This is a genomic window from Arthrobacter sp. zg-Y238, assembly GCF_024385525.1.
GTDB lineage: Bacteria > Actinomycetota > Actinomycetes > Actinomycetales > Micrococcaceae > Arthrobacter_B > Arthrobacter_B jinronghuae.
In genome coordinates, this window is sequence record NZ_JANFLU010000011.1 from 169828 (window position 1) to 285170 (window position 115343).

Sequence of the window (115343 nt, forward strand, 5' to 3'; positions counted from 1 at the left end):
TCCAGGAACCGTTCGGCGAAGCACTCGCCGCGGCCGAAGGCGGACACCGCTTCACGGACAGCGGACTCGAAGGCGTCCTCCACGTCTTCGAGCCGGCGGGCGATCTTCATGCCGCGGCCACCGCCGCCGAACGCCGCCTTGATGGCCACCGGCAGGCCGTGCTCCTCGGCGAAGGCGCGGACCTGCTCGGCGCTTTCCGCCGGGCCCTCGGTCCCGGGCACCAGCGGTGCACCGGCGCGGACGGCGATGTCGCGGGCGGTCACCTTGTTGCCCAGATCGCGGATGGCCTGCGGGGACGGGCCGATCCAGGTCAGTCCGGCGTCCTGTACGGCCTGGGCAAACTCGGCGTTCTCGGAGAGGAACCCGTAACCCGGGTGCACGGCATCGGCACCGGCGCGGCGGGCGGCGTCGATCAGTTTGGGAATGTTCAGGTACGTGTCCGCGCTGGCAGAGCCGTGCAGCGGATACGCCTCGTCCGCCACGCGCACGTGCAGCGCATCGGCGTCGGGGTCCGAGTAGACGGCGGCGGAGCCGATCCCGGCGTCGGAGCAGGCGCGGGCCACGCGCACGGCGATCTCGCCGCGGTTGGCGATCAGGACCTTCTTCATGGGGTTCCTTCCGTAAACAGCCCGGCGGTTTCCTCCGCGGAGAGCGAAGCCAGGGTGTCGGGGTTCGAGAAAACAAAGCGGACCGGGTGTCCAGGCGGCAACTGTGCGGCGACGGGCAGGTCCTGGGGAACGACGACGGCGATCACCGGGTAGCCGCCGGTGACCGGATGGTCGGCCAGGAACAATACGGGCAGGCCCGACGGCGGCACCTGCAGCGATCCGGCCACTACGCCTTCGCTGGGCAGTTCACCGTCCCGGACGCGTTCCAGCGGGGCGGCGTCCGGGTCCGCCGGGTCGGTGGCAAGCCGCACGCCGATCCGGTTGGACTCATTGGTGGCCAGCCAGGTCTGTGCGGTCAGGGCCGTTGCGGCGTCGGGACCGAACCAGTCCTGCCGGGGACCGGCCGTGATCCGGAGCAGGGTGGGTGCACGGCCGTCGCCCAGCGTGCCCGGGGCGGTGCCTTCGGGCAGGGGAGATGGTTCGGCGGTGCCGACCGGTACGACGCCGGGAACGTCACCGACCGGCAGGCGGGTGCCGGCGTCGAGCGGTGCCGGACCGATGCCGCTCATCGTGTCGGTGCTGCGGCTGCCCAGGACCGGATTCACGGCCAGCCCGCCGCGGACGGCCAGGTACGTACGGACACCGCGGAACGGTGTGCCCACCGTCAGGGTTTCGCCGTCCAGAAGGGCAAAAGGTGTGTTCCGGGGTGCGGGCCGGTCCCGGTCGCCGCCGGGGGATACGACGGCGGCCGGCGCCTCTGCGCCGGACAACGCCAGGACCGTGTCGCCGTGCGCGGCCAGCTCCAGGCCGCCGAGCAGGTTCTCTATCACGGCGGCGTCCGCGGGGTTGCCGACCATTCGGTTCGCCTGCCGGGCGGAACGGGTGTCGGCGGCACCGGCAACGGAGACGCCGAGGTCCGCATAACCGGGGCGGCCCAGATCCTGGATCAGGGACTGGAGGCCTGGCGTGGTTACCTCGAGAGTCGTCTGGTCGCGTTGGATGGGCGCATCGTCACCTTGCGCGGGCGGGAAAGTCCCATCGTCCCTTAGACACCTCGTTCGTTCCTCACTCGGCGATGCGGGACTCGCGGGACTTTCCAGCCCCGACCGGGCTGGGGATGCGGAGTCCGCAGTCTCCCGAGTTCCGTCAGGTGACTCAACCCCATCCGTCTGAGCTGTCTTGGTGGTAATCAATTCCCTGACAGGTCGGAAGATGACCGAATCGCCCGGACGGATGAGAGCCGGCGATTCGCGGGAAAGGTCCCATAGCTTGGCATTGGTATGGCCGATCAATTGCCAGCCGCCGGGGGATTCACGGGGGTAGACCGCTGAATAGTCACCGGCCAGGGCAACCGAGCCGGCCGGAACCGCCTTGCGGGGGGTGCTGCGGCGCGGAACGTTCAGCGCGGGATCCCCGCCGACGAGGTAGGTGAAGCCGGGGGCGAAGCCGCCGAACCCGCCGGTCCACGCCGTGCCGGTGTGCGCCTGAACCACCGCCTCTTCGGAGAGGCCGGTGAGCCGGGCCACCTCGGCGAGGTCCTCGCCGTCGTACACCGTGTCAATGGTGACCGTGCGGGCATCGGACAGCGCGGCGTGGCTGAAGTCCAGGCGCTCCAGAAGCCGGACGGCGGCCACGGTGTCGCGGCGGCCGGCGAACCGGACCAGTACGGTTCCGGCGGCGGCCAGCGCATCAATCTGCCCTGGCAGCGGCGAGGACTGCAACCGGGCATGGAGGGCGACGACGTCGGCCAGCGAGTCGAGCTCGACCAGCAGCGCCCTGGTGCCGGCGGGGCGGATGGCGCCGATCCGCGGCCCGCCCTCGGTCGAGCCAGGAACTGTACTCACACGAAACTCTGGATGGTGACTCCGGCGCTTTCCAGGCCGGCACGCACGGCCCGGGCCATGGCCACGGCGCCGGGGGTGTCGCCGTGTACGCAGATGGACTCTGCGGACATGGGGATTTCGGTGCCGTCGACGGCAGTAATGGTGCCCTGGGTGGCCAGGCGGACCATGTTGGTGGTGACCTGGTCGGGGTCGTGGATCACCGCGTTGGCTTCACGTCGGGACACCAGTGTGCCGTCGGGGTTGTAGTTGCGGTCGGCGAAGGCCTCGGTGACGCCGCGCAGGCCGGCATCGGCGGCAATGTCCAGGGCAACGGCGCCGGGCAGCAGCAGGACAGGTAGGTCCTTGTCGAAGGTGCGGACCGCGTCGATCACGGCCTTGGCATGGACTTCGTGCCGCACGATGGTGTTGTACAACGCACCGTGGGGCTTGACGTAGCGGATGTCGGAACCGGCCGCGCGGGCCATCGCCTGCAGCGCGCCGAGCTGGTAGAGCACGTCGTCGAACAGTTCGGTGTAGGAGCAGTCCAGGAAACGGCGGCCGAAGCCGGCCAGGTCCCGGTAGGCGGGGTGGGCGCCGATGGTGACGCCGGCGGTGACGGCGTCGCGGCAGGTCTGGGCGATGGTGGACGGATCGCCGGCGTGGAAGCCGCAGGCCACGTTGGCACTGGAGACGGATTCGAAGACGGCGGCGTCGTCGCCCATCCTCCAGTTGCCGAAGGACTCGCCCACGTCGCTGTTCAGGTCAATGACGGTCATGGTCCTGCCTCCCGCTTCTTGTGCAATGTGTTCCTACAGTGTGCCCGGTCACGTCGGATTGTTCAACAATCTGTGGTTTGTGGCTGGTGTTGGCAGGCCACGGTTTCGGCTGCGGTACAAAGTATTGTGCTCCCGCGGGTGCCGTTGCGGGAGGCCTGGCAAGAGTGGCCGTGACCGGTGAGACCACGGGCTGGAGATCAGCGGGGTCTTCGGGGATCCGTCCTATCCGGAGGGGTGGCCTGGGATGCCACCTGCCGTGCTACCCGGTGGGCACGATGTTGTGGTTCCGCCGGAAGAGGTTCTGCGGGTCGTAGGCGGTCTTCAGTGCGGTGAGCCGGGCCAGCTTGTCCGGGCCGTAGACGGACGGGGCGGTGCCCTGCGACACCGGATCCTCGGCGCCCATGAAGTTCACGTACTGCGCGCCGGAGGAAAACGGTTCCACCGCCTTCGCCAGCCCGCGGACAAAAGCCGTGTGGGCGGCGTCGTCCGCCGGGTCCTGCCAGAAGCCGTAAATGTTCAGCCAGTAGGGGGCATCCCGGGTGGGAAAGGCGGTGGCGTCGTCCGCCACCCGGCCGTAGGCGCCACCCAGATGGTGGATGTCAAAGCCGGTCCCGCGCCAGGTCTGTTCACAGCCGGCACGGACCAGGGCGTCGATGGCGGCGTCATCCAGTCGGTCGATGGAGGCGTTTTTCCAGTAAGCGCGTGAGCCTGGCGGGAAGGTTGAGTCCATGGCCGTCTGCCAGTCGGACCAGGGCACCGCTTCCACTGCCTCGATGTCAGGGGGAGCTGCCGCGGCAAGCTGCCGGATCAGCGCGGCTCCGGCCTCCCGGTCCGGGTCCGCCCAGGCGAGTCCGATCACCATCAGCGGCTGGTCCCCCATGTCCCATTCCTCCGCCGGTACCAGAAAACTGATGATGGTGGTCATCTCATCGGGCAGATCGGCCGCCCACGCGTCAAAAGCGGCGAGCGCCTGGTGCCAGTGCATGTTGCCGTACGCCAGATTCCCGCTGAGGACCTGCGCGGGCAGCGGATGCGCGGAGAAGGTAAAGGAAGAAACGACGCCGAAGTTCCCGCCCCCGCCGCGCAGCCCCCAGAACAGTTCCGAATGATCATCGGCGGATGCGTGGACGGACTCGCCGTCGGAGGTGACGACGTCGGCCGCCTCCAGGTTGTCGATGCTCAGTCCATGCGCGCGGGTCAGCCAGCCGACACCCCCGCCGAGGGTCAGCCCGGCCACCCCCGTGCCGGACACGACGCCCAGGGGAACGGCCAGGCCGTAGGGTTCGGTGGCGGCGTCGACGTCGCCAATGGTGGCGCCCGCCTGCACTGTAACGGTGCCGCTGTCCACGTCTACGCTGACGTCCCGCAGGCCACCCATATCCAGTACGATCCCGTCCGCAACCGTCCCGTTCCCCGCCACGTTGTGCCCGCCGCCGCGGACCGCCAGCGGCAGGTCCCACTGCTGGGCGAAGGCGAGGACCGGGGCGATGTCCTCAACGGTGCCGGCTCGCACCACCATCGCGGGCAGGACGTCGATCATGCCGTTCCAGACGCGCCGGGCGTCGTCGTAAGTCTCATCCTGCGGCAGGACAACGGAACCGGTCAGGGACGCCCGCAGGTCCGCAACGGAGTCCGGGGAAAACTGGGGGTCCATGGCGTTACACCGCCTTCACGCGGCAACCGCCGGACGCCCGGATGGTGTCCGGTCCTTTGGTTTTTCTGCCGCTGTAAAAAAGTCTTTGCCTGCGGCCCGGGGGAATCAAGGGGTTCCCGGTGCGAGCAGCCCGGCACGGAAGCTAATTCCCGCCTCCCGGACCCGATACCGCGAACCTTGGTTGTTCCTTCCAGCCCGGCCCCATAGCGTCCTTCCTGCACTCGCACCGCCGTCCCGCCACCCGGGACGGCAAGTCAGCTGCACGGGCCGCCCGCCGGGGAGGGGCCAGCCTGTTCTGCGACTTCGCATCTTGACGGATGCGGCAACTGACACCGCTGCGCCCCTGGGGGTGAGACGCAAGCCCAGTATGAGGGAACCCGCCATGCATCAACGAAAGAAATCAGTACGACTCGGGCTGGCGTCGCTTGCAGCGATGCTGGTTGCCGGAACCCTTTATCCAGCCGGTGCCGCTGCGGCACCCTTAGCACCCGAAACCCGGATTTCGCTCCCGGCCCAGGCGCCGTCGGGCATGCCGTGGATGGACCCGGAACTGTCACCGGATGAACGGGCGGACCTGGTGGTCGCCGTGATGACCCTGGAACAGAAGGTGACCTACCTGATCCAAAGCGGCGGACCGGGACTGCCGGAACTGGGCCTGCCGCCCATCCGCAGCAAGGACGGCTGCTGCGGACTTGCCCTGGAAACCCAGGACACCACGGCGCTGCCGGCCGGAGTGGGACTCGCGTCCTCCTTCAGCCCGGAACTCGCGCAGGCCTACGGCGCTGTGGGCGGAGAAGAAGCCCGGGCGACCGGCTACAACGCCATCGCCGGCCCCACCATGGACCTGGTCCGGACGCCCTTCAACGGACGGATGTGGGAAGACCTCGGCGAGGACCCAATGCTGAGCGGCGACATTGCCGCGGGGCAGGTGCAAGGTGAGCAGAGCGCGGACATCTCGGCCCTGCCCAAGCACTACAACCTGAACAACTTCGAGACCCGCCGCGGGCACGTGAACGTCCTGGTGGACGAGCGGACCCTGCAGGAGACCTACACCCGCCCCTGGGAAACCATGGTGACCGAGGGTGATCCCGGCGCCATCATGTGCGCTTTCAACCGGGTGAACGGACCGTTCTCCTGCGGCAACGACACGCTGCTCAACCAGATCCTCAAGGGCCAGCTGGGCTTCCCGGGGTTTGTCTCCTCGGACTTCAACGCCGCGCACAGTTTCGAGGACTATGCGGCCGGGCTCGACGTCGCCGGGCCGGGCCTCGAATTCTCCGGACCCGCGCTCCTGGCGGCGGTGCAGAACGGGCAGGTCTCCGAGGAACGGGTGACCGACGCCGCCCGCCGGGTGGCGCGCACCATGTTCGACAAGGGCATTGTGGACAACCCGCCGGTCGGCTCCTTCATCAATCCGCAGCCGGCCGATCCGCCGGTTCCCGCGGAAATGCTCGACGAGCACGCCGAGGTGGCGGAGCAGGCCGCCCTCGAAGCGGCGGTGCTTTTGAAGAACGAGGGCAGGACCCTGCCGCTGGATGACGACGCCGGGTCCGTCGCGGTCATCGGTTCCGACGCCGACTGGTACATCGACGGCGGCGGCAGTGGTGCCATTCCGAACCCGGCCCGGCTGACCACCATCCTGGACGGGATCACCGCGCGGGCACCGGGATCCGCCGTCGACTGGGTGCCCGGCACCGATCCGGTTTCTCTGGGCGACACGATTCCCGGTCCGGCGCCGGTCCCCAGCGGCGTGCTGACGGAACTGTCCGCGAGCTACTGGACCGGGATCAATACCTTCGAGGGCGAACCGGCGCTGGCCCGGGACGAGCTGCAGGTCAATCTGCGGACCGGTATCTCGGCCGACACCATCAACACCTCGCAGGTGCCCGGCGTCGGCCCGCAGCTGGCGTCGCAGCCGATTTCGGCCCGCTGGACCGGAACGCTGGTGGCTCCCTCCACGGGGACCTACACGTTGTCGCTCACCCATCTGGGCACCGCACGGCTGTTCCTGGACGAGCAGGAAGTCATCACCGGACCGGCGGCGCCCTTCGGCACCCAGGAAGCAACCGTGGACCTGACCGCCGGACAGAATGTGGCCGTGCGGATCGACTACACCACGGACGCGCCCAACCAGTTCAACGGCGGACTCAATGACCAGCCCGGAGCCATGATGCGCTTCGGCTGGACTCCGCCGGAGGACGTCCTGCCGCCGGCCATGGCCGAAGCGGTGGCTCTCGCCGCCGAGTCCGAAGTGGCCGTGATCGTGGCGCGGGACTACACCGGGGAGGCCGCTGACCGCGGATCGCTGGTGCTTCCCCAGGACCAGGACCGGCTCATCTCCGCGGTCTCGGCAGTGAACCCGAACACCGTCGTCGTACTGGCTACGAGCGGTCCGGTGACCATGCCGTGGATCGAGGACGTCCCGTCGGTGATGGAAATCTGGTACCCCGGGCAGGCACAGGGAACATCGACGGCGGCGTTGCTGTTCGGCGACGCGAACCCATCCGGCAAGCTGCCGGTCACCTTCCCGGCCAGTGATGAGCAGGCCGTCCAGGTGGCACCGCCTAACCCGTTCTCGCTCATTGAGATCGTGGACCCCGAGGTGCCCTATGTTGAGGGTGTGTTCGTGGGTTACAAGGGGTATCTCGAGCAGGGGCTGACGCCGCTGTTCCCCTTCGGCCACGGCCTGTCCTACACCCAGTTCGACTACGGGAAACTGCGGACCACGCACAAGGTGGACGCCTCCGATCCGGAGGCTGCGGTGTCGGTGCGGGTATGGAACACGGGACACTACACCGGCGAAGAAACACTGCAGGTGTACGTGGGCAACCTGCCCACCGATGTTCCGACGCCGGCCCTGCAGCTCGCCGGGTACGGCAGCGTGACGCTGGCGCCGGGGGAGTCGGACCGGGTGGAGATCGAACTGGATCCGCGCTCCCTGCAGTACTGGGACGAGACCGAGGGTGCCTGGGTGACTCCCACCGGGGAGGTCCCCGTCTATGTGGGCCGCTCGGTGGAGGATATCCGGCTGGCCGGAAGCCTGTACGTCAGTGACAAGGGCGGCGGCCACCACGGCCACCATGGACACCACGGCCATCCGGGTCATCACGGTGGCTGGGGCGGGGGTGGACACGGGGGAGGCCGCGGCTAGACGGGGTTGCCGCTGACCGCGAACCGGAAAGTAAAAAGGCCTCCCGGAACGACTACTCGTCGTCGGGGAGGCCTTTTACGTCAACCTGGTGCGTGCCTAGCCGGGTGAGGTGTTATGGGTCACGTGGCCGCGTTCCGGAAGCTGCTGTCGTTACACTTTCGGTGCTTCCGGATCACCCAAAACCGGGGCAATCCGGGGGCCGTAACTGAAACAATAGGAAAGGCGGCTTACTTGTTCGAGCCGCCCATACAGCCACAGTCTCATGCCCGTGAATGGAGCCCCCCGAAGTGCCTTCCGAATCAGCCCAGCCGTTTGAAATTTCCGAAACGGACCGCGTCACCGTCTACGGTGCGAAGAACTTCCCGGAGGTGGCCGGGTTGCTGCCCGACTCCGCGTTCCTTGCCGAAGATGACGGCCGCTTCCCGGCCGACGTCGTGCTGCTGTTCGTAGGCTCCGCTGCCGATTTGGCACATGACCTGGCCACGGCCGCTGCCGCCGTCGAGCCCGGCGGATCCCTCTGGGTCTGCTATCCGACGGCAGAGATCGACGGCGGCGCCCCGGACCTGAACCGGGACACAGTGGCTTCCCTCGTTGAAACGAATGACTGGGAGCCCGTGGGCGACGCCGTGCTCAACAGCCAGTGGTCTGCGGTGCACGGGCGGCCGGCCGGAAAGTAAGGCTGGGAAGTAAAGCAGGGGAATCCGCCGGGCCGGACCGCGCAGCAGCGGTGCGGAATTAGGTCCGGCGGCTTCCGCAGGGATGGTCGTCGGCGCATACTCGGGAGCATCTGATCCGTTCCCCCGAGAGGAGACCGCTATGCCCTCGAACATGAACCCGTACCTCAACTTCCGGGACAACGCTGCGGAAGCGATGTCCTTCTACCAGGACGTCTTCGGCGGCACCCTGGAAAGCTCCACATTCGCGGAAATGAACATGTCCGACGACCCGTCCGAGGCAAACAAGATCATGCACTCGACGCTCACCACGGACAGCGGTTTTGTGCTGATGGCCTCGGATACGCCCAACGCGATGGCCGGGCCGGAAAGCGTGGCCCCTGATTCCAGCAACGGCTATGCCATTGCACTGAGCGGCGACAACAGCGACGAGCTGCGCGGCTACTGGGACAAGCTGCTCGACGGCGGCCAGATGACCCTGCCGCTGGAAAAGGCACCCTGGGGTGATGTGTTCGGCATGGTGACCGACCGGTTCGGAACCAGCTGGATGATCAGCATCGAGACTGAGGACTCCTAGAACCCGATCCGTCCGGCACGGGAGCAGCGCGCGGCCCCGCCGCGTGACGGCGGCTCAGCTCCCTCCGCCGGATTGCGTTGCCGCCCACTCCGCGACCCGGCGGGCGCTCTCCTCCTCGGAGAGGTCCTCCACCCGGGACATCACTGACCAGCGCACCCCGAATGGGTCACGGATACTGGCGAAGCGGTCTCCCGAGACAAAGGTTGTCAGTGGTTCGCGGATAACGGCACCGGCCGCCGCTGCGCGCGTGACGGTCTGGTCCGCATCGGCGCAGTAGAGCCCGAGCGAGTAGCAGTCGTTGTCCCCTTCCGGTGGTAGTACCAGCCCGAAAGCCGGATTGGGCTCGCCCAGCTGCAGCCGGCCCATTCCAAAGTCGAGGTCGGCGTGCACCACGACGCCGTCCATCTCGGTTATGTCCACCACCCGGGCCCCGAACACGTCACGATAAAACGCGATGGCGTTTCGGGCATCCGGTACGGCCAGGAACGGGGTCAGGCTGGTGGCGCCGTGCGGGATCCCGCCGGTGGTGTGTTCACCGGTGAGGCCGGCTGTGGTTTTGTCTGAAGTGGTGTTGTCTGTGGATGTCATGATGCAAGGCTAGGCAGCAGCAATATGGCGACGCTTGAAGATTCACGACAGGCCCGGAAGCAATAGAAATGAGCAGGCTATGGAGGACCAGTGGCGCGGGCTGCTTTATCCCGCCCGGCTGCCGGCGTTCCACCGGTTGCCCCCGCCGGACGCGCTCCGGGACCGCTTGCGCTGGGTCTGGATCCCGGAATGGGATCTGGCACCCGGCAAGGTGTCCCGGCAGGAGGTCCTTCCGTTCCCGGCCCTGAACCTGGTGGTGCAGCCGGAGGGCGTCAGTCTTTCCGGTCCCGCCACGCGGCGCTCCTTCCGCGATTTGGCGGGGCAGGGCTGGGCTGTCGGGATGCTGCTGCGTCCCGCCGCCGTACCGGTCTTTACCGATGACCCGGGCAGCCTCCGCGACGCTGAAATCCCGTTCCACGCCCCGGACCTGCATGCCGCGGTTACGGCCGCCATGAGCTGCGGCACTGGGGGAGAGGGGAACAGTGACGACGACGACGGCGCCCGCCGCCAGGAGTGGTTAACCGGGCACCGCCGTGCAGCATCGATAGCCGCCGAGTGGCTGGAAGCCCGCGTCCCGGTACCAACAGCCGAAGCCGAAGCAGCCAACCGGTTGGAGGACCTGATCTCCTCCGACCGGGAACTGATCCGGGTTGATCAGGCAGCCCAACAGCTCGGCGTCTCGGTCCGGAGCCTGCAGCGCCTGGCGCGCCGGTTTGTGGGCCTGCCACCGCTGGCGATGATCCGCCGCTACCGGCTGCAGGAGGCAGCGGAACGGCTGCGTGAAAACAGTGAAATCTCCATTGCCGATGTCGCCGCGGATCTCGGTTACGCCGACCACGCCCATCTGGCCAACGCGTTCCGGGAGGTCCTGGGCTTCACCCCGAGCGGGTACCGGCACTCTGCGGCCCTGTAAGCACGCTGCTAACAGATCGGCTGATGCCCGGTGCTGCCGCGGACAATCAAATCGCAGGGAAAATTCACCTGCCGTGACGGTAGTCCAGGGGTGTTGATGCGCTCCACCAGCAATCGGGCACCGATCCGGGCCATTTCCCTACTGGGCTGCCGGACAGTAGTCAGGCTGAAGGAGTCCCAGCCTGCCATATCGACGTCGTCGTAGCCGATGACCCAGCAGTCTTCCGGGGCGGAAAGCCCGTTGGCGCGAAGAGCGTCAAGGGCACCGAAGGCCATGTAGTCGTTGGCGCAGAAAACGGCGTCGGGCCGGTCGGCGCGGGATAGCAGCCGATTGACGATATGGGCGCCTCGGTCGTGGGAAAACTCGCCGTAGAAGCGGAAATGGTCAGGAACCGGATGCCCGAGTTCTTCCATTCTGCTCAGAAAACCCCGCCCTCGGTCGCGGGAGGTGCTGGCTTGGTTGGTTCCCCCGATAAAAGCCACCCGGGTTTTGCTGTGCTCCAGCAGGTAGTCGGCAACGATAGCGCCCCCGTGCAGGTTGCTGCTGGATACCTGGTCGCAGTCCAAGCCTTCAACCACGCGGTTTATCAGGACGATGGGACTTTCCTGCTCCACGGCGGCCTGCAGCTCCACGGAGTCCGCCGTGGCCGTGGTGAAAATAACGCCGTCAACAGCACGCTCCCGGATGGCGTGCAACGCGTCCTGGTGGCTTCCACCACTTGCATTCCATATGACGACTCGGAAGCCCGCAGCGGTGAGTTCACGGCTGAGTTCATCCAAAACTTCTGAATAGAAAGGATTAGTCAGATCTGCGACGACCACTCCGATGGTGTTCGTCCGCATCGTTTTCATTGCCTTTGCCCCCGCATGGGGCACATAGCCGAGGGTTTCCATCGCCGCGTGGACTTTGGCCTGCGTGGTTGCGGATACCTTCCCGGAGCCGGCCAACAGACGGGAGACCGTGGCTTGTGAAACACCGGCCAGCTCGGCGACGTCTCGGCTGGTCACCGTTCTGCCATATCCCCTCGCGTTCGAATTCATTCTTTCCGTTTCAGTCGGCCTACTTGGATGGTCAGGTAATTACTCGGATCAGCGTATCCAAGAGGACGCCGTCAAATCCGCAAGGACGGAGTTTGAGACATCGAAAACCCGGCAGGGAGGCCACCTCCGATGAGGCGGCCTCCCTACCGGTGGCTCGGCGCTGTTCGGGGCTACCGGGTAGCGGTTGCGTCGTATTCCGGCGTGAGTCCCCGGCGTATCCGGACCCGCGGGGCTGTTTCGGGTGCCCAAAGGACGCCGACGACGGTGATGAGGGAAGTGAAGATCATGTACAGGGCGACGAGCCAATAGCGGTCGAAGTCCGGGCCGATAAGCGCGGTGGCGATCAGCGGCGCAAAGCCTCCAGCGAAGACCGCGGCAACCTGCGGCCCCACCGATGCGCCCGAATACCGGAGCTTCGGTTCGAACAGCTCGGTGAAATACGCCGGTTCGACGGAGTAGCAAAGGTCTCGGCCCACATTGCAGGTAAGGATCAGCACCAGCAGGACCATCAGGAATTCACCCGTCTGGACGGCCCAGAAGAAGGGGAATGCCATCAGCATCATGGTCAGCGCGCCTGCCAGGACCGTGTACCGGCGGCCCCACCGGTCGGAAACCCAGCCCCAGAGCGGGATGGAGAAGACGCCCAGACCCGCCATGATCATGGTGGCCAAAAGGACGGTGTTGTTGCCGAGCAGGATTGCCGGCGCATAGGCGAGGAGGAAGGTCGTGTAGATGTAGTAGTTCGCGTTCTCCGCGAACCGCATCATGATGACCTTCAGGATGGTGACGGGCTTGGTCTGGATGACCTTCACGACCGGGAGCTTCTCGATGTCCCCCTTGCGCTTGATCTCCTCGAAGGCAGGCGATTCGTCCACCTTGCTGCGGATGTAGAAGGAGAGGGCAACCAGCACCACGGAGAAGAGGAACGGTATGCGCCAACCCCAAGCGGCGAAGGCCTCGGGGTCGAAGGTGCCGGCCATGATGAAGAAGGCGCCGTTCGCCAACAGGGTTCCCACCGGAACCCCGATCTGCGGCCAGGACCCGAAGAAGCCCCTGCGCTCTGCCGGCGCGTATTCGGTAGCCATCAGCGCGGCGCCGCCCCACTCCCCGCCGACCCCAATGCCCTGGACGATGCGCAGGAGCACCAGCAGGATGGGGGCGGCAATACCGATCGCCGCAAAGTTAGGGAGGCAGCCGATAAGGAAGGTTCCGCCGCCCATCAGGCCCAGCGTGATCATCAGCATCTTCTTGCGCCCAAGCCGGTCACCGAAGTGGGCAAAGATGAAGCCGCCGATCGGACGTGCTGCAAAGCCGATGGCGTATGTGCTGAAGGACAGGAGGATTCCCGTGAAAGGGGTCACGGAAGGGAAGAACTGAGTGTTGAGGATGATTGCAGCCGCAACACCGTAAACGTAGAAGTCGTACCACTCGATGCAGCTTCCGAGTACGGACGAAACGAGCGCCCGTCGGCGCATTTTCGGATCAATGGCGGGTGGGGCTGTGGTCCCGGGGACACTCATGGCGCGACTCCTTTGTCTGGTTTGCGGGGTGTGATGGCAACCACAGGAGGCCGCATCAGAAAGGAGTGTATACGTATACAAATCCGCAGCACAATCCCTTGCAGCAGCGAATGTATACGTATACAGTCTTGGTCAACCGGGCGGAACTGTCCGGCCCGGGCGCTCCGCTGATCGCTCATCAATGAAGATGGAAGGATCCCTCTGATGACCGCTGATACCGAAACCAGTTCAGTTTTCTCCGAGATGCTCAAGGAACCGGCTGAGCTCAGTACGTCCCGGGGCAGCACCCCGGAGGTGCGCGCCACTGTGGAAGGCGTGCTTGCGGACGTCCGCCAACGCGGCGACGAGGCGGTACGAGAGTACTCGCAGAAGTTTGATAAGTACGCACCGGATTCCTTCCTTCTCAGCAAGGAGCAGCTGGAAGAGATCGTTGCCCGGGTGCCGGAGCAGGTCATTGAGGACATTAAATTTGTCCAGGAACAGGTCCGCTTCATGGCACAGAAGCAGCTCGAATCGCTTTCGGATTTCGAAATCGAAACCATGCCGGGCGTCCTCTTGGGCCAGAAGAACATTCCCATAGAGGCTGTCGGTGCCTATATTCCCGGCGGCAAGTACCCCCTGCTGGCCAGTGCCCACATGACCATCGTTACCGCCAAGGTTGCCGGCGTGGAACGGGTGGCTGCGTGCACGCCCCTCATCCAAGGCGAGGTCCCGGACGCCACGGTTGCAGCCATGTACCTGGCTGGTGCGGACGAGATCTACCTGCTCGGAGGCATCCAGGCTGTGGCCGCGATGGCCATCGGTACCGAGAGCATCAAGCCGGTCAACATGCTGGCCGGACCGGGGAACGCCTTCGTGGCGGAAGCAAAGCGGCAGCTCTTCGGCGAGGTGGGCATTGACCTCTTTGCCGGCCCCACGGAGGTCTTGATCGTCGCGGATGAACACGCTGATCCGTTCATTGTCGCCGTCGATCTTCTCTCCCAGGCTGAGCACGGCCCGGATTCTCCGGCTGTGCTGATTACCACCAGCGAGGAGCTGGGACGCAAGGTGATCGACCATATCGACACCCTGCTGGTAGATATGCCCACCCGTGACTTCGCTGCTCCTGCCTGGCGGGATTGGGGTGCCGTGCATGTGGTCAAGAATCTCGATGACGCGTATGCGCTGGCCGACGAATACGCGTACGAACACGTGCAGATTCTGACGGCTGCCCCCCGGGAGGCTCTCGAGAAGATGCACAACTACGGAGCGTTGTTTCTGGGCGAGGGCACCTGCGTGTCGTACGGAGACAAGGTAATCGGTACGAACCATGTTCTTCCGACCCGAGGCGCCGCCCGGTACACCGGAGGGCTCTGGGTAGGGAAGTACCTGCGCACCGTCACGTACCAGGAGGTCGTGAACGAAGAATCCAGCGCTTTCTTCGGCGAGCTTTGCGGCCGCGCGGCGCGGGTCGAACGTTTTGAGGGGCATGCCCGGTCAGGCGACGTGCGGGCCGCCAAGTACCGCGGCACCTCGCTGGACTGGTCCGACCACACCTTCACCAGCTAGGGATCCGTGAAACTGCAGCTGGAAGGAAAAGCCGTCCTGGTAACGGGAGCTGCCCGCGGGCTCGGCAAGGCCATCGCTGACGGCCTTGCCGAGTGCGGTGCAACTGTTTACGGAACGAGCCGTGACGCCGGGACTGCCCAGGAAATCGGCCAGCGCTACGGGACCCCGCCTCTGGTCCTGGACGTGGCCCGGACCGAGGGGATAGGGGCTTTCGTAGACGAGTTGGAGGAACGCAGCGGCGGGCTGGACCTGCTGGTCAATAATGCAGGCGTCAACATTCCCCGGCCCGCGCTGGAGGTTACGCAGAAGCAGTGGGACACGGTCCTGGACACGAACCTGAAGGGGATCTTCTTCCTCACCCAAGCCGTCGCGAGGCACTGGATTGCAAAGGGGTCTCCCGGCGCCGTCGTCAACGTAGCGTCGCAGGCAGGAATCGTAGCGATCGAGGAGCGGGCCGCATACGGGGCGAGCAAGGCAGCGTTGATCCACCTGACCAAAGTGCTGGCACTGGAATGGGCTTCCGCCGGTATCCGGGTGAATGCCGTGGCTCCCACGTTTGTGCGAACAGAGTTACTGGAATCAACGCTCAGCCGGCCGGAATGGGCTGCTGAGCTGCTCTCCCGAATTCCAATGGGCCGCTTCGGTGAGCCCGAAGAAATCGCCGGGGCAGTGGCCTTCCTGATGAGTGACGCCGCGTCGCTCATCACCGGGCACACCCTGCCTATCGACGGCGGCTACACCATCCGCTGACGGCTTCCGGGACCGGCCGCACAGGCCGGTCCCGGTTCCGCTCTTTTTATCAGGAGAACCGACATGGGCATTACACAGAGGATCGACGCCGTCGCAGTTGTCGGAGCCGGTTATATGGGCGGCGGCATTGCGCAGGTCATTGCCCTGCACGGCTACCGCGTCACGCTGGGGGACGTCGACGGCGACGCCGCCGAAGCAGCACGGGTCCGCCTTACGGAACAGGCACGGCAGTTCGAGGACCGCGGACTGTTTCCGCCCGGCGCTGCCGAACTTATCGCCGCCAACCTCACCGCAGCACCGAGCGTCGAAAAAGCAGTGGCCGAAGCCGACTACATAGTCGAGGCAGTACCCGAAAACCCGGCACTAAAGTCGACAATCCTGGCTCGGATTTCGGCGGCGGCCCCGGAGAGCAGCATCATCGGTACCAATACGTCCGCCATACCGATTGCTGAGTTGGCAGACTCCGTACAGGCACCGGCGCGGCTCCTGGGGGTGCACTGGATGAATCCTGCCCCCTTCATCCCCGGTGTCGAAATCATTCCCGGCCCCGAGACTGCGGCCGAAGCCGTAGACCTCGCGGAAGAATTCATCACCGGCCTGGGAAAGACGGCGGCCCGGGTCGCTGATACTCCGGGATTCGTTGCCAATCGGCTGCAGTTCGCGCTGTATAAGGAGGCGCTTCGCCTGGTTGAAGAAGGCGTCGCCACACCCACGCAGATTGACGCCGTAGTCAGCAACAGCTTTGGTTTCCGATTGGCGCTTTTCGGCCCTTTCGCCATCGGCGACATGGCCGGCCTGGACGTGTATGAATCCTCTTACCGTTCATTGGAGAAGGCATACGGCGAGCGGTTAGCTGCGCCTGACAGCCTTCGCGCCGCCGTCGCGGACGGGAATCTGGGCCTCAAGACCGGCCGTGGATTCCTGGAGATCGACCCGACGGACCGACAGGCGCTTCTCGCTTACCGCGATACCGCCTACGCCCGTCTCTCAGAGCTGAGAGCCGAGTTGGGGAAGGCCCCGGGCCTGTAACCACCGGGGATCAATCCCCGGGGCGAAGCCAAAGCGCCGCCCCGGGGATTCATCCCTAATCGGCTAGCCCCCGAATCGGGCAGCCATCTCCTCAGCTGTCAGCTCGGTACCCGCACCGTTGTAGATGGCGTTGGTGACCACCGTCCAGGAGGCACGAGGCCACGTACGGAAGGTGATGTGGCCGCCGGCAATGGTCACTTCGCCTTCCCCCACATCGAAGGACGCAATGTTGGTGGCTCCGTTGAGCGCCTCGGCACCAAGGGCGTAGCCGCTGACCAGCGGGTTGCCCTCGGCCGGATAGCGCGACACCGACGTGCCCTCGCCGGTGAGGCGGAACGCGGCGTCGTTGTTGAACCAGGTGGGCCAGGCCGCCGGCATGCCCCACGCCGCAGGCTGGGAGGCGTCGTACTCCTGGGCCAGCAGCGCACCGGGCACGGTAAAGACTTCCCGGTCCGTCGGAGTCACGTTCTCCACCGGCAGTCCCATCGCGGACGCGGCGGTCAAGGACGAGGATCCCAGCGCCAGGACGTTACCGCCCTGGTTGGCGAACTCGGCCAGCCGCTGCGGAGCGTCCGGAACACCGGCAGCCCAGGCGAACTCCTCCGGATATTTCGTGGCGTCCAGCCCGACGGTCAGCCGCTCGGTGGTGATGCCCGGAGCCAGCACAATGGTGTCGAACTGTTCGGACAGGGTGGCGTAGTCCGCGGCCTCCACCACCTCGTAGTTGGTGCCGAACTGGTCCATCATCCACATCAGCCAGCCGCCGGGCATGTTGTTCGCGCCCCGGACCAGGCCCACCCGGGTGTTCTCGGCGAGCTGGACCGCCCCGGTGGCAGGCATTGCAGCGGTGGCGTACACCGGCAGCGCCGTCTCCCGGACGGCCCGGGTCAGCGTTTCCCGTGCCCGGGGCTCTCCGGCGGGAACCATCAGGGCGCCGGGCGCGAATTCCTGTCCGTCGACAGTGATCGCGCCGGCGGCCCGGTAAGCATCCACCCCGGCGTCCTGCAGTGCGTCGATGATCCGGCCCAGCCCGTAGGACTCGGCACTGAGGATGTAGGCGCCGTCGGCACCGGGTGCACGCGGCATCCGGATCCGTTCCTGCGTGATGGCCTGCACCCGTCGGGTTTCGGCGTTGAACTCTTCCTGCACCGCCGCCACGTCCACGCCCATAAACAGGGCCACATTGTCGGTGGTTTCGCTGTACGGCAGGATCAGCGGGCAGTCGTCACATTTGCGGGCGCTGTCCGGATACTCGTCGATACGCAGCAGCTGATCCACCCAGCGGCCCAGCGGCTGCTGGGTGCGCAGGATGTAGGACCCGGCGTCGAACTCCCGGCCCTCGGCAGTGAACGGCGCGGTGGCCTGCTCAATCTCCACCTCGCCGAAATCGAAGATCCGCATCATGTCGTACACCGCGTACGGATCCCGCTGGTCGGCGGGCACCACGTAGGCGTACGGGCCGCCGTCCCAGGTTTCACTGTTCGCGTTGACCCGGTAGAGGTTGTTCAGCAGCCAGGACTGCGGATCGCCGGACACGGTGTTCAGCCCGGAGAACGCGGCGGAGGTGGCGTACTGGACAATCTGCTTGAGCGTCCAGGTGTCCGAATCGTACGGCAGGGGAGAGCGGATGGTTTTGTCCACCGGCTCCAGCACGCTCTCGCCGGTGTAGGGGTAGGCGAGGTCCCGGGCGGAAGCGATCTCGGTGAGGAAGGTCGAGGTGCCGAGGAAGGTGCCGTACCCGGCGACGTCGGCGTTCCACAGGATGCCGTACGCGTCGTCGGACTTCACGCCCTTGAGCCCTTCGGCCACGAGGTCCCGCTGGGTGAACTGGCCCAGCGCATTGGAGGATGAGATGGCAATCGGGTCCACATCGGGGGAGAGCGGCTCGTCGTAGGGCGGGGTCCAGATCCGCGGGCTTTCCGTGCCAGCCTGGTGCATGTAGTGCTGCACCACCGGCCGGTATTTCTGTTCCAGCGCCACCCGGGTGCGGGATTCCTTCTGGGTGAACATGAACCAGTCACGGTTGTTGTCGTGCCCCACGTAGCGGTGGTACAGGTCCGGATAGACCCGGTTGTATTCGGTGCCGGCCGTCTCGTTGAAGTAATCCACCACCATCTGCTGGCCGTCCGGATTGGCGGAGGGCACCACCAGCACCACGAGGTTGTCCAGGATCCGGTTCATCGCCTCCGAATCTTCGGTGGCCAGGCGGTGGACGACGTCGACCAGCGCCTGGGTGTTCCCGACTTCCGTCGCGTGGATGGACGCTTCGATGTAGTAGACCGGGACCGTGGTTTGGGCGAGCTGCCGGGCGTAGGCTTCCGGTTCCATCCCGGCGCCGGCGGCTTCGGCAGCCATGGCATCGGGATCGGCCAGCCGTTCATTGACGGCCAGGATCGAATCCAGCCGGGCCAGGTTTTCCTCGCTGCTCAGGCGCAGGATCGGATATTCATTGTTGTCCGTGGTCCGGTCCACCACCTCGTACTCCACTTCGGGCGACGAGTCGGCAATGGTTTCGAAGTACTCCGAAATGTCGCTGAATGCCGCCAGCCGGCCTTCGTCACCCATTTCGAAACCGAAGTACTCGGCAGGAGTGGGCAGATCCGGAAGCTTGCTGGCGGGGGCGGTTTCGACCCGCGTTCCGGCGGCCGGGGAAATCGTGAGCCCGAGCAGGGCAAAGGAAGTGACAACCGCCGCGGCGGTTCGATGTCGAAGTTGCATGGAGGATCCCTCATAAAGAGGCCGCGCCCACCCCCCGGCGCAGCGAGTACCGCTTCGAGTCCGCACCGTGGAGCGTGCGGCGGTGCGGACGACGCCGGCCGGTCACCTTCGACCGGCCGGCGGGGTCCGCGGTGTGCCGCACCCAGTGACGGTGCGGCGGCGCGAGTGTATGGGGGACGGTATGGGTGTGGCGAGGGCGCGTCAACCAAGGTGGTGGGATCGGTGGGCAGTTGGGGCGGTTTCCCTTGCGTTTCCCGGGCCTACCTCGACGAAAAGGCAGCGTCGAACGCCGCGTCCGGCGGATCCATCGCCAGCGAACGGACGAACGCCAGGGCCTCCGGTGCTCCGACCAGTCGGTCCATTCCGGCGTCCTCCCATTCCACCGAGATGGGGCCGTCGTAGCCGATGCTGTTGAGCATCCGGAAGGCGTCCTCCCACGGGACGTCGCCGTGGCCGGTGGACACGAAGTCCCAGCCGCGGCGCGGATCGGCCCAGGGCAGGTGTGAGCCGAGCCGGCCGTTGCGGCCGTTGGTCATCCGCTTCTTCGTATCCTTGCAGTCCACGTGGTAGATCCGGTCCTGAAAGTCCCAGAGGAAGCTGACCGGATCCAGGTCCTGCCAGACAAAGTGGCTCGGGTCCCAGTTCAAGCCGAAGGCAGGCCGGTTCCCGATGGCCTCCATCGCCCGGACGGTGGTCCAGTAGTCATAGGCAATCTCGCTGGGATGGACCTCGTGGGCAAAGCGCACGCCCACTTCGTCGAAGACGTCGAGGATCGGGTTCCACCGGTCGGCAAAGTCCTGGAACCCGGCGTCGATGGCCTCCGCCGAGACGGGCGGGAACATGGCCACGTATTTCCAGATGGACGAACCGGTAAAACCGATCACGGTGTCCACTCCGAGGGCTGCAGCGAGCCGGGCGGTGTGCTTCATTTCCTCGGCGGCACGACGCCGGACGCCCTCCGGATCGCCGTCGCCCCAGACCTCATCCGAGACCATGTCCCGGTGCCGCTGATCGATCGGATCGTCGCAGACCGCCTGCCCCTTGAGGTGGTTGGAAATGGCGAACACCTTCAGGTGGTACTTCTCCAGGATGTCGCGGCGGCTCTGCACATACTCCTCGTCATCCCACCGCCAGGGATCCAGATGGTCGCCCCAGCAGGCGATTTCCAGCCCGTCGTACCCCCAGCCGGAGGCAAGCCGGGCCACTTCTTCGAGTGGCAGATCGGCCCACTGGCCGGTAAACAGAGTGACTGGTCGGGACATGGCGGGCTCCTTTGCCTGCGTGGACGGGGGATGGTGCGGTGGGACGGGGCGGTCAGCGTACGGGCAGCCACACGCTGGATTTAGCGGCGCTGTGGGACACGGCGTCGAGGACTTCCTGGACCTGCAGACCGTCAGCGAACGACGGCGCGGGTGCGGTTCCGGCGGCGATGGCCTCCACGAAGTCCTTCGCCTGGTGCACAAAGCCGTGTTCATAGCCGAGCGAATGGCCGGCCGGCCACCACGCGGAGACATAGGGGTGGTCCGGTTCGGTCACCATGATGCGGGTGAAGCCTTGCCGGTCCGGCGGAACCGTGTAATCCATAAAGCCCAGGAAGTTCAGGTCCTCGAGGTCGAAGCTGATGGCACCTTTGCTGCCGGAGACTTCCAGCCGGAACGCGTTCTTGCGTCCGGTGGCCATCCGGCTGGCTTCGAAGGACCCGAGCACGCCGTCCTCGAAGCGCCCAAGGAACAGTGCGACGTCGTCGACCGTCACCGGTCCGCGGGCGCCCGAGCCTCCGCCGCTTCCGCCCAGGCCGGTGCCCCGCTGGTCCGTTTCGGGCACCGGGCGGGTGGGGACCAGGGTGGCGAGGGTGCCGCTGACCTCGGCCAGCGGCACCCCGGTGATGTACTGGGCCAGGTCAATGGCGTGCGCGCCCAGGTCCCCGAGGGCGCCGGACCCGGCCTCGTCCTGCTGCAGCCGCCAGGTCAGCGGGGAGTCCTCGTCCACCAGCCAGTCCTGCAGGTAGACGGCCCGCACCTGCCGGACCGTGCCGATCGCCCCGGCGGCCACGAGATTCCGGGCGTGCGTGGTCGCGGGCAGCCGCCGGTAGGTGAAGCCCACCATCGCCCGGACGCCCCGGGCCTCGGCGCGGGCAGCGGCGTCGGCCATCGCCTGCGCCTCTTCCACCGTGTTCGCCAGCGGCTTTTCGCAGAGCACGTGCTTGCCGGCGTCGAGCGCGGCGATGGCGATCTCGGCATGGGAGGCACCGGGCGTTACGATGTCCACGACGTCGATATCTTCCCGGGTGACCGCCTCCCGCCAATCGGTGGCGGACTCGGCCCATCCCCACTTCCTGGCGGCAGCGGAGGTCCGGTCCGCATCCCGGCCCACCAGCAGGTCCATCCGCGGCTGCAGGGGCAAGTCGAAAAACCGGGGGGCCACCCGCCAGGCCTGTGAGTGGGCCGCCCCCATAAAGCCGTGGCCCACCAGCGCCACCCTCAGCGGCTTATCGTCCTGCATGTTTTCTCCTTAGCGCTTTGCTGCTGTTGTGGCCGGGTCGCCCGGCTTCGAGTTCGGACCGCCCGGTCAGGACTCGAAGGCGGTAGGCAGGTATTCGTCGACGTTTTCGCTGGTGACCACCGGGGCGTTGAGCACCACGCGGTTGGGCACCTCGATCTCGACCAGGTCGCTCATGGCCTTGTCCTGCGCCAGCAGCCGGGCCAGCCGGATGCCGTCCGCGGCCTGGGTATGCGGATAGATGATGGTGGCCTGCAGGACGCTGTCCCCGGACTCGATTTCCCGCATGGCATTTGCGGAGCCGGCGCCGCCCACCATGATGAACTCGTCGCGTCCGGCAGCGTCGATGGCGGCCAGGACACCGATGCCCTGATCGTCGTCGTGGTTCCACAGCGCGTCGATTTCCGGTGCGGCGGCGAGCAGCTGGGACGCTGCGGCTTCGCCGCCCTGGACGGTGAAGTCCGCCGACACCCGGTTGGTGACCTCGAGCCCGCAGCCGGCGAGGGCGTCCTTGAAGCCTTCGCTGCGGTCCTGGGTGAGCGGCAGGGCGTCGATGCCGGCAATCTCGGCCACCACGGCGTCGGGCTGGTCGCCCACCTGTTCGCAGATGTAGGTACCGGCGCTGACGCCCATGCCGTAGTTGTCGCCGAGGACGGTGGCCCGCGCGGCGAAGGGGCTGGAGAACTCGCGGTCCACGTTGATCACGGGGATGCCCGCCTCCATGGCGCGGATGGCGACGTCGGTGAGTGCGGCGCCGTCGGTGGGCAGCAGGACAATGGCGTCCACCTGGTCATTGATGAACTGCTCCACTTGGCTGATCTGCAGGTTCGCGTCATTGGTTCCTTCGGCCACCCGCAGGTCGATGTCCGGGTACTTCTCGGCTTCGGCGGTGGCTGCGGAGTTGATGGCGCCCAGCCAGCCGTGGTCGGCGGCCGGTCCGGAGAACCCGATGACGACGGTCTCGCCCTCGGACTGGTTGCCTTCCACGGAGTTGTTGGTCGGTTCGGCATTGGTGTCCTCGCCTGCAGTGCAGCCGGTGAGGGCAAGCCCGCCGGCGGCGAAGAAGGCCGCTGCGGTGATGATCTTCCCGCGCATGCGTGGTGCGTGCATGGTTCTCTCCTCTGTAAGTGGGGCGCTGAGGCGAGTCCGCACCCCATCGGAACCAGTCAGCGCACTGCACATCGTCGTGACATGCGTCACAGTAACAGAAGTCCGGCGATAAAGCGCCAACATACTACTGATGATCGACATAAGTGTGTAAGCTCCGTGCCATGACAGCATCGGGAGCATCTGACGCCCCTCCTCAGCCGGTACAGCGGCCGCTGCTTGAGGTGCGCAACCTGAGCAAGAGTTTCGCCAGCGTCCGGGCGCTGCGCGGCGTCGAACTGGACGTCCTTCCCGGCGAAGTGCACTGCGTCCTGGGCCAGAACGGCGCCGGGAAATCCACTCTGATCAAGGCCCTGTCCGGGGTGTACGTACCGGACGGCGGGGAGATCCGCTGGAACGGGGAACCGGTGGAACTGGCTAGGCCGGCCGACGCCCTGGCACTGGGCATTGCCACCATGTATCAGGAGCTGGACGTGGTGGACGGACTGAGCGTCACCGAGAACATCTTCCTGGGCCACGAAGACGCCCGCGGGGGAGTGCTCCGGATCCGGGACGGGCGCCGTCGGACCCGGGAGCTGCTGGCGCTGCTGGGACACGACGACCTGTCACCGTCCGCGGAAGTGGGAAGCCTGTCCGCCGCCGGGAAGCAGATTGTCAGCTTGGCCCGGGCCCTGTCCCGCAACGCCCGGCTGATCATCATGGATGAGCCCAGCGCCATTCTGGACTCCGGCGAGGTGGCGAACCTGTTCCGGGTGATCCGGGAGCTCACCGGCCAGGGCATCGCGGTTGTCTACATCTCGCATCGGCTGGAGGAGATCCGGCAGATCGGCAACCGGATCTCGGTGATCAAGGACGGGTACAGCACCGCTTCCTCCCTCCCGGTTGCCGAGACGTCCCGCGCCGACCTGGTCCGGCTGATGACCGGCCGGGACGTAGCCAACGTGTTCCCGCCGCGGAAGCCGCCGTCGTCGGACGCCCCGGTGGCGCTTCAGGTGGAGGGGCTAGGGCTGGCTGGCTCCTTCAGGGACGTGAGCTTCACGGTCCGGGCCGGGGAAATCTTCGGCCTGGCCGGACTGGTGGGATCCGGACGTTCGGAGATTCTGGAGACCGTTTACGGTGCCCGGCGCGCGACGTCGGGCACCGTCACTGTGGAGGGCAAGACGCTGCGGCCCGGATCGGTGCGGGCCGCGGTGAACGCCGGGCTCGGCCTGTCCCCGGAGGAACGCAAAAGCCAGGGGCTGCTGCTGGAAGAGCCCATTTACCGCAACGTCACCCTCTCCACCTTCGCCCGGTTTGCCCGGCACGGCTGGCTGAACGAACGCGCCGAGAAGGCCGCCGCCCGCAAGCAGGCCGAGGCGCTGCAGCTCAGTCCGCCCGATCCGGACCGGGCGGCCCGCACCCTCTCCGGCGGCAACCAGCAGAAGGTGCTGCTGGCCCGCTGGCTGATCCACGGCACCCGGGTGCTGCTGCTGGACGAGCCGACCCGCGGCGTCGACGTCGGCGCCAAGACCGAGATTTACGCGCTGATCCGCAGCCTCGCGGCTCAGGGCGTGGCGATTGTGGTGGTGTCCAGCGAGATCGAGGAAGTGATTGGCCTGGCGGACCGGATCCTGGTGCTCGACGCCGGACGCGTCCTGGCCACCGGCAACGCAGACGAAATGGACGAGCACGCCGTGCTTGACCTGGTGCTGAAAGGAAGTGCGCAGTGAGCGAATCAACGACGGCGGCGCTGCAGCCGCCTCCCAGCGGCGGCACGGCTGCGGTGTCCCGCAGCAATCCGCTGGGAAGGTTCCTGGGCGGATCCGCGGGACGCAACATCGGCCTGATCATTGCCCTTGCGCTGCTGTTTATCGTCGGGGCGGTCACCAGCGGGGAGCGCTTCCTGAACCTGGACAACATGCTGACCATCCTGCGGTACGCCTCGATTTTCGGGGTGATCGCCATCGGGGCAACCTTTGTGATTACCGCCGGCGGCATCGACCTCTCGGTGGGTTCGGTGATGGGCCTGACCACGGTGCTGGCCACCCTCACCTCAGTGCAGCTGGCCGCCACGAACAGCAGCTGGCTGCTGATGGTGGCGGTGGCGCTGGCGGTCGGTGTGGGGGCCGGTCTGATCAACGGGGTGATCATTGCGTACGGGAACGTGGTGGCGTTTATTGCCACCCTTGCGATGCTGGTGGCCGCGCGCGGCGTGGCAGAGCTGATCTCCGGCCGCAGCACGCAGATTGTCACCAACCGGGACTTCCTCTCCGTGATGCGCTCGAACTTCCTGGGCGTGCCGTTGCTGATCTGGATCTTCCTGCTGGTGGCCGTCGCCGGCTGGTTCCTGCTTAACCGCACCACCTTCGGGCGCCGGACCGTGGCGATCGGCGGGAACCTGGAGGCCGCACGGCTGGCGGGTATCAAGGTGAAGCGGCACATTGTCCTGCTGTACGTCCTTTCCGGCCTCACCGCCGGCATCGCCGGGATCATGATGATGGGCCGCACCACCGCTGGCACCTCCACCCACGGGCTGTTGTACGAGCTGGAAGTGATTGCCGCCGTCGTCGTGGGCGGAACGCTGCTGATCGGCGGGCGCGGCACCATTGTGGGCACCGTGCTGGGTGTGCTGCTGTTCAGCACCCTCATCAACGTCTTTACACAGAACAACCTGGACACTTCTGTGCAGGCCGTGGCCCGGGGCGCGATCATTGTGGTGGCCGTGCTGCTGCAGCAGCGGTTTGCCGTGCGGGGGACCGGTCGAAGGAAGGGGGCGTTATGAGTATGTCTGTTGGGCCGTTCGCGTCGCCGGGCCGACACCGTAGCGTCGATCCCTATGCTTCAATTGCCCAGTGGTCGATATAAGGAATAACCCCACCGCTCCCGGGGCCAGCGAACTGTTCCAGCTCCTGCGGGACGGACAGCCCCGCACCCGCAGCGAGCTGGCTGATCTGGTGGGGGTGGCCCGCTCCACCATTGCGCTGCGGCTCGAGCTGCTTATGGACCTCGGGCTCGTGGCACCCATCGAGGATGCGGTGTCCACCGGCGGGCGGCCGTCCTCGCGGTTCGCGCTGCAGACCGGGGCGCGTGTGGTCCTGGGGGTCGACGTCGGCGCAAGCCACCTGCGTGTGGGCCTCACCGACCTGGCCGGTACAGCCTTGGCTGATGCGTCCCGCGACCTGCTGGTCAGTGACGGACCGGTTGCCGTGCTGGACACCGTGGTCGAGCTTGGGAATGCGCTTTTGGCCGAGACCGGCCGGTCCGCTGCCGAGCTGCTTGCCGTCGGCGTCGGGCTGCCCGGACCTGTGGAGCACCGCTCCGGCCGGCCGATCAACCCGCCGATCATGCCCGGCTGGCACGGTTTCGACGTGCCCGGCTACCTGCAGGAATCCTTCCACGTGCCGGTGCTGGTGGATAACGACGTCAACGTGATGTCGATGGGGGAGCGCGAGGCGGCGTGGCCCGACGTCGAGAACCTGGTCTTCGTGAAGGTCGCCACCGGCATCGGCGCCGGGATCATCTGCAACGGTGTCCTGCTGCGCGGCGCCGACGGGGTGGCCGGGGACATCGGGCACATCCGTGTCCCGTCCGGCGAGGACCTGCTCTGCCGGTGCGGGAACCGCGGCTGCCTTGAAGCGCTGGCGTCAGGGCCTGCCGTGGCAGCGCGGCTGCAGGCTCATGGTCTGGCTGCCGAGGACGGGCGCGACGTCGTTGCCCTGGTCCATTCCGGCAACCACGAGGCCGTTCATGCGGTGCGGCAGGCCGGCCGCGAGGTGGGCGAGGTGCTCTCCGCGTGCCTGAGCATGCTGAACCCCGAGGTGATTGTGTTCGGCGGCTCGATGGCGCTGACCGGCGAGCATTTCATTGCCGGGGTGCGCGAGGTCGTCTATTCACGCACCATGCCGCTGGCCACCCAGCACCTGCGGATTGTGCAGTCCTCGTCCGGGCTCGACGCCGGGATGCTCGGTGCGTCCCAGCTCGCGATCCAGCATGCGCTGTCCGCGGAGAGTGTGGAGCGGATGCTCGCGGGGCGGGTGGGGGTTTAAGTTTCCGGCTCGTCCAACATCTGCACCGGCGTCGACCGGAACAGGTCGGCGACTTTCCGGACCTCCGGCGACGCAGCAGCGTTCCACGCCGCCCACGTCTCGACCTGCAGCGAATGCCCGCCCGCATCACGCGCCGTCAGCGGCACCCACTTCCACCCGGGAAAGTTGAGCCCCGCGGATGCCTCGGTGGTGAGCGCCGCATCGGCGTCGGCCAGGTCGGCAATCAATAGGCTGTGGTGGCTGAACCGCCGGAACACCCAGTGCGTACGCACCCCCTCGGCCTCGGCGGCGCTGCGCAGCTTGACCTCCTGGATACGGATTTCCCCGGCAGCGTGTGCCATCACGGTGAGGCCGTCCAGATCGAAGAGGCCCAGGACCTCCCGGGCGCTGAGCGGCGACATCGGCCGGACGGCTGCCCCGAGCGGCTGGGTGAGCAGGTGCTGCCGGTTGATGCCCTCCGCGGGTTCCGTATGCAGGAGGGCCAGGTCGATCTGGCCGGCCCGCAGCAAGCGGCTTTGTTCATCACTGCTGGCCTCATAGAGCGAAAAGCGCACCGCCAGGCCGGCGGATTCCACGTTCTGCACGGCCGAGCGGAACCAATCATGCGGCAAACCCGGAGGAGCACCGAGCCGGATCAGTGAGCGGCCGCCCGCGGCCAACCGGACCAACTCCGGGGTGCGGTCCACCTGGGCGAGGATGGTGTCCGCGTGGGTTTTGATGACGCGCCCCAAGGTCGTCAGCGTCACGCCGCGCGGGTTCCGCTGCAGCAGGGCACCCCCGAGTTCCTTCTCGAGCTCGGCGAGTTGCCGGCTCAGCGCCGGCTGCGTCATATGCAGTTCAGCGGCGGCCCCGCTGATGCTGCCGGTCTCCGCCGTGCGGACAAAGTATTTCAACTGCCGGATTTCCATGTTCCCGCCCCCTGCGACCCTGGGATACCCAAAAGGCATACCGACAGGCACTTTTAGGCATTTGATTTATGTGTACAAGTGGACCATGGTTCTTATGTGCTTGGTGTGACTCAACTCACTCCGTGATTCACCTGCAATCTAAGGATTTTGATGACTTCCCTTTCCACCACCGCAACCTACGACGTCGTCGTTGTGGGTGGCGGGGCCGCCGGCGTGGCGGCCGCTGTCAGCGCTGCCCGCACCGGAGCCAGCGTCTGCCTCATCGAGCAATACGGATTCCTCGGGGGAGCGGCAACCAACAGCTCGGTCCTGGCCTACTGCGGATTCTTTGACCAGACCAGGGAACAGGTGGTGCGCGGCATCGGACAGGACTTCCTGGACGAGCTGGAACGCCAGGAACTCCTGCACTTCGAGACCTCGCCCGCCACGGGAAACACCATCGTGGTCCTCGATCTGGAAACCACTAAGTCGGTGCTGGACCAGTTGGTCCGCTTGGCCGGCGTCGACGTCCTGTTCCACAGCACCCTCGTAGCCGCGGATACCGACGCCGGCGGAATCAGTGCCGTGCATGTGGTGCACCGCGGCGGCAACCTGCATCTTTCCGCCAGTGCGTTTGTGGACTGCAGCGGGGATGGCGCGCTGCTGCAGGCCGCCGGCGCCGAGTTCCAGCTCTCGCCGACCGAACGCCGCCAGGCCAGCACCCTGGTGATGCGGGTCGGCGGCGTCGGCGAAGATGCGGACCTGTCCACCGCGGCCATGGATGACGCCTTCGCCGCCTACGGCAAAACCACCGGAGAGATCCTCACCCGGAGCAACGGCACCTGCGTACGGATGCCCCGTTCACGCGAGCTGATGCTCCTGCTCGCGGACGAATACGTGGACGTCCTGGACGTGCACGAAATCTCCCGCGCCGAACAGGACGGCCGAGTCAAGGCCCGGCACTACCTCGAGGCCCTGAAGGCGGGCATGCGCGGCTGGTCCGGCGCGTACCTGGCCTCCACCGGTCCGCAGATCGGCATCCGGGAAGCCCGCCGGATGAAGGGCCGCGAAAGCGTAACCGCCGAGGACGTCCTGACTGCTCGGCGTCGTCCGACCGACGGAATTGCGCGGTGCGGCTGGCCGATGGAGGACCATGCGACCCCAGGCGCCACCACCTACAGCGCCATCAAGGACCGCAAGTGGTACGACATCCCTTACGGGGCCGTGACCAGCGCCAATATCCCCAACCTCTGGGGCGCCGGCCGGCTCACCAGCAGTGACAGCCGCTCGTTTGCCTCGCTGCGGGTGATGGGCACCTCGTTCGCCACCGGGCATGCGGCTGGCCTGGCGGCATCACTTCATAGTTCCACCGGCAGCGTGGACGTTTCCAAGCTGCGCGGACTGCTTCAAGACCAGGGGGCACTGCTGTGAGTATTAACCCGGACACCAAACGGATTGCCGTCACCGGTGCCGCCGGCAGCCTGGCCCGGGACATCATTCCCCGGCTGGCCGACGCCGGCTACTCCATGGTCTGCGTGGACCGGACACCGCCGGCCGAATCCTTCGGGCAGGACTGGGTGCTCACCGAGGTTGCCGACACCGGGGCGCTCGTGGAAGCGTTCCGCGGATGCGGCGCCGTCATCCACCTGGCGGGGATTCCGCTGGAAGATGACTGGGACCGGATCCTGACCGCGAATATCGACGGCACCCATTCCGTCCTGGAAGCCGCCCACATGGCCGGGGTGCCGCGGGCGATCCTCGCCAGCTCCATCCACGCCGCCGGGTTCACCCCGGTACCTCCGGCCGGCGACTTCGTTCCGGACAACACACCGGTGCGGCCGAACACTCTGTACGGCGTCTCGAAGGCGGCGGTGGAAGCGCTGGGCAGCTACTATTCCGACCGCTTCGGCATGGACGTAATCTGCCTGCGCATCGCGTCCCGGTTCGACCGGCCGCGGGACGTCCGGATGTTGAGCACCTGGCTGTCGCCCGACGACGCCGCCCGCCTCTTTACGGCAGCCCTGACAGATTCAGGGAACGGATTTCGGATTGTCTGGGGGGTTTCAGCCAACACCCGAAGCTATCTCTCGCCGGACGCCGGGGCCGCCCTCGGCTATGTTCCCCAAGACGACGCAGAAAGCTACGCCGGAGACCTGACCGGCCCGGCCGCACCGGCTTCCGCCGAAGAGTCCGACTGGGACCGTCAGTTCATCGGCGGCGTCTTCTGCTCACCGCGTCCTCCCCGCCAGCCCAGCATGCATCCCTCCACATGATGAGGAATTTCGAAATGACACAAGCTCCACCCGAGGTTCGCTACGCGTTCGAGGTCGACTCGGTCCATAAGGTCTTCACCGGATCGCAGAACGTGCACGCCCTTGATGACATCAACCTCAAGCTGAAAGAGGGCTCCTTTACCTGCATCGTCGGCCCGTCCGGCTGCGGGAAGTCCACCCTGCTCCGGATCCTGGGGGAACTGGAAACGGCTACCACGGGCACGGTCACCCGGAACGTTTCCGCGGAGAAGGTGCCGGCGTCGGCCTTTGTCTTCCAGGAACACGGGGTGTTCCCGTGGTTCAACGTCCTGCAGAACGTAGCCTTTGGCGAGCACATGGCCGGCGTCGGCAAGCGTGAACGCCTCGAACACGCCCGGCACTGGATTGCGGAAGCCGGCCTCACCGGTTTCGAGGAAAGCTATCCGCACCAGCTCTCGGGCGGGATGCGCCAGCGCATTGCCATTGCCCGGGCCTTTGCCACCGGATCCCCGGCACTGCTCATGGACGAGCCGCTCGGAGCCCTGGACGCGCAGACCCGCATGCTGATGCAGGAACAACTGGTCCGGCTGTGGGAACTGGAACGCAAGACCGTTGTCCTGGTGACGCACTCCATCGACGAGGCCCTCCTGCTCGGCGACCAGATCGTGATGATGTCCGCCCGCCCCGGCCGCGTCAAGGAGATCATCGACGTGCCCTTCGGACGTCCCCGCAGCATGGAAATCGAGGGCACCAGCGAATTCGGCTCCATGAAGCAGGACATCTGGGACTCCCTCCGCGACGAGGTACAAGCATCTTTGAGGTTCTCCTAATGACTAACACTGCAACTGCCCCCAAGACCACGGACTCCTCCGAGCTCGACGGTGCCATCCGCCGCGAGTACAAGCAGGTCGTCCGCCTGCGCTACCGCGACATCTTGCTGTCCACCCTGACACCGCTGCTGCTCCTGGCTCTATGGGAGGTGGCCGCCCGGAACGGTGCCCTGGACGCCCGGCTCTTCACCCCGCCGAGCCTCATCGCCGAGCAGGCCTGGAAGATGACCCTGAGCGGCGAGCTGTGGCAGCACACCTCGGCCACGATGGTCCGGCTACTGCTGGGCTTCGTGCTGGGCGCCGTCGCCGGCATCCTGGCCGGTCTGCTGATGGGCGTCTGGCGGCCGGTGCGCGCCGCGTTGGGGCCGACCTTCACCGCCCTGTATGCCCTGCCGAAAATCGCCATTGTTCCGCTGCTGCTGCTGATCTTCGGGCTGACGGAAACCCCCAAGGTGCTCTCCGTCGCCATATCCGTGTTCTTCGTAATGCAGATCAACACCCTGGCCGGCATTGTCCAGATCGACAGCCGGGTGCTGGAAGCGGCCCGGGCGTACAAGGCCAGCGGATTGAAGCTCTTCCGCTACGTACTGCTTCCCGGCGCAACTCCGGCGATTATGACGGGCCTCCGCGTGGCCGCGGGAATGTCCGTTATCGTGATCACCGCCGTCGAGTTTGTCGCCTCCAACAACGGCCTGGGCTATCTCATCTGGAACTCCTGGCAGCTGTTCCAGCCCAGCAAAATGTACGTCGGCCTCATTGTGGTGTCCCTGGTGGGCGCATCGGTGACGGCGCTCATCATCCTTCTTGAACGGGCTGCCCTGCCCTGGAAATACTCATCCGGATCAAAGAAGAAAGATCAAAAATGAAAAAACACCTCAAGGTCCTGGCAGCAACGGTGCTGGCCGGACTGACCCTCTCCGCCTGCGGCGCGGACTCGGGCTCCTCTTCCTCCGACGAGGGGACAACGGAAACCGCAACGGTGAAGGTCGGAATTGTGCAGCTGCCGATTTTCGCACCGATTTATGTCGCTGAAGCGAAGGGCTACTTCGACGAAGCGGGCCTGGACGTCCAGCTCGAAACCGTGAAGTCCGGTCAGGACGCGGTGCCGCTGGCATCCAGCGGAAAGCTCGACGTCGTTGCCGCCGGCTTCTCCGCCGGCATGTTCAGTGCCATTGCAACCGGCCTGGACATCAAGGTTGTGGCATCCATGGGTGTCAGCGACGGCGACACCGAGAAGAGCCCGACCGACCTGGTGGTTTCCAAGGCCAAAGTGGATTCCGGTGATATCACCAGCATCGCTGACCTGAAGGGCAAGAAGATCGGTGCTGCCGGCGGTGCGGGCGGCACGGGTGCCTTCCTGCTCAGCCTGGCCCTCGAAGAGGAAGGCCTGACCATCAACGACGTCGAGATTGTGAACCTCGGCAACCCGGACATGCCGACGGCGCTGGCCAACGGCAGCCTGGACGCCGGCCTGATTTCGGCTCCCTTCTCCACGCTGGCCATCGAAGACGGCACCGGCGTATCCATGGCAGTCCCGCCGGCCGGAACTTCCGGCACCGGCATGCTGTACGGCGGCCAGTTCGCGGACACCGAGAACGCACAGAAGTTCTTCGATGCTGTCGCCCGTGCTGCAAAGGACCTGCAGGGAGAGGACCGCTACTCGGACGAGAACCTGAAGATCATTGCCGAGGCGACGGGACAGACGGTCGAGGAACTGAAATCCGTTCCGCTCTACACCTGGATGCCGAATCTGGAGCCGCTGCCTGAGCAGCTGGAGGGCATGGAAGCCGTCTGGATGGAATCCGGTGCCATTGAGTACGAGGAAGCCATCAAGCAGGACACCTATATCGATTCATCCTTCTCCGAGAAGACGTCCTAACTACATCCGTTTGGCAATCACAGCGGCATTCCGGGAAACCCGGGGTGCCGCTGTCTTGTCTGGTTGCCGCATAAACTGTGGGTGCCTAACCCTTGATCCGGACAACCGAGAGAAGCGCGCCTCATGATCACAACCCCCATTACGCCCTCCCTTGTTCGTGGTGCGGCGGAGCTGGAAACGACACCCCGCGGTCTGCGGCCACACCGGCTGCCAGCTTCGGTGCGTACCCGGTTCCCCGATCCACAGCTGATGATGGCGGAAAGCCAGCCGTCCGGTGTCCGGCTGGTTTCCTCGACGACGGCGGAGGTCCTGGCGGTTGTGACGCATCCGTCCCGGGTGGTTTACCGTGGCGCGGACCGGCCCAGAGGCTTTGTTGACCTGGTGGTCGACGGGAAACTGCTCGAGAGTGACGAGCTCACCGGCGGCGACTACGTCGAGGTGGATATGTCGACCGGGGCGGCGACTCCGTTTGAGGGGCCGTCGCATACCAGCGTGTTTCGGCTGCCTGCCGGCGAAAAGGTTGTGGAGGTTTGGCTTCCGCACAATGAGGCCGTCGAACTCGTGGAACTGCGCTCGGATGCTCCCGTGGCGCCGTATTCCTCGGGCAAGCCCGTTTGGTTGCACCACGGAAGCTCCATCAGTCATGGTTCAAATGCGGCAACGCCGTCTCAGATCTGGCCTGTGATTGCGGCCCACCTCGGCGGCGTCGAACTCCATAATCTTGGCCTGGGTGGCAGTGCTCTGGTGGATCCGTTCACGGCGCAGGTTATGCGCGATACCCCCGCCGATCTCATCAGCGTGAAGCTGGGCATCAACGTGGTGAATATGGATTCCATGCGGCTGCGTGCCTTTGTGCCTGCGGTGCACGGATTCCTCGACACCCTCCGGGAGGGGCATCCGGAGACGCCGTTGGTGCTTATTTCGCCCATCTTCTGCGGCATCCATGAAGATACTCCGGGGCCTGGCGCCTTTGATCCGGCGTCGTTCGGGACGGATCAGGTGAAGTTCGTTGCTACCGGTTCGCCGGAGGGCGTGGCTGCGGGCCAACTGACGCTGCGGGTGATCCGCGAGGCGTTGGAGTCGCTGGTGGAGCGCCGGGCAGATGATCCGAACCTGTACTTCCTGGACGGACTGACTCTTTACGGTGCGGAGGACGCCGAGGTGCATCCGCTGCCTGACGCTCTGCATCCGGATACGGCTACGCACCGGTTGATGGGGGAACGGTTTGCGGAGTATGCGTTTGCGGCGGAGGGGCCGTTTGGGCAGGTGCGTGGGGCCGGGGAGTTAGCGTAGGGAGAGTAACGATGAAGTACGCGCCGCCGAGAAGCCGGTGCATGCACCTGTAGAAATTCGAGTTCCTTCGGATTGTCCCGGAATGAGGCGTCCCGCACGGGTGACTTTCTAGTCTTCGCTGTTGCCCTTCGGTGCCGTACCGGCCGAGCCATCTCTGATGGCGCGGCGCTCTTGGATTTTGGTGGCTTTCTGCAGCAAGGCGTCTTCCCTCCGGCGGTTCACCTCTCGGGGGACAGCGGCAGCAACGGCTCGAGCGTCAGCTGCCGTACCTTTGGCCAGATCGGTAAGGGATTTGCGCCACGGTTCGCGCTCGAATTCCCCCGCAACGGTGACGTCGATTTCTGTCGATTCCACGAATGCAGAAATGATCCTCAACGACTGCTCAGCCTCCAGGATAAGTTTCCGGCTGCGCAGGGGATTACGGACGCGACTCGCGTCGCCGACATTCGCTGTGTTGGCGAGTGCATCAGAGAGACGCTGGACGCTCTGTGTGAGCAGACGCCGTCGTTCTTCTAATGAAGCACGTGCTTCCTCAGCATGCGGCCCGACGGCATCCGGATCCCGTTCGCGCAGATGCGCTAGCTCCAGCACATCCAGCCGTTGCCGGTTGGCCTGTACGGCTGCCAGGATGACCAGCCAGTGCTGTAGCTCACCCTCGGCCACCCGGTGGACCTCATCGGCGCGGGCCGTAAACGAACCCTTGCCTACGGAGACAGCGAGGTTGTCCACGTGGTTACGGGCCGTCGATTCTGCTTGGGCCAACGCTGAATCATGTCCGGCGATCTGGCTCCAGACGGTCTCGCTGATGCGCCCAGTCTTTTCATACAGCGAGTACGCCTTGCTGAGTACCGAAGTCAGGCCCTGGACATCACCGATAGCAGCGGTTCGGTTGTCCTCCAGTAGGACGTCGAGCTTAACGTCCATGCTTTCCACGAGGGACTCCAACTGGGCTATGGCGCTACGCAGAGCCATAGTCGCAGCCAAGGTGGCCGCGTTGGACATCATCAACGGGTTGACGCCGCCAACGGCATCGAATTTTAGGAATTGATCAATACGGCCTTTGTCGCCGCGCAGCACGCCGGAGATCAGCCCTTGGGCATCCATCTTAAAACCGCCGAGATCCTGCAACTGTGCGTAGCTTTCACTGGTCATCCGCATCCACTTGGGATCGAATGCTGACGCCACCCCGGCGATACCCACCAGACCTGCGAAAAGGTCCTTGGCTGATTGCCCTGCAGACTCCACCGAGGTAGCGGGGAGTTCCAGACGTGCAAGTAGAGCAGCGATGGCTCCGTCAGGTCCGGCAACTAGGGCGCCGTGCTCGGAGAGGACGATTTCAACATCATGGGAGTCTCGGGTCACGCTTCATTCTGGCATGAGCCGGACCGTATGAAAGTGCGGTAGTCCTAGGGCATACCGGGGTTAGTTTGCGGAACCGTCTTCAGCAGCCAACAGCTCCCGGAACACCGGATTCGGGTGGGCGTTGGGGAGTACCCGACGCACATGCTCCAGCGCCTCCAACGGAGTCACCCCGGCTACCCGTGAGCCGTAGAGCGCAGCAACCGTAGGGGTCCGGGATTCGGCGCGCACACAGTGCAGGAGCACCTTCTTACCCTCGGCTCGGAAACGTTCGACGGCGGCGGCAGCCTCCTGCAGCACGTAGCCGGCGTAGGCATTGGAATCCGCGGCAGCCGAATCCACGAGCCAGAACGTTGCATGGTTCTCCGGAGCGATGCCGGGAACATCGGCCGTGCCCAGCCGGCACAAGGACACCACTGCATCAATGCCCAATTCGGCAGTCCTGGCCACTGCGCCCACGCCGCCGAGCCAGACGCCGTCGTCGTCCGGGTGCTGGACCAGGACATCGGTCCTGCTCCACGAGCTGTAATCGTGGTGCTCGGCCCGCGGCCACTCCTGCGTACGTCGTCTCGCACCGGAGGCGAGTTCGACGCCGAGCGTCATCAGATCGTGCGCCCGCAGCCCCGGCCAGCCGTGCAGGTTGCGGCGCCATTCAAAGGGAACGGCGGAGTAGCCGTAGGCGGCGCCTAGAAGGGACCCGGCGATGGCGGCCACCGTGTCGGTGTCCCGGCCGCCGCGGACCGCCTCTTCCAGTCCGGCCCGCAGATGGTCGGGGCCGGCCGCGGTGCGCGTGGTGGAGATGGCGCTCCACGCGCCTTGGAGTGCTTCCACCACCCATCCGTTCTTCGTGAAGTCGCGCGGCCGGGAGCGTTCGGCGGTTTCGATGCGCTCCAGCCACACTGCGGCGCGGTCCGCCGGCAGAAGCGGCAGGCCGGTGCGGATTTCGAGGTTGCCGGTCAGGACGGCGTCGCGGATGGCGACGCACCAGAGTCCGCAGGCTTCCTGCGCGTCGTCTTCCACATGGGTCAGCGCGCTGAGCACGCCGGCCGCCTCCATGAGTTCGGCCGGATCCCGGTCCAGATAGGCCAGGGCCAGGGGAGCGGTGCGCATCAGGGAGCCGTTGCCGGCGCTGCGGCCTGCGCGGGTGTGGAACTCCTGGGCAGCGCGGGCGAAGTGGTCAGCGGTCGGGTCGGTCCGGCCGTCGTCGCTGGCGATGCGGCGGGCGCGGGCGATGACGTTGCTGGTCTGCGCACCGACATCCTTGGCATCGCGTGCCCATGTAGTCCAGGCACGGACCGTGGATGTGAGTGCATCAGGGGTGGTGCCGGCGTCGAGGAAGGCTTCGGCGATCGGAATGGCCATGGAGGTGTCGTCGGTCCATTCGGCCGGGTCGAACCCGAACGGGCCGCCGCCCTTCATCGTGACCTCGGTGCCGTTCGGCAGCGGGGCATCGAATTCGTAGCCGGCGCCGAGGGCATCTCCGGCGGCGAGGGCGACGAGGACACCGGCGGCGCGGTGGTTCTGCTGTGAGTTCAGGTTCATAGGGCCTCCATAAGTGGATGTTTGGTGTTCCAGCAGGATAGGTGGGCAATGTCGGGTTCCCTGTTGGGGAGCCGGACGGCCATGCCTTCTGCGATGACGGGGCCGTGGATCCCCAAGATGTTACGGCTGCGCATCGAGTCGTGGCGCCGGACGCCCTCGCTGTAGAACTCGCCGAAATCGATGCTTCCGGCGATGGCAGCGAAGTCGCGGGCGAGCTGGCCGGGCATCGGCACGGTGCTCTGGGTCGCAGTGGGCAACAGTGCCGCATCGAGCAGCGCAGCGTCCATGAGCTGCTGGTAATGGCGTCGGAACAAAGTGGCGGTGCCGAAAACTTCCAGCAGCAGGGGTTGTCCGCTGACGCCGATCACCACGCCTCGCTGGCCTTCCAGCAGCTCCGGTACGGAGCTGGCGAAGCGGTGCCTGTCGTGGCTGCCGAACCGGTCCAAATGCTCGGGAAGGGAACTGGTGGCTGAGGGCCCACGGGCGGCGTCGAAACGCCGGACCCGTGCCCAGATCTGCTCCTGCCGTCGACCTCCGGATTGGGTGGACCCAGCGCCAGCTAGCTCTGCGCGGACGTTTAGCGGTGCCCTCCGCGCCTGGCGGTGGTGTGCGTTCTGGCCGGATTCCCACCGTCCTGCCTCGACGCAGAACGTGTCTATGTCCAAGGTTTCACCCGCGTCGATGAGGACGTCGCGGGCGCAGGTGCGGTGCTGCTGTCCCCCCTCCAGCAGCTCACCTTCGAGCAGCAGGGCCGCGCGTTTCCCGTTGTTTCGGGCCGTCAGCTGGCCCACCTTGGCACCCGTCGCCAGCTCGGAGACGGCAAGGTCTGCGTGGAGCCCGGTGCTGATGCCGAGCCTCCCGCGTCCGGCTGTCCAGACGGGGAAGACCGTAAGTGGGCCGACGGCAGCGCCGGCGCCGACGTGTAGTTGTGGAATCTGCATGTCGAGCCTCCTCGCTTTAGCGCATATCTGAGCTAAGTAGTTCCAGTATGCCCCGGTTGCATCTTTTGCGCAAGATTGAGATAAATGAGGGTATGAGTGAGTCCCGTATGCCCTTGTCCCTCCTGGATTATCCGCGGCCTTCCGTGGCCGTGGACACCGCAGCGCTGACCGTGGCAGGGGACGAACTGATGGTCCTACTCGTACGCAGGCGGGAGGAACACCACGCGGGGGAGTGGGCGCTGCCTGGCACGTTCCTGCGGGAACGCGAGACCCTGGCGGACGCCGTCCTGCGATCCCTCGGGGACAAGGCCGGAATCGAGGGGAGGGTCCCTCAGCAGCTCCATGTCTTCGATGATCCGGGCCGGGATGATCGGGGCTGGACACTGTCCGTAGCCCATGTGGACGCAGTCCCGTTCCGGGAGTTGGAAACCCCGTTGCAGTCCGACGATGTTCGTCTGGCTTCGATCGCGGCGGAGGCGGACCTGATCGCTGCTCTGCCCTACGGCCACGCAGATATGGTGCTCCTGGCGGTTGAGCGAATACGGCAGGACTATGCGCAGACCCCCGATCCGGCAGGCCTGCTGCCCGAACCCTTCACGCTGAAGGAACTCAGGGACCTGCACGAGGCAGTGGCAGGCCGGCCGCTGATGCGCGACACCTTCCGCCGCCTGATGGAGCCGCAACTGGCCGGTACCGGCCAGATGTCGGACGGTACCCGCGGACGGCCGTCGCGGTTGTGGCGGCACGGGAACTAGGTGTATTGGGACAGCTAGGGGACGCTGTTGCCGGGGACAGGATCTAACTGCTGTTGCCACTCCTGCATCCGGTCCACGGCACGCGCCAGATCTTCTCCGCCGGCCTCGGCGATGAGGACGGGGTCGCCCACCACTACCAGCAGGCAACGTGCTCGGGACAGGCCCACATAGAGCAGTTCAGCAGCCCGACTCATGTCCTTGAACCCGTTCACGCAGAGAATGACCACTGAACGTTCCAGCCCCTTGAATCCCAGGACGTGCCCGTAGAACTCCTCCTCATCGTCGTGAAACGCCGTCCAATATCCGGCGGTGTCGTTCTCGAAACCCTTGTGGACGGGGTGCCTATTCTTGGTGGTCAGAAACGCGATCTGGTTATTGGCCCACCCTTCGGTGATCAGGGCATCGACGCAGTCCCCGGCCACGTCCAGAGCATCCTCTGTGGAGCACGGCACCAGGCGCACCGGCAGGCCTTCTCCCCCGCGCGGCGCGAAGTGTTTGCCGGCAAACCCGCGGAAGGTGTGGGCAATGCGTTTGGTGTTGCGAAGATTCTCGTCAATGTGCAGGGTGACCAGGCCGGCGGTGGGATCAAGCGAGGTCCCCGCCGACAGCGAATCCCAGCGGCCGTAAACATTCTGGCGCTCGTCCATAAACGCGTAGATCTCCCCGCGGGCGGGGTCCTTGAGGCAGGCGAGCAAACTCTCCCACCACAGGGGAGCGAAGTCCTGGGCTTCATCGATCACGATGGCGTCCAGCTTCTGGTCAGGCGGCAGATCGGCCGCGAGGTCCTTCATGAGGGCCGGCATTTCCTCGTCGAAGTAGGCCTGTCCAGAACCGTTGGGAACCCCGAGCGAGACGGCATACTCATGGAACTCGCCCACGAACACCGGTTTGGCCTGCCGCCAGCCGTCGGCCTGCCGGCGCAAGTGCTCCGCAAGGCCCCTGTTGTAGCAAAACAGCCCTACCCGTTTCCCCTCCTTGGCCAGCCGCTTCGCTTTCTCGACCGCCAGCCAGGTCTTACCGCTGCCAGCCCCTCCCACAAACCGTGCCCGCGGGATGGACCGGCTGCAATCCAGCAGGACTTTCTGCCGTTCGGTGAGCTGTTCTTGATGATCTTCCAGCTCCAAGGCAGTCAGTGACGGTGCGGACGCGGGCTGGAGGTCGCCGGACAGCAGACGGGCAATCCGCTGGGCGTAGCTGGGTGCGAGCGGACTTCCGCCCTGCGCTTGGGTCTCGATGGCTGCCCGCAGGTGCTCACGGCAATCGCGCAGATCATCGGAGTCCAGGATGAGCGGTCGCGGAACCCCGGCCATTTCCCAATCTTGGGGCACCGTGCTGTACGGGAACGCCGCCATGTAGGCGAATCTGCTGACCAGTGGTGCGCCGAGTTGGTCCTGCACCCACATCTTGAAGGCATGCTGCGCGCCTTGGGACTGCGCGATGGGGCTGCCGATTCTGTGTGGTCCCTGCCTGTCGGACTGGTACCACTGGCCCTGTTCCACGGAGATCCTGCCGCCCTTGACCTCGATCGCCGCCAACCCGACACCCGGCCACAGCACCAGAATGTCGATTTCATGTTCGGCCCGCCCATGGCGCACCTGGACTGAGTGTGCGAGTACGACGTCGTCGGGCAACTGGGCACGCAGTGCCTCCCAGACTGCCTTCTCGGCGAGGCTGCCTTCGCCAAACATCGGCTCTTCAGGTATGCACTCCACGGTTCCCCCTCGTATGCCGGCAGTGCGCCAGACGTTGTGAGCAGGTTACCGCGCAGTAAGGCTGGTCAGAGGCACCGGATGCCTGGTGGACGACGTGTCACCATTCCCAGCCGCGGTCCGGCGCAGCGCCACGAGCACACGGTCCGACGGGGAACGTCGGGGCGTGCCCTCCTCGCTCGCCTATCCGCGGCCGTCGGACGGCGTGGATACGGCGATCCTGACCCTGTGCACGGGAAGTGTCTGCGTGCTGATCCACTGCTGCGGGGTCTAGTCCAGCGGCGGCGGCGCCGTGGCGGCGTGCCATTTCATAAAGTCCGGATCGGAACACGCCCGCCCGTACCGCAGGCCATGGATGACCGCAGCGGTGGCAGCCACTGCGCCGGACCGTTCGCTGTACCAGTTCGGGCAGTCCTCGTTCGGCGGGTTCCAGCCGGCATCGCGAAGAATGTCTCCGTGCAACGGCCACGTGTCGCCGGGGAGGTAAGTGTTGGAGACTATCTCGCACCAGTAGTAATCGCCTTCGCGGGCGACCTGAGCATAGGGAGAGACAGCGTCCTCGATTTCCTGTCCGTACTCAATGGACACGAAGTCCCCGTCCTTGAGCCACTTGATTTCCTCGTGGATGGATTCGTGGAAGGCGTCCCAAATTTTGTCCTTCATTCAGTCGCCACACCTTCGGGGGCTTGTCGCTCACGTTCGTACGCCCAGATGGCGTGGTCCAAATCCGTGGGAGTGGCATCAAGATGGCCGGCAACCTCGTGCAGCAGAGAACGCGCGTCGGCAGGCGTCAAATCTCGTCCCAGTCCTCGGTTCACGAAGCGAAGAATCCAGCGGTCTGCCTTCACTCCCGGCTTACCGAGCAGCATGCCGAAGTATTCCCAGGTCACCGGGCCGAGGCAGTGGACGCATGTGTAGGCCCGCTTCTGGGCCGCGTCGTGCGGATCGAGGTCTGAGGCCGTTTTCACTCCGAGAGCCAGCAGATTCCCTGCGGCTTCAACGATCGCGGATGCCTTGGTGCGTCCGCTGACCTTCTGGTCATTGAGGACGGCCTGCAGCTCCTCGGGGCCGTAATCGGCCAACCTCGACAGATCATTCGGTCGGTCGGTTTCGACCGCCTTTCGGTAGCGGGAAACCGCGCCGCGGACACCGTTTTCCGGCGTGCCGTACTGAGCGGCGATGCTCAGCACGGCATCGATCAGGGCGGCTTCGATCTGCTCCGGCCAGCCGCCGGGCCAAGGCTTCCATGTGTCGCGGGGCAATTCGGCTTTGATGAAGCCGGCGAGTCTTTGGACATCAGTGTGCGGGTTCATGACGTTTCTTTCGATAGGACTTGAGTGATTGCTAGGAGTAAGCAGTTGCCCGGAAGGCGGCACGGGCTGTCTTCACATAGAAGTAAGCCGGATGTGTGCTGTTTCCATCCAGATTCAGGGGCGGTTGAAGCCGCTGGATCATTTGCTCTTCGACATCCCCAGGCGCCGGATGCTGAATCCATGAAAGAGCCAACGAGTTATGGATGAACTGCGTCAAGTCATTTTCGAATCCAGGATCGAGCGCGGGTCGTCCGGAAACGAGCGAGGCTGTCCAGCTGTGCCGGGTAGCCAACAACGAAGCCAATGAGAGCCGCAGGGTAGAACGTCGGCTGGTCTTCGTGAGGTGCGTGTTCAGCCGGGCATAAAGGCTGCTGTTCGTCCGGCTAGCGATTCCGATGTAGAGCAACTCGAGACTCGGATCCACAGGATGTGTTAGGCCTGAAAGACCAGGGACCACGCCTTGATTCATCCACCAGGCATACATGCCATGGGTGCGAGGAGGGAGGACCTTGGTGAAAACCCCTGACGATGGCACCAGGGGCGCGGCAAGCAACTCGCTGGCCGCTCTAGTAGCCGAAAACTCATCCGTGAAATGAAAATCCTCAACCATGCGTCCTCCGCAGAACCTCGGCACCGCTGGCGCGGCAGAAAATCAGCACCAGTTCACTGACCTCTTCGCCGGTGATCCGGCCGATCATCTTGGCGTACGTCCCCAGCTGCCGCCAATAGGCAGCCAGCTGGTCCTGTCCCAGGCTGATATCGGTCTTGAAATCGGCGATCACCAGACTGCCGTCATCCTCCCGGTACATCAGGTCGATGATGCCCTCTACGGTGTGACCGGCCTCGGGCACCATGATCGGCAGTTCGAGCCAGTGCTCGCGTCCGGCAGCCCGCCGGACAGGGGCACTCTCCAGCGCTGCCCGGGCGGACGCTTCCAGATCGGCAGCGTTGCGCAGGCCCGCGCTTGCAGCGACGTCGGCCGCCAGCCCGGGAAGCGACGGCGACAGTTCCAGATCCGTGAGTTCGAGCAGACGGTGCAGCGAGGTGCCGAATACCGTCCCGTGTTCCTCCGGCTTGCCGGCGAACCCTGGAAGCACTTCCTCGATTCCGGCCGGCGCATGGAACACGTCCGCGGTACCGTAGTTCGTCGTCACCCCATTACCGTCACCCTTCGCCAGAGCGGTAACCGAGGTTCGGGACACACGCGCCGATTCGGCGGCCCAGCCGGCACTTGAAGCCAGCCAATCGTCCCAGGCAGGCACCGGAACGGCCGTGCTTCGGTCTTTGTGCAGCGGTAGGAGATCCTCCGGCAACTCCCGCTCCGGGGCCAGCTCGTCGTCGTCGACCGACGCCAGGAGGGCGCTGAGGCTGCTGGACGAACCACTATAGTGCGAGACGACCAGATGGCTCTCTGCCCGGGTGCAGGCGACGTAAAGCAAGCGTCGCCGTTCCGCCTCCGTGAACGTCTTCTCCACGGCGGCAGCTTCTGCATAGCCGCCGGTCGAGACCCCCTTACGGAAGCGGATGAACACGTTGCCTGCCTCGTCCCAAAGGGCGGGCTCAGGTGAGTGCTTGGGAGCGGAGCCGGCACCGGCCAGCACAACCATCGGGAATTCCAGGCCTTTGGAAGCATGGATGGTCATGATCCGAACCGCCTGCATATCGGTCTCGGGCACCATTGCCTCCTTGACGCGGGCGTTTTCCTCCTGCTGCACGGCAGTCCACACCAGATAGTCCCGCAGCCCGCCGTGGGTCGCTTCCGTCCAGGCCCGGGCCTGATCGGTGACAAAGCGGATCCGCCGCCACACATCGCGGTAACGCGGGGTATCGGTTGCTGCCTCCAACACCCGCCGGTCGGCGGCGATCCGCTCGATCAGCTCCGCAGGGGAGAGCAGCGGCAGTTCCCGGTGCAAACCGGACAGGTATGCCAGCCCGGCCCGCACCGGGGAGTTCTCCTGTCCCTCGGGCGCCGGCGCGTACAGGTTCCAGGTTCCGCCGGCCTGCTTCCAGCGGAAAAGGTCGTCGTCGCCGCAGGCAAAGAGCGCCGACCGCAAGGCCAGTACGAGGGCTGCCTGGTCGGCGGTGTTGGCCAGTGTCCGCAGGGCCAGCAGGAGATCGGTCACTTCCTGCGTGGCGTAGACCAGTGAGGAGGCTTCGGCCCGGTATTCGATGCCCGCGGCGTCCAGGGCGTCCTCCACATAGGGCAGCGCGGTGCGGGTGGGCAGCAGGATGCAGACGTCCTGCAGCTGGAGCGGCCGCCGTGCGAACCCTTCCTTGTTTCCAGCCTGGTGCTGCCACGCCGGCGTTCCGCCGGTGCCGGTGGCCAGGCGGATCGCGGCGGCGACGTCGGCCGCTTCCTGCCGGCTCCGGGCCGCCGCGGTCACCTTTCCGTTCTCATCGGGAGTGGCACCGTTGCGTCCGAGCACGACGACGGCGGGACCGTCGTCGTCGTGCCAGGCCGGCCGGGCCGGGTCCGGAACCAGAGGGTCGTACGGAGGCTGGATGGTCCCGTTTCCAACGATCAGGTGATTGAAGACCGCGTTGACCCAGTCCAACAGCGCCGTTCCGGAGCGGAAGTTGGTCTGCAGGGTGGCCACCTCGGAACCAGGATCCGCGACGGCGCGGGCACGGGCGGCGAGGAAGGTGGCGATGTCAGCCCGGCGGAAGCGGTAGATGGACTGCTTCGGATCACCGACCATAAACAGGCGTCCCGGTGCCACCGGAAGGTCCTCCCAGCCGTCGGGGCCGCAGCTGGTGTCCGCCGCCAGACGGACGGCGATCTCGGCCTGGACCGGATCGGTGTCCTGGAATTCGTCCAGCATCAGATGCGTGTAGCGCCGGTGGAGGGGCAGGCGTGCAGGGGCGTCGGGTTCGGTGTCTCCCACCAGCAGGTCGCGGGCGTGGACGAGCAGGTCGTGGTACTCCAGCTCACCGCTGCGCTGGCGCACCTTCGCAGCAGCCAGCAGGACTTCGGCCAGGACCGCGCTGACCGTGTTGACGGCCGGGGACACCTGGCGGGCAATCAGCCCGTCCCGCTCTTCGACCAACAGTTGGAACTGCTGCTGGATGCTTTTGACGTCGCCGCCCCAGTTCTTCTTGGAGCCCTTCCTGGCGTAGCCGGTGGAGGGCAGGGTGTTCAGGACGTCGATGATCCTCCCGAAATCCCCCGATCCGCGAACCTCCTCGAGCTCGTCCCGCCACTCCTGCACCAAGGGGAAGCATGCCAAGAGCTTGTCCGTCGGGTCGGTGCAGACAGCCTTCTGCTCGAGGACCAATTCGGCGACACGCAGGAGCGGCCCCACATCGAGCGCCGGAACGCTCTGCCGCAGCGGCGGGTGGGTCCGAAGCCTGTCCCAGTTGCCGTCGAGGGCAGCGGCAACACTCCGCAGCTGGTCCAGGGTCACGCCGACGGCGAGCAGCACCCGAAGCGCGGCGTCGGCCGCCGGATCGGTAAACAGTGCCTGGCGTGCCTCTTCCCACCGGTGTTCGAAGGCGATCTCGGCGCGAAGCTCGTCCACCACGGTGATCAGCGGCGGCACTCCGGCCTCGATGGGGTATTCGCCGATCAGCCGGGCGGCGAAAGAGTGGATGGTCCCGATGGGTGCGGCATCGAGGCGGTCCAGCGCGGTGTTCCGCCGCTCGGTCCGGAGCTCATCCAGCCCGTAGGTTTTGGCGAGTTCGCCGCGCAGCCGGTCCCGGAGCTCGCCGGCGGCTTTCTCGGTGAAGGTGATGGCGGCAATCGCGCCGACGTCGACGCCGCCGTCCACCAGGGCGGCGATGCGCCCGACCAGGGCATGGGTCTTGCCGCTTCCGGCGCCCGCCTCGACGAACACGGTGGTGTCCAGGGCATCGCCGATGACGTACCGGTCGTCGGCGTCCTTCAGGTCCGGCTGGGCCGGGAACGGGGAGGTCTTCGGCTGGCTCATTTGTCCTCCTCGAAGAAGCGGGAATAGTCGCCCAGGGCGGGGCTGTCCTTGAGCCGCTCCCAGGTGTGCCGCATTCCGGCGGCGCCCATCAGGGTGGTGTGGTTGATGTAGTGGTCCGATTCGGGCCGGGGCGGAAAGATCCCGGCCTGCAGGGCCGCCACGACCAGTCCGGCGTCCTCGCGGAGCCGGGCCTCGACGTCGGGACCCACCTCGTAGCCCACCCGTTCATACTTCCCGGCGGCGGTGATGAACCGGTATTCAGCCCGGACCTCCGCTGCGGGATCCGTAACTAAACGCCGGGCGAACACTCCATAGACCGGCAGCTGAAACCGGGTGCCACCGGCGGTGGGATCCTCGCGGGTCAGCTTCTTATACTTGTCCGCCTTGCCGGTCTTGTAGTCGATCACCAGCACCTGTCCGTTGGAGTGCCGGTCTACACGATCGACCTTGCCGCGGAACCTGACGGTGTTTCCGTTCGGCAGGTCCAGTTCCACGGGAGGTTCGCCGGCCTCGGCGCCGAACTCGGCTTCCACCGCTACGTGCTGCCAGCCGGCGTCGCGCGCCTGCTGGTCCATGTCGTGGACCTTCTGCAGGTCGGTGCGGATCCGGGACTTGTCCCGGTCCCAGGTGTGCCGCAGCCAGGCCGGATTGGTGGTGGCCTCAAATGCCTTCTCGGCAATTTCCAGCAACCGCTCGGAGGAAGCGGTCTGGCTGCCGTCGGTCAGGCCGCGGACGTAGTCCTCTAGTATCCGGTGCATCAGGTTGCCGCGCTGCAGTCTGCTGATCTGGACCTCAAGGGTCACGTCCTCAAACAGCTCGGCCTTGAGGACGCGGCGCAGGAAGTATGCCAGAGGGCTGACGACCCAGTCCTCCAGATTGGTGGGGGAGATGGGCCTCCGGGGATCGATGATCGGTCCGGAAACCCCGGCGAGGTTGCCGTTGAAGCGGGAGAAGGTTCCGTTCCGGCGGTCGGCCCGTACTTCCAGCACCGAATCCAGCACCGGATCGGCCGCCAGGGCCCCGGTGGCCAGAAGATGGCGGACGCGCCACTCCTGGCCCGTGGCTGCCACGCCTGTGGGGGAACCGTGCGTCAGGTCATGCGCGAAGGAGGGCAGGTCCGTCACCTTTGTGCCCGCGATCCAGCGCGAAGGCAGCAGGGTTCCGCCGGCGCGCAGGTTGCCGCGGGGAAACAGGATGGTGCGCTCGACGCCGGTGGCGAGCAGCCGCTGGAACTGTTCCTTCCGGGCGGCGGCACGTTCGTGGACAGTCGGCAGCTTTACCGCGAGCAGATGGCCGGCGCTGTCGGGGAGCAGCGGATTTTCCCGGATACGGGCGGGGGCGAGTCCGTCCGCCGCGCCGGTGACGAAGACGACGTCGAGATCCCGGCCCACGCCGTCGTCGTAGGAGCCCAGGATTACCCCGGTGCCGCTGCTGCCGGTCCAGAACCGGCGGGCCTCAATACCGCGGGCAACGGCGGCGCGTACCGCCGCCGCCGTGGGTGCCGGGGCGATTCCGTGCAGCAGTTCGAGGTCGCGGATCACGTCGTGGAGCGTCTCGCGGGCCTTGGCGAGTTCCGGGCGTTCCGTTGCGGCCCGCTGGCCAAGGAACTCCGAGATGAAGCCGCCCAGAGTGCCTGCGGCCTCGGCCCAGGTCCGGGCGGCGAAGACCTCGGCAAGCCGTTCGCCCAGGACCGCGAAGAACCCGGTGAACTGGGCGTAGTCCTGCTGCCGCTTTTGTTCTGCTTCCGTTGGTTCCTGGCCTTCGTCCGCGTCCTCCTGTTCGGCCGGGGGAGAGGCGTGCAGCCGCTCGCAGACGGCGCTGCTGGGCAGGTTGTCCTGGCTCCAGTACAGGACACCCTGTGCCATCACGTCCAGAATCACCCGAACATCGGGGTTCGCCGGATCGAGGCTGAGGAGATTCACCAGCCCGCGGGCCAGCCCCGTGTCGGCCAGGCCATGCGCGGACGGGCCGACAAAGGTGATGCCGGCTTCGTCGAGGCGTTGGGCCAGCAGGGAACGATAGGGGTCGGCCGCGGAATAGAAGATGCCGATGCGGTGGCCGGGAGTGCCTGCTGCCAGTTTATTGATGACCAGGCGGACGACGGCGCGTGCTTCGTCGTCGGCGTCGGACGCGCTGAGGACCTGCTCGCCCAGGGCGGGGGAGGACGCCGCGGTGAGGTAGGTGGCGCGGGCGTGCTGTTCGAGAGCGGCACGGAACGCTGCGGCGGACGGGTCCTGCTCGTTGGCGAGCTGGAAACCGATCACCGGTCCGAGGAGCTTGCGGATCCGCGGCGTCTGCAGGGCTGCAGCGGCAGCGGAATAGAGGTCGTGTTTGGTGTACCAGCTGCTCCCCAGAACTCGGGCAGCGGCTCGGTGGACGCGGGCGACCTCGGACACGAGCGGAGACAGGCCGGTCACGTCGTCGGGGTAGGCTGCGTCGAGGGATGCGGAGGTCGCGGCGATCGCGCGTGCGGTGGCCGGCTGGTCGGCGACTTCGGCAAACAGCCCGGGCGCTTCGGCCAAGACTGCGGTGACGGCGCCTTCGCGGACCATGGCCGGGAGCGGGGCACGGCCGGAGAGCCGACCATCTGCGGCCGCGAGTTCCTCGGCCAGATCAGCCAGCGTGGTGGTGCTGACGGCGGCGCTGCCGCGGCCGTCGTTGAGGATTCGGCCCAGATAATGGGACAGGTCCAGTGCCGAGGCGCGGCTGGGTGCGATCACCGTGACCGGCTGCAGCGGCCGGCCCTGCTGGGCCGCTGCGACGGCGTCGGCCAGGGCATGCAGTGCATGTGGTGTGCTGATGTGGGACCGCGTCCGGGCCCCTGCGCTCGGTGTTGAATCAGCACCGGATGGATCTGTACTCAATGAACTCCCCTTGTTATTAAGTGCACTCAACCTAGCAGTAGGTGATTGAAACCGCGGGGAACGTTTACACAAGCACTCAGTACAAATCAGAGCCGTGGTCGCTCGAGGACCTGCCTCACATACCCATCCAGAAGTGCGGCGAGTTCGTCGTCCGAGAGGATGTCCAAAACCACATGCGAGCGGGCAGCCAACACCCGGGGGATCAACCCCCTCATCAGTTCAGTTCGAAGTATGGGCAGCAGCCCGTTCGCTTCAGCCCGCCATACTGCATCCCGGGCTGCCCTTGCTGCTTTTCGGTTCCCCGAAAGGCCGGACCGTTCCATAATCTGCACAAACTCGTCCTCACCCAATGGAGAGCAACCACCGGGGGCCGCGTTCAGGTCCGGCCCAAGAGCCCACGCCCGCCACCAGAGGCGACGGAGTGCGTTTCGGGGTACGCCTATAAGTCGATTCTCAGCTCTCTGGGGGAAACGCCAGGGTGCGAGCTCGGGAACCAATACCAGCGTGAGGAAACTCCAGACACCTTCGACGGCGGCGTCTCCGGGGACAATTCCGAGCTCCTTATATAGGTAGGTGCCCAAGGTGCGGTCGAGATTTTGTTGGGATCGCTGATCGAGCTTGGAGGGAAATCCGTACCTGGATGCGATCTCTCGGAGTCCGTCCTGGATCCGTTGCAGCTCTTGTTGTGGAACAGGGATTCCGCCTACAGCTGCAGGGGCCGCGGAAGGATGGCTAAGGGCACCATAGCCGACCAATTCAGTGAGGCCTTTGTCGGCCAGCTCGGCGATAATCCTGTGCGCGACGTCGCGGGGCAATCGGGGATAGATGTAGATGCTCATGACAGTTTTCCTATGGTGCTTTGCACATGGGCCTCAAACTTGGACGGTTCACTGTCCCAGAGTTTCCGGAGAATGTGCGGATCCGAGATTTGTGGCCACAGCTGCTGCAGGAGGCATCGGAGAACGGCTGCCACCGAGGGGTCCTCATGGTCGGGATCCCGGTCCAGAACTGTATCTGACTGCACTGCCAGGACGGCCATCTGGCGGGTCACATCAATGTCCAGCAAATGCTGCAGCTGCTTGTTTTCCGGAGTGTGCAGTCCCTGCAGGAGACGCCTAATCGCCGGCTGTGACGTGTTCATGGACAGGCGCACGGCACTTGCAAAGGAGGCTTCCGGGTCGGACAGGTCGGCATCCAGCTGCCAAAGGGCATCGGGAGTGTCCGGGCGTGTTCGCCGGAAATCTTCCGCATCCGTTGGGAACTGGGCCCCGATCCCCTGGAGATAGACATGTACCGAGTGCTTCCAAAGGATGCTTCCCCGCTGGTGTGGGGCCAACGGATCCAGAGGAACGGAGGCATCTACGAGAATGAACGTGGTAAGGGTTAGGCGTCCGCCTAACTCGGTGCCGGGAACATCAAGCTGGAGTGGAACGGAAACATTCGCATCTGCAGGGGCTGCTGCATCCAAGAGCAGGATGTCGGCTTTGGTCGAATCGGATTTGGCTTTGACGACCACCCGGAACTGACTTCCTTCCCCCATCCGGCACTGAGCGAGGATAAGCGGACGGTCTATCGTGACCTCAGCTTGAAGGCTGAGCACAGTCTGGTAATCCCACGAGTCCATCTCTTCCGGAAGCGCTTCGCCGGAACCGTTTCTGGAGAAAAACCACCCTGAATGAACTACTGAATTTGGGTCCGGAGTGTAGAAAGGTGACACGGAGATTTTCATGCAGTACTGCTTTCTACATCCGCTGAAACATCCCAGAGAACACTGGATGCTGATGAACGTTTCGCGCAGATGACTGCGTGTACGGGCTCGTCACCGAAGACTTTGAACCCAGAGCGGTGCCCCTTCAAAGGTTCTCGGTTCCCGTCGTACTCCGCGGAGATCAATTCCAGCTGGGGGTCCAGTGTGGCGTCACTCGTAGCACCATCCAGCGCAACCCCCACAGAAACAGTGACAAAAGTGACGTCAGTGCCCTTAGGTGGTGTCACGAGGCAGCGCAGATAAGAGGCGGTTTGGTTGCCGAGCATTCGGGGGCCGGCGTCGAGTAGCTCGATGGACACGCGCTTCAGACCCCTCTTGCCGGCGCCGCCACCGCCGGACGCCCCGGGCCGCCCCTTGCCCTGCCCGGCGGTTCCGACCAAGTGGGAGAGTGCGTTAGCCACCGCGGCTGTACTGGTCGATTCAACAGCTGCTGCCGGCTTTGGCCTGCCCCACTGCGTCAGGACTGCGTGGTCGATTTCACGAAGGGCTTTGAGCACACGCAACCGCTGGTCGCGGAGAGTGACGAGGTTCGGTTGCCATGAATCATGCGTTGGCGGTTCGGCATGAGCAAATGCGTCGTCCATGGCATCGTCAGCGCGAAAAACACCGGCCCATTCGATACCTTCCTTGGCTGGCGGACCTTCCCGATACTCAACCACGAGTTCCGGGGAACGTAGCAGCACCGTGTGGTTACAGGCCCGGTTCGTGAACGGTGAGGCCGGAGGCGGGCTGTCAGGATCATCCGGCTTGTACCCGTCATCAATAGCCACGGGTGCGCTGAAAGGGGGAGTCGGAAACGGGACTGTTGCCAGCCTTCCAAGCCGCTCTTTGTTGCGCTTAATCTCATGGAGCCGCACAACTGCTGTTGGTTCACCACCGTCTCCCCTGAGAGCCGAGTAGGCCGCAACGAAGTGGTTTAGGGGCGGTCTTGAATCCGGTTTCGGAATGGAGATTTCTGAACCGTCGAGGGTTGTTCGGATATCCATGGCCCTATCGTTGCCAACGAGCTTGGGCCAGAGATGCCATAAAACCGACTCGGCAATAAAGGTCATGCCCTGGTGGATGGTTCTGTGTCCGAAGTCAGGATCAAGGATCAGAATGTTCGTTCCCAGCGAGCCTTCAGCGATATCCGGCATACCAAGCCGAGCGGCGAGCGTGTCTGCCTCAATGCCCTCCAGCGGGACGGGTTCGCTCGAATCGTCTCTGCCCCACCAATGGCGCCCTGTATGGAGGATCCCGCCGAGCGCGAACTGACTACCGATACTGCAGGCGATCAAGCGGCTCACGGGAGCACCGTTATGATTAGCCCGGCTGTGAACAACTATGGTGTGGGGTCGTGAAGCGATGTAGGCAATGGTCTTGCCGAAGCCGTAGGTACCTCCGGTCATGCCGTCGGTGTTGGCTTTGCCCACATTGAGGATGAAGTCGACCCAGTCATAGTTTCCATCCGTCGACTCCAGATGCCCTTGGACTGGTCCTCCAAGTCCTTTCGTATTGCGGTCGGACACATATAGGCCCACTAGGTCCGGGCGTTGAAGGGAGTGCGCGAGCGTGGGATCCGGAAGTTCGGAGGCGTTGTGGAAAACGGATTCACGAAGGCAAGTGACAACGCTCGCCGCCAAGGTCTCGGCAGCGATGTTGAAAACCACCGGTGCTCCACTTCCATCACGCGCGTCCCAACTGTTTTGTGCTGTTTCCCTCACCAAAACGGCCAGAGGGTCGAGATTGGGGCGGCCGAGTAGTTTTGCGAACCCGTCAGCCGCTAACCCTCCACTAGGGGAAAACCGCTCGGGAATCCAATCAAGAATCACTGTCTGCAAATCCCTCAATTAGGTCGAGCATTTCAACTTGTTCCAAGGGTGTGGGTGGCTCGTTGGTTACATCAATGACGTAGGTTATCGACACCACTCCTGGGGGAAGCTCAGATTGCTCAAATGAACGCGGAATCACCCTTGGAAAGTGTTCTTGTTGGACGTCGTATAGTCTCTGCTCTTTCAGAGTGAACCTTGAGTTCTGATATGCCTCTCTATGCGAGTCGAAATAACCCGCCCTGCGAAGTTTTCGTTCGAAGAGAGACGATTCCACCCCGAGGTTGAGAATCGTATCGACCATACTTGGCAGCGAATCTCCCGTCGAGGAACGCTCATACCGGGTATAGGCCAGGAATAACTTGCCCGCGTCGTTGTTCGGTGCTTCGAGTTGGTGGAGGCTGCTGATGCCGATCCGGCGTCCTTCCCGAGCAAGGGACGCTTTCACCTCTATGGCAGTATCACCGGCACAAAAATCATGCTGTGACTTATCGGGTCCGTGCCAGTGAGACAGAGCTTGAGGGTCTCCTGCGCGAACCAGCCTTTCCAGCATTTGGAGTTCAGCAAGCAGACCTATCTGCTCAGAAACGTTTAGCTCCGGCCCCGAGGCTGCAGCGAAGAGGGCTTTCCACTCTTGGAATGCGCGTGTCACGTCATGTGCAGGAGACTCCGATTCACGAAGCACCTCCAAGAGTTCACGTGCGAATTGCGTAAAAACTGTATCCAGTCTTCGCACCGTGCAGAACGCACTTAAGTAATCCCGTGACTGAAATTTCACCCTGCTCAAGCGAACCGCCGCCCCGTCAGCCTGTTGGGTCACAGCCTCGCCGGGAAGCAAGGGGATGAGCAGATGACGATCCGCCTTCGAGTCGAGCGCTGCCAAGACGTCGCCCGCCTCAACGCTGACGCCGATCGGGTTCGCCTGTGTAATCCCTTGAGTTCCCGTTCCTTCTGCGGAGTTGACCATCCACACTGAAAGAAGGTCTGGATATTCGGTCATCCCAGAGCCACCTTGTCGTGGGAGCCCTCAGCATCCACGTAGGCGTTCAGGCTGTCGTCGGCTTCGTCAGTATTGAGCATGGACACATCCACCTGAATGGCGTTCTTCGGCTCCGATCCTGCGGCAGCGGCGGGGAAGGAGAACGCCACACCCACCACATGCTCCGCGGCATTCAACTTTTTGCGGCGGTCCAAATGGGGTTGGGGTGCCGAGTCCTTATCAATGGGGTAGATCACTAGCAGCGGACGTCCCTCAGCATTGCGAACTTCCTGTAGCTGAGCATCGCTCGCAGCCTTAGCCTGGCTGGCGGTCCACCCCAGATCGAGTACACGATCAACCCGTGACATCAGCGTGCCAATGTTGGCTACTTCTGGATCACTGCTTACGAGCTGTGAACGAGTGATCAGGTTCACGCGTTGCTCGAGGCCAAGGTCGAGTGTTTCCGCAGACTTGTCACTTTGACCGGATTTCGAGACCACTGCAATGTTCCATTCATGGAGCGCCCCAAACTCCAGTTGCGTTTTTACATAGTCGTAGAGCATGCCCTCGGACATCTCGGACTTGTCATTAAAATGATAGTGACCCAAGAAGCTCAGTATTGATTCAGCAGGAACTCCCTTGAAAACGATCCTCTCACCGTATACCCCCTCATCAAGGGCATCGATTTTTGCGGCTGATAGAAGCTCCTTCGTTGCTTCAATGTTTCCTGCCAGAATCTCGGGATCGGTGCGGTCGAAATATGTCGTTTGGGGGTGGGTTTCACTGAAAGAGGCAGATGCCTTTATCGCGAACTGCATCTTCAGGGGAGACGTCACCTGCATTCGCGGATGGGTCTGAATGCGTACTGCCACATCACGTGGCGACGCAGCTCCGCCCTCATAGCGTTTGATTTCTGATCGAAGGTCGCTTTCAATCTCTGCGAGGAACTGGAAGTCATCCTTGAGCTTGCGGGTAGTCCAGACCCTAGGAAGATCCTCGTAACCACGCCGATACCCGAACCAGCGTCCCATCTGAAGTGCGGAATCATAGGCACCCGCTGTCCTCAGGAAAAATGAGGACACAAGGCCTTCCAGAGTTAAGCCCCGAGAAAGCGTGTTGCCGCCGACGGCAATGACCGTCGCTGGGTCCGCTGCGTAAATGAGGCGCTCGGGCGAGGCGCTGTTGTCAGCGACCACCTTCGTGTCAGTGAGTACGTCGGGTAGCAGGCCCAGCAACTCTTCGAATGACGGCGCTACCAAATTGTGGCGGGCAGCCGGTTCCCGTTGCACTTCGGATTCCCACTGGTTCTGCCACTTCGTCGTGTCGCCGCTTCGGAGTTCTTTCTGCAGGTCTTTCACATGTTTCCGGATAACCGGCACCAAAGTGTTCTGAGGCTCGACCCTCATGGTTGTGTGGATCAGCATGCTGGAGTGCTTGGCCTCTCCGTTTCTAAACCGCCGTGCAGCCGTAGCCAGCAGGAACCAGCGGATGGCGTCGGAGAGGCTGGGGGTCACTTTGGGGGAGTAGGGGCTCTTAGGGCTGGATTTGTACGCCTCCGCTTCGGACTCAGGTACGAATCTGATCATGTTGTGGCCCTGGTCATCGGAGCTCTCTTCCGGCTCAGCCACGGGGGCTCCGAAGAGTTCTTCGGAGCCGAAGTATCCGGCCGGCTTGGGGAGGGAATAGATGAAGTCCCGCGGATAAATGTTCTGTGGGTCTGCGGGATTGGCCAAAACGTTGGCAAACGGTGTGGCGGTATATCCCACGTACGCCACACGGGGCAACCCTAAGAGATCAACGAGCAAGCCGTTAATTGCTGTTTGATCGAGCTCTGCATCTCTTGCGGAGTTGGGACTGGCCTGGTCTGCCTCGTCGTCAATGATGAGCACGGGACACTTGTTAAGACCGCCCTTTTCATGGGCGTCCAAGAGCCAGTCGCGAAGATTTGTGAGCCGCGAAACGTTCTTTTTTACCACTGCCAACAGCCGCAACTGTGACCCGGCAACCAATGGAAGCGCTTTGACGGGATTGCCGAAATCGCCGAATTCATCTGTTAGCTGGACCCAGTCTGCCGGTCTCAAATCGCAAAGCTGACTGTCCAGGCGCAGTTGGGTCTGGCGTCGCAGGGAGTTGTGCACGCCGGAAAGGACTATGAACAGTCTGTAGCCTGCATCAGCGGCCTTCGCGATGGTGGCAGTAAAATTGGCAGTTTTACCCGACTGGACATAACCGAGCACCATTCCGCGTGTCCGGATGGTTTCGCTGTGCGGATCGGCCAGTAGGGACACTACATCTGTGGAGGTCTTGTCGAGAGACGGAACGGCATTCGCCCAACCCGGGTCGGCTTGCAGCTTTGCCTTGAGGCTCGGCCAGAAGACATCATGGGGTTGGGGGCCGGCATACCATGGCTCCGTTTCCGATTCCTCATCGAATACGGTGACGTCGTGAGCGTCGGCGAGTCTTTGCTTGATGATCAGGTCGCGTTCGGTAAGAACGTCCTCAACCAACCCGTCATTGTTGAGCATAATACGCAAGGTATTTATGGCAGCGTCTTTGGAAACGCTGGTTTTTATAAGAACTTCGAGGGTATCCAGCGCCGCGAGTCCTTGGGCGTTTAGGGCCATTTTTCATCCTTGAACTTGATACGAGAGTAAAGCAACCGTGTGGTGACGTGTCACCAAGGACTAAAGAGGGTAAATCCCCGTTCATTGGCATTGGCAACCAGCTGGATGAGCCTGGCAGCCTGCCTTTCTGAAGGGACTCCGGATTTTCGTCCTGTCATAAGTCCCAAGATGCTCATGTCGGTAGGGGAAGCGACCCTGTTCATGCCGGCAAACCCTTCCAGTGCCTTCCAATGCTCTGTTGGGATCTCATAGAGCCGGGTTTGCAGGCCGATTCCATTGTCCACCTTTTGGTTCGCCTTGGCAGCTTTGCCGCGGGCAGCGACGGTGGCGGCGTCAACCAAAGCCGAGAGGAAGTCTGCGGGCAACGTGTAGGGCATGGCTTTGATGGTGTCCCAGCACTGGGCCTTTTTGGCCCACTCCGTGACGTTCGTTGTACTCCGATGTTCGCTGGTGAGAACCTCCTGGACGAGGCGTCCCACCTGGTTCGCGACTACCAGGACGGAGTCCGGCACGGCTTGTGCGGACCACACGGCGTCAAAATCGAAGACCTTGCCTTGTCCCTGCCGTTCTACCAAGCTGGCAATCTTGGCAACGGTGTAGGCGGCTATGTTCGCCAAGTACGCCTTGCGATACCAGTCAGCATTCTTGATAACGTTCCTGACCTCGGCGAAGAGGATGCCCTTGGCTACCGTCTCTTTAAAGTACTGTTCGTTGAACTGGTCTGGATCCTTATCCCAGCTCTTGGCCACGATATCGGCAAAAGCAACGAAGTTCTTTTGTGCCCCCGAGCTCACAGTGTGGGGCCGCTGGTCCCATGACATAAGGTATTTGGCCAATGCCGGTTTATCGAACTTTTGCGACTTCGGATTCAGATTTTCGAAACGGACGGCCTCTGAGCGTGAAAGCTTGCTGCGTTCATTTTCATATTGCCCGCGAGTACGTTCGTAGTACCAGTGGGTGCTGTGGACGGCACCGGAACGGGACGGGACAAGCACCTTGCGCGAGAGCTCGGCCAGGCGGACGTGGTATGGACTGTTGGAAAAGAAGTCCGCCGAGCTGACTGCATTCTGGCTGTTCGCAAACCGCGAAATGTTCGGTATGAGCTCGGCGGCGAGAGCGGGAGCGACGACTACCAGTTTCATTTGGACGAAGACGCCATCCAAAACTCCCTCAGATTTTGCTTCCCTTTGCACAAAAAACAACGACGCGGTGGTCTGGCCGCCATTCACTATTTGCAGATCTTCGATCGATAGAATGGAACTTCCGTCCTCAGACGTTGTGACACTAGTTGCTGTGGCAGTTACTCCGTTGTTGAAGGCCATGAAGTTCTGCGGAGCGGAATGGATTGTGGCACGGATTCCCTTGTTGATCTTGCCCCTATTGCTGAGGTAGGACCTCACGTTACTTTCGAGCAGCCGGCTCCCATGCTTGGCATACAGGGAGGACAGGACCCGGCCAGGCACGGAGGTCAGGTAGGTCGCAAACTCTGGCGTGGATTCGACCCGAAGCGCGGGAAGCCCTTGGTTTGCCCACTCCGTCAGATCGATCTGAAGCGGCTCATGGCCGCTCTGGGACTGGTGGAGCTGGTGGAAACGCTCGATATCCCAAAGATGAAAGTCCACGGGGATTCCGTGGATGTCCTCAGAAGGCAGGGAACGCAAACGATCACTCAACCGGGCATCTGTCATGAGATAGAGGCGGTAGCGCGAAACGTTCCTGCCCCTGCTCCGCAGATCCCACGCGAGCTGATATGCCGGCGAGCTTTGTTCTCGCCCCTGCATGAAGCTCCCATCGAGTGCATCCAGCAGGAAGTAGTGAAGGGCCCTGAGAGCAGCTTTGGCGTCGGTAGCCGAGAGCGTTTGAATAGTCTCAGTCCCGTAATGGACGCTTGCGACGACGGCAATACTGTTATCTGCGTTCTCGAGGTCGTAGCCATTGACCTTGAGTTTCCGCTGATTGGTACCCGCGCCCTCGAAGTCCAAGACTTCGATGTCATCGAACTCGCCCGCTTCGGTCAGTATTTCTCCGCAGTGCCTGGTAAAGGCGGTAGCGACGAATTCTCCCTCGGCGTTAGCCAAGGCACCGACAGCAGCGGCCTGCTGCTGGAAGTAGCTCTCAATATCCATTTGTCCCCCATTGTCTTGATGGTGATCCCTGAGAGGATCGGTTGTGCTGCAGCTAAGCTAATTGTTCGTAATCCGAGACCCAGTAACGTTGGGCAACGCGGTTTAATAAGTATTTGGCGCGGCCGTTGCGCCCACGCGGGTCGTAGCCGGTTTTGGGTAGGGCAACCTTGAGAGCCATAAACGGGAGATGTTGTTTCTGCGCCTCTTCAAGTGTGCGCATTAACTCAACAGTGTTCCGCGGAAGCTCGGCCAAATCCTCCACCTCAATGGTTCGACTCTGGTCTGCTCCGCCTGCGCTGACATACAGCGGATAGATCAACAGCTGAGGCTTGCTGAGGTGACCGTAAAAAGCGGTTTCGGGAATCGAACTTTTTGCGTCCTGACCGAGCTCCCGGAGAGCCTCCATGTATCTTCCGGAAGCTTGTTGCTCGATCTCTTCGTCGAGGAGTTTCTGCAAATCCTCAGGACCTGCCAAGCGGCCGCGCTTGCCACTGACCCACAGCGACGCCCCTCTCGACGTCCCGTCCTTGGAGAACAACGGACGAAAAAGCATCTGCCGTTCAACGGGATAACACCCACTGAGGGGTCCGAGGGTGAGGGGCGCGTTTCTTTTCACGGAACCGTTGACAACGACGATGTCCCACTCTTTGAAAAGATCACCTTCGCTGCTGCGCACCATGCGTTCCAGGCTTGCACCGTTGAACAGTACGTCATCGGGTGCCGCCGAAAAGAGGCGGAGCGCGTCAGCGATCAGGTCCTTGGGGACCGAGCATACGCGCGTATATCCCCGGCGGGTCCTGTCGACGGCGCAGCCGTTTCCCACCGCTTCGCTCAACAGCTTGACTATGGAAGTGTGGTTTTCCCTCTGGACTTCAACACTGGTGGAGAGTTTCGTGGTTTCCAAATTGCGTCCCAGCAGGTTGATTTCCTTTTGGGCTGACACGGCGTGCCTTGACTTGTTTCGGGCGGTGATCAGAAGTGACTCGGGGTGTTGCTGCACGGCGAGACCGAAGTCCCGGGGGATCATTTTGCTTCGACGCATATAGGCGAGATCCACCCGGAGCTCTTCCACCGCTGTGGCAATGAATCTGTAGTCCGCAGCTGTACCTTCGCTGATCCACAGCCTGCAAATGTCTTGGTACCCGTCCCGGTACCCGAACCAGCGTGCCATCTGCATCATAGTGTCGGCAGCGGCAACGTTCCGGTGGAAATAGCTGACCACCAGTCCGTCCAAGGTCAAACCGCGGCTGAGCAAATCACCGCCGATGGCAATCTGCCTCTCCGGCACTTCGCCATCATATTCAGAGGGATCGATCCCCGGCGCCGAGTTATAGACCTTGACTCGCACTTCCGCGACTGAAGCTGACAGCTGGGACAGAACACTTTCCCAGGAGGCACCACTCGCGGTGTACTGGCGCGCAAAGGTTCCCTGCAGCTCCTCTAGTAGCGGATGTGTCCGTCCCGCAGCGTAAGCGGAAGCGTGCAGTTGAATGGCTGTTTTGTATTGAAAAAGCGCTTCACGAAGTGCGTCCGCCACGTGGTTTTGGACATCGGTGAAGCGCGAAACGTTTACCAGCATGGAACGTTTTGCGGGTGCTTTCAGCCGATGGTCCAAGATGGCGTTGGCCAGTAGGTAAGTACGGAGCGCCTCCTCAAGGCTAGAAGGCAGGCCCTGGGGGCGTTGAATCTTCTTGTGTTTTAAGGGAAGCCAGCGAACAGCGTCTTTGAGTTTCTGTACCTGGGTTCCGGGTTCGTCCGGCGTCCGCCCGAATACCGCCCGGACGCCAACGTAGTTGCTGGGAGCATCCAGGGGGTAAATGAAGTCTTCGGGAAACAGGTCGGGCAGTTCCTTGCCATCCTCGGTGAGGCAAGCCGTTGCCTCGTCATCGATGAAGATGTTGGCAAAGGGCGTCGCCGTAATAGCCAGGTAAGAGGACCTGGTAAAGAGGTTTAGAAGCCGCCTGATAGCTGAGTTTATTGCAGTGGGATCATCGCTTTCGTCGTTGGTATTGATCGACGCGTAGTCGGACTCATCATCAATCAGCAACAACGGTAGATCGATCTTCTGGTGGCTGCCGGCTTTAGCGTGGGCCCATCCTTGCACTGCCTTGAGGACGTGGGTGTTCTTCTTGACCACAAACACCAACGGCGGGGAGCTAGGCGTCGGTAGGGCGACATCCCCGGCGGTTCGACTCACCTGTAAGTAATCCATCAGAGTCGTGGTGAGAGATGTGGCATCTGCGATCCCTCGATCCACGTTGCCAATACCGATATGCACGTCTCGGGGAACGCGAGCTCCGTTAAGCATCCCGGTGAGTGCCGTGTCCCTGCCGATGAACCCCTCGTCGATCCGGGAATGCGTTTGCTGACGCAGGTATTCGGTGTTCCCGGAGAGGACGACGATAACGCGATAACCTGCGTCGGCCGCCTTGTTCATCAGAGCAAGATAGTTTTGGGTTTTCCCTGACTGTACGTCGCCAATAACAAGGCCTCGGCGATTCCAGAAGCCGGTCCTTCTCGGGTCCCCGGCAAGGTCAAGAATCTCGTCGCTGAAGTGATCCAGTCCGTCGAGAACTGCGCCCGAACGCCCGGAGTCGGAAAGCATATGCCGATAGGCGAACCAGCGGCGCCATACGATGTCGGCCTTACTCTTCTGCAGCCACGGTATGTGATCGTCCTTGACGAGCGGGCCGCCTTCGCTCGAGGACCCGGTAGCGGTCAGCTTTTGTACCCAGTGCTCCACGAGCTCGTCCATTTGCGATTCGGTTGAGGCCGTCGGAAGCCGCGTACGTGCACGATCGAAAGACAATCGAATCTCATCTTCGGTGAGGTCCGGACGGTATTCATCGGTGTCGGAGTCTTTAAGGAGAGACAGTGCGGTCGCCTCAACCGCAGAGACTGGAAATAGGAATGCATCCGTCATTTCTAGAACTCCGTCCCGTAGGAAGTTTCACGGAGGGCCGCTTCGGCGCGCGGGTGTTTGTCGAACGGTTCCGAGGTGAGCATGGCTTTGACAAAGGCTTCCGGGGCGAGCGTGGTCTGAAGCTGTCCCCAGAGCGCCCTTGCCAAATCCCTAAGGTCTTGGTCCTGCACCTCCGCGCCGGAGTGGGACAGGTCCTGCCCCATCTTGTTGTAAACATCCTCGATGGGAAACGTTCGCTCCATGAGACTCAGAACGGTTTCCAGGGCAGCCGACTCATGACGATCGAACGTGCTGCTGAGCGCGATCAGTGCAGGGTGATTTCTGTTGACCTCGTAACGGAACGATTCAGCGTCAGAGACGGCATTCCAGATGTGTGTGATGGGACTGCGCTCTGTTCGCCCGCGATAGGTGTGCGCGCGCTGGCTCGGGCCCACAATGGTGGCTGCAACGGCGCGAAGCCGGTCCCTAATGACGGGCGGAGGTACCGCTTGGGCCTTCTTGATGTCTAGGGACCACAGATGATCCAAGGAATTCGGAACATCTACTTGCACCCGAGCCAGCTTGCCCAATTCCTGTTTCGGAGCCACACGGAACCAAGTTCCCCAGATAACAAGGCGCATTGCCCGGTAGATGTAGAAACCCTGGCTGTCGCGCAATGAGCCGTTTACATGGGCCCTCCTACGGTCCGAGGGCGACATCATGTTCAGGTGAGGCAGAGTATAGGGACGCAGTTCGATAGTGCCTTGGTCCAGAGATATGCGTTCCAGCGGACCAATTTGGGTAGCTTTGTGATCCTTGAGCAGGGGGTCAGTCGCAGGGACAGAAGTGAAGTTCATACGGATATCGAGCTGCCGTCCATGCTCGCCCGCTAGGAATCGATGAAAAACGAGTCCCAAATGGGAGGCAGCACGCAGCATGGCTTCATCCATGGACGCGATTGAGTTTCCACTACTGTTTTCGAGCTGATCAAGATCCTGCCAGAGGATCATGGTCCCGTGATCCAATGTCTCCAACGCCGCATACTCCGGGAGCGCCTGGTATTCTTCCGGTGCAAGCCGCAAGAGACTCCAGCTAGAGGAGCTGCTGAGATAATCCAAGTCCCAGCGGAAAGCATGTATCTCGCTGCGTTGTTTTGTCACCAGGGTGAGCTTGCGGCACTGGGAAATGGATGCGGTTTTGAGTCCGAGGCCGAACCGTCCGAGATCGTGGCTCGCACGCAGGTTCCGCGAGTCATTCCCTGCCAAACGCATGGCATCTTGTGCTTCCAAGGCGGTCATCCCCAAGCCGTCGTCGATGACGGCAACGTAGGGCTCACCTACTGCAGAAAACCGAATGTCCACCGTTGCTGCGCCGGCTGTGATCGAGTTGTCGACAAGGTCGGCCAACGCGGTTTCCAAGTTGTACCCGACAGCCCTCATGGACTCCATGAGCTGCGGTCCAGGCAGCAGTGTGATCGCGTCCGTCAAGCGTCCCCCAGAGCTAAATGCGATTAGTACTTATGAGGATCAGACTATCCTCTCGTACTGACATTCCTGTTCTAGGAAACCCCATCGGGTGCTTGGGGGATGCTGCTCAGCTGTATCCCATAACTTCGGCCACACGCTGTGCAATTTTCGATGCCAATAGTGGTGGAACCGCGTTCCCCACCTGCGTGTACTGCTGAGTCCGATTCCCCAGGAAGACGTAGTTGTCGGGGAAGGTCTGCAGCCGCGCTGCTTCACGGACGGTGAGGCTTCGCATCTGTTCATGGTCGGGGTGAATGTAGTAGTGCCCGTCTTTGGCGATGTGAGACACGACAGTGGATGAAGGTTTCCCCCACGCCTGGACCCGGAACCGATCCTCGAAGGGCACCACCACGTTGTTGATGTTGTTGTGCTTGGGCCAGTGGGCAGCCGGCAGGCTGCGCACCTTCGGGCTCGAACCGTCGGCCGTCACCAGCGCAGCCAGCAGATAATAGCGAACCAAATCTTCAAGCATGTGGCCACGGGCTTCATGGTTCCACGTAACAGGCGCAGCATCTTTACGGAGCCATGTTTGGAGCTCACCTGCTGCGGAGGCCTTATCGAAGGGCTCCGGGGGGCGGACGGATGTCGACTTGGTGTCGAGTTCGTAAGGGCTGGGAGCGGACGCCCGCTCTTTACCCGGAAGCGCCTGCAAGAACTGGTGCGCTTGCTCGCGTATGGTGGCCCAGTCCTCCCACGTGGCATGCGGACGGCGGGAAATGCCCGAGCGCAGGTGGGGCAGAGACCAGATAGCATCCTGAACAGTTACGGGTTCGCGGTGTTCAAGGGCCTTTGGGGCCGGAAGCTGGGCGTCCCGGCGCAGGCCTACGATGATTACCCGGTGGCGCTTCTGGGGAATTCCATACAGCTCTGACTTGATGATGAAGTCGGAGGGTTTGAGTTCCCCGGTGTCGCTGTTGACCACCATGGAGTGGAGATCGTAGCCAGGTGCTCGCAGATCCTGTTCGATGAGCTCGAAAATCTTGCCGTCCCCGCTTTTGGACGAGAGCATCCCTTTTACGTTCTCCATCACGAAGACCGCGGGGCGGAACTCGGTGATGATGTGCAGGTATTCCTTGTACAGGAAGTGCTTGTGGTCGTCTTTGAAGGTGACGTCGTGCTTGCGCCGGGAGCGTCCGGCCATGGAGTAGGCCTGGCACGGTGGTCCACCGATCAGGACCCATTCAGAGGCATCCTGAAGCGATTCCCGAATCAACGTGTCCGACTCTGGACGGCTGTCCTCGCTCAGGGTGAACTGTCGGACTTCTTCTTCTGCGTGTTCGAAAGCCGCTGCCACCTCGGGGGCTGATCGCATCTCGTCGTAGGTGACGTCCTTGGCGAGGAACTGCTTGTAGATCTCAGGTTGACCTTCAGGTAAATCGGAAAGGAACCGGTGAGCTGCGCGCAGGGTCAGGGTCTTTACTGCCGATGTCTCCATCTCGATCGACAGAACCGTCTGGAAGACCCGGTTGCCATCCTCATCTCGGATGCTGGAGAAGCCTTCGTTTAGGCCACCAGGGCCAGCAAAAATGTCAACGATGGGAATCACGGGGTCCTCCAAAATCAGTACGGCTCTCCAGGCTACCAGGCAGGAACGTGGAGCCTTGTAATCTTACCGGCTCGGCCCGTTCACCTTCACCCCAGTGAACATCGCAGCACTGACAGTTTCATCACCTTAGGGATGAAGGGTAAACACTGGCCTCCTTGCCGCCAAACTGGCATCTGGCGGTACGCAGCTACTCCCCGCGCCCCTCCCCGCAACAGAACAGATGAGACTGCTGGATCTCCTTCACCAAGGCGCCAACCGTCGATGGAGAGTCAGGGCGGAGTCGTGCCCTTCATTTGTTATTTGGAGCAGATCCGTATGGCCACCATGCCTCTTCCGCGACTAGCGTGCTCAGTTGGGGCCTCATTGACTGGTGAGGCAAGCGGCTCGTTCAGGTACGTCAGCGCGGTTCATCGCCTATATTGGGAGAGAAATGTCCACAAATACAGAAAGCCGTTTTGATTCGGCACGTAGATTCTTGAATGCTTATCATAAGATAGAAGCAATTCTGCGAAAGCGCCAGGGGGTGGGGAATGAGGTTGGGTTCGCTAGGCTCGTCAAAAATGATAGGCGGCTAGTGCGAGAACAAGTGGAGAAACTGCTTGACTTGACCGATTTGAGGAACGCCATAGCCCACACGCCTTATAGCGAAACCGATGAACCGTACGCCAACCCTCGGGAAGAAACTGTTCGCTGGATTGAAGATCAAGTGGACATTATCGAAAACCCTCCCAAGGTTCTCCCGGCATTACGCTTGGTGCCGCCCCAGACACTCGTCGCAAATGATAGATTGTCTGTTTTCCTTGGGTTGGTGGGTGATCCGCACAACTATTCACAGACGCCGTTTTGGCGCGAGAACGGGGATTTGGGTCTCATCACCACTAATGCAGTGGCGCGGTGGTTGGCGAATCAGTATGAAGTCAGCCAAGGATATCTAGCGGACGATGTGTCTGTTTCCGACGTATCTGATTCCGCTTCCGAGCCCAGGGATGCAGTGCTTATAAAAGGTAAAAACATGCGGGTCGCCGATGCGCTGAAAATTTTCGCCGGGGATAGTCAAACTGCCCCACCAGTAGCTATACTTATCACTGATTCGGGAAAGACGCACGAGAAACCGCTTGGCATAGTCACTCCTTCTGACATTCCGGCCATGGCTCGAATACTTGGCATTTAGTTATCTGATATGGAACTTCGACAAGCCGAACCGGCAGCCCGTTCCCGCCGCGGGACGAAGTCCTGGGCCTCGACGACGACGGCGTCCAGCTTCTCCTCGATCGGCAGGACATCGGCGAGTTCCTTGAGCAGGCGCGGCATCTCCTCGTCGAAGTACTCCTGCCCGGACCCGTCGGGCACGCCCAGGGACTGCACGTAGTCGTGGAACTCGCCCAGGAATACGGGCCGGGCCTGCTTCCAGGCGTCGACCTCGCGGGGCAGGTGCACGCTGAGCCCCTTGTTGTAGCAGAACAGCCCCACGCGCTGGCCGTCCTTTGGCGAGGAGCTTGGCCTTCTCGACGGCGAGCCAGGTCTTGCCGCTGCCGGCGCCGCCGACGAAGCGGGCGCGGGTGATCGAGCGGGTGGAATCCAGCCAGACCTTCTGCCGGGTGGTGAGCCGTTCCTAGTGGTACTCCAGCTCGGCGGCATCCAGACCCGGACGGCCTGCCGGGGTCAGATCGCCAGAGAGGTGGGGGAGGATGCGCTCGAGGTACTTGGGGGAGAGCGGTACGGACCCCTGCCCTTCCGTCTGGATAGCGCCCCGGATTTTTGCGGCGCAGTTGTTTGCCAGCTCCCCCTGGTCGACGACGAGGCTGCGCGGCGTGCCGGCCATCTCCCAGTCCGCAGAGACGTCCGAGTAGGGGAAGCACGCCATGTAGGTGATGCGGCTGGTCAGGGGAGTGCCGAGGCGGCTGCCGATCCAGTCCTTGAAGGCGTGCTGCGCGCTCTGGGCCTGGGCGACGGGACTTTCCATCTGGCGTTTACCGGTCCTGTCGCTCTGGTACCACTGGCTGTTGTCCACGGAGACCCTGCCGCCCTTGACCTCGAGGACCGCGACGCCGATGCCGGGCCAGAGGACCAAGATGTCGATTTCGTGTTCGGCGCGGCAGCGCCGCAGCTGGACCGAGTGCGCCAGCACGACGTCGTCGCGCAGCTGGGCGTGCAGGGCGTTCCAGACCGCCTGTTCGGCTAGGTGTCCGTCCTGAAAGTCGGGCTCTTCCGGCATGCAGCGCACGATTCCCCCTTATCGTCCGGCTAGTGCCGGGGATTTGTCAGGAAATCTGCCCGAGACAAAGACTCTTGGCTTCGCCGACCGCGCAATTCTTCGCGGGAGAGCGACCGAGCCACCTCGCGTGACTAATACACACTCCCCGCCGAGAAGGCAAGGAATGCCTCCACCCAACCCAGCTCAGACTCAGGCATCCGAGTGTGGTCGAGTGACCTCTACTCGTCCTCGGGAAATCAAATTTGTACCACCACAGGGTGATGTTGTGCACAGCAGGATTCGTTAACCGGCATTTTGTAGTGCTGTGCCTTTAGCTACGGATATGAACACACAGAGGACACCCAGTCGCAACTCAAGGAAAACTGTAACACTGTGTTACAGTCAGGATGTGGAAGAGGACGCTGAGTTGGTTCCGGTCAATGGATTAGTCGATAACCGCCGCGCTGCCGCGATCCTCGGAATCTCGGTGAACGCCTTTAAGGTATGGGCAAGTAGGGCAAAACTTCATCCTGCTGATGGTGATCCACTAAAAATGCCGAGCCCAGTTGCAGTAATGCACGGAAATGTTTATTCGGCTGACGAAATCATCGAATTCTCAAGGATGTTGAGTATTAGGAAGGAAAGGACGTCAATGTCTGTCCCGATGCTGGACTCAACGAGGCGATCACTGGGGTCCTATTTCACGCCTGATGATGCAACTGCGTTTATGGTGGAATGGGCTCTGAGGGGGAACGGAGAGTCATGGCTGGAGCCGAGCCTCGGTGACGGTTCTTTTGTGCGGACCGCAAACGCCTACGCAACGCGCCGAGGGTGGGAAAAGCCCCGGGTGACCGCCGTCGAGTTGGATAGAGCCACAGCGGCCAGCGCAGTGGAAGCGGGTATCGTGGCGCCGCAGTCAATCCGAGTGGCTGACTTCCTCTCGGAAAGGGATATACCGCCGGTGGATGTAGTGGTTGGAAATCCCCCCTACGTGAGGGTGCGCGCACTTAATGACGAGCTGGCGGCATCCGCTCTTCAGGCTGCGGAATCAACAATGGGCGCCCCCATGGACCCTGCTGGAAGCGCCTGGTTGCCGTTTGTGGCCAAATCCACGACGCACTTAAAAATTGGTGGACGACTCGCTTTAGTTCTTCCGTTAGACTTCACATACGTACGATATGCAAGGCCTCTATGGGATTTCCTGGGGCGAAATTATGGGCGACTCCAAGTCTTGCGCTTCAAAGATCGTGTTTTCCCTGATCTACTCCAGAATGTACTGGTTTTATTGGCGGATCGAAAAGGCGAAACTACCGCGCATGTCGATTTTTATCCCTTAGATAAGATCCCGGAACTCAGTGGGCCAGAACTGTTCGGGGGGCGAGAGCTGAAAATTAACGATATTGTGCGGGGCGAGCGTGTATTTCAACGTGCACTTCTCTCCACGGAATCACGAGAGGCATATGACGCGCTGCTGAGTCACTCAGAACGTTCCCTGAAGAGAGCAAAGTTTAATATCGGATACGTATCTGGGCATAAGGGATTTTTTCACCCCGACCAGAATTCTGTTGAGCGCTACTCTCTGCCGCATGAGTCGCTTCAGCCCACGGTCGTGAACTCCCGGCAGTTGAAATTGGGAGGTCTCCGAACATCTACGTCTTCACCTGAGAACTTCCTTTGGTTACCAACCGGTAAACTAACGGCTTCAGAAGAGGAGTATGTCATGCATGGAGAGCAGGAGGGCGTTCATCTCGGCTACAAATGCCGTATACGCCGACCTTGGTATGTAGTGCCTGGTGTAAAAATCCCTGACCTGCTGCTAACAACGTTTAGCGATAAACCAAAGCTCTATATCAATGATGGTGGTTGGGCAGCATCTAACAGTATCCTTGCAGGAACCTTGCGACCGGGGGAATCCGCCACGGATTTCGCAGCATCTTGGTATTCCGCCTTGACACTCCTCAGTGTTGAACTCGAAATTCACTCGCTGGGAGGAGGGGTGATGATAGCTGTTCCTAGAGAAGCAGACTCAGTCCACGTCTTAAAGAATAGCGTGATTCGTAATCGGGATGAAGAATCACTTAATCAAGCACTGTGTAGTAACGAGATCGATACGGCCTACGCGTCCGGAGACCAAAGCATAGTCGCCCTTGTGGGGCGTAGTGGTTGCAATGCTATCTGGGAAGGAATCGAAGCACTTAGTAACTGGAGGAAGTCCTCTCACGAACCTAAATCATTGAAGGCTGTCTAACTTCGTAGCGACGTCGACGTCTTCCAAGGGATATTCCCCTGAATCAGGGGATATAAAGATGTCGTCCATCCATATATTTCGAACATGAAACGTAGAGATCAACCGCGGAACGAACGTTGCGATGGACATATCCACTTCTGGCACCGCAGCCGAGACGATGTCGTCACGAAGCCCGACCGGATCAGAATGGAAATCTACGACACTGTAGGAAAATTGGTCGTATGTCCCAGTCTGATGTTTATAAAGGCGGTCGTCTCGTCCGCTAATCGAAGCATACATACGTGCGAAACGAGCATGGTTCGGGTTTTCGGCCTTCGTTTCGGTGCCCTTCTTTGTTGTCCAGGGGACGACCTTTAGAGGATGAATATACGCATAGCCGACAGTCGTCATTGGAAACCGTTCCTGCAGGCTAATCGCTTCCCCAACAATGTCTTGATAGTACGTCAGAACGTTTTTCCCAACCGAGCTCATCTGGCTGCGTACCCCTACCATCATCAGAGGCCCGTTTGTTGGGTGGATGACCGCGACGTCCACGTCCTTTGACTTGTAAGAACCAAAGATCTTGGCTTCTTCCACCACTTTCACACCTGCTTTGATCGCGGCAGGAGTCAAGCTGGTACGAAGTTCGCTAGCAATGTGGCCGTGGAAGCGCTTAATGAATGACTGGCTTCTAACAGCATGTTCCGGGTCGCTCACGAATAGGGTCCGCATCTCCGAAAGGGTCTCTTGGAGTTTTGGTGTCAGGGTCGCATACGATCCATCGCTCACTTTGTAAATCTCTTTTCAGTGTTATCGGGAGTATTGACGGTTTTGCTTCAGGACCTGAAGGTGAAGTGCGTTTGAAGTCTTACGCTTAGGTCGCCCTGTTACTTGGGGACTTAGGTGGTTTAGGTCTGCCGAATGGCGTCTGAACGTCTCCGAGCGTTGCAACTGTTACTTGGGTTGTCAAATTTCAACGCAGACTGATCCCTCTAACGGTGACGTAGAATGCCTCGACGGCATCGGCTAGGGGAGGTTCCATGGCGGCATGGATGGTGAGGGCTGGCAGCGCAGGAGAGCGCGAACAATGGGCCTTGGATAACGGTTACACGGGCGCTGGATATGGCGACGTCGACTCTCTAACCGATTGCGCCACTCGCGAAGATGTGGCGCGCAAGGTGAGCCAAGGTATTCCCAACAGCTCGAGCGGCGCTGTAAAGAATTTCGCGGCACAGCTGTGGGCGCTGAAGGACCGCATGGAAATAGGCGACTTGGTTGTGATGCCCTTGAAGCGAACCTCGGAGGTCGCCATTGGCAGCATCGACAGCGAGTACACCTACTTAGACGATCCGGACCCTCAGCGCAGGCATGTGCGCCGGGTGACGTGGAAAGTCACCGATCTCGCCCGATCGCGGATCAAGCAGGACCTGCTGTACTCCCTCGGTGCCTTCTCTACAGTTTGCCAAATCCAGCGTAACGACGCCGAATACCGGCTTCGCGCGTGCATTTCAGGAGGATCCGATCCAGGGGCGCGCGTGGGTTCATCCAAACCCGTACTTGTTCCGACCCCCTCAATTCCCTCAGTCAGGATGGATGACCCCGAACTCGTAGAACCCCCGGTGGATGTCTCGCGGTACGCCGCTGACTCCATCGCGAGCCGGCTCATCGAGGCCTTCTCCGGACACAAGATGGAAGGGCTTATCGCCGATATCCTCCGGAGCGCGGGTTACGTGTGTACTGAGCACGGTGAAGGAACCGACGATGGGATCGACATTGTGGCGGGGAAAGGAATCCTCGGCCTCGAACCGCCACGGTTGATTGTGCAAGTGAAAAGCCAGGCATCGCCGGTGGATTCGCCTACCGTCTCGCAGCTGCACGGTTCGCTGGCAATCCACGGCGCGGACCAGGGCCTGCTCGTAGCGTGGGGCGGTCTCACCAGACAGGCCAGGAAACTGCTGGAATCCCAACGCTTTGCCATTCGGGTTTGGGACGCTGATGAAGTGGTGGCGCAGCTGCAGGAGCACTACGGCTCCCTCCCTGCCCGGGTGCGACGCGAACTTCCGCTCAAACAGATCTGGACGCTGGCCGACGAAGCCGGGTAAACCGGGGGACATGGGACAGATCCTCATCCGGCAGCCGAACGGCACCTGGCGCGAGCCGGACCCTGCCGGGTACGCCGCTGAAGCGGATTTGCAACAGATCCTCGCGGAATACCCGGAGCTAATCCCGGGTGTCAGCGCCGACGCCGTGACCTGCCGGGAGTTCCAGTCGACAGCCGGGCCGGCCGACGTGGTCGTTGTGGATGCCGACGGACAGGTGACGCTCGTGGAGTGCAAGCTGGCCAGCAACCCACAAATTCGGCGCGAGATCGTGGGGCAGATGTTCGACTACGCCTCGCGTCTGTGGAAGATGGGAATCGAGGACTTTGACGCCCGATGGCAGGACCGCACCGGTCAGTCGCCGTTCCCGGCCGACGACGACGGTGTCCGGCTTCGTGACTTCGTCGCGGAGAATCTCACGCAGGGCCGGTTTCGGATTGTTCTGGCGGTCGACGCAATCAACGAGCCGCTGAAGAGGATGACCGAATACCTCAACGCCATGTCCGGGCCGGACACATCGATCATCGCCGTCGAATATGCCCGGCTTACCCAGGGGACGATTGAGATGCTGATGGCCCAAACCTACGGCAAGGAACTGGCAGAGGCGAAGGCGGCGTCGGCCGCTCGTGACCGGACGGTGTGGGACACGGAGACGTACCGGGCGTGGCTGCAAGACAACGAACCGGCGTCGATGCCGAACTTCCTGGCATTCATCAACGAGACCGCAGCACTGGGGTTGGATTTCGAAGGCTCCAAAGCAGTCAGCCCGTCGGGCGGGTTGAAGATCCACGATGCGCAGGGCAGACGGCTCGGTTCCGTCTCCCTGTTCCATTTCTCGGGGCAGGGCACTTCGGTGGAGTTCAGCCTCATCCCCATGTCTCGTCTGCCCGGCGGCGAATGGCCGCCGGATGCCGGAATCGAAGCATTCCTGCGCGAGATGGAAAGCACTCCTGGACTGGCCGACGTCGGTAGGAATCTACGCGCGAGCAGATTCACCACCCGCCGTCCGAATGTCTCTCTGGCGTCACTGGACGAGGAATCCGTGCGCCGTGGGCTGCGTGCTCTGAGGTTCCTTTGGGGGAGCGGATCGGTTTCGGAAAGCCCCGGGCCTCTGTCCTGACCTCGAGGGCGGGATCCAACCGATTCGGCACCGGCCCCTCCTTCTGCAAGGATGCAGGGTAAGCCTGCTGATAAAGGAGTTCCCCATGCCTTCCCCCACCTCCACGCCGAACACCACCGCCTATGGGGTGCACTCGGAGGTCGGCAAACTCCGCAAGGTCCTGGTCTGCGCTCCGGGCTTGGCCCACGAACGGCTCACCCCCACCAACCGGGAAGACCTCCTGTTTGACGACGTGATGTGGGTCGAAAACGCCCAGCGCGACCACGCCGACTTCGTCACCAAGATGCAGAACCACGGCGTGGACGTGGTGGAACTGCACGATCTCCTGGGCCAGACCATGGACCTGCCCGAGGTGAGGACCTGGCTGCTGGACCGCAAAATCATCGCCAACCGGGTCGGACTGGGCCTGGTATCCGGCACCCGGGCCTTCCTGGATTCGCTGACCGGAGCGGACCTGGCACGCTACCTCATCGGCGGGCTCGCGACGTCGGACCTTCCCGCCGACTACCGCACCGATTACATCGCCCTGGCCCGGGAATCCTCCGGCCGGCCCGAGTACCTCCTGCCGCCGCTGCCCAACACGCTGTACACCCGCGATACCACCTGCTGGGTCGGCGGCGGGCTGACGCTGAACCCGCTGTACTGGCCGGCCCGGCACGACGAGACCCTGCTGATGCAGGCCATCTATAAGTTCCATCCGGAGTACGCGGCGTCCACCGTCTGGTGGGGCGACGGGGAACAGGACTGGGGCCAGGCCTACCTGGAAGGCGGGGACGTGATGCCGGTGGGCAACGGCACCGTGCTGATCGGCATGGGGGAGCGCACCTCCCGCCAGGCCATCACCCAGCTCGCGCAGTCGCTGTTCGCCGCCGAGGCCGCCGAACGGATCGTGGTGGCCGGCATGCCCAAGCTGCGGGCCGCGATGCACCTGGACACAGTGTTCACCTTCGCCGACCGGGACCTGGCCACCATCCACACGGCCATCGTGGACGGCATCCACGCCTTCACCATCCACCCCTCGGACCGCAGCCCCGGCCTGGAGGTGCGGGACCACCGCGACCGCCGCTTCGTAGACGTGGTCGCCGAATCCATGGGCTACAAAAAGCTGCGACTGGTCGAGACCGCCGGCGACTACTCCGCCTCCGAACGGCAGCAGTGGGACAGCGCGAACAACGCTGTCGCCCTGGAGCCCGGCGTGGTGTTCACCTATGACCGCAACACCCAGACCAACGCGGCGCTGCGGAACGCCGGCGTCGAGGTCATCCCGATTGTCGGGGCCGAACTCGGCCGCGGCCGCGGCGGCGGGCACTGCATGACCTGCCCGATCATCCGGGATGGCTTGGACTAACGACGACGACGGCGGCGGCTGGCACTTGACCGCGGCCACGCCCGACATCGAAATTCCGGCCACGGTTTCAAGTTGGACATACGTGAACGCACCATCTCTGACGGGTGCACGCCTTTCCACTGCAGGGACCCCTTCGGCAACTGTCTCGAGGTGCTGGCCACCGATTCGGACCCTGCCGTCTCCCTCTGAGAGGATTATGGTGAGCCGCTGACGGAGGAGCCTCCGCAGGAAGCGGTCCGTCCCTCCACAGATGTCTAAGCGGTGTTGCCTCAGTGGCCGCAACATCCGATTGGAAAAGAACCGTGTCTAATGCGCCTGCTTCAGGGGACAAAGCCCCAGCGGCCAAACTCTCCCTGCTGACCCTCACCACTGTGGTGATCGGGTCCATGGTCGGGGCCGGGGTGTTTTCCCTGCCCCAGCGCTTCGCCGAGGAAACCGGGGTGTGGGGTGCGCTGGTCGCCTGGCTGATTGCGGGTTCCGGCATGCTGATGCTGGCTTTCGTGTTCCAGCGGCTGTCCATGCGCAAACCAGACCTTGATGCGGGGGTCTTCGCCTACGCCAAGGCCGGCTTCGGAAATTACGTGGGTTTCTTCTCCGCAGCGGGTTACTGGGCCAGCGCCTGTGTTGGAAACGTCACCTACTGGGTGCTCACCATGTCCACACTGGGAGCCCTGTTTCCGCAGCTGGGTGCAGGGGACACCCTCCTCGCCGTCGTGCTGTCCTCGGCCGGGCTGTGGGGATTCTTCTTCCTGATCAGGCGCGGGATCAAAGAAGCCACGGCCATTAACCGGATAGTCACGATCGCCAAGGTTGTTCCCATCCTGGTCTTCGTGCTGTTTGCTGTCTTCCTGTTCGACCCCGCCGTCTTCGCGGGAAACCTTACCGGTGCGGACTATACGGGGCCGCTGTTCGAGCAGGTCAGCAACACGATGCTGGTAACGGTCTTCGTTTTCCTCGGTGTCGAAGGTGCCAGCGTGTATTCACGCCATGCCCGACGGCGGGAGGACGTTGGCCGGGCCACCGTCCTCGGATTTCTGAGCGTCTTTGCCATCTTTGCCTCGGTCACGATCGTTTCCTACGGCGTCCTGCCGATGGAACAGCTCGCCGAGCTGCGCCAACCATCCATGGCGGGTGTCCTGGAAGCGGGAGTGGGGACCTGGGGGGTGGTGTTCGTCAGCGCAGGCCTGATCATTTCGGTGATGGGGGCTTACCTGGCCTGGAGCCTGATGTCAGCGGAGGTCCTGTACGTGGCCGCCAGGGAGAAGGACATGCCGCGGTTCCTGTCCCGGGTCAGTGAGGACGATGTCCCGGTCAACGCCCTGCTGCTGAGCACCCTGCTCAGCCAGCTGGTAATGGTCATCACCTACTTCTCCGGGGATGCCTTCGACTTCGCACTGGACATGACCGCGGTCCTGACGTTGTTTTCCCTCCTTTTCGCGGCCCTCTACGCCCTCAAGCTCGGTTGGAGCGGGGAAACGTATGAAGGAGCCCCGAGCCGCACCCGGCGGGGCGACCTGGTCATTGCCGTCATTGCCACCATTTATTCTGTGTTCCTGGTCTATGCCGCCGGGCTGCCCCTGGTGCTGCTTTCGATGATTTTCTACGCCCCCGCCACCGTCCTGTTCGTGATTGCCCGCCGTGAACAGGGGCAGCGCGTTTTCCGGGGAGGGGAGCTTGTTCTTTTCCTCATTACTTTGGCAGGAGCCGTTGCAGGCGTGCTCGCCCTGACCCGGGGCTGGATAGCGCTCTGAGCGGAGGGCGTGCCGCGTCCTGCGGTATGCACCCGGAGGTGGGCAAGCTGCGCAAGGTTTTGGTCTGTGCCCCGGGTCTGACCCACGAACGGCTCACGCCGACCAACCGTGAAGACCTGCCGGGCCCGACCCGGGTACCTGCTGCCGCCGCTATGAATCTTCTACTGGCCGGCCGGGCACGACGTAATCCTGCTGATGCAGGCCATCCATCTGTTCCATCCGGAATCCGAACGCCAGCAGTGGAACAGCGCGAACAACGCTGTCGCGCTGGAGCCCGGCGTGGTGTTCACCTATGACCGCAACACGCAGACCAACGCGGCGCTGCGGAACGCCGGCGTCGAGGTCATCCCGATTGTCGGTGCTGAACTCGGCCGCGGCCGCGGCGGCGGGCACTGCATGACCTGCCCGATCATCCGGGATGGCCTGGATTAACGACGACGGCGCGTGGCGGGCGGGCGGGGGCTCACCACGAGCTCGCCGGCGTCGCCCATGGGGTTACGTAGCCGGCAGGCTTCGGGCAGCACCGGCAGCGTCGGTAACATGCTCGATGTTTCCATCCGGAGCCTTCCGTGCCGAGATGTTCCGCCAGTGAAGGACCATTGCCGCAATGATTAGCGGGACGTGAATGGCGGGGAGATTTCTGGCCAGCCACTGCGGGAGATAGATGTCGGTGACAGATCCAGTACTGTCTCCGAGATCGCGTGCCACCGCCGTGAGCGGGCAGCGGAATACGTTGCCGGCGAAGATCAAGGTCTCCGCGGCCACCACCGCGGCCGCGACGCCTACGGTCCGGTCTGACAGCTTCCGGACGCCGGTGACCAGTATGTAAAGCATGCAGCTTTCAATGGTGACCCACGCGAACGTGTGAAACACCTTCACCGCTCTAAGTAGCCCGCTGCGTTCATCCATGCCTCATTGTCGCGCCCGCTCTCGGGAAAGTGAGTCCTGGTTCCCTCCTTTCGTGAAACGGGCCGTCATGCAGCTGAACACTCGGCCGCGGCCGCGGCGGCGGGCACTGCATGCCCTGCCCGATCATCCGGGACGGTATCTATTAACCTGCTACGAAGGTTCCGCTGCCGCCGGGTACGTAGGCTGCTCTGGAATCGCCGGTCATCCTCAGCCCGTGATCCTCCCAACAAAGCCCTTCAACCACTTGATGATCCGCCCTAGCATAGGAATAGGGGACGCAAAACGGTCGCGCTCGTTGTCGGCGTTGTCCTCGTTGCTGGCGAGCGGGGCACTGGTGGATGAACCAGACACCGCCCCCGTACCGGAGCCGACGCAGGTTGCACAAACGCCCGCCAGCTACGGACACGACGAAAACAGAACCCACCCCTACGGAGGGGACGCCCGCAACACCCATCCCGGTTTCGGCGGAAATGCTGGCCAGGGTAGCGGACGAGGCAGAAGATTACCTGCCCATCACCCCCATCGAAGGCGCGGCCCTTAGGTCCCAGGTCCATCCGGACCCTTACATGGTCGCGATGCGATACCAGCTGCCCGGAGGAGATGAGGAGATAGGAATCTGGGCGGTTATGACCCTCGATAGCGGGCCGTTTATCTCCGTCGATAAAAACGCAAAAGCGGTGACGCACTGACCAGACGGCGAAAGTCCTCTTACAAGATCAACCCGCTGTATACCGACGGCGACGGCGTAGAGGCTTACGTCAATAACGTCGAAAGGGAAGAAGTCAAGTGGCACTGAACAAGAAGAAGGCAATCATCGCCATTGCAGCTGTGGCCGTCATTGGTGGTATTGCCACCGCAATGGACACCACCACCGAAGAGGCACCGGCTCCCGTGACGGCGACACCCGCACCCGCCGCCACCGAAGAGGCACCGGCACCTGCAACAGAAACCCCCGCCCCCGCAGAAGAAGAGACCCCTGTGCAGGTCGCCGACGATGCGGACCCCGCCGATATCGAAACGGTCCTGAGCGGCTTCCCCCGCGACGGTGAAGGCTACGTCGTTCTCGACTCTGCAGCCGCCGACCACGCCGACGGCACCGTCGTTGGCCTGGAAGTCGAAACCCCGCTCGGCACCACTGAACGCGGCGTTTGGATGCTCCGCAGCAACGGCAGTGTACAGGCGGCGAACGAGGACACTGCGGAGAATACCGCGGCATCGTGGCCCGTCCGCAAGGATGCCCGCTACGCCCTGGACGACGAGGTTATCTCTGTCGATATGGCCCTCGGGGTGAACTAGCATGCAGACCATCACCACGACCGAATCCCGAGGCCGAGTAACGCTGGTACGGCTCGCCTACTACATTCTCGTAATGTGGTGGCTCGCGATTTACGCCGCCGTGATCGACCTGACCATTGCAGGCGGGAAGCTTCTCTGGAACTGGCTGAATGACCGGCCCGTCGCCGTCGCCGGCCCAGTTTTCCGGCTGACGCGGCGCCTCGTTATCTCGCCGCGCCGCAGGAAGCAGTCCATCACAACCACGACTACCTACGTCTAGAACATCCCGCACCTAGGGCCATACCTCCGAGCTGCCGATTCGTCCTTCGGCCAGCCGTGGAAACTCATCCTGCCGTAGGCGCGGGCCCTCGCCAGTAGAATCGACGGATGCCCGAAACCCTGCAGCCCACCGCACCACGCGCCGCCACCGCCTCCACCCGCCTGGCGCGCATCGTCACCGAAACCACCGCCCCGGCCGTCCTCGTGGGAATCCTCCTGCTGCTGCAGCCGCTGCTCAGTCCGGGCGTGACCTGGCTGCAGGGCATCGTCGCGGCGCTGTTCACCGTGGGGCTGCCCTTCGCCGGGATCCTGGTGTTGAAGCGGCGTGGCAGGGTGACCGACCACCATGTAGGCGTGCGGACCCAGCGGGCGCCGATCCTGGCAGCCTCCGCAGTGTCCCTGGGCATCGGCGCGCTGCTCTTGGTCCTGCTGGACGCCCCGGCGGCAATGTTCGGCGAAATCGGCGGCGTCTTTATCGGCATGATGCTGTGCCTGGCAGCGAACCTGGTGTGGAAGCTTTCGGTGCATTCCGCCGTCGCCGCCTACGTCGGGCTGGCCCTGCTTGCGCCCATCCCGGCGGTCGGCGCGGCGCTGGCCCTGCTGCTGGCCTCGGCCACAGGCTGGTCCCGGGTGAAGCTCGGCGATCACACACCCACGCAGGTCCTGGCCGGACACATCGCCGGATGCCTGACCTTCACCGCCGCCATGCTGCTGCCCTAATCCGCGGTTCGGAAAGCATTTCTTGCAGTCATAAGTCTTGTTACAAACCCTTAACGATTTTAGCCCCTGCAATTAGCCGTTAATAGACCGTTCCAGTTAACAGAAGAATGAGCGAAATACAAACCCGCCGAATCCGGATGCTTTGACACCCGAAACCACGCGGGGCACCGTGACGCTTGTCATAATGTGGACGGATGACTCAGACAGCATCCAAGAGAGTTCGGGCCGGCACGGTCATCACCTTGATGGGGGCAATCCTTGCCTACCTGATCGGATCCGGTTTCGCCACAGGCCAGGAGGCACTGCAGTACTTCGCGTCCTTCGGGGCGCCCGGTGCAGTCGGCGCCCTGGTGATTAGTTTTTGCCTTTATTCCTACGTCACGGCGGTGGTTCTCCGCGATGGCCGCAACCTCCGGTTGAAATCCGGAAATGCGATCTTCGAGTATTACTGCGGAAAGTACATCGGCAAATTCTTCGGCGTTTTTGCGCCCTTGTTCTTCTTCTGCCTGTTCGCAGTCATGCTCTCCGGAGCCGGTGCCGCGCTCAACGAGCACTTGGGCTGGAACAGTCAGGTGGGAATCCTTGCGATGGCAGTGGGAGTGCTGCTGACGGTGATGATGGGGCTCGATGGCTTGGTGGGTATTGTGTCCAAACTCGGTCCCGTCATCGTCGTCCTGTGCCTCGTCGTCGGCATCATCGGTATCGCCAGGAGCCCGCAGGGCATCGCGGCATCAGCGGATACCCTCCCCACCATCGACGTTCTGCAGGCGGCCCCGAACTGGGCCGTGTCGGGATTCAACTACCCGGGACTGGGGATCCTGATGCTGGTCCCGTTCCTTGCAAGCCTGAGCACACGAGTCCGCAATGACAGGGAAGCCGTCACCGCCGGATTGGCCGGAGCCATGACGTTTGTGGCGGCGGTTGCCGTGGTGGCTTTCGGGCTGCTGGCCAACATCGGTGACGTGTATGACAAGCAGATCCCCATGCTGTGGATTGCCAACCAGATTTTCTCCGGCGCGGGCAGCATCTTCTCGGTGGTCCTCTTCGCAGGCATTTACACCACCGCCGTTCCGCTGCTGTGGACGGCGATCAACCGGATCGAGACAAACGACAGGAGCAACCGGGCACAGATGTTCGCCCTCATTGCCACGGTGGCTGCGGTGCTGTTGGCGCAGGTGCCGTTCGCGGAACTCGTCAACGTCCTGTACCCGGTTGCCGGTTACCTGGCACTGGTTCTGGTGGGGTGCATTGTCATCCGGCAGATCCGAAACATCCGGGCCCGGAAGCGGGGGACCGACGTCTACGCCGTTGCGTTCGAGCGGTTACCTGAGGAGAAGGCAGCTACTGCGCCCCAAGACGTCCAGGCCGGGTAGCCCGGCGACCACAGGCGGCCACAGGCGACCACAGCCGGCCCCGGCAGCCCCACTCCGGGGCCAAGCCGCAGTTTGCGATAAAGTCAGGGGCAGTCTCTTCACACAAATTGGACATAAGCAGGCACGAAAAAGACGTGTGAAACAACGATGGGGGTTTCATGACAACGCGATTCGGGAAGTCCGCCGGTGAACGGGCCACCTCAAAAGCAGTCGTCGCCGCCCTACAGCTGGGCGAGCACGTCACGTTCGATGAACTGCTGGCCGCCGTGACCAAGACGCACGGAAAACCCATTGAACTGCGCGACATCGACTCCGCCGTGATTCCTTCCGTCACCGGTCTCTGGATCGAGAAGGACACGAAGTCGATCATCCTGCTGCCCTCCGGCGACAACCGGCTGCACCGCACCCACGCCGCCTGCCACGAGTTCGGACACATCCTCCTGCGCCACCAAGGATGCGGCGGAGTGGAAACGGCCATGCCGTCCCTGTTCCAGCACGTCGGCAGCCGCCAGGGAATCCGCCGGATGCTGGCGCGGTCCCTGGCTTGGAACGAAACCGAACGCGCCGCCGAGCAGGTGGCCTACCTCCTTTCGCTGGCCCTGCTGCCTCGGGAACGCGACAGCTCCAGCACCTTTGAACGGACCTTCCTGTGATCACCCTGCAGATGATGCCGGCCGCCGCCCTCTGGACGCTGGTGATCATCCGGCTGGTGGGTCTGCGCTTCGGCTGGAAGCTTGGCATCCTGCCCGGCATGGCTGCGGTGGCCATCGGCGCCACCCTGAACATTGACCAGGTCTACCTGTACGTCGATTCCCTGCTGGGGGAGCGGAACCTGCTCAACCTGATCGTCCACCTGCTCATGGGTGCCGGAATGACGGAACTGTGCCGCCTGCTGCTCAAGGCCACCGGCAGAACGGACGACGACGGCGGGCGGCATGTGAAGGCACTGATCGGCATGGGTGTTGTCCTGGCCGTCATTCAGACGACCCTGCTGCTGGTGTCCGATACCCCTGGCTCCGCCACCAACTTCACCGACACCTTCGCCTCCATCCCCACGATTGCAGCGTACCAGGCGAGCTTCTTTGCCTGGATCGGCGTGGTGCTCGGCTATACCGGCGTCGAATGCCTGCGCCGGGACAAGAGCGGGGAATCCCGGGAGTTCGGCGTCGGCCTGAGCATCCTCAGCGCCGGGTGCCTGGCCGGAGTCGGCGCCGTGTCCGTGAAAATGCTGCTCATCGGTCTGGAATTCGCCGGCGTGCAGGCGTCCTTCGGCCTCTACATCGGCTACCGCATCCTTATGGCGCTGACCATGTTCGGCTTCGCGGTCGGGTTCGCGGTGCCGTCCTACGCCCGCCTCAAAACCGCCGCCGCCGACCGCCGTCGTCGTGCCGAGGATCTGGACGCCCTGCGGCCGATCGTGCGCCGCCTGATGAAGACCTGCGAAGGCACGCGGGCCCTGGAAGCGGCCAACGTATCCCTCAACGCCCGCACCTCCAAGACCCAGCTCTACCGCTGGTTCATCTTCATCGGCGACATCCGGGTCCTGGAACCCGGGCTGCTGTCGCCGGAGGAGACCCGCATCATTGACGAGATAGGCACAAGAATTGAAGACAAGGGAACACCCGCCCGCCGCGCAGCTATCCTCGGCGGCTAGCTGGTACTCCAAAATCCTGCCGCCGGCCCTGGTGCTGGCGGTCCTCATCATTGCTGCGGGGATCGAGGCGGGGCTGGGACCGGTGGGCGTGCTCCTGCTCCTGGCCGGCGTCGTCGTGGTGCCCGGGGCGATCTACAAGGGCACCAAGGGACTGTTCCGACGCCGCGGGATCCCTGACCGCTGGCGGGCCGCCCTGGTGGCTGCCCTGATGCTGGCCGGCGCAGTCGTCTGCTACCTCCTGCCCGTGGCCTCCCCGGTGCCGGAAACGGTGACCGGGCTGCTGCTCGGCAACCTGGGCCTCGTCTTCTTCCGGCGCTGGCTCAACGTTTCGGCGCACGTGTCCGTCCTGACCTTCGGCGTGCTCTGGGTAATCGCGACATACGGGGCGGGCTGGGCGTGGCTGTTGATACTATCGCCGTTGATGATCTTCAGCCGGGTGTCCCTCGGCGAACATACCCTGAGGGAAGCGCTGTCCGGCGCGGCCCTGGGACTGGCCACCTTCTGCTGTTTCCTCGCAGTTATGACATGGAGCTGAACTACGTGAATGATTTTGATCTTCCCCCGGAGCGTGCTGCGGGCATCCGACGAGCCGAAACGCTTGCCCGGAAGATCAATCTCCTGCTGGACGTCATCATGTCCGACTCCGGCAAGCCCTTTGACTACCCGACAATTAGGGACGCCGCGCAGAAAGCCGGCTACTACCTCTCGCGCACCCGGTGGTCGCTGCTGAAATCCGGCAAGGAGCAGGTGGTTCCGGAGGAAGCCCTGCGCGCCATTGCCGCCGTCTTCGACGTCGACCCCGACTATCTGCTGCAGGAAGACGGAAACCTGCCTGAGCGGGTCGAGGCCGAGCTGGAGCTGCTCCGCAGCCTGCGCCGTGCCGAGGTGCGGAACTTTGCGGCCAGGGCACTGGGTCCGGTGGATCCGGAGGCCTTGAAGGCGATCGCGAAAATCCTGGACGAGGATCACTAGCCCTCCGCCTCCCGTCCCGGGGCCTTCTGCGGCCTGCGCGACGTCGAGTAAAACTTTGACCCGGACACCGAGCGGTGGTAGCGTCTCACCCATGTCTCACACATGTGTGAGACGAGTTTGAAAAGTTCATAAACGGCGGACAGAGCGATCCTGAGCCCGATGGGGAATCTTCGTGTATTTGTGGCTGGGGGGTCACTGCCGAAGTCTCCACCTCGAAGGCCTACAGGCCTCCGTTCCCGTTTGTCGGCGCGTTTCGGCGCGCTGTATCTGTAGCATCCGCTGCCTGTGGGGGGTCGGTGGAAGGCTGCAAGCGAAGCCAGCGGATATCCTCCGCTGGCTTCGCTGTTTAACGAAAAGGCATTGAGGCTGCGCGTAACGATCGGTCAACTCCTGCTCCATGGCGGTTCCGCCGTCTTAGACTGGCGCCAAGCCGAGTCAGAAAGCAGCCATGAAGCGCCGAATTCCCCAGTACTCCGAACTCCGCGATCTCGTCCAGTTCAAGTCCCTCGACCTGGACCGCCGCCGTGCCCGCCTGGCCAAGGCCACCAACATCTGGGAACTGAGGGACATCGCGAAGCGGCGGATCCCGGCCGCAGCCTTCGACTACGTGGACGGCGGCTCATTCGGGGAGCACGCGCTCCAGCGCAACCGCGAGGCCTTCAACAACATCGAATTCGTGCCGCACGTGCTGCGCGATGTGACCAGCGTGGACCTGAGCACCAAGATCGCCGGCACCGAGTCGGCCCTGCCCGTCGGCATCGGACCCACCGGGCTGACAAGGCTGATGCACACCGAAGGGGAGGTGGGCGGCGCGCAGGCCGCGGCCGCCTTCGGGGTGCCCTTCTCGCTCTCCACGATGGGCACCGCCTCCATCGAGGAACTGGCCGCAACGGTGCCCGACGCCGCCAAATGGTTCCAGCTCTACCTCTGGAAAGACCGCGAACGTTCGCGTGAACTGGTGCAGCGGGCCGCGGCGGCGGGGTACGGCGCGCTGATCGTCACGGTGGACACCCCGGTGGCCGGCGCCAGGCTCCGCGACACCCGCAACGGCATGACGATGCCGCCCACCCTGACCGCCAAAACCATTCTGGACGCCTCCTACCGGCCCGAGTGGTGGTTCAACTTCCTCACCACCAAACCGCTGGGCTTCGCCAACTTCGAGGGTGAACGGGTCTCCCTGGCCGAAACCGTGAACACCATGTTCGAACCCTCGCTGAACCTCGCCGACTTGGACTGGCTGCGCGAGACCTGGCCGGGCAAGCTCATCGTCAAGGGCATCCAAACGCCCGACGACGCCGTCGAGGTCCTGGCCCGCGGTGCGGACGCCCTGGTGGTCTCCAACCACGGCGGAAGACAGCTGGACCGTGCCCCCGTGCCGCTGCGGATCCTGCCGTCCATCCGGGCCGCCGTCGGACCCGAAGCGGAGATCATCCTGGACTCGGGCATCATGTCCGGCGGCGATATCGTGGCGGCGCTTGCTGCCGGCGCGGACTTCACGCTGATCGGCCGGGCCTACCTGTACGGGCTGATGGCCGGCGGCCGGCAGGGCGCCGAACGCACCCTGGAGCTGCTGCGGACCGAAATGACCCTGGTGATGCAGCTGCTCGGCGTCACGAGCGTGGCCGAGCTGCGTCCGGAGCATATCCGCAGCGTGTGACCCGCAGGGCTCGCTCGCCGCCGGGAATTGCAATCCGCGGGCGCCGGTCCACCGGTCAGGACGCGGCGTCGGAGGGGGCAGCCCGGAGTCCGTCGTCTTCCGGCGTGTGGTGGTTTCGGGTGCGGGCAATGGCCCCGGCAGCGCTGACGCCGCACGCCCCTGCGGCAACGGCAAAGGCCAGCCCGAAATCGGACGCTTCGATGAGGGCACCGGTCAGCGCTGCCCCGGCGGCCTGCCCCAGAATGAGGCTGATGAAGAGGGCCGACGTGCCGGCTGCACTACTGCTCGCCGTGGCGGTGGCCCAGATGATGAGGACCGACGTCGCGGCGGTGTAGGCCAGTCCGAACAGTGCAGCCGCGGCGAAGGAGATTCCGGTACTTCCCGGTGCGAGGGCCATACCCGCCGTGGCCGCTGCGGTGGCCAGTACCGTGACCGGCCAGGTGAGGCGGATCGAGTGCCGGGCCAGCCAGGGGGCGGTCAGCACTGCGGCCGCGCCGCCGACGCCAAGGGCAATCCAGGCTCCGGCGGACAGCGCGACGGGCATGCCGCCCTGATCCTCGAGCAGGGTGCGTCCGTACACCCAGACCGCGGCGCAGCCGATGCCGTAAATGAACGCCGCAGTGAGCGGCCATTTCAACGCGCCCAGACCGAGCCCCCGCTGCTGGCTTCCGCCGCGCTGCCGCTGCCCGGCGTCGTCGTTCCCGTTTGCACCTTCTGCATCGTCTTGAAGACCCGCATTCCCGCGGTCCCGCGAGACGTCCCCAAGCAGCACCCCGATCATCCCCGCCACTGCGATCACCGCGATCAGCACCCACGCCAGCCGCCATGCGGGCCCCAGCAGCAGTGCGAGCAGCCCGGCTGCGACCACGCCGAAGCCGGTTCCGGAGTTCACCACCGACTGTCGCTTCGCCGCGGAGAACGGCTTCGTGTTGCGCTGCACCAGTTCCACCAGGGCAGGGGAGGCGAACCCGGCACCCATCCCGGCCAGCAGCACGGCCGCGGCAAAGAACCCCGTGGACGAAGCCGCCGCGATACCGGCCGAACCGAGTGCCGCCGTCGACCCCGCCAGAATGGTCATCAGCCGCGGATGCCGCGGCGCGTACGCGAACCCCAGCCCGGCGGAGACGCAGTAGATCACCGAGGCGCCGGAGGAGAGCAGCCCGCCGACGGCAGGGGTCAGTTCGAAGGAGGCGGAGAAGGCCGGCAGGAACAGGCCGTAGCCCAGCCGTGCCAGTCCGTAGGTCGCGGCGATAAGTGTCACCGCGGCGACCGCGAAGAGCGGGCCGGCGGTCGGAACAGAAGGCTGTAACGGTCGTTTCATTGAAACGTACGTTATATGCTGTGCGCATGGTTGGACAACCCAGTGCACGAAACCGGCTGCTCGACGCCGCCGAGGAACTCGCCTTCACGCAGGGTGTCGCGGCGACGCCCGTGGACCGGATCCTGCAGCGCGCCAACGTTGCCCCGGCGACGCTGTACGCGCATTTCGGCAACAAGGAGGGCCTAATCGCGGAGGCCCTGCGCCGCCGGCTGCAGAACTGGGACGCGGCCTGGCAGCGGGAAATCGACGCCGCCGCCACGGACCGGGACCGGCTCCTGGCGGTCTTTCCCGCCCTCACGAGCTACCGGTCCGGCACGTCTGCCGCGCGCTGGTGTGCCGCGCTCGGCGTCGCGGCCGAAACCGTCGACCCGGGCCAGCAGCTCGCCGAAACCCTGTCGCAGGATACGCAGCTGCTCACCGACCGCTTCCGCGAACTGGCTGTCCCCGTTGTCGGCGCGGACGACGCCGACGCGCTGGCGGCCCACCTGCTGCTGATCTTCACCGGCGTACTGGGCATGCTGCTCCGCGGTTCCTCGCCGGAAGAAGCGGCGGCCACTGGCCGTGCCACCGCCGGGTTCGTTATCGACGGGTTCGGCTCGTCCCGCTCGGCCGGGTAGTTCCGGACGACGACGGCGGCGGCCGTTTGCGGGTCGGGGTGGGCATGTGAGCGGCGTGTCGGCGGAAGGTGTCTTGGTTCCATCAGAGAATGAGGCATGGATCTCATGACCTCCGCGGCGGCCGCTGCTGCTCTTGCCAGCGCCGTCGCTGCCTTCTTCAGCTGGATGGTGGCACACAATTCAATGCTGGCCGAGCGCCGCCGCTATGCGGCAAGCCTGCAAGCAGACCTAACAACGGGGGAAGTTGCAGCCGCCCGTAACGTTATTGGGAGCTGGCTATATGGGCCGCACGTAAGACACTCCCAAATTGAGGAAAGCGAACTGATCCAGTCTTACTACACGGTCGCATGGGCTATAGAACGTCTTGCGGCCGGACGGAGTGCTCTCGGTGTGTTGCGCTTTTCCGATCGGCGCACAATCGCGACTTTCGACAAGAGAATTAAGTGGCATGTCCAAGAGCAAGCCAGAAATCTAAAGATTCTTGCTCAACATATCAAGATGGACAATGGGGATCTCCTTCAATCCTTGAACGCGCTCAAGGAAGAAATCCCTGATCTCGATACGAGTGCTTCGAGTCACTCCTTCATATGCGATGCGCCGGACTGCCGTCGAACTAATCCGATCCCGGAAGCATGAAGCATGTGACGAAAGGTCTGCGTTCTAAAGGGCGTGACCGCTTTCGTCCCTATATGGCAGACCTCTCTCCTACACCCGGCCGTTTGCCGGCCGGGGCTTCACCGGGGCTGAGGTACTGGACGTCGCGGCGGCCGTCGGTGAGGATCCGCAGGTCCTCGTCCAGGTTCCGCCGCAGCTCCATCAGTGCGAACTGGTAGCTCCCCGGATCTGCGGCAACATCGCGCAGGTAGCGGTTGCTGGCTGCGGACATCCGCATCAATATCTCGGTGGCACCGGATCCGGGCGTGAGATGCGCGAGTGTCTCCATGAGGTTTTCGCGCAGATCCTGCACGGCGGACCTGTGCCGGGCTTCCATCGGTCCGCCCTGTGCCGGCTGCGGATCGATCGGGGCCAGCGTGCGTTTCAGATGCAGGTAGGTGACCAGCTCGTTGAGCGCCCGGGACTCGTGCCGCCGGTCCAGGCTCCGCTTGGTCAGCCAGCCTGCACCGAAGCCGATGAGCACCCCAACGATGGGCCAGAGAACGTTCCAGATCCACTCCATCGCAACCTCCTCCAGGACGTGCAGAGAGGCTACGGCCGTATCCGGGCATCGGCTAGAGAACCGACGTCGGACCGGACTACTTGGTGTCCGTTCCGGATGGTAATTGCTCCTCCACAAGTCCTGTAGCCTTTGGGTCGATGCATTTGCATCCACATTCATGTCTTGTCCATGGGGGACCTATGCCTGTTTTGCCCGCACGCCGCACTGCATCTTCCGCCCGCTCCCGGGTGCTCACTCTTGGCGCGCTGGCGATCAGCACCGTCGTCGTCCTGTCCGGCTGCGGCGGCGGCGACGCAGAACCCGCTGCCGCCACTCCGTCGCCGACCAAGACCACCTCGTCCCCGTCACCGACGCCGACACCGACTGCGACGCAGATCGCGAACAAGGCCTGCAAGACCGCCGGTGCCACCCAGACGCAGAAGCAGGCTGGAACCGCGAGCCCCACGCCCACGCCGTCGGCATCCACCAAATCCGCCAAGGCCACGCCGTCGTCGTCCCCGTCCCCGTCGACGACAACGGCTTCGCCGTCAGCCACACCGTCAGCCACCCCGACGTCCCAGTCCGTGGTTTATGTCTGCACCGAAAATGACAACGGCTTGCTCGTCTGGATGGACGAGGACAGCTCCATCAAGCTGATTGCCGAGCGCCAGGAAGCTGCGGACAAGCAAGCGGCAGAGGAAGCCGCGGCAGCAGCCGAACAGCAGCGCCTTGATGACGAGGCAGCTGCAGCTGAGGCGCAGCGCGTGGCCGACGAGCAGGCAGCCGCGGCGGAAGCGCAGCGAGTGGCGGACGAACAGGCCCGCCAGCAGGCTGTTCCCGCCCCCGTGGTTCCGGCACCGGCGCCGCCCGCGCCGCCGGCCAGCGTTTACTACCCCAACTGCACCGCGGCCCGTAACGCCGGAGGCGCTCCCGTCTACGCCGGTGGACCCGGCTACGGCACTCACCTGGACCGCGACGGCGACGGCGTCGGTTGCGAGTAATCCCCTCCAGTTTCCGGAAGCAGTAGAAGTTGCCCTTGGACCCGCCTAGCGTGGTTCCAAGGGCAACTCGCGTTAACGGTTCCGGTATCCGGTCCGGCCAGCGCTGTTGCCGCATCAGAAGCCGGCCGCGGTCCGCGGATCGGGGGGAGACCGGCCCGGTTCCACAGCGCTGAGGCATCATGTCGCACGAATCAACACCGGCAGCAGCTCCCTTCGATGCATCCGTGCCGCAGCGAAGTCCCAGTCTCGGGAATCCCCGCTCCGCGTGGTTGGTCCTCGGCCTGGCAGCCGGGTTGCTCTGGGTGGCGGCATTGCAGGGGAGCCTCGGCGTCATCGTGTGGCTGCTGGCCATCGGATCGCTACTGGTGCTTACCGCGCTCTACGCGTTGGGTTTCCGACGTCGCAGCTGGGCCAACCTGGACACGCTCGAACAGCGGAAATTTGCCCTGTCCCTCGGTGCCGTGGTGCTGGTGGTCGGCATGGTCGCTGGAGTCGTCTCGACGCCGGATCCCGTTCCAAGTTCGCTATCTGCAGAGGCCGACGGCCTTCGGCCACGGCCCGATCTTTTCGCCCTGCCGACGACGCCGCCGCCCGGGTCCGTCCTGAACCTCCCCCTTCCGCCCGGAGTGGAGGACGCCACCGACGATTCTGCCAACGAGCCGGGCGGTGTTGCCGTACTTGCCGATGCTTTGGTTCAGGAACCCGCCCAGCAGGTTTCCATCCGAAACGGCCCGTGTGCCACCGAAGAAGAAGTCCGCACGGAAGACCAGGTCGAGTACCGCTGCACGCGCAACCCGGCCGGGGATCTCGTGTGGCTGGACGGTGCATCCCGGCTGGAACAAGCCGAGCAGGCGGAAAAGGAACGCCAGACCGAAGCGGAAAGGGTGCGTCAGGCGGAGGCAGCCCGATGGGAGCAGGCACAGCAACAGGCAGCCGAAGAACGCGCCCGCGCGGAGGAAGCCGCCCGGAACCCACAACCGGCACCTCAACAGCCGCCGGTGAACCCACCGGGCAATTCGCCGCAGCCTCCGCCGACCGAACCCTCGCCTGAACCGCCGGAACCAGGCCAGCCGCCTACGCAGCCACCGACCGAGCCGCCGGCGGAACCTCCCACGGAACCGCCGACTTCCCCGCCCAGCCCGGACCCGACGGCGCCGCCCACCGTGCCGCCCACACCGCCGGGACCGCCCAATCCGCCGGAGCCGGGGACGCCGGACCCGGACATTCCGGTCATTCCGCCGGAATTCCCGTTCCCGCCCAACCCGCCGTCGCCGCCCCGGCCAACACCGCCGCCGTCGTCGTTCGCTCCGCCGCCAGACGCACCGGATGCGACTGAGGCGGCCATCGAAGCCGTAGTGCCTGCCGCCCGGTAAACCGCTCTACCGGAACGCGGAAATGCCCGTGATGTGCTGGCCCAGGATCAGGGTGTGGACCTCGTCGGTGCCCTCGTAGGTCCGCACCGATTCGAGGTTGTTGGCGTGCCGCAGCGGTGAATAGTCCAGGGTGATGCCGTTGCCGCCCAGGATGGCGCGGGCTTCCCGGCAGATCGCGATCGCTTCGCGCACGTTGTTCAGCTTGCCCACGGAGATCTGCACCGGTTCCAGCGTGCCGGCATCCTTGAGCCGCCCGGTGTGGATGGCCAGCAGCACGCCCTTGGATATTTCCAGCAGCATGTTCACCAGCTTCTCCTGGGTGATTTGGTAGGCGGCGAGCGGCTTGTCGAACTGCAGCCGTTCCAGCGAGTACTTCAGCGCCTCCTCGTAGCTGTCCCGGGCCGCGCCCATCGAGCCCCAGAGGATCCCGTAGCGGGCCTCGTTCAGGCAGGAGAACGGGCCGCGCAGGCCCTTCGCGCCGGGCAGCAGCGCCGAATCGGGCAGCCGTACATCCGTCAGGAACACATCGCACTGGATGGAGGCCCGCATGGAGAGCTTCGGTTCGATCGGCACGGCGGAGAAGCCCGGGGTGTCCGTGGGCACGAGGAAGCCACGGACGCCGTCGTCGGTCTGCGCCCAGATCACGGCGACGTCGGCAATGGAGGCCAGCCCGATCCACCGCTTGGTTCCGTTAAGGACCCAGCCGTCGCCGTCGTGCCGGGCAAACGTGCTCATACTCGACGGGTCGGAACCTGCGGTGGGTTCGGTGAGGCCGAAGCAGCCGATCAGTTCGCCGCGGGCCATGCCCGGCAGGTACCGGTTCTTCTGTTCCTCGGAGCCCCATTTATGGATCGCTGTCATGGCCAGCGAGCCCTGCACGGAGACGAAGGTGCGCAGGCCCGAGTCGCCGGCCTCCAGTTCCATCGCGGCGATCCCGTACTCGACGGCGGAGCGGCCGGGGCAGCCGTAGCCTTCCAGATGCATGCCGAGCACGCCGAGATCGCCCAGCTCTCGGACGATCTCCACCGGGAACACAGCGTCCTCGTACCAGTCCTTGATGTTCGGGCGGATGCGCGCATCCACGAAGGCCCGGACTTTCGCGCGGAGGGCGAGTTCGTCCTCGGTGAGGAGTCCGTCCAGGCCCAGGACGTCCGACGTCGTGCGGAGGGTCTCGAGGTCCGGCGCAGCGGGGGCCGGGGACGCCGGGGCGGTAGACGGCGTCGTGGGCATGCTCATGGTTCCTCCTGCGGCCGCAGCTCTGCGGCCCGAACGGGGTATCTTGCCGGGATCGGCGGCGTGTTGTCCAAGTCACACTACTATTGCGGGCGCAGTACTATTTCCAGCATGACTGAGGCTTATCTGGTGTCCGGCGTCCGCACTCCCGTCGGCCGCTACGGCGGTGCCCTCTCGAGCGTCCGCCCCGACGATCTGGCAGCCTTGGTGCTTCGGGAAGCGGTGGCCCGCGCAGGGGTGAACCCGGCCGACGTCGACGAGGTACTGCTGGGCAACACGAACCAGGCCGGCGAGGACAACCGGAACGTGGCACGGATGGCGACCCTGCTCGCCGGGTTCCCCGACACCGTGCCGGCGATGACGGTGAACCGGCTATGTGCCTCCGGGCTCAGTGCGATCATCACGGCCTCGCAAATGATCAAGACGGGCGCCGCGGACATTGTGGTGGCCGGGGGAGTGGAGTCGATGTCGCGGGCGCCGTGGGTGCTGGCGAAACCGGAGACGGCCTTCGCGAAGCCGGGGGAGCTGGCCGATTCCGCGATCGGTGCCCGGTTCACCAATCCTCGGTTCTACGACCTGCCCGGCACCACCTACTCCATGCCCGAAACCGCCGAGGAACTGGCCGCCCGGGACGGGATCTCCCGCGAGGACTCCGACGCGTTCGCGCTGCGCTCGCATCAGCGGGCGGTCGCGGCCATTGACGAGGGGCGCTTTACGGACGAGATCTTGCCGGTGGAAACGAAGAAGGGCGTGGTGAAAACCGACGAGGGTCCGCGCCGGGAAACCAGCATCGAGGCCCTGGCGAAGCTGCGGCCCATCGTCCGGCCCGACGGCGTGGTGACCGCCGGGAACTCGAGCTCGCTGAACGACAGCGCGTCCGCCGTCGTCGTCGCCAGTTCCGACGCCGTCCGCAGGCTCGGGTTGAACGCCCGCGCCCGGATTGTCGACGGCGCCTCCGCCGGAGTGGCGCCCGCCGTGATGGGCATCGGGCCGGTGCCGGCGACGCAGAAGGTGCTGGACCGGGCCGGCTGGTCGCTCGGCGACATTGAAGCCGTGGAGCTGAACGAGGCCTTCGCCGCGCAGTCGCTGGCGTGCATGCGGGCACTGAACCTGGACGAGTCGATCGTGAACCGCGACGGCGGGGCCATCGCCCTGGGTCACGCGCTGGGGTCGTCCGGGTCCCGGCTGACGGTGACGATGCTGAACCGGATGGAACGCGAGGGTGCTTCGAAGGCCTTGGTGACCATGTGTGTGGGGCTGGGCCAGGGTGTGTCGATGCTGCTGGAACGGGTGTAGGCGCTTACCTACGCGTCAGCGAGCCTCGCGAGCAGCTCGGCATCCTTCGTGAGGATGGAGTGGAGCGCAGCGTCGATTGCACGCCGGCGTTCGTCTCGATCCTCGTTGTCTTGGGGGTCCTCATGCTGCTCAGTCATGCGAGCACTCTACCGTCTGCCTGTGGCGGTCTGGATTCTGGCCGTCGGCCAAACCAGCTTGGAAGAGTCGCATATTTCTCCGGGATAGGCTGTGGCAGATAATCGGTCTGTAGATATGGGGGAAGAATGCACAAGGGAAGTGTCTCCGCGCTGCTGCTTATCGGTTTTCTGGGATTAGCAGGGTGCTCATCCGAAGCAGCCAAACAACCCGTTTCCGCAGCTTCCCCGAGCGTATCGGCGTCGGCCAAGACCACCCCGGCCCCAACCACCACCGGGACGACGGCCCCGGCCACGCCCGCGGCCGCCCCCGGTACGTCCGCTCCCGCCGACGACGCTGCGCATCCCCTGACCGCCATAACCATCGCCCAACGTCTGCAGGCAGCGGTACCGACCATCACATCCGTCATTGAAGTGACGGAAGCCAATGATTCAACCGGGTCTATCGGCCAGCCCGGCAAGTACACGTCCGCTGCGTGGATTGCCGACACCGGTGCTGCGGCGACTGAGAACAGCGTGGTCGGCGGAGCCGTCGTGGAGGTATTCGCCAGCGAAGGAGAAGCCCAGGACCGCTTGTACGCACTGCAGCAGCACATCAGCATGGGACCGGCCTTCAACGCTGAGTACCACTATCTGCAGGGAACGGTGCTCCTACGGGTGTCGGGAGCACTAAGTCCCGAGCAAGCGGCTCTCTACGAGCAGGCCTTCACCGGCGCCACTCTCGAATAAACCAGTCTCCAGTAAACCGGTCACAAACGAGGGGAATAGCCATGGGGTTGTTCAGCGCGAAACCGATAGTGGAAAAGATGGAACAGTGGACCTCGGTCCAGCCGCCGCAGGCGGTCCTGGATGCGTTGGCCGCGGCCTTCTCGTCCCACGGTGAGGACGTCCGCCGCGACGAGTCCCGGCTGGTCGTGCACGTCGGCTCGTACTGGAAGTACCGGATGCTGGGCACCTTCTTCGCCGCAGGCCGTGCCAGCGTGCCGCTGACCCTGATGTTCAGCACCTCCCCCTCCGGCTCCGGGACGGCCATCAACGTCCACGGCTACGATACGTACGGGTTTCGGATGGGCAACGGAACCCTCTTTGACGTCCCGGTGCTGTTCAACCACCGGTTGGAGGAATTCCTCAGTTATGCAGCGGCGGTGGTGGGCATTCGCCGGCCCATCTCAGGTCCCGCTCCCGTCCCGCCGTTCCACCTTTAGCCCCGCACCAGCCCCAGCATCCGCCGGACAATTTCTTCCCCGGCCAGAATCCCGCGCGCCTCGGTGACCTGCAGGTGCGGCTCGAAGTAGCCGGCGTCGTCCAGTTCGCCGTGTGCGGGACGGAAGGCGATGTCGGCGCACTCCAGCATCGGCCGGTCCAACAGGGAATCCCCGGCAGCGATGATGCGGTCCGCACCGATCCGGCGGGCAACCTCGGCAACGGCCTGCTGCTTGGTGACCGGCGTCGGCACGCAGTAGAGCTTGCGGCCCTGCAGCGACACGGTCCAGCCGCGCGCATCGCACCAGTCCTCCAGAGCCAGCAGGAACTCGCCGGGGAGGGCATCCCGGTCCACAATTGCGTACGCGAACAGATCCTCAGCGGAACGAAGCTTCAGAATCCATTCATGGAACTCAGGACGGCCCAGGTAAGCCTCGATCTCGGCCAGCGGAGCGCACCCGGACGTGACGAGGCCGCGCACGGAGGCCTGCCAGTCGGCGTCGGGCTCCCCGTGGTGCAGGATGACGCCGCCGTTGGTGGTGACCGCATACTCCGGCGTGGGCCCGGGCAACTGGATCCGCCGGTACTGCGCGACGGTCCGCGTGGTCACCGGGACGAACACGGACGCCTCGGCAGCGGAGACCAGCAGTGCCTCGGCGGCACGGGTCATGAAGGACAGCGGCTTACCCTCATAGACTTCGGCCACCACCATGGCCGGAGCCAGGGCATCCTCGGTGTTCAGGAACAGTGCGTTGGCGGAGTAGATCAGGGTGCGGTCCAGGTCGGACGCGAGCATCGTCTTCACGCGTCGGCCCCCGGAACGGCGGCCGCAACTGCCCGGCCGTCCGCGCCCACGGCGCCGGCGGTGAACCGGGGATGGATCAGGCCTACGCAGCTGAACGGCAGGTCCGGCACCTCCTCCACGGGTACGCCGCGCTGTTCGGCCAGCAGCAGCACATGTGCCACGTCCTCCAGCGCCCCGGGATGCACCAGCACCTTCCACGGCACCCGGCGCAGCAGCACGCGGGTGGTCTCGCCGACGCCGGGCTTCACCAGGTTCACGTTGTGGATGCCGTACTCCTCGCTCAGGCGCTCCACGGCCTGCCAGCCCACCCAGGTGGGGGTCCGGTCCGCAGCAGCGAGCGATGCCGCAGCAGCCTCCGCTTCGGGCCGCACGTCGTCGAAGTGCCGCTCGATCGCCGCCAGGAAATCCCGGGACACATCGGCACCGGCCAGATGGGCGTAGAACTTCGCGCCGTGGAAATCCTCGGGCGCAATGAGGTCCTTGTTGAATACCGTGCGGGAGACCAGCCCGGAGACGGTCGAGTTCAGGCAGGCCGACGGAATCAGGTAATCCTCCCGCGTGCCGAACAGCTCCACGGAATGGCCGGGATCGGCCAGCACCGCAAGTTCGGACGAGAACCGCACGCCGTCGGTGGCTTCGAACTTATCCAGCGCCGCGGTCAGCTCGCGCGTGATGGCGCCCTTGCCGGTCCAGCCGTCCACGAACAGGATCCGCTCGGGGGAGTACGTCCGCGCCAGGTACCGCAGCGCCGTTTCATCCATCCCCACGCCGCGCACAATGCTCATGGTGTAGTGCGGCAGGTCCAGCCCGTGCATCCGCTGCGCCCACCGGCGCATCAGGATTCCGATCGGCGTTCCGGCCCGGGCGAGCGACACCAGCACCGGCTCGCGGTTCCGGGCGGCCAGCGCCAGCTCGGTCACGGTGCCGACGGCGGACGCGACCCGCGGCGCGGAACGGCGCAGCGCCTCCTCGTACAGGTCCTGGTACTGGGCCGAGGGCAGGTACTCCATCGGCAGCGACTCGGCGTAGTTCGCCCCGCCGGACTGGATGGCCGCCTCCCGCTCGGCGGTGGGGGCCTCCAGCTGGGCGTCCCGCAGGTCCTTCAGCAGCCAGGTCACGTCCTCGGGCGCGTAGGACCCGAACGCCGGGCCGGTCAGCGGCACGGCCGCAGCAACGGAACCGGTCCAGTCCGCGGGGACATCGGCCGGCAACAGTACGACGACGACGGCGCCGGTCACCGCGCGCAGCGCCTCGGTCACACTGCCCGGGCCGGTGATGGATGCAGGGTCGGTGCCGGGTTCGGGCAGGAGCACAATGCTGTCGAAGCCGGTGTTCGCTGCGCTGCCGTCGGCCGCCCGGCGGGGCCCGACGTTATAGGCGTGCCGCGGGCCGGGACCGTCCTCAGTGACATCGTGGCTGGCGAAGTCCACGGCATTGGCAATGGCGTAATCCGGCCGGTCGATCGGCACGATGGGGGAGCGGGTGGTGGTGGAGAACCGGACAGAGGCACCCGGCAGCGCTTCGGCCACGGCGTTGGCGATGGTCAGCGGCACATGGATGAATTCCTCGCAGCCCAGGACCAGCACCGATTCCGCCGAAGCGGGCAGCGCGGCGGAGATACGGGAGGCAACGAGAGCCAGGCTCTCTGCCGAGACAGCTCCCGGCAGGGCGTCCGGCAGGGTGCCGAGGTAATCGGAGGAGATGCCGGCACGGTTGCCGAAGCGGTCACTGCGCAGGCTGCGGGCGGTGTCCTCCAGCAGAGTCACGGTGCCAGGGGCGGAATCGGAACGAGCGGCCCCGGCAGGGGAATCCGGAAGCCCGCCGATCAGTTGCTCGGCCCGGACCAGGATGTCCTCACCGAGTTCGATGCTGCCCGTCCCGAGAGCTACCACGCGGATGCTGCAGCCCAGCTCGTCCGCCAGCTCGTCGAAACGGGCACGGTCGGCGTCGGAACGCAGGTCGATGAGGGAGGCCACCACGTAGAGCGGATGCGGTGCGGCGGCGTGGAGTTCGGTGATGGTGTTGATGACGGTGGCGCCGGTGCTCAGCTCGTCGTCGACCAGCACCACGGGACCCGGGCTGTTCAGCTGGGCCGGATCCACGGGCAGCAGCCGGTGCGAGGTGGCGTGCGAATGGGCTTCCTCGAACGCGCCGTACGCCACCGCACCCTCCGGGGCATGCCGGGTGGAATGGATGTAGTACGAGCCGAGCATGTCGGCAACGAGCCGGCCCAGACCGGTGGCGGTCTCCGCGTAGCCGATGGTCACCACCTCGGGGTGGGAGACGGGCAGGTCCCAGAGCCGTTCGCGGGCATACTGCAGCCGGGCGCGCGGTGTGCGGGGAGCGGCGTGGCGGCCGCCGTCGTCGTTCGCCCGCCTGGACCCGGCCGCACTCTCGCCGTCCTCGAGCACCGCCGCCAGTTCGGCTGCGACACCGCGCAGCACGGCGTCGTCCACCTTGCTGCCGAGCGCCGCTCCGGCCAGTGCGCCGAGCAGCTCGCCGGCCGCCAGGACGAGCGCCGGTTCGGTGGGCACATGCTTGGCCAGCACACGGGACACGAGCAGGTGCGCGCGGCGGGGGTTGCGGCGCAGGGCCAGTCCCACCAGGTCCTCTACCGGCAGCAGCGCTGCAGGATCAGAGGTGATCCGCACTCCCAGGGCCTCGTTCACAAATCCGCCGGTCCAGGGGTGGTGCTTCAATTCATGCTCGCTTCCAGAAGATCTACATAGGTGATGTCGGGGGCTGCAACGCCGAAGGCGGCGGCCCGGACGAGGGTGGAAGCTGCCCACGCCTGATGCGGTTTCATTTCGTTCATTTTGTTGCGGTAGGGCGACGCCGCGGCGCCGCCCCCGGCCTCGCCGGAAATATGGAGGGCGTCCAGGTACGCCTCATGGCTGATCACGGACATGGCGTGGACCAGGGGAACATGCGAGGGGTGGATGACGGTTTTACCGAGCAGTCCGTTGGCCTGGTCCAGTTCGATTTCGCGGATCAGCCCGTCCAGGTTCGCCGTCAGCAGCCGTTGGCGCAGGCCCAGCTCGTCGGCTTCCGCGAAGGGGGAGGATCGAAGCATCGGACGCAGCAGCCGCTCGCCGGAGCTGTAGTGTTCCCAGACCGGTCCGCTGATGACAAAGCCGCCCGGCCTGCCGAGCATGTTGACGATGTCCCCGATCACCGCGGAGACCACCTTGACGTCGTAAATGGTGAGGTCCCGGGAACGACGCAGCCCGTAGGCGCTGGACATGTCCGTAGCGCCGATCCGCACGGCCAGGATGTCCGGCCGGTTCGCTTCCAGCACCTCGAAGATGCCGCCGAGGGTATGGGTGCGGGTCTCGGCGTGGATCATCAGCGGAGACTCGAGGATCGGCATGATCCGCAGCGGCCGGGCACCGGGATCGGCGGCCCACCGGGCGTCGTTCACGGTGTGCAGCGCGTCGAGGAAGCGCTGGGCGGCGCCGGAGGTGTTTTCGAACTTCGGAATCACAAACCCGGTGAGGACGTCCAGGGTCTGTCCGCCGCGCTCGGCAAGGCTCAGCAGCTGTTCGGGCGTGCGGACGCGGACGAAGAGCATCAGGTCTTCGGCGTCGCCGGCCTTCCGGACGCCGGCGGAGTGCAGTTCGGCGAGGGCTTCCACCAGATTGGTCTCCGCGGCCGGGACCTCGGCGTCGGCAATGGAATCCTCCAGACAGATGACCATGCTGACGGCTCCGCGGGCGGCCTGCTTGCGGACGTCCTTGACCAGGTCCGGCCGGGTCGCGGGGCAGTAAAGCGTGGCCCCGAGCGCGCTGGCCAGCAGGCCGGCATCGGAATCGAGGGTCAGTTCCTGGGGTGCGAGGTGGAACAGGCGGGCGGTTTCGGGCTCGCTCAGGTAGGAGAAGTGGCGCATCGCTTTACCGCCCCTGGTAGGGGAGGCGGGTGGTCATGGTGAAGCCGAAGGCCTCCCAGATGGCTTTGAACTCCATGCCGTACGGCAGTTCCTCGGCCCGCAGCTCCAATACGTCGTCAATGCGGATCACGGAAAGCGCGTAATAGCTGCGGTGGCCGGCCTGCGCCGGGATGGTCACCGACTTGCCGTTGTAGACCCCCACACTCATGGGCTGCTTCGGCTTCGGGAAAAACAGTGCCCGGCGCAGCATCCGAACATGGCGCAGCGGGATCAGCGCGAGGTCATCCTCATAGCCGACCAGCGGCCGGTTGCCCGGAGCCTGGACCATAACGCCGTCCAGGTCTTCGGGCCGGAACTCGCCGGCGGAAACGGAGCCGGTGCTGTATCCCGGCCCTTCCCACACCGCACGCACGGTACCGGCGACCACGAGGCTGCCCACGGCGGATTCCATCGGGGTCAGGCGCACTACCGGGTTCTGCCGGTCCAGGCTGCGCAGCTCGCCCATGCCCGGTGCCGGGAAGAGCCTGTTGTGCAGGGGCTCTGCCCGTACCGGTTCAGCAGCGCGGGAGGACGACGTCGGCCGGGACGCTGCGGGGGCAGCGGCACGGCTGCTGGCCGCCTCGGCATTGGGGGACAGGCCCAGCGAAAGCGACGGGGAGACCGACGGCGCGGGCTGCTGCCGCGGCTGCGGGGACAGCGAGAGGGACCCCGGAGCCGGAGCTGGAGTGGCCGGCCGGGCGGCGGGGGCTGAAGTGCGCGGCGCTGCGGCGGCGGGTGCCGGCGTCGTTCGAGGTGCCGGGGCCGCCTGCGGCGCGGGGGCAGCCTGGGGTGCAACCGGAGCCGCAGCGCGCGGCTTGACCCGGCGGCTCAGGAAGGGAAGGTCGGTGCGGACGGCCGACGAGCGGTTGACGGCCATCGCCTAAAGGTCGAATCCGAAGTCGGCAGCCAGCCCGCGCAGGCCGGTGGTGTACCCCTGGCCCAGGGCGCGGAACTTCCAGTCGGTGCGGTGCCGGTACAGCTCGCCGAACATCATGGCGGTGATGCTGTCCCGGTTCGCCGAGGGCAGGTCGAAGCGGACCAGTTCCCCGCCGTTGGGCCGTGCCACCCGGATGTAGGCGCTGCGCACGGCGGCGAACGTGCCGGGTCCGCGCATCTCCGGATCGGCGTAGACGGCGAAGACAATCTTGGAGACGGCGTCCGGCACCCGGGACAGGTCGACGTCGATCTGCTCGGTGTCGTCGTCGCCCTCGAACACGACGGAACCCTCCGGGCTGGCGATCTGGTTGAAGAAGACCAGGTGCTCGTCGGAGAGGACCCGGCCGTCGGAGCCGCACAGCAGGGTCAGCGGAACGAGTTCGGCTGCGGGCCCGCGGCTGGGAATCACGTCCCAGCCCAGTCCCACCAGGACGGAGCTGAGGCCGGGGTTTTCGGCGGTGAGGGCGGCGTTGGCGCCGGCTACCAGGGTTCCCATCAGTGCTCCCCGAAGGTCAGGGAGGAGGGGGAGAACTTGTCATCGAGGAACCGCCCGTGGGTGGACAGCTCGGCAATGGCACCGGTGCGGACCTGGTTCTCCAGGTCCCGGGCAATGCCTTCCAGGATGGTGAGTTGGTCAACGAGCAATGTGGTGGCCTCTGAACTCTCGGTCCGCTCCCGGTCGCTGAGGGCCACATAGGCACGCAGGGGAGTAGGGAGGTAATTGGTAATGATGGCGTTGAGCAGCACGCGCTGCTCGGTGGAGGCGCCGTGGCTGCCCACGTATTCCACCAAAGGCGCCAGGATGTCATCGATCTGCCGGACCATGGAGGACACCAGGGTCGGCAGCGCGGCGCCGGCCCTGCGCACCGCCCTGCGCAGGTTCTCCAGGGACTTTACGGTCTCCTGGTGTTCGGCGTCGGGGCCCGACGGCGGCGTGGCCGCGGACAGCGCCGGCGGCGGTTCCGGCTCCGGCGAGTTGCCGAAGAGGGAACCGAAGAACCTGCCTACTGCCATGGCCGGCTCCTACCCACCGGTGCTGTCCTGCCCGGCATTTAGCGGGACTCGCTCTGGCGGGAGCGCTCGAGGTACGGCTTGGCCTGCGTGATGGTGGATTCCAGGGACTTCACGGTCCCTTCCATGTTGCGGGCCGCTTCCGAACGGAACGTGTCGATCGCATCCATGGTCTGGTACACGTTGTCGAACGCCTTCTGCAGGGTTTCCACGCTCACGCCGGAGCTGGAGGCCTGCTGGTGGATCCGGGCGGTCTGGTCCTTGAGCATTTCGCTGGTGCTCAGGATCATGTTGTTCGTGGTGGCGTTCACCGCGTCGATCTGGTCCAGCACCATCTTCTGGTTGGCCAGGGCCTGGGCCACGATCACTGCGGTGCGCAGGGCGGAAATGGTGGTGGTGCGCGCCCGCTCCACGCCCTTGATCAGTTCCACGTTGTTCTTGCGGATCAGGTCCATGGCGAGGTAGCCCTGCACGGACACGGCCAGCTGGGTGAGGATGTCCTGGCGGCGCTGCCGGATGGGGAAGAGCACGTCCGCTTCCAGGGCGTTGGCCTGCTCAATCTGCCCGGAGTTCTTGAGCTTGTCCACCTTTTCCACGCAGGCGGCATCCAGCGACTCGGCGAGCACGGAGTATTCGCTCAGGGTCTGCATGGTCTTCCACAGCTCCACCTTTTCCCCGGCGAGGGAGGCATTGTCCTTGAGCAGTTCATCCTGGCCGGCCATCAGTGCCTTGATGATCTTGTCCAGCTGGACCTGCGCGGACTCGTACTTCTGGAAGTACTTGGCCAGCTTGTTGCCGCCGGGAATGATGCCGAGGATCTTGCGTCCGGTGCCCAGGTTCGCCTGGTTCGGGGTGAGGTCCTCGACGGTGCTGCGCAGGTCGCCCAGGGTGACGGCGACCTTCTTCTGAGCGTCGTTGCCGGACTTCTTCGCCCCGGCCACGGAGGTGGAGGAGCGGTCCAGCAGGCGGGTGGAGTATCCGGCGGACTGCACCATTTCCGCACCGGCCAGCTTGTTGATGGAATCCACCTGGGCGGTGAACTCCGGGCTGCGGGCGTCCAGCTTGGAGACTTCCTCCATGAAGGACTTGGCCTGCGCGGCAATTTCGACGCGGCGTTCCTCCGGCACCGGAACCATGCCCGGAGCGCTCTCGGGAGCGACCGGAGCGGGCGGTTCCGGAGCTTTCAGCACCAGGGCGGCTTCGGTGGCGTCCGGGGGAGTCAGCGGTGTGGTCATGGTCCAGCCTTTTCTTGTGAGCTGCGTATACGGAGCGGGGAGTGTCCCGGCCTGCGGAACACTCCCCGCAGGGTGTAACTGAAATGCGAGTCTAGCTGAGCTGCACACCGAAGTCGGTGGCGATGCCGGCCAGACCGGTGGCGTAGCCCTGGCCGACGGCCTTGAACTTCCACTCGCCGTTGTTGCGGTACACCTCGGCGAAGATCATGGAGGTCTCCGGAGCGGCGTCCTCGCTGAGGTCGAAGCGGACAATTTCGCTGTCGTTGTCCTGGTTGATGACGCGGCAGTACGCTCCGCGGACCTGGCCGAAGTTCTGGTTCCGGGCTTCGGCCTGGTCGATGGAAACGACGATGACCACGCGGTCGACGTCGGCGGCCATCTGGGTCAGGTCGATCAGGATCTGCTCGTCGTCACCTTCGCCGGCGCCGGAACGGTTGTCGCCCAGGTGGGTGACGGAGCCGTCCTTGGCTGCGGGCTGGTTGTAGAAGATGAAGTCGTCGGAGGAGCGCACCTTGCCGTTGGCTGCGATCATCAGCGCCGAGGCGTCCAGGTCGAAGGGTTCGCCCGTGGTGGTGCGCGGGTCCCAGCCGAGGCCGACTACGGCCTTCTGGAGTCCGGGATCGGTTTTGGTGAGGGAAAGGTTGTTGCCCTTGGTGAGGGTCAGTCCTGCCATGCTGTTCAGCTCCTTGTAGACGTGGGGATTAGTCGAGGGCGATGCCGAAGTCGGTGGCAACCCCGTACAGCCCGGACGCGTAGCCCTGGCCGATGGCGCGGAACTTCCACTCTCCGCGGTTGCGGTAGATCTCGGCGAAAATCATGCAGGTTTCCGCTGCGGCGTCCTCGCTGAGGTCGTAGCGGACAACTTCTGCGTCGGTGTCCTGGTTGACCACCCGGCAGTACGCATCGCGCACCTGCCCGAAGTTCTGGTGCCGCGCTTCGGCCTGGTCGATGGAGACCACAATGACCACGCGGTCGACGTCGTCGGTCAGGATGCTGAGGTCAATCAGGATCTGCTCGTCGTCGCCGTCGCCCTGGCCGGTGCGGTTATCGCCCTGGTGGACCACCGAGCCGTCCTTGGCGGACAGCTGGTTGTAGAAAATGAAGTCGTCCTGGGAGCGCACCTTGCCGTCGGCTCCGAGCAGCAGTGCAGAGGCGTCCAGGTCGAACGGATCTCCGCTGGTGGTGCGCGGATCCCAGCCCAGGCCGATCAGGGCCCGTTCCAGGCCCGGGTCAGCCTTAGTGAGGGAAAGGTTGCTTCCTTTGGAAAGTGTCAGGCCGGACAAGGTGCTCTCCTTACGGACGGGCGGGTGGTTAGAGCGAGCGGGCTGCGGTGGGGATCAGGTCCATCACGGTGCGCCCCTGGGCGCGTTCGCCGATGGCCTTGAAGCTCCAGCCGGAGCCTTCGCGGCCAACCTTGGCCATAACCATGGCCGTGTGGGTGCCGGCGTCGGTCAGCTGGTACCGGGCGATTTCCGGGCTGCCGGGCGTGGAGTCGTCGATCAGGCGGCAGAAGGCGTTCTGCACCTGGTCGAAGGTCTGCCGGCTGTAGCTGGAGATCACGAACACAATGTTCTGCACAGCGGGGGAGACGGCTGCCAGGTTCACCAGGATGACCTCGTCGTCGCCCTCGCCGGCGCCGGTGAGGTTGTCCCCGGTGTGCTTGGTGGAGCCGTCCTTGCTGGCGAGCTGGCCGTACCAGACCTGGTCAACAGCGTTGCCGTTGGCGTCGAAGAAGATGGCCGAGGCATCGAGGTCCACTTCCGCGGTCTTCTTGCCGCCGAACAGGCCGCGCTTGACCGGGGCTGCGGAATCCCAGCCCAGTCCCAGGCGGGTCTTGCTCAGCGCTCCGCCGTCCTTCTTCGTCAGTGACAGCGACTGACCTTTTTCCAGGCTCAGGCCCATGATTCTCCCTCGTTAGTTTGTGTAGACAGGTTCTGTGGCTGCGCCCGACTTCGCTGCGCGCTTGTTGCGCACAATCGAGGAGGTCAGCGACGCGAGGATGAAGACCACGCCGATGAGGCCGGTGATGACCTCGTTGATCTCGATTTCGATGGTGAGCAGCAGGATGGCTGCCAGGGCGCCGATGGCCCAGTGGGCACCGTGGTCCAGGTAAACGAACTCGTCCAGGGTGCCCTGCTTCACGAGGAAGACGGTCAGGGAACGGACGAAGATCGCACCGATGAGGCCAAGGCCCAGGGCAATGATGATGGGGTCCGAGGTGATCGCGAAGGCGCCGATGACACCGTCGAAGGAGAAGGACGCGTCGATGACTTCCAGATAGAGGAAGAGCATGAAGGCGGCCTTGCCGGTGGCCTTCACCAGTGCGCCGTTGCCGGACTTCGGGGCACGTGCCTCGACGTCGTCGGCATCGAAGTCGTCGTCGCCGTCGACGTCGAACATGTCACCCAGGCCGGTGACCAGCAGGTAGGTGATCAGGCCGGCGGCGCCGGCGACGAAGACGTCCGTGGTGTGCGAGGGATCCGAGAGGGCACCGGCGGCCAGCAGGGCACCGAGGCCTACGATCAGGGAAGCGCCGTTGACCTTGCCGACCTTGGCGAACGGGGTTTCCAGCCAGCGCAGCCACCGGATGTCACGGTCTTCGAACATGAAGTCCAGGAAGATCATCAGCAGGAACAGGCCACCGAAGGCGGCGATCTGCGGGTGGGCTTCATGCAGGAGGTAGCCGTAGCTGCCGGGCTCGTCCGGGTCGCCCTTCTCGAGGGCCAGCTGCAGGGCTTCGATCGGGTTGATGCTGGCGGTGACGCCGACAATGACGAGCGGGAAGACGATGCGCATGCCGACGACGGCGATCAGGATGCCCACGGTGAGGAACATCTTCTGCCAGAAGGGGCTCATTTTTTCGAGGATGCGCGCGTTGACCACGGCGTTGTCGAAACTAAGGCTGATTTCGAGGACACCCAGGATGGCGCAGAGGATAAGTGCCTCTACCCCGCCGTAGAAGAACGCCGTTACCAGCGCGGCGGCCGTGATGACAAACGACCAACCGAAAGTTTTGAAAAACACTCTGCTTGCAGCTCCTTCAGTTCCTGCGCGCAGCCGGTGGGGCGGGAAGGGCAAAAACTAGGTAGAGGATGGCTTCATCCAAAATCGAATTAGGCTTCAGTATGTCGCACCCCGGACACCGCGGGCAACTACCGGCGGTGACGTTCGCGGAGAGGGTAGAGCCGAGGGAGTGCAGGCCACCGGAGCGGCGGCCGACGGCGGTCGTCCGGCCCGTCCCTTGACGGGGCTGCGGCGATTGGGCGGCGGCCCCGCGGTCTGAAACAATAATGGAAAGCCTGCTTACTCAGGCACCCATTTGAAGGAGGACTGCATGCAGGACGAAAAGTATGGGAACGGAAATCCGGAACCGGTTATGAACATTCCGGCAGCCGACGTCGTCAGCGGCGGCGCATCCGCCGCCCCGCCCGCGCAGGTGGACCCCGCCGAGGTTGCCATCCTGGCCGAGGCCGAAGATCCGGGTACCGACCCGCTCCGGCTGCAGGAACTGGCCACCGACTATCCGCTGGCCCGCCCCGCGGTGGCAGCCAACCCTGCTGCCGGCCCGGAACTGCTTGCCTGGCTCGGCGCTCTTGGCGACGCCGGCGTGAACGAAGCACTTGCGCGCCGCGGCCGCTAGCCGCCACTGAGAACCAGAACGTCCCGCTGCAGGAAGTCGATGCAGCGGGACGTTCCTTTTAAAGAAGCAATTCCCTACGCCTAAGGGACGATTTCGTACGCGGGAATCGCGGTAACGGGCTTTGAGGGTGCCTAAGGATAGTCTGACGAGGAGAGAAGTGAACAGGCGCCTGGAGTGCAGGTGCTGTCCTGAGGGGGATGTAAATGACAGATGCAAAGTTCGAGGCACGGTTGGCAGTGCTGGCTGAATGGGCGCGAGAAGCGGCGGTCCAAGGGCACCCGGTTCCGTCTGAAACCGATCTAGAGACGATCAGTCGGCTAAAGGATGCTTCCACCGACCAAGTGGACCGGCAGGCTGTAGAGCCTTGGCTGCCCACCATTCAGTGGCTGTTGAAACAGGCAGCTTTCGGGGTCTCCGCACCTCATCTGCAGCTGCCCATTGAGCTGGCGCGTCCTCTGGGTTTCGTGGAAGCGATTGAGGAAGTTCCCAGCCCTCAGGATCCTGCTCCAGTGATTGTCTCCTCGGAGGTTGCACCAAGTGTGCCTGTTCCGCCGCAGCCGGCAGCTACCGTTGAGGTCAGTCTTGTGGACGTAGTGCCCGCACAAAAGGGTGAGGCGGAAGGCACCATGACGGTGGTTGCCAAAATCAAGCCGGCAACAGCGCAGAGCCGAATGCCGAAATGGGAATCGGACGCGCGTGAGCACGTAACGGCAGCCGTGAAAAAATTCGCGAAACCGCTGCAGAGTCTCCTTGAGCGGGATGCCAACGAGGGCGATACCCGGCTCGTCGTGACCGATCTGCTCTGTGAAGGCCTCGGCTATGACAAGTTCCGGGACCTCACCACGGAATACATGGTGAAGCAGGATTTCGCGGACTATGGCGTTCGCATCGACAAGCAGCTTGTCGGTTTTATTGAAGTGAAGCGCATCAGCCAGAAATTGAATGAGCGTCACCTCCGCCAGGTTCAGATGTACGCAGTAAACGAGGGCGTCGAATGGATGGTCCTCACCAATGGGCAGGTTTGGCGTGCCTACCACCTGACCGGTGGGCTGCCTGTGGTGGTGGATATGGCGTTCGAAGTGGATCTGCTCGGTCCCGAGAGTGTGGCCGAAAAAGCGGAAAAGCTCTTCTACCTTCACCGGGAAGCGCTTAAGCGCCGGAAGATTGACGAACTCTGGAAGCACCGCGCGGCTACATCCCCTGAAGCGCTGTTGGATATCCTCCTCTCCGATACAGTGCTGGATGCCATCCGCAAGGAGGTCAAGCGCAATAGCGGTATCTCCACTACCGTGCAGGACCTGGCGACCGTGCTGCGTATGGAAGTTGTCGACCGAAAGCTCATTGCGAAGTAGCTCAAGCGGATAGGGGTAGAGGCTCATTCGTGGATCTTGGGCGGATGGGGTCGGGTCTTCGTCGGCGGCGGTTCTGAATCCACCGCCGAAACCTTCGACGACAGCTACGTTCTCGACGTCAGTCTCAGCCGCTGAAACTGCCCCCTCGCCTGACCACGGCCCGTGCTAGGGTCTAGTGCCGTACGTATCTGTTGGCTCGGGGGACCATCACTTACTCCTTCCGGGTCCTTGCTGACATCCTGGGGGAGTCTTGAAACACTGCACGTCCTGCGGCGCTGAACTGCAGCCGCATTGGAAATTCTGTACCAATTGCCAGGCGCCTCAGCCGGCACTGTCGGGCGGCGAAACCACCGCTCCTCAGGGCACGGAAGCCGATGCTGCCCCGGGTTCCGGAACGCACCGCGCCGACTCCCCGCAGGCCGGAGCCCCGCAGGCAGCCTCCCCTCAGGCCGTCGACTCCCAGAGCCCGGCCCAGGCCGAGCAGCAGACGCAGCGGTTCGAGCAGGCTCCGGCACAGCAGCACAGCGAGCAGCCGACGCAGCGGTTCGAGCAGGCTCCGGCACAGCAGCACAGCGAGCAGCCGACGCAGCGGTTCGAGCAGGCTCCGGCCCAGCAGCACAGCGAGCAGCCGACTGCAGCTATGCGCACTCCGGCTGCACCCACTTCAGTTTTCGACCCACCCTTTGTCTCGCAGGCTGCGGCCCAGTCGGGATCCGGCCAGCCCGGCACCGGTTACACCGGCCCCGCCGGCTCAGGTCCCGCGCCCGGAGGCCCGGCCGCCGGTGGTCCCAATTCGGGTGGTCCCAACTACGGTGCTCCCAACGACGGCGGCCCCGCTGGCCCGCAGGGACCCGCCGGACCCGGCGCGCCGTCGTCGGGCGGCAAAAAGCCCTCCCGCAAGCTGACGATCATCCTGGTCTCCGTGCTGGCCCTCCTCGTAGTCCTTGGGCTGGCAGCGTTCTTCATCGTGCAGAACATGGTCCGCGGAGGTGCCGGGTCCGCCGAAGGCGCTGCCGACAAGGTGGTGGAGGCCATCGAGTCCAAGGACATCATTGGACTGGCCACCATGGTGCCGCCGGAGGAACGCGAACCGCTCCAGCGCATCCAGGAACAAGTGATGGACAAGGCCGAGGAATTCCAGCTGGAGGAAGCGATCAATAAGGTCGCCGACGAAGAAACGGAAATCGACGACGAACTGACCTTCGACGGCATGAGCATCACCTTCGAGGGTGTCGATCCCGAGGTCACCGAGATTGACGACTCTACTGCGCTGATCAAGTACACCTCCGGTGAGGCACGGATTCAGCTGGATCCGGCTGAAACCACCGGAGCCATCCGCTCCGGTCTCGAGGCCGGCGGCTACGAAGACGAAGAAAAGATCGATGAGACCGTCCAGCTCAACGAAATGGGACCGGATGGCTCTCCGCTGACCCTGGTGGCCACCGAACGTGACGGCCGTTGGTACGTGAGCCCGATGTACAGCATCGTTGAAATGATCAACGAGAGCGAAGGCTACGACCGCGGCAGCGTTCCCGAAACAGCGGGCGGCAGCGACAGCCCGGCCGCAGCAGCGCAGGCCGCAGTAGAGGCCGTTCCAGACGTGGTTTCCGAAGGAAGCCTGGAGGCTCTGGCCGGGACACTCTCCATCCACGAAGGCAGCCTGCTGTTCCTGTACCAGGACCTGTTTGACGACATGATGGCCGGGGCGAGCGGAGAAGAGCTGAATATCAGCGACGTGCGCTTCACGGATGGCGACAAGGACGGCGACCGTGCCGTCGCCGTCGTCGAGAACATCACGGTTGAAAGCGAATACGGTGACAAGATCACCCTGACCAGCGACTGCATCGAAGGTGAGCGGGAGTCCGACAGCATCTGCTTCAGCGATTCCGGTTACTCCATTGAGCCCTCCATGGAGATGCTGGGCGGCGCGAAGATCATGAGCCTGACCACCATTGAGGAGGAAGGCAAGTGGCGGGTGAGCCTGGGGCACACCATTGCGGACTGGGTCATCAACTGGACCGATTCCCTGACCCGTGAGCAGGCGCTGGCCCTGATGCAGCTCGCGAACACCGAGGATGCCACCGGAGATATCAGCGTGGACGAATCCACCGAGGTGGAGTTCAACTCGGCGGGCTTCGCGGTCCTCAATCTGACGGTGGACGAGGACATGGCTCTGGAACCGGAAGACGGCGACTTCGGCGACATGCTGGTGTACTCCGAGGACGGCAAGGAGCAGATCGCGGACCTCGGATGGGGCGATGAGGTCGAGGCGGGCAACTACAAGCTCGTGGTCTTCGCCGGCTCGGAATGGCAGGAAGGGTTCGCCGAAAAGGGCAACGACTTCGAGCACTCCGCCGACCTGACCCTGGTTGAGGGGAAGGGCTACGACTTTTCCAATGACTCGGACTACTCTGACTCGGATTACTCCGCGGATTCAGTGCCTTCCGGCTCGTACATCAGCAGTGATTTCGGAGTGCTTTCCACCGGGTCCTCGGCAGAGTCCGTGAAGAGCCACACCATCGCGGGCGCGGACGTCGAAGCCGATCTGGAGATCAGCGCTCTCGGCTCATCGACTTCAACGATCGTGCTTGGCATCACGCTGGACGGTAAGGAAGAGAAGCTCGAAATCCCGATGGGGGAGAGGGTCGAGTACTCCATCGCCTACCCCAATGACGGCAAGGACCATGAGCTGAAAGTCCAGATTCTGTCTTCCACTCCGGAGACCGACTTCGACCTCGTGAGCTACACGGTCGCGGTCAAGACGAAGTAGCAGGCTTCCCGGCGGGCGGTCCAGCCTGTTTCCGGTCTGCCGGGCCACCGGCATAAATGATTCTTGAAGATCCAAGGAAGGCGTTATGAAATTCTGTCCCGAATGTGGGAAACAGCAAGAACCGGGAGGCCGGTTCTGTGCGGACTGCGGGTACGCCATAGGTGCCGCACCCGCGGCTGCTTCCGCTCCAGTTGCGGAGCCTGCCGCCGAACCCGCAACACCAGCTGCCGGACCGGCGGAAGATCGGCAGTTCGCAGCAGTCGGCGCACCAAGCCAGCCCGGTCAGCCAGGTCAGCCGGGCCAGAGTGGTTACGGCCAGGCGCCTTACGGCCAGCCCGGCCAGCCCGGTCAGCCAGGTCAGCCGGGCCAGCCCGGCCAGGGTGGTTACGGGCAGGCGCCTTACGGCCAGCCCGGTCAGCCCGGCCAGGGCTACGGCCAGTCCGGCTACGGTCAGCCGACCCAGCAGCGTCAAGAGCAGCAGTATCCGGGCCACCCCGGCTACAGCCAGGCCCAGGCGCAGGTTTCCGCCGGCACCAAGCGTCCGTCGCCCTTTGCCGGGGTTCCGATCAGCGACTACGTCCGTGACGGCCTGGCTTTCCTGGCCCTCTTTGCGTCGCTGTTCATGACCTGGTCCATCAGTACGAGTAGCTACGACGACCCCAGCAAGGCCGGAACCCGGGTAGACGTACTCCTCATTAGCCTCCTAAGCATGATGTCCATTGGCGTCAGCTACCTGTGGCGCGCGGGCGTCTTCGGACCCACCATCGGCTACCGGAAGATCCAGGACATTCGCCTCCTGGCCAATCTTCCGTACGTGATCCTGGTGCTCGTCTACTTCGTGCTGAGCCTCGTCTCCGGCTTCGGGGACGACGATTTCCGTTACCTGGGCAACGCCGTCGCCTTCGGACTCGCAGGTGCCATCCTCGCGGCACAGCCGCGAAAGGGTGAAATAGCTCCCGGCGAAGTTGATGCGGCACGCCACCGGCGGTGGCTGTTCGTCATGCTGGGCATCGTGGGCTTCATGGCCGTCACCACCATCCTGCAGATCATCCTGCTTGCCATGGAAGTGCAGGAGTACTACACGGGCGGGGACCGATGGATGTTGCTGGTTTCCCGAACTGTTGCGGCGCTCCTGTCGGTAGCGGTTCTGGGACTCATCGCACTGAAGGTCTTCCGCGGCTCCGACGCCTGGCGTTTTGCCGGTGTGGCGCTCGGGGTGGGCGGCGCTTTCCTTGCGGTGCTGGGACTCATGGGCGTGGATTCGATTCCGCAGGGGTTCTTCCCGGGTGGAGCAGGATTCTCCATCTTGTTCTGGATGGCTTTCGGCGCTACGGTTTCCGCTCCGTCCGTCGCCCGCACCACGGACCGGAACGCAGTTGCCCCCGCGGACCGGCTCGCTGCCCTCCGCCCCGTACTGCTCCTGACCCTGATCCTGGCCGCGGCTTTGGCTGTCTTCATGCTGATCGGACTGGTGCAGACACTGATCGAAGACTACGACGGCGTGGCCTCCTGGTCGGTTGGCCTGGTTCTGGCGCTCCTGTTGGTCGCCGCCACCGCACTGACCCCGAAGCTTGCCTCCCGCGACGAGCGGTCCGCTTTCGTGATGGGCAGCGTGTACGCGGGTGCCGTGTTTGTCCTGGCGCTGATCCTCATGATCCTTTTCGAAGTCCAGGACTTCGAGTGGTCGACGGGTGCCGAGCCGTTGCCGGTCGGGACGGTCATGTCCCTGATCATGGTGCTTACCTGGGTTATGCCGTTCGCGGTGCTGGCCGTGCTTTGGCTGGACAAGGCAGCGCGGGCACACTTCAAGTCGCTGCCGGCCTCCGGCAACTTGGGCACCGGTTTCGCCTTTGAAGGGGCTCCGGCCCAGGCACAGGTTCCCGCCATTCCGACGCCGGCGGATTTCGTTGGGGCTCAGCAACACCAGTTCCCGCACCAGGGCCAGCCCGCTCAGCAGCAGGCTCCGGTTCAGCCCCAGCAGCAGGTTCCCGTCCAGGAGCCCCAGCAGCAGGTTCCCGTCCAGGAACCCCAGCAGCAGGTTCCGGTTCAGCCCCAGCAGCAGGCTCCCGTCCAGGAACCCGCAGCCGGACCGGCTCCGGCCCAGGAACCCGTGCAGTCTGCGGCAGCTGAGCCGCAGGACCAGGACCAGGACGAGGAAGTGTCCGAGGACACCGTTCGGCGTACCCCGGTCGCTGACCCGGATGCCGCCCTGCTGGCTGAAGCCGCCGATCCGGCCACGCCCCTGGCCCGGCTCCAGGAACTGGCTACCCACCCGCGTGCCCGAGTAGTCGTGGCAGCCAACCCGTCCACCTACCCGGCACTGCTGACCTGGCTGAGCCAGCTCGGAGACCCGGCCGTGAACGAGGCGCTGGGCCGCCGTCGGTAACCGGCGTTAAGTAATAGGTATGAAGCGGCGGTCGTCGTCGTTGGTGGGGGTATGACTGCCAACGACGCCGGCCGCCGGCGTTTAACTTCCACCAGCTCAATGATTCAGGGGCGCTCATGAAAAACCGAACCTGCGCGGGCGTGAGGCGACGGGCGGCAGCCGGCATCGTGGGGGCCGCAATACTGCTCTCCGGGTGCTCGACCGCACCTGCCGCGGGTCCGCCGTCGGGCAGTACGACGACGGCGGCCAGTACCGATCCAACGCCCAGCGATCCAACGCCCAGCGATCCAACGCCCAGCGATCCAACCCCCAGCCCCGCCCCGACGCCGGAACCGCCCCGCCCCTCGGGCTGGCTCGCGGAGGTAACCGGCGACGCCGGACGCCTGGCCATCCTCGGCGACTCCTTCGCCGCAGGGGAGGGCGCCGGCGATTACCAGCCTGCAGTGTCCGGCGACGGGGATTCCTGCCACCGCAGTCTCCACCCGCCCGCTGCGGAACTGTTTGCCCCGCAGAACATCGCAAACCTCGCATGTTCCCGGGCAACCACCGGGCACCTGACCGCACAGCAACGACTGGCAGTACCGGACCCCGGAGCCGGACCGGCAACCGACCCCGGCACGGTCCCGGCACAGCTGGACCAGCTGCAGGGCTTCGAACCGACCCTGGTGGTGCTCTCGGTGGGCGGCAACAACCTCGACTTCGCCGGAATCTTGCAGGCCTGCCTGCTGGAAACCACTCCCTGCAGCGATGACCCGCAACTGGTCGCCCATGCGGCGGAGCAACTGTCCGCCCTTGAGGCCGACCTGACGGACGCCTATTCCAATGTGGCGGCGGCGGTCTCTGCTCCCGTGCTGGTGCTTCCGTACCCCCAGCTTTTTGATGAGCCCGACGGCGGTTGCGGCCGGCTCAGCACGGAGGAGCAACGCTTCGGCCGGGACCTCATAGATGACTTGAATGCCGTCATCCGGTCGGCCGTGGACACATCGGCCGCGTCGAACCTCTACTACGTGGACGCCCTTGAACAGGCCCTGGCCGGACACGGCGCCTGCAGCCCGGAACCGTTCGTGCATGCGGCAGATCTCTCCGGGCTGTTGCAGGCCGCGGACTCGTTTACTGCCAACCAGGAGCTGCTGCACCCCACCGATGCGGGCTACCGTGCCATGACCGCGGAACTGGTCCGCTGGGCCGCCGAGCATCCCGTGCCGCAGTGAGCCGCATCACGGCAAAGCCCGGTGCCTGCGTAATACTGGGACTGCCGGCAAGGACGCCGGCCCCCAACGAGAGGACGGGCGCACCGTGACGGAACTCCCGCAGCACCAGACCGAGGCATTCGCAGGATTCTCCACGCTCCGGGTGGCCGAGGGAGCGGACCGGATCCACGTCCAGCTGCACCGGCCCGAGGTCCGCAACGCCATTGACGCGGCCATGGTGGCGGAACTGCATGCGGTCTGCGCCGAACTGGAGCGGCGGCCGCGGGTGCTGATCCTCTCCGGCACCGAGGTTGGTGGAAAGGGGATCTTTGCCTCCGGAGCGGACATTACCGAGCTGCGCGAACGGCGCCGCGACGACGCCCTGGCGGGCATCAACTCCGGTCTCTTCACCCGAATTGCCGCCCTGCCGCTGCCCGTGATTGCAGCCTTGGACGGATTTGCCCTGGGCGGCGGGGCGGAACTGGCCTACGCCGCGGACTTCCGGCTGGGCACCCCGCGGCTGAAGATCGGCCAGCCTGAAGCGGGGCTGGGAATCATGGCGGCTGCCGGAGCCACCTGGCGGCTGAAGGAGCTGGTGGGGGAGCCGCTGGCCAAGGACATGCTGCTGGCCGGGCGGATCCTGTCCGGGGAGGAAGCACTGGCCGTCCGGCTGATCACCGAAATCCATCACCCGGCCGGCCTGCTGCCCGCCGCCCATGCGCTTGCGGACCGCATCGCCGCGTCCGATCCGCTGGCCCTGCGCCTGACCAAAGCCGCCTTCGCGGCACCGCGTGAAGCCCATCCGCTGATCGACAACCTTGCCCAGGGGATCCTCTTCGAATCCGAGGCGAAGTTGGACCGTATGCAGGCCTTCCTCGACCGCAAGGAGAGCCCCCGTGGCACCCGGGAGCGCTAATGCCGGTACCGTTCCGGCACGGGTAGGGGTGCTGGGCGGCGGACGCATGGGAGCAGGCATTGCCCACGCCTTCCTCCTGGCCGGAGCAGAGGTGCTGGTGGTCGAACGGGACGAGGAAGCCGCCGACGCCGCCCGCACCCGGGTCACCGGGTCACTGGCCAAAAGCGTGGAACGGGGGGATACGGACGAAAGCACCCAAGAGCTCGGCGAGCGTGCCGTCTTCGCCGTGGATTACGAGGAGTTCGCGGGCTGCGGCCTGGTAGTGGAAGCGGTACCGGAGGACTTCGCGCTGAAATCCACCGCCCTGTGTGCTGTGGAGGAACAGCTCGACGACGGCGCCTGGCTGGCGACCAACACCTCGTCGCTGTCCGTGGACCGGCTGGCTGCGGGCCTGAAGCGGCCGGAGAACTTCTGCGGCCTGCACTTCTTCAATCCCGTGCCGGCTTCCCGCTTGGTGGAACTGGTCCTCGGTGCCCGGACGTCGGAGCAGCTGGCCACGAGCGCACAGGGATGGATCGAAGCCCTGGGCAAGGCCGCCGTCGTCGTCCGCGATGCGCCCGGCTTCGCGTCCTCCCGGCTCGGCGTCGCCATTGCCCTGGAAGCCATGCGGATGGTGGAGGAGGGTGTGGCGTCCGCCGAGGATATCGACGCCGCCATGACGCTGGGCTACCGCCACCCCACCGGCCCGCTGCGCACCACTGATCTGGTGGGACTGGACGTCCGGCTGGGGATTGCCGAGTACCTGCATTCGACGCTGGGAGACCGCTTCGCGCCGCCGCAGATCCTCCGGGACAAGGTGGCCCGCGGCGAACTCGGACGGAAGACCGGGCAGGGCTTTTTCAGCTACGAATAGCCTCGTCCGGAGCCACCGTGTTCAGGAACGTCCGGACCATGGCGGGGTGGTCCAGCGCCATGGCCACCGAAATCACCGGTGCGGGGGCGAGCAGGCCGTGCACCGCGTCCTCGCCGGCGATTCTCCGCCGGTCCACCAGGGTCTGCCCGCGGCTGTGCCCGGCAAGCTCCACCCGCACCGGGTAATCCTCCAGCACCACGGTTTCCGGTGCGGCGATCAGGCAGGCGGCACCGGCGTCGCCGATGGTCATGGGCTCGAGGGTGCCGTCATTGGCGCTCACCGTGGGAAGGGGCTCCGCGCCCAGGACGCCCCCGGCCGCCCGAGTCCGGGCGCCCAAGGCCAGCAGTGAACCCACGAGCTGTGCACCGGGATCCGTGGAGGCTTCCAGTTTCAAGTACTGCGGCGCATCGAGGGTGGCGAGCATAAAGACGTCCAGCCCGTACATGGTCACGGGCACTCCGCTTTCCAGCACCACGGCCAGCGCCTCGGGGTCATGCCAGGCATTGAACTCGGCATGCGAGGTGGCATTGCCCATCCCGGCGGATCCGCCCATAAACACAATCCGTTCCAGCTTCCGGGCCGTGAGCGGGTAGGCACGCAGGAACACCGCCAGATTGGTCAGCGGGCCGATGCCCAGCAGGGTCACCGGTTCCGGAGAATCTTCAATGGTGCGGTGCAGGAGTTCGACGGCGGCCAGCGGGGAGGCCAGTGCACTGGCGGCCGGCAGCTGCAGCCCGCCGATCCCGTTGGCGCCGTGGAAGGCGTGGGCATTGCGGGACTCGTTGATCAGCGGCCGCTCCGCCCCGCGGGCCACCGGAACATCCGGCCGTCCGGCAAGGTCCAGCACGTCCAGGGTATTGCGCAGTACCTGGTCGACGTCGGTGTTCCCGGCCACGCAGGTCACTGCCCGCAGGTCGATGCGTGGGCTGCGGGCCAGGAAGGTCAGGGCCAGGGCATCGTCCACGCCGGTGTCGACGTCGGCAATGACCGGGATGCGGCGCGGCTGTTCGGAGGAGGAAGAAGAATGCACGGCGCCGTCTTTCACTTAAACTGCTGGAAATTACCTGACAAGGTAACCAGAGAATTGAACCCTGCGGTACTTCATGAAGGGGAAAAGCATGCCGAACACGCTTCCGCCGGATACCGTCGCCGTCCTGGGCGGCGGGGTGCTGGGACTTTCCACTGCGGTGCAACTGCTGCGCGGCGGTGCGGACGTGCTGCTGGTGACGGAGGCGGAAGTGGGCAGCGGAGCCTCCGGGCGCTCGCTGTCCTGGCTGAACGCCGGCGGCGGATACGGCGAGGATTACTACCGGCTGCGGATGGCCGGCATCGACCGGTACCGGACCCTGCTGGCCCAGAACCCCGGCATTGACTGGCTTGCCTTCGACGGCGGCCTGTACTGGGACGATGATCCGTTTGTTGTCATCGAACGGCACAACCAACAGACCCGACAGGGCTACGAGGCCCGGATGGTGGAACGCGAAGACGTTCCGGCCATGGTGCAGGGCGTCGACCCGGGGGTCCTGCCGCACCGGGTGCTGGTCAACCCGGGCGAGGGCTGGGTGTCGCTGCCGCACCTGGTC

Annotated in this window: 98 protein-coding genes and 1 pseudogene (2 of these 99 only partly in view); 49 read left to right on the top strand and 50 right to left on the bottom strand. The window is 64.3% G+C overall.

Annotation, left to right across the window (positions count from 1 at the left end; all coding sequences use genetic code 11):
• The 4 genes from NNX38_RS12580 to NNX38_RS12595 form a co-directional block, all read right to left on the bottom strand.
• Positions 1–608 carry the beginning of a biotin carboxylase N-terminal domain-containing protein gene (locus NNX38_RS12580; RefSeq protein WP_255798311.1) on the bottom strand. It extends 1135 nt beyond the left edge of the window, so the window shows 608 of its 1743 coding nt (coding positions 1–608); the start codon lies at positions 606–608; the stop codon falls past the left edge of the window.
• Positions 605–2452: a 5-oxoprolinase/urea amidolyase family protein gene (locus NNX38_RS12585; protein WP_255798312.1), complete on the bottom strand. Its 1848-nt coding sequence runs from the start codon at positions 2450–2452 to the stop codon at positions 605–607. Before NNX38_RS12585 ends, NNX38_RS12580 begins: the two co-directional genes overlap by 4 nt.
• Complete coding sequence (locus tag NNX38_RS12590; RefSeq protein ID WP_255798313.1) at positions 2449–3207, bottom strand: LamB/YcsF family protein; 759 nt, start codon at positions 3205–3207, stop codon at positions 2449–2451. Before NNX38_RS12590 ends, NNX38_RS12585 begins: the two co-directional genes overlap by 4 nt.
• Positions 3208–3466: 259 nt before the next feature.
• Positions 3467–4861 carry an FAD-binding oxidoreductase gene (locus NNX38_RS12595; protein WP_255798314.1) on the bottom strand — a complete coding sequence of 465 codons (1395 nt, stop codon included), beginning with the start codon at positions 4859–4861 and terminating at the stop codon, positions 3467–3469.
• A 382-nt stretch (positions 4862–5243) separates the two neighbouring features.
• Here NNX38_RS12595 and NNX38_RS12600 point away from each other — a divergent pair, with 382 nt between their 5' ends.
• The 3 genes from NNX38_RS12600 (at position 5244) to NNX38_RS12610 (ending at position 9263) form a co-directional block, all read left to right on the top strand.
• Positions 5244–8012, top strand: a complete 2769-nt coding sequence (locus NNX38_RS12600) for a glycoside hydrolase family 3 protein (protein WP_255798315.1) — start codon at positions 5244–5246, stop codon at positions 8010–8012.
• A 287-nt stretch (positions 8013–8299) separates the two neighbouring features.
• Entirely contained in the window at positions 8300–8689 is a 390-nt protein-coding gene (locus tag NNX38_RS12605) for a hypothetical protein (RefSeq protein ID WP_255798316.1), read from the top strand.
• Between the two features lie 139 nt (positions 8690–8828).
• A complete protein-coding gene (locus NNX38_RS12610) occupies positions 8829–9263 on the top strand; it encodes a VOC family protein (protein WP_229952668.1) in 435 nt (144 codons plus the stop codon).
• Between the two features lie 54 nt (positions 9264–9317).
• Here NNX38_RS12610 and NNX38_RS12615 read toward each other — a convergent pair whose 3' ends face one another.
• Positions 9318–9851 carry a glyoxalase/bleomycin resistance/extradiol dioxygenase family protein gene (locus NNX38_RS12615; RefSeq protein ID WP_255798317.1) on the bottom strand — a complete coding sequence of 178 codons (534 nt, stop codon included), beginning with the start codon at positions 9849–9851 and terminating at the stop codon, positions 9318–9320.
• Between the two features lie 79 nt (positions 9852–9930).
• On the opposite strand from NNX38_RS12615, the gene NNX38_RS12620 reads away from it, so the two are divergent.
• Entirely contained in the window at positions 9931–10764 is an 834-nt protein-coding gene (locus NNX38_RS12620) for a helix-turn-helix domain-containing protein (RefSeq protein ID WP_255798318.1), read from the top strand.
• Positions 10765–10772: 8 nt separating this feature from the next.
• Here NNX38_RS12620 and NNX38_RS12625 read toward each other — a convergent pair whose 3' ends face one another.
• Both NNX38_RS12625 and NNX38_RS12630 read right to left on the bottom strand, forming a co-directional pair.
• A complete protein-coding gene (locus NNX38_RS12625) occupies positions 10773–11771 on the bottom strand; it encodes a LacI family DNA-binding transcriptional regulator (RefSeq protein WP_255798319.1) in 999 nt (332 codons plus the stop codon).
• Positions 11772–11974: 203 nt separating this feature from the next.
• Complete coding sequence (locus tag NNX38_RS12630; protein WP_255798320.1) at positions 11975–13324, bottom strand: MFS transporter; 1350 nt, start codon at positions 13322–13324, stop codon at positions 11975–11977.
• A gap of 204 nt (positions 13325–13528) precedes the next feature.
• Here NNX38_RS12630 and hisD point away from each other — a divergent pair, with 204 nt between their 5' ends.
• From hisD to NNX38_RS12645, 3 genes are all read left to right on the top strand, one after another.
• Positions 13529–14872 carry a histidinol dehydrogenase gene (hisD, locus tag NNX38_RS12635; protein ID WP_255798321.1) on the top strand — a complete coding sequence of 448 codons (1344 nt, stop codon included), beginning with the start codon at positions 13529–13531 and terminating at the stop codon, positions 14870–14872.
• A 6-nt stretch (positions 14873–14878) separates the two neighbouring features.
• Positions 14879–15622, top strand: coding sequence for a glucose 1-dehydrogenase (locus NNX38_RS12640; protein ID WP_255798322.1), 744 nt, complete (start codon positions 14879–14881; stop codon positions 15620–15622).
• Between the two features lie 63 nt (positions 15623–15685).
• A complete protein-coding gene (locus NNX38_RS12645) occupies positions 15686–16651 on the top strand; it encodes a 3-hydroxyacyl-CoA dehydrogenase family protein (RefSeq protein WP_255798323.1) in 966 nt (321 codons plus the stop codon).
• Positions 16652–16714: 63 nt separating this feature from the next.
• Here the strand turns inward: NNX38_RS12645 and NNX38_RS12650 are convergent, their stop codons facing one another.
• From NNX38_RS12650 to NNX38_RS12665, 4 genes are all read right to left on the bottom strand, one after another.
• Complete coding sequence (locus NNX38_RS12650; protein WP_255798324.1) at positions 16715–19369, bottom strand: M14 family metallopeptidase; 2655 nt, start codon at positions 19367–19369, stop codon at positions 16715–16717.
• A gap of 260 nt (positions 19370–19629) precedes the next feature.
• Positions 19630–20631, bottom strand: a complete 1002-nt coding sequence (locus tag NNX38_RS12655; RefSeq protein WP_255798325.1) for a sugar phosphate isomerase/epimerase — start codon at positions 20629–20631, stop codon at positions 19630–19632.
• Between the two features lie 52 nt (positions 20632–20683).
• Positions 20684–21871 carry a Gfo/Idh/MocA family protein gene (locus tag NNX38_RS12660; RefSeq protein WP_255798326.1) on the bottom strand — a complete coding sequence of 396 codons (1188 nt, stop codon included), beginning with the start codon at positions 21869–21871 and terminating at the stop codon, positions 20684–20686.
• Between the two features lie 66 nt (positions 21872–21937).
• Positions 21938–22978 (bottom strand): substrate-binding domain-containing protein, encoded by a 1041-nt coding sequence (locus tag NNX38_RS12665; RefSeq protein WP_255798327.1) that lies wholly within the window; start codon positions 22976–22978, stop codon positions 21938–21940.
• A 230-nt stretch (positions 22979–23208) separates the two neighbouring features.
• Between NNX38_RS12665 and NNX38_RS12670 the strand changes: the two genes are divergently transcribed.
• The 3 genes from NNX38_RS12670 (at position 23209) to NNX38_RS12680 (ending at position 27000) form a co-directional block, all read left to right on the top strand.
• The gene (locus NNX38_RS12670) at positions 23209–24684 is read left to right on the top strand and encodes a sugar ABC transporter ATP-binding protein (RefSeq protein ID WP_255798643.1); all 1476 of its coding nucleotides are present in this window, start codon (positions 23209–23211) and stop codon (positions 24682–24684) included.
• On the top strand, positions 24681–25736 hold the full coding sequence (locus NNX38_RS12675) for an ABC transporter permease (RefSeq protein WP_370646443.1): 1056 nt from the start codon (positions 24681–24683) through the stop codon (positions 25734–25736). Before NNX38_RS12670 ends, NNX38_RS12675 begins: the two co-directional genes overlap by 4 nt.
• Before the next feature lie 79 nt (positions 25737–25815).
• Entirely contained in the window at positions 25816–27000 is a 1185-nt protein-coding gene (locus tag NNX38_RS12680) for an ROK family protein (RefSeq protein ID WP_255798645.1), read from the top strand.
• Here NNX38_RS12680 and NNX38_RS12685 read toward each other — a convergent pair.
• Complete coding sequence (locus tag NNX38_RS12685; RefSeq protein WP_255798328.1) at positions 26997–27908, bottom strand: LysR family transcriptional regulator; 912 nt, start codon at positions 27906–27908, stop codon at positions 26997–26999. The two genes, NNX38_RS12680 and NNX38_RS12685, sit on opposite strands and share 4 nt — an antisense overlap.
• A gap of 150 nt (positions 27909–28058) precedes the next feature.
• Here NNX38_RS12685 and NNX38_RS12690 point away from each other — a divergent pair, with 150 nt between their 5' ends.
• The 6 genes from NNX38_RS12690 (at position 28059) to NNX38_RS12715 (ending at position 34141) form a co-directional block, all read left to right on the top strand.
• Positions 28059–29318, top strand: coding sequence for an FAD-dependent oxidoreductase (locus NNX38_RS12690; protein ID WP_255798329.1), 1260 nt, complete (start codon positions 28059–28061; stop codon positions 29316–29318).
• On the top strand, positions 29315–30160 hold the full coding sequence (locus tag NNX38_RS12695; protein ID WP_255798330.1) for an NAD(P)-dependent oxidoreductase: 846 nt from the start codon (positions 29315–29317) through the stop codon (positions 30158–30160). The genes NNX38_RS12690 and NNX38_RS12695 overlap by 4 nt, the downstream gene beginning before the upstream one ends.
• Before the next feature lie 14 nt (positions 30161–30174).
• Positions 30175–30969, top strand: a complete 795-nt coding sequence (locus NNX38_RS12700; protein ID WP_227923191.1) for an ABC transporter ATP-binding protein — start codon at positions 30175–30177, stop codon at positions 30967–30969.
• Complete coding sequence (locus tag NNX38_RS12705) at positions 30969–31835, top strand: ABC transporter permease (RefSeq protein ID WP_255798331.1); 867 nt, start codon at positions 30969–30971, stop codon at positions 31833–31835. Before NNX38_RS12700 ends, NNX38_RS12705 begins: the two co-directional genes overlap by 1 nt.
• Positions 31832–32848 (top strand): ABC transporter substrate-binding protein, encoded by a 1017-nt coding sequence (locus tag NNX38_RS12710; RefSeq protein WP_255798332.1) that lies wholly within the window; start codon positions 31832–31834, stop codon positions 32846–32848. The genes NNX38_RS12705 and NNX38_RS12710 overlap by 4 nt, the downstream gene beginning before the upstream one ends.
• Positions 32849–32971: 123 nt before the next feature.
• Complete coding sequence (locus tag NNX38_RS12715) at positions 32972–34141, top strand: SGNH/GDSL hydrolase family protein (RefSeq protein ID WP_255798333.1); 1170 nt, start codon at positions 32972–32974, stop codon at positions 34139–34141.
• 108 nt (positions 34142–34249) lie between these two features.
• Here NNX38_RS12715 and NNX38_RS12720 read toward each other — a convergent pair whose 3' ends face one another.
• The 3 genes from NNX38_RS12720 to NNX38_RS12730 are packed head-to-tail and all read right to left on the bottom strand — an operon-like array spanning position 34250 to position 37983.
• Complete coding sequence (locus tag NNX38_RS12720; RefSeq protein ID WP_255798334.1) at positions 34250–35503, bottom strand: hypothetical protein; 1254 nt, start codon at positions 35501–35503, stop codon at positions 34250–34252.
• Between the two features lie 60 nt (positions 35504–35563).
• On the bottom strand, positions 35564–37042 hold the full coding sequence (locus NNX38_RS12725; protein ID WP_255798335.1) for an ADP-ribosylglycohydrolase family protein: 1479 nt from the start codon (positions 37040–37042) through the stop codon (positions 35564–35566).
• On the bottom strand, positions 37039–37983 hold the full coding sequence (locus NNX38_RS12730) for an ARPP-1 family domain-containing protein (RefSeq protein WP_255798336.1): 945 nt from the start codon (positions 37981–37983) through the stop codon (positions 37039–37041). Before NNX38_RS12730 ends, NNX38_RS12725 begins: the two co-directional genes overlap by 4 nt.
• Positions 37984–38075: 92 nt before the next feature.
• Between NNX38_RS12730 and NNX38_RS12735 the strand changes: the two genes are divergently transcribed.
• The gene (locus tag NNX38_RS12735) at positions 38076–38738 is read left to right on the top strand and encodes an NUDIX domain-containing protein (RefSeq protein WP_255798337.1); all 663 of its coding nucleotides are present in this window, start codon (positions 38076–38078) and stop codon (positions 38736–38738) included.
• Positions 38739–38752: 14 nt separating this feature from the next.
• Here the strand turns inward: NNX38_RS12735 and NNX38_RS12740 are convergent, their stop codons facing one another.
• The gene (locus tag NNX38_RS12740) at positions 38753–40450 is read right to left on the bottom strand and encodes an NERD domain-containing protein (RefSeq protein WP_255798338.1); all 1698 of its coding nucleotides are present in this window, start codon (positions 40448–40450) and stop codon (positions 38753–38755) included.
• Positions 40451–40544: 94 nt separating this feature from the next.
• Between NNX38_RS12740 and NNX38_RS12745 the strand changes: the two genes are divergently transcribed.
• Positions 40545–40721, top strand: a complete 177-nt coding sequence (locus NNX38_RS12745) for a hypothetical protein (protein WP_255798339.1) — start codon at positions 40545–40547, stop codon at positions 40719–40721.
• Here NNX38_RS12745 and NNX38_RS12750 read toward each other — a convergent pair.
• The 14 genes from NNX38_RS12750 to NNX38_RS12815 all read right to left on the bottom strand — a co-directional run bounded on the left by NNX38_RS12750 (position 40718) and on the right by NNX38_RS12815 (position 63829).
• A complete protein-coding gene (locus NNX38_RS12750; RefSeq protein WP_255798340.1) occupies positions 40718–41110 on the bottom strand; it encodes a hypothetical protein in 393 nt (130 codons plus the stop codon). The genes NNX38_RS12745 and NNX38_RS12750 overlap by 4 nt on opposite strands.
• Positions 41107–41760 (bottom strand): hypothetical protein, encoded by a 654-nt coding sequence (locus tag NNX38_RS12755; RefSeq protein WP_255798341.1) that lies wholly within the window; start codon positions 41758–41760, stop codon positions 41107–41109. The genes NNX38_RS12750 and NNX38_RS12755 overlap by 4 nt, the downstream gene beginning before the upstream one ends.
• A gap of 31 nt (positions 41761–41791) precedes the next feature.
• Positions 41792–42370: a GIY-YIG nuclease family protein gene (locus NNX38_RS12760; RefSeq protein ID WP_255798342.1), complete on the bottom strand. Its 579-nt coding sequence runs from the start codon at positions 42368–42370 to the stop codon at positions 41792–41794.
• A complete protein-coding gene (locus NNX38_RS12765) occupies positions 42363–45686 on the bottom strand; it encodes an exodeoxyribonuclease V subunit beta (RefSeq protein WP_255798343.1) in 3324 nt (1107 codons plus the stop codon). Before NNX38_RS12765 ends, NNX38_RS12760 begins: the two co-directional genes overlap by 8 nt.
• Positions 45683–48550 carry a PD-(D/E)XK nuclease family protein gene (locus NNX38_RS12770; protein ID WP_255798344.1) on the bottom strand — a complete coding sequence of 956 codons (2868 nt, stop codon included), beginning with the start codon at positions 48548–48550 and terminating at the stop codon, positions 45683–45685. The genes NNX38_RS12765 and NNX38_RS12770 overlap by 4 nt, the downstream gene beginning before the upstream one ends.
• An 86-nt stretch (positions 48551–48636) precedes the next feature.
• Positions 48637–49389: a hypothetical protein gene (locus NNX38_RS12775; RefSeq protein ID WP_255798345.1), complete on the bottom strand. Its 753-nt coding sequence runs from the start codon at positions 49387–49389 to the stop codon at positions 48637–48639.
• Entirely contained in the window at positions 49386–50279 is an 894-nt protein-coding gene (locus tag NNX38_RS12780; RefSeq protein WP_255798346.1) for a hypothetical protein, read from the bottom strand. Before NNX38_RS12780 ends, NNX38_RS12775 begins: the two co-directional genes overlap by 4 nt.
• Positions 50276–52129: a hypothetical protein gene (locus NNX38_RS12785; RefSeq protein ID WP_255798347.1), complete on the bottom strand. Its 1854-nt coding sequence runs from the start codon at positions 52127–52129 to the stop codon at positions 50276–50278. The genes NNX38_RS12780 and NNX38_RS12785 overlap by 4 nt, the downstream gene beginning before the upstream one ends.
• A complete protein-coding gene (locus NNX38_RS12790) occupies positions 52119–53126 on the bottom strand; it encodes a PD-(D/E)XK motif protein (protein WP_255798348.1) in 1008 nt (335 codons plus the stop codon). The genes NNX38_RS12785 and NNX38_RS12790 overlap by 11 nt, the downstream gene beginning before the upstream one ends.
• Complete coding sequence (locus tag NNX38_RS12795) at positions 53123–55729, bottom strand: Z1 domain-containing protein (protein WP_255798349.1); 2607 nt, start codon at positions 55727–55729, stop codon at positions 53123–53125. Before NNX38_RS12795 ends, NNX38_RS12790 begins: the two co-directional genes overlap by 4 nt.
• 50 nt (positions 55730–55779) lie before the next feature.
• Positions 55780–57855 carry an AIPR family protein gene (locus NNX38_RS12800; protein WP_255798350.1) on the bottom strand — a complete coding sequence of 692 codons (2076 nt, stop codon included), beginning with the start codon at positions 57853–57855 and terminating at the stop codon, positions 55780–55782.
• A 52-nt stretch (positions 57856–57907) separates the two neighbouring features.
• Complete coding sequence (locus NNX38_RS12805) at positions 57908–60778, bottom strand: Z1 domain-containing protein (protein WP_255798351.1); 2871 nt, start codon at positions 60776–60778, stop codon at positions 57908–57910.
• A gap of 2 nt (positions 60779–60780) precedes the next feature.
• Entirely contained in the window at positions 60781–62205 is a 1425-nt protein-coding gene (locus tag NNX38_RS12810) for an ATP-binding protein (protein WP_370646470.1), read from the bottom strand.
• A gap of 145 nt (positions 62206–62350) precedes the next feature.
• Positions 62351–63829 carry a DNA cytosine methyltransferase gene (locus tag NNX38_RS12815; protein WP_255798352.1) on the bottom strand — a complete coding sequence of 493 codons (1479 nt, stop codon included), beginning with the start codon at positions 63827–63829 and terminating at the stop codon, positions 62351–62353.
• 574 nt (positions 63830–64403) lie between these two features.
• On the opposite strand from NNX38_RS12815, the gene NNX38_RS12820 reads away from it, so the two are divergent.
• A complete protein-coding gene (locus NNX38_RS12820) occupies positions 64404–65000 on the top strand; it encodes a hypothetical protein (RefSeq protein WP_255798353.1) in 597 nt (198 codons plus the stop codon).
• Here the strand turns inward: NNX38_RS12820 and NNX38_RS12825 are convergent.
• Both NNX38_RS12825 and NNX38_RS12830 read right to left on the bottom strand, forming a co-directional pair.
• A complete protein-coding gene (locus tag NNX38_RS12825) occupies positions 64997–65299 on the bottom strand; it encodes a hypothetical protein (protein WP_255798354.1) in 303 nt (100 codons plus the stop codon). The genes NNX38_RS12820 and NNX38_RS12825 overlap by 4 nt on opposite strands.
• A 142-nt stretch (positions 65300–65441) precedes the next feature.
• Entirely contained in the window at positions 65442–66044 is a 603-nt protein-coding gene (locus NNX38_RS12830) for a nuclease-related domain-containing protein (protein ID WP_255798355.1), read from the bottom strand.
• A 388-nt stretch (positions 66045–66432) separates the two neighbouring features.
• On the opposite strand from NNX38_RS12830, the gene NNX38_RS12835 reads away from it, so the two are divergent.
• On the top strand, positions 66433–68271 hold the full coding sequence (locus NNX38_RS12835) for an N-6 DNA methylase (RefSeq protein ID WP_255798356.1): 1839 nt from the start codon (positions 66433–66435) through the stop codon (positions 68269–68271).
• Here NNX38_RS12835 and NNX38_RS12840 read toward each other — a convergent pair.
• A complete protein-coding gene (locus NNX38_RS12840) occupies positions 68254–69039 on the bottom strand; it encodes a hypothetical protein (RefSeq protein WP_255798357.1) in 786 nt (261 codons plus the stop codon). The genes NNX38_RS12835 and NNX38_RS12840 overlap by 18 nt on opposite strands.
• A 251-nt stretch (positions 69040–69290) precedes the next feature.
• On the opposite strand from NNX38_RS12840, the gene NNX38_RS12845 reads away from it, so the two are divergent.
• The 5 genes and pseudogenes from NNX38_RS12845 to NNX38_RS12865 all read left to right on the top strand — a co-directional run.
• Positions 69291–70352 carry a restriction endonuclease gene (locus NNX38_RS12845; RefSeq protein ID WP_255798358.1) on the top strand — a complete coding sequence of 354 codons (1062 nt, stop codon included), beginning with the start codon at positions 69291–69293 and terminating at the stop codon, positions 70350–70352.
• A 10-nt stretch (positions 70353–70362) separates the two neighbouring features.
• The gene (locus NNX38_RS12850) at positions 70363–71469 is read left to right on the top strand and encodes a hypothetical protein (protein ID WP_255798359.1); all 1107 of its coding nucleotides are present in this window, start codon (positions 70363–70365) and stop codon (positions 71467–71469) included.
• A gap of 85 nt (positions 71470–71554) precedes the next feature.
• A complete protein-coding gene (locus NNX38_RS12855) occupies positions 71555–72817 on the top strand; it encodes an arginine deiminase (protein ID WP_255798360.1) in 1263 nt (420 codons plus the stop codon).
• Between the two features lie 302 nt (positions 72818–73119).
• Complete coding sequence (locus NNX38_RS12860) at positions 73120–74568, top strand: basic amino acid/polyamine antiporter (RefSeq protein WP_255798361.1); 1449 nt, start codon at positions 73120–73122, stop codon at positions 74566–74568.
• 222 nt (positions 74569–74790) lie between these two features.
• Positions 74791–75000: pseudogene (locus tag NNX38_RS12865) on the top strand (arginine deiminase family protein); the annotation flags it as partial.
• A gap of 63 nt (positions 75001–75063) precedes the next feature.
• Here NNX38_RS12865 and NNX38_RS12870 read toward each other — a convergent pair.
• Entirely contained in the window at positions 75064–75477 is a 414-nt protein-coding gene (locus NNX38_RS12870; RefSeq protein WP_255798362.1) for a hypothetical protein, read from the bottom strand.
• A gap of 786 nt (positions 75478–76263) precedes the next feature.
• On the opposite strand from NNX38_RS12870, the gene NNX38_RS12875 reads away from it, so the two are divergent.
• The 9 genes from NNX38_RS12875 to NNX38_RS12915 all read left to right on the top strand — a co-directional run bounded on the left by NNX38_RS12875 (position 76264) and on the right by NNX38_RS12915 (position 83407).
• Entirely contained in the window at positions 76264–76773 is a 510-nt protein-coding gene (locus tag NNX38_RS12875) for a hypothetical protein (RefSeq protein WP_255798363.1), read from the top strand.
• Between the two features lie 73 nt (positions 76774–76846).
• Positions 76847–77032 carry a hypothetical protein gene (locus tag NNX38_RS12880; protein WP_255798364.1) on the top strand — a complete coding sequence of 62 codons (186 nt, stop codon included), beginning with the start codon at positions 76847–76849 and terminating at the stop codon, positions 77030–77032.
• Positions 77033–77139: 107 nt separating this feature from the next.
• Complete coding sequence (locus tag NNX38_RS12885) at positions 77140–77751, top strand: phosphatase PAP2 family protein (RefSeq protein WP_255798365.1); 612 nt, start codon at positions 77140–77142, stop codon at positions 77749–77751.
• A 194-nt stretch (positions 77752–77945) separates the two neighbouring features.
• Complete coding sequence (locus NNX38_RS12890) at positions 77946–79124, top strand: hypothetical protein (protein ID WP_255798366.1); 1179 nt, start codon at positions 77946–77948, stop codon at positions 79122–79124.
• 158 nt (positions 79125–79282) lie between these two features.
• Positions 79283–79777 carry a hypothetical protein gene (locus NNX38_RS12895; RefSeq protein WP_255798367.1) on the top strand — a complete coding sequence of 165 codons (495 nt, stop codon included), beginning with the start codon at positions 79283–79285 and terminating at the stop codon, positions 79775–79777.
• Positions 79774–80778, top strand: coding sequence for a hypothetical protein (locus tag NNX38_RS12900; protein WP_255798368.1), 1005 nt, complete (start codon positions 79774–79776; stop codon positions 80776–80778). Before NNX38_RS12895 ends, NNX38_RS12900 begins: the two co-directional genes overlap by 4 nt.
• A complete protein-coding gene (locus NNX38_RS12905; protein WP_255798369.1) occupies positions 80729–81313 on the top strand; it encodes a hypothetical protein in 585 nt (194 codons plus the stop codon). The genes NNX38_RS12900 and NNX38_RS12905 overlap by 50 nt, the downstream gene beginning before the upstream one ends.
• Positions 81314–81318: 5 nt before the next feature.
• The gene (locus tag NNX38_RS12910; protein ID WP_255766813.1) at positions 81319–81750 is read left to right on the top strand and encodes a helix-turn-helix domain-containing protein; all 432 of its coding nucleotides are present in this window, start codon (positions 81319–81321) and stop codon (positions 81748–81750) included.
• Between the two features lie 448 nt (positions 81751–82198).
• Entirely contained in the window at positions 82199–83407 is a 1209-nt protein-coding gene (locus NNX38_RS12915) for an alpha-hydroxy acid oxidase (RefSeq protein ID WP_255798370.1), read from the top strand.
• A gap of 55 nt (positions 83408–83462) precedes the next feature.
• Here the strand turns inward: NNX38_RS12915 and NNX38_RS12920 are convergent, their stop codons facing one another.
• Positions 83463–84728, bottom strand: coding sequence for an MFS transporter (locus NNX38_RS12920; protein ID WP_255798371.1), 1266 nt, complete (start codon positions 84726–84728; stop codon positions 83463–83465).
• 26 nt (positions 84729–84754) lie between these two features.
• Here NNX38_RS12920 and NNX38_RS12925 point away from each other — a divergent pair, with 26 nt between their 5' ends.
• Both NNX38_RS12925 and NNX38_RS12930 read left to right on the top strand, forming a co-directional pair.
• Positions 84755–85345, top strand: a complete 591-nt coding sequence (locus tag NNX38_RS12925) for a TetR/AcrR family transcriptional regulator (protein WP_255798372.1) — start codon at positions 84755–84757, stop codon at positions 85343–85345.
• A 96-nt stretch (positions 85346–85441) separates the two neighbouring features.
• Complete coding sequence (locus tag NNX38_RS12930; RefSeq protein WP_255798373.1) at positions 85442–85981, top strand: hypothetical protein; 540 nt, start codon at positions 85442–85444, stop codon at positions 85979–85981.
• Positions 85982–86030: 49 nt separating this feature from the next.
• Here NNX38_RS12930 and NNX38_RS12935 read toward each other — a convergent pair whose 3' ends face one another.
• Complete coding sequence (locus NNX38_RS12935; protein WP_255798374.1) at positions 86031–86522, bottom strand: hypothetical protein; 492 nt, start codon at positions 86520–86522, stop codon at positions 86031–86033.
• Positions 86523–86701: 179 nt separating this feature from the next.
• Between NNX38_RS12935 and NNX38_RS12940 the strand changes: the two genes are divergently transcribed.
• Both NNX38_RS12940 and NNX38_RS12945 read left to right on the top strand, forming a co-directional pair.
• Positions 86702–87502: an excalibur calcium-binding domain-containing protein gene (locus NNX38_RS12940; RefSeq protein WP_255798375.1), complete on the top strand. Its 801-nt coding sequence runs from the start codon at positions 86702–86704 to the stop codon at positions 87500–87502.
• Between the two features lie 179 nt (positions 87503–87681).
• On the top strand, positions 87682–88875 hold the full coding sequence (locus NNX38_RS12945) for a hypothetical protein (protein ID WP_255798376.1): 1194 nt from the start codon (positions 87682–87684) through the stop codon (positions 88873–88875).
• Positions 88876–88881: 6 nt separating this feature from the next.
• Here the strand turns inward: NNX38_RS12945 and NNX38_RS12950 are convergent, their stop codons facing one another.
• Complete coding sequence (locus NNX38_RS12950) at positions 88882–90105, bottom strand: acyl-CoA dehydrogenase family protein (protein WP_255798647.1); 1224 nt, start codon at positions 90103–90105, stop codon at positions 88882–88884.
• A gap of 114 nt (positions 90106–90219) precedes the next feature.
• Here NNX38_RS12950 and NNX38_RS12955 point away from each other — a divergent pair, with 114 nt between their 5' ends.
• Complete coding sequence (locus NNX38_RS12955) at positions 90220–91404, top strand: thiolase family protein (protein ID WP_255798377.1); 1185 nt, start codon at positions 90220–90222, stop codon at positions 91402–91404.
• Between the two features lie 8 nt (positions 91405–91412).
• Here NNX38_RS12955 and NNX38_RS12960 read toward each other — a convergent pair whose 3' ends face one another.
• Positions 91413–91541 carry a hypothetical protein gene (locus NNX38_RS12960; protein WP_255798378.1) on the bottom strand — a complete coding sequence of 43 codons (129 nt, stop codon included), beginning with the start codon at positions 91539–91541 and terminating at the stop codon, positions 91413–91415.
• Positions 91542–91667: 126 nt separating this feature from the next.
• Here NNX38_RS12960 and NNX38_RS12965 point away from each other — a divergent pair, with 126 nt between their 5' ends.
• Both NNX38_RS12965 and NNX38_RS12970 read left to right on the top strand, forming a co-directional pair.
• Positions 91668–92267, top strand: coding sequence for a hypothetical protein (locus NNX38_RS12965; protein WP_255798379.1), 600 nt, complete (start codon positions 91668–91670; stop codon positions 92265–92267).
• 41 nt (positions 92268–92308) lie between these two features.
• Positions 92309–92743 carry a hypothetical protein gene (locus NNX38_RS12970; protein WP_255798380.1) on the top strand — a complete coding sequence of 145 codons (435 nt, stop codon included), beginning with the start codon at positions 92309–92311 and terminating at the stop codon, positions 92741–92743.
• On the opposite strand, the gene NNX38_RS12975 is transcribed toward NNX38_RS12970, so the two are convergent.
• The 11 genes from NNX38_RS12975 to NNX38_RS13025 form a co-directional block, all read right to left on the bottom strand.
• Positions 92740–93537: an HAD family hydrolase gene (locus NNX38_RS12975; RefSeq protein WP_255798648.1), complete on the bottom strand. Its 798-nt coding sequence runs from the start codon at positions 93535–93537 to the stop codon at positions 92740–92742. The genes NNX38_RS12970 and NNX38_RS12975 overlap by 4 nt on opposite strands.
• A 5-nt stretch (positions 93538–93542) precedes the next feature.
• A complete protein-coding gene (locus tag NNX38_RS12980; protein WP_255798381.1) occupies positions 93543–96245 on the bottom strand; it encodes a phosphoribosyltransferase domain-containing protein in 2703 nt (900 codons plus the stop codon).
• On the bottom strand, positions 96242–97432 hold the full coding sequence (locus NNX38_RS12985) for an HpcH/HpaI aldolase/citrate lyase family protein (RefSeq protein ID WP_255798382.1): 1191 nt from the start codon (positions 97430–97432) through the stop codon (positions 96242–96244). The genes NNX38_RS12980 and NNX38_RS12985 overlap by 4 nt, the downstream gene beginning before the upstream one ends.
• A 4-nt stretch (positions 97433–97436) precedes the next feature.
• Complete coding sequence (locus NNX38_RS12990; RefSeq protein ID WP_255798383.1) at positions 97437–98348, bottom strand: hypothetical protein; 912 nt, start codon at positions 98346–98348, stop codon at positions 97437–97439.
• A 3-nt stretch (positions 98349–98351) separates the two neighbouring features.
• Positions 98352–98903, bottom strand: a complete 552-nt coding sequence (locus tag NNX38_RS12995; RefSeq protein ID WP_255766830.1) for a TerD family protein — start codon at positions 98901–98903, stop codon at positions 98352–98354.
• On the bottom strand, positions 98903–99421 hold the full coding sequence (locus NNX38_RS13000) for a hypothetical protein (RefSeq protein ID WP_255798384.1): 519 nt from the start codon (positions 99419–99421) through the stop codon (positions 98903–98905). The genes NNX38_RS12995 and NNX38_RS13000 overlap by 1 nt, the downstream gene beginning before the upstream one ends.
• Positions 99422–99459: 38 nt before the next feature.
• On the bottom strand, positions 99460–100653 hold the full coding sequence (locus NNX38_RS13005) for a toxic anion resistance protein (RefSeq protein WP_255798385.1): 1194 nt from the start codon (positions 100651–100653) through the stop codon (positions 99460–99462).
• A gap of 91 nt (positions 100654–100744) precedes the next feature.
• Positions 100745–101326: a TerD family protein gene (locus NNX38_RS13010; protein ID WP_227923331.1), complete on the bottom strand. Its 582-nt coding sequence runs from the start codon at positions 101324–101326 to the stop codon at positions 100745–100747.
• Positions 101327–101354: 28 nt separating this feature from the next.
• Positions 101355–101936: a TerD family protein gene (locus tag NNX38_RS13015; protein ID WP_255766833.1), complete on the bottom strand. Its 582-nt coding sequence runs from the start codon at positions 101934–101936 to the stop codon at positions 101355–101357.
• Positions 101937–101964: 28 nt separating this feature from the next.
• On the bottom strand, positions 101965–102555 hold the full coding sequence (locus NNX38_RS13020) for a TerD family protein (RefSeq protein ID WP_227923335.1): 591 nt from the start codon (positions 102553–102555) through the stop codon (positions 101965–101967).
• Between the two features lie 12 nt (positions 102556–102567).
• Positions 102568–103677: a DUF475 domain-containing protein gene (locus tag NNX38_RS13025; protein WP_255798386.1), complete on the bottom strand. Its 1110-nt coding sequence runs from the start codon at positions 103675–103677 to the stop codon at positions 102568–102570.
• A 310-nt stretch (positions 103678–103987) separates the two neighbouring features.
• Between NNX38_RS13025 and NNX38_RS13030 the strand changes: the two genes are divergently transcribed.
• The 7 genes from NNX38_RS13030 (at position 103988) to NNX38_RS13060 (ending at position 113760) form a co-directional block, all read left to right on the top strand.
• On the top strand, positions 103988–104293 hold the full coding sequence (locus NNX38_RS13030) for a hypothetical protein (protein WP_255798387.1): 306 nt from the start codon (positions 103988–103990) through the stop codon (positions 104291–104293).
• 203 nt (positions 104294–104496) lie between these two features.
• Positions 104497–105645, top strand: coding sequence for a type I restriction enzyme HsdR N-terminal domain-containing protein (locus tag NNX38_RS13035; RefSeq protein WP_255798388.1), 1149 nt, complete (start codon positions 104497–104499; stop codon positions 105643–105645).
• 250 nt (positions 105646–105895) lie between these two features.
• On the top strand, positions 105896–108415 hold the full coding sequence (locus NNX38_RS13040; protein WP_255798389.1) for a zinc ribbon domain-containing protein: 2520 nt from the start codon (positions 105896–105898) through the stop codon (positions 108413–108415).
• Positions 108416–108500: 85 nt separating this feature from the next.
• On the top strand, positions 108501–110801 hold the full coding sequence (locus NNX38_RS13045) for a zinc ribbon domain-containing protein (protein ID WP_255798390.1): 2301 nt from the start codon (positions 108501–108503) through the stop codon (positions 110799–110801).
• Positions 110802–110917: 116 nt separating this feature from the next.
• Positions 110918–112012: an SGNH/GDSL hydrolase family protein gene (locus NNX38_RS13050; RefSeq protein WP_255798391.1), complete on the top strand. Its 1095-nt coding sequence runs from the start codon at positions 110918–110920 to the stop codon at positions 112010–112012.
• 85 nt (positions 112013–112097) lie between these two features.
• Positions 112098–112907: an enoyl-CoA hydratase/isomerase family protein gene (locus NNX38_RS13055; RefSeq protein ID WP_255798392.1), complete on the top strand. Its 810-nt coding sequence runs from the start codon at positions 112098–112100 to the stop codon at positions 112905–112907.
• Between the two features lie 46 nt (positions 112908–112953).
• Positions 112954–113760 carry a 3-hydroxyacyl-CoA dehydrogenase family protein gene (locus NNX38_RS13060; RefSeq protein ID WP_370646471.1) on the top strand — a complete coding sequence of 269 codons (807 nt, stop codon included), beginning with the start codon at positions 112954–112956 and terminating at the stop codon, positions 113758–113760.
• On the opposite strand, the gene NNX38_RS13065 is transcribed toward NNX38_RS13060, so the two are convergent.
• A complete protein-coding gene (locus NNX38_RS13065) occupies positions 113747–114790 on the bottom strand; it encodes a nucleoside hydrolase (RefSeq protein WP_255798394.1) in 1044 nt (347 codons plus the stop codon). The genes NNX38_RS13060 and NNX38_RS13065 overlap by 14 nt on opposite strands.
• Before the next feature lie 88 nt (positions 114791–114878).
• On the opposite strand from NNX38_RS13065, the gene NNX38_RS13070 reads away from it, so the two are divergent.
• Positions 114879–115343, top strand: partial view of an FAD-binding oxidoreductase gene (locus tag NNX38_RS13070; protein WP_255798395.1) — the start only. 681 nt of this gene lie beyond the right edge of the window; the window shows 465 of its 1146 coding nt (coding positions 1–465); its start codon is at positions 114879–114881; the stop codon falls past the right edge of the window.

Bases quoted from the DNA above. Each gene is read 5' to 3' on its own strand.
- NNX38_RS12710 (WP_255798332.1), top strand. From the start codon at position 31,832: ATGAAAAAACACCTCAAGGTCCTGGCAGCAACGGTGCTGGCCGGACTG.
- NNX38_RS12645 (WP_255798323.1), top strand. From the start codon at position 15,686: ATGGGCATTACACAGAGGATCGACGCCGTCGCAGTTGTCGGAGCCGGT.
- NNX38_RS13045 (WP_255798390.1), top strand. From the start codon at position 108,501: ATGAAATTCTGTCCCGAATGTGGGAAACAGCAAGAACCGGGAGGCCGG.
- NNX38_RS12850 (WP_255798359.1), top strand. From the start codon at position 70,363: ATGGGACAGATCCTCATCCGGCAGCCGAACGGCACCTGGCGCGAGCCG.
- NNX38_RS12870 (WP_255798362.1), bottom strand. From the start codon at position 75,477: ATGGATGAACGCAGCGGGCTACTTAGAGCGGTGAAGGTGTTTCACACG.
- NNX38_RS12655 (WP_255798325.1), bottom strand. From the start codon at position 20,631: ATGTCCCGACCAGTCACTCTGTTTACCGGCCAGTGGGCCGATCTGCCA.
- NNX38_RS12590 (WP_255798313.1), bottom strand. From the start codon at position 3,207: ATGACCGTCATTGACCTGAACAGCGACGTGGGCGAGTCCTTCGGCAAC.
- NNX38_RS12830 (WP_255798355.1), bottom strand. From the start codon at position 66,044: ATGCCGGAAGAGCCCGACTTTCAGGACGGACACCTAGCCGAACAGGCG.
- NNX38_RS12985 (WP_255798382.1), bottom strand. From the start codon at position 97,432: ATGCGCCACTTCTCCTACCTGAGCGAGCCCGAAACCGCCCGCCTGTTC.
- NNX38_RS12940 (WP_255798375.1), top strand. From the start codon at position 86,702: ATGCCTGTTTTGCCCGCACGCCGCACTGCATCTTCCGCCCGCTCCCGG.
- NNX38_RS13010 (WP_227923331.1), bottom strand. From the start codon at position 101,326: ATGGCAGGACTGACCCTCACCAAGGGCAACAACCTTTCCCTCACCAAA.
- NNX38_RS12795 (WP_255798349.1), bottom strand. From the start codon at position 55,729: ATGGCCCTAAACGCCCAAGGACTCGCGGCGCTGGATACCCTCGAAGTT.
- NNX38_RS12685 (WP_255798328.1), bottom strand. From the start codon at position 27,908: ATGGAAATCCGGCAGTTGAAATACTTTGTCCGCACGGCGGAGACCGGC.
- NNX38_RS12925 (WP_255798372.1), top strand. From the start codon at position 84,755: ATGGTTGGACAACCCAGTGCACGAAACCGGCTGCTCGACGCCGCCGAG.
- NNX38_RS13020 (WP_227923335.1), bottom strand. From the start codon at position 102,555: ATGGGCCTGAGCCTGGAAAAAGGTCAGTCGCTGTCACTGACGAAGAAG.
- NNX38_RS13030 (WP_255798387.1), top strand. From the start codon at position 103,988: ATGCAGGACGAAAAGTATGGGAACGGAAATCCGGAACCGGTTATGAAC.
- NNX38_RS13005 (WP_255798385.1), bottom strand. From the start codon at position 100,653: ATGACCACACCGCTGACTCCCCCGGACGCCACCGAAGCCGCCCTGGTG.
- NNX38_RS12990 (WP_255798383.1), bottom strand. From the start codon at position 98,348: ATGGCCGTCAACCGCTCGTCGGCCGTCCGCACCGACCTTCCCTTCCTG.
- NNX38_RS12915 (WP_255798370.1), top strand. From the start codon at position 82,199: ATGAAGCGCCGAATTCCCCAGTACTCCGAACTCCGCGATCTCGTCCAG.
- NNX38_RS12790 (WP_255798348.1), bottom strand. From the start codon at position 53,126: ATGACCGAATATCCAGACCTTCTTTCAGTGTGGATGGTCAACTCCGCA.
- NNX38_RS12620 (WP_255798318.1), top strand. From the start codon at position 9,931: ATGGAGGACCAGTGGCGCGGGCTGCTTTATCCCGCCCGGCTGCCGGCG.
- NNX38_RS12970 (WP_255798380.1), top strand. From the start codon at position 92,309: ATGGGGTTGTTCAGCGCGAAACCGATAGTGGAAAAGATGGAACAGTGG.
- NNX38_RS13060 (WP_370646471.1), top strand. From the start codon at position 112,954: ATGGGAGCAGGCATTGCCCACGCCTTCCTCCTGGCCGGAGCAGAGGTG.
- NNX38_RS12730 (WP_255798336.1), bottom strand. From the start codon at position 37,983: ATGCAGATTCCACAACTACACGTCGGCGCCGGCGCTGCCGTCGGCCCA.
- NNX38_RS12660 (WP_255798326.1), bottom strand. From the start codon at position 21,871: ATGCAGGACGATAAGCCGCTGAGGGTGGCGCTGGTGGGCCACGGCTTT.
- NNX38_RS13035 (WP_255798388.1), top strand. From the start codon at position 104,497: ATGACAGATGCAAAGTTCGAGGCACGGTTGGCAGTGCTGGCTGAATGG.
- NNX38_RS12845 (WP_255798358.1), top strand. From the start codon at position 69,291: ATGGCGGCATGGATGGTGAGGGCTGGCAGCGCAGGAGAGCGCGAACAA.
- NNX38_RS12595 (WP_255798314.1), bottom strand. From the start codon at position 4,861: ATGGACCCCCAGTTTTCCCCGGACTCCGTTGCGGACCTGCGGGCGTCC.
- NNX38_RS12920 (WP_255798371.1), bottom strand. From the start codon at position 84,728: ATGAAACGACCGTTACAGCCTTCTGTTCCGACCGCCGGCCCGCTCTTC.
- NNX38_RS12610 (WP_229952668.1), top strand. From the start codon at position 8,829: ATGCCCTCGAACATGAACCCGTACCTCAACTTCCGGGACAACGCTGCG.
- NNX38_RS12700 (WP_227923191.1), top strand. From the start codon at position 30,175: ATGACACAAGCTCCACCCGAGGTTCGCTACGCGTTCGAGGTCGACTCG.
- NNX38_RS12750 (WP_255798340.1), bottom strand. From the start codon at position 41,110: ATGAAGGACAAAATTTGGGACGCCTTCCACGAATCCATCCACGAGGAA.
- NNX38_RS12615 (WP_255798317.1), bottom strand. From the start codon at position 9,851: ATGACATCCACAGACAACACCACTTCAGACAAAACCACAGCCGGCCTC.
- NNX38_RS12965 (WP_255798379.1), top strand. From the start codon at position 91,668: ATGCACAAGGGAAGTGTCTCCGCGCTGCTGCTTATCGGTTTTCTGGGA.
- NNX38_RS12950 (WP_255798647.1), bottom strand. From the start codon at position 90,105: ATGCCCACGACGCCGTCTACCGCCCCGGCGTCCCCGGCCCCCGCTGCG.
- NNX38_RS12975 (WP_255798648.1), bottom strand. From the start codon at position 93,537: ATGCTCGCGTCCGACCTGGACCGCACCCTGATCTACTCCGCCAACGCA.
- NNX38_RS12650 (WP_255798324.1), bottom strand. From the start codon at position 19,369: ATGCAACTTCGACATCGAACCGCCGCGGCGGTTGTCACTTCCTTTGCC.
- NNX38_RS12855 (WP_255798360.1), top strand. From the start codon at position 71,555: ATGCCTTCCCCCACCTCCACGCCGAACACCACCGCCTATGGGGTGCAC.
- NNX38_RS12880 (WP_255798364.1), top strand. From the start codon at position 76,847: ATGTGGTGGCTCGCGATTTACGCCGCCGTGATCGACCTGACCATTGCA.
- NNX38_RS12780 (WP_255798346.1), bottom strand. From the start codon at position 50,279: ATGAAAATCTCCGTGTCACCTTTCTACACTCCGGACCCAAATTCAGTA.
- NNX38_RS13000 (WP_255798384.1), bottom strand. From the start codon at position 99,421: ATGGCAGTAGGCAGGTTCTTCGGTTCCCTCTTCGGCAACTCGCCGGAG.
- NNX38_RS12690 (WP_255798329.1), top strand. From the start codon at position 28,059: ATGACTTCCCTTTCCACCACCGCAACCTACGACGTCGTCGTTGTGGGT.
- NNX38_RS12775 (WP_255798345.1), bottom strand. From the start codon at position 49,389: ATGAGCATCTACATCTATCCCCGATTGCCCCGCGACGTCGCGCACAGG.
- NNX38_RS12760 (WP_255798342.1), bottom strand. From the start codon at position 42,370: ATGGTTGAGGATTTTCATTTCACGGATGAGTTTTCGGCTACTAGAGCG.
- NNX38_RS12630 (WP_255798320.1), bottom strand. From the start codon at position 13,324: ATGAGTGTCCCCGGGACCACAGCCCCACCCGCCATTGATCCGAAAATG.
- NNX38_RS12885 (WP_255798365.1), top strand. From the start codon at position 77,140: ATGCCCGAAACCCTGCAGCCCACCGCACCACGCGCCGCCACCGCCTCC.
- hisD (WP_255798321.1), top strand. From the start codon at position 13,529: ATGACCGCTGATACCGAAACCAGTTCAGTTTTCTCCGAGATGCTCAAG.
- NNX38_RS12755 (WP_255798341.1), bottom strand. From the start codon at position 41,760: ATGAACCCGCACACTGATGTCCAAAGACTCGCCGGCTTCATCAAAGCC.
- NNX38_RS12725 (WP_255798335.1), bottom strand. From the start codon at position 37,042: ATGAACCTGAACTCACAGCAGAACCACCGCGCCGCCGGTGTCCTCGTC.
- NNX38_RS12890 (WP_255798366.1), top strand. From the start codon at position 77,946: ATGACTCAGACAGCATCCAAGAGAGTTCGGGCCGGCACGGTCATCACC.
- NNX38_RS12765 (WP_255798343.1), bottom strand. From the start codon at position 45,686: ATGAGCCAGCCGAAGACCTCCCCGTTCCCGGCCCAGCCGGACCTGAAG.
- NNX38_RS12895 (WP_255798367.1), top strand. From the start codon at position 79,283: ATGACAACGCGATTCGGGAAGTCCGCCGGTGAACGGGCCACCTCAAAA.
- NNX38_RS12810 (WP_370646470.1), bottom strand. From the start codon at position 62,205: ATGGAGTCCATGAGGGCTGTCGGGTACAACTTGGAAACCGCGTTGGCC.
- NNX38_RS12600 (WP_255798315.1), top strand. From the start codon at position 5,244: ATGCATCAACGAAAGAAATCAGTACGACTCGGGCTGGCGTCGCTTGCA.
- NNX38_RS12665 (WP_255798327.1), bottom strand. From the start codon at position 22,978: ATGCACGCACCACGCATGCGCGGGAAGATCATCACCGCAGCGGCCTTC.
- NNX38_RS12735 (WP_255798337.1), top strand. From the start codon at position 38,076: ATGAGTGAGTCCCGTATGCCCTTGTCCCTCCTGGATTATCCGCGGCCT.
- NNX38_RS13050 (WP_255798391.1), top strand. From the start codon at position 110,918: ATGAAAAACCGAACCTGCGCGGGCGTGAGGCGACGGGCGGCAGCCGGC.
- NNX38_RS12715 (WP_255798333.1), top strand. From the start codon at position 32,972: ATGATCACAACCCCCATTACGCCCTCCCTTGTTCGTGGTGCGGCGGAG.
- NNX38_RS12800 (WP_255798350.1), bottom strand. From the start codon at position 57,855: ATGGATATTGAGAGCTACTTCCAGCAGCAGGCCGCTGCTGTCGGTGCC.
- NNX38_RS12805 (WP_255798351.1), bottom strand. From the start codon at position 60,778: ATGACGGATGCATTCCTATTTCCAGTCTCTGCGGTTGAGGCGACCGCA.
- NNX38_RS12955 (WP_255798377.1), top strand. From the start codon at position 90,220: ATGACTGAGGCTTATCTGGTGTCCGGCGTCCGCACTCCCGTCGGCCGC.
- NNX38_RS12935 (WP_255798374.1), bottom strand. From the start codon at position 86,522: ATGGAGTGGATCTGGAACGTTCTCTGGCCCATCGTTGGGGTGCTCATC.
- NNX38_RS12995 (WP_255766830.1), bottom strand. From the start codon at position 98,903: ATGGGAACCCTGGTAGCCGGCGCCAACGCCGCCCTCACCGCCGAAAAC.
- NNX38_RS12930 (WP_255798373.1), top strand. From the start codon at position 85,442: ATGGATCTCATGACCTCCGCGGCGGCCGCTGCTGCTCTTGCCAGCGCC.
- NNX38_RS12705 (WP_255798331.1), top strand. From the start codon at position 30,969: ATGACTAACACTGCAACTGCCCCCAAGACCACGGACTCCTCCGAGCTC.
- NNX38_RS12945 (WP_255798376.1), top strand. From the start codon at position 87,682: ATGTCGCACGAATCAACACCGGCAGCAGCTCCCTTCGATGCATCCGTG.
- NNX38_RS12960 (WP_255798378.1), bottom strand. From the start codon at position 91,541: ATGACTGAGCAGCATGAGGACCCCCAAGACAACGAGGATCGAGACGAA.